Source organism: Mycobacterium sp. NGS24 (assembly GCF_059813065.1).
In genome coordinates, this window is the sequence record NZ_JCALDW010000021.1 from 1 (window position 1) to 96,412 (window position 96,412).

Annotated in this window: 88 protein-coding genes, 5 tRNA genes and 4 pseudogenes; 56 read left to right on the forward strand and 41 right to left on the reverse strand. The window is 65.1% G+C overall.

Features of this window, described 5'->3' with window-relative positions; all coding sequences use genetic code 11:
• A partial coding sequence (locus AC5Y6Y_RS21670; protein ID WP_499930272.1) for a DUF3556 domain-containing protein occupies positions 1 to 1,732 on the reverse strand: 1,732 nt, incomplete at its 3' end.
• Between the two features lie 362 nt (positions 1,733 to 2,094).
• Here AC5Y6Y_RS21670 and AC5Y6Y_RS21675 point away from each other — a divergent pair.
• The 4 genes and pseudogenes from AC5Y6Y_RS21675 to AC5Y6Y_RS21690 form a co-directional block, all read left to right on the forward strand.
• Positions 2,095 to 2,799 (forward strand): ABC transporter ATP-binding protein, encoded by a 705-nt coding sequence (locus tag AC5Y6Y_RS21675; protein WP_499930273.1) that lies wholly within the window; start codon positions 2,095 to 2,097, stop codon positions 2,797 to 2,799.
• Positions 2,796 to 3,965, forward strand: a complete 1,170-nt coding sequence (locus tag AC5Y6Y_RS21680; protein WP_499930274.1) for an ABC transporter substrate-binding protein — start codon at positions 2,796 to 2,798, stop codon at positions 3,963 to 3,965. The genes AC5Y6Y_RS21675 and AC5Y6Y_RS21680 overlap by 4 nt, the downstream gene beginning before the upstream one ends.
• A complete protein-coding gene (locus AC5Y6Y_RS21685; protein WP_463826453.1) occupies positions 3,962 to 4,765 on the forward strand; it encodes an ABC transporter permease in 804 nt (267 codons plus the stop codon). Before AC5Y6Y_RS21680 ends, AC5Y6Y_RS21685 begins: the two co-directional genes overlap by 4 nt.
• Positions 4,766 to 4,832: 67 nt before the next feature.
• Positions 4,833 to 5,505 (forward strand): annotated as a pseudogene (locus tag AC5Y6Y_RS21690) (cytochrome P450); the annotation flags it as partial.
• Between the two features lie 5 nt (positions 5,506 to 5,510).
• Here AC5Y6Y_RS21690 and AC5Y6Y_RS21695 read toward each other — a convergent pair.
• Positions 5,511 to 6,407: a lysophospholipid acyltransferase family protein gene (locus AC5Y6Y_RS21695; protein ID WP_499930275.1), complete on the reverse strand. Its 897-nt coding sequence runs from the start codon at positions 6,405 to 6,407 to the stop codon at positions 5,511 to 5,513.
• A gap of 49 nt (positions 6,408 to 6,456) precedes the next feature.
• On the opposite strand from AC5Y6Y_RS21695, the gene AC5Y6Y_RS21700 reads away from it, so the two are divergent.
• Together AC5Y6Y_RS21700 and AC5Y6Y_RS21705 are read left to right on the forward strand one after the other, a co-directional pair.
• Entirely contained in the window at positions 6,457 to 7,029 is a 573-nt protein-coding gene (locus AC5Y6Y_RS21700) for a TetR/AcrR family transcriptional regulator (RefSeq protein WP_499930276.1), read from the forward strand.
• Positions 7,030 to 7,292: 263 nt separating this feature from the next.
• Positions 7,293 to 7,367: an excalibur calcium-binding domain-containing protein gene (locus AC5Y6Y_RS21705; RefSeq protein ID WP_499930311.1), complete on the forward strand. Its 75-nt coding sequence runs from the start codon at positions 7,293 to 7,295 to the stop codon at positions 7,365 to 7,367.
• 30 nt (positions 7,368 to 7,397) lie between these two features.
• Here AC5Y6Y_RS21705 and AC5Y6Y_RS21710 read toward each other — a convergent pair whose 3' ends face one another.
• The 6 genes from AC5Y6Y_RS21710 to AC5Y6Y_RS21735 are packed head-to-tail and all read right to left on the reverse strand — an operon-like array spanning position 7,398 to position 13,763.
• Positions 7,398 to 8,648 (reverse strand): flavin monoamine oxidase family protein, encoded by a 1,251-nt coding sequence (locus tag AC5Y6Y_RS21710; RefSeq protein WP_499930277.1) that lies wholly within the window; start codon positions 8,646 to 8,648, stop codon positions 7,398 to 7,400.
• Position 8,649: 1 nt separating this feature from the next.
• Positions 8,650 to 9,450: a TauD/TfdA dioxygenase family protein gene (locus tag AC5Y6Y_RS21715; protein ID WP_499930278.1), complete on the reverse strand. Its 801-nt coding sequence runs from the start codon at positions 9,448 to 9,450 to the stop codon at positions 8,650 to 8,652.
• The gene (locus AC5Y6Y_RS21720) at positions 9,429 to 10,493 is read right to left on the reverse strand and encodes a D-alanine--D-alanine ligase family protein (RefSeq protein ID WP_499930279.1); all 1,065 of its coding nucleotides are present in this window, start codon (positions 10,491 to 10,493) and stop codon (positions 9,429 to 9,431) included. The genes AC5Y6Y_RS21715 and AC5Y6Y_RS21720 overlap by 22 nt, the downstream gene beginning before the upstream one ends.
• Entirely contained in the window at positions 10,494 to 11,849 is a 1,356-nt protein-coding gene (locus AC5Y6Y_RS21725; protein ID WP_499925799.1) for an ATP-grasp domain-containing protein, read from the reverse strand.
• The gene (locus AC5Y6Y_RS21730) at positions 11,846 to 13,066 is read right to left on the reverse strand and encodes a sedoheptulose 7-phosphate cyclase (RefSeq protein ID WP_499930280.1); all 1,221 of its coding nucleotides are present in this window, start codon (positions 13,064 to 13,066) and stop codon (positions 11,846 to 11,848) included. Before AC5Y6Y_RS21730 ends, AC5Y6Y_RS21725 begins: the two co-directional genes overlap by 4 nt.
• A gap of 31 nt (positions 13,067 to 13,097) precedes the next feature.
• The gene (locus AC5Y6Y_RS21735) at positions 13,098 to 13,763 is read right to left on the reverse strand and encodes an HAD-IA family hydrolase (RefSeq protein ID WP_499930281.1); all 666 of its coding nucleotides are present in this window, start codon (positions 13,761 to 13,763) and stop codon (positions 13,098 to 13,100) included.
• A gap of 224 nt (positions 13,764 to 13,987) precedes the next feature.
• Here AC5Y6Y_RS21735 and AC5Y6Y_RS21740 point away from each other — a divergent pair, with 224 nt between their 5' ends.
• The 3 genes from AC5Y6Y_RS21740 to AC5Y6Y_RS21750 all read left to right on the forward strand — a co-directional run bounded on the left by AC5Y6Y_RS21740 (position 13,988) and on the right by AC5Y6Y_RS21750 (position 15,845).
• Entirely contained in the window at positions 13,988 to 14,584 is a 597-nt protein-coding gene (locus AC5Y6Y_RS21740; protein WP_499925805.1) for a TetR/AcrR family transcriptional regulator, read from the forward strand.
• On the forward strand, positions 14,581 to 15,480 hold the full coding sequence (locus AC5Y6Y_RS21745) for an oxygenase MpaB family protein (RefSeq protein WP_499925807.1): 900 nt from the start codon (positions 14,581 to 14,583) through the stop codon (positions 15,478 to 15,480). Before AC5Y6Y_RS21740 ends, AC5Y6Y_RS21745 begins: the two co-directional genes overlap by 4 nt.
• Before the next feature lie 98 nt (positions 15,481 to 15,578).
• A complete protein-coding gene (locus AC5Y6Y_RS21750; protein ID WP_499925809.1) occupies positions 15,579 to 15,845 on the forward strand; it encodes a hypothetical protein in 267 nt (88 codons plus the stop codon).
• 127 nt (positions 15,846 to 15,972) lie between these two features.
• On the opposite strand, the gene AC5Y6Y_RS21755 is transcribed toward AC5Y6Y_RS21750, so the two are convergent.
• Positions 15,973 to 16,209: a DUF4352 domain-containing protein gene (locus AC5Y6Y_RS21755; protein WP_499925811.1), complete on the reverse strand. Its 237-nt coding sequence runs from the start codon at positions 16,207 to 16,209 to the stop codon at positions 15,973 to 15,975.
• Here AC5Y6Y_RS21755 and AC5Y6Y_RS21760 point away from each other — a divergent pair.
• The 3 genes from AC5Y6Y_RS21760 to AC5Y6Y_RS21770 are packed head-to-tail and all read left to right on the forward strand — an operon-like array spanning position 16,097 to position 17,487.
• Complete coding sequence (locus AC5Y6Y_RS21760) at positions 16,097 to 16,702, forward strand: hypothetical protein (protein WP_499930315.1); 606 nt, start codon at positions 16,097 to 16,099, stop codon at positions 16,700 to 16,702. The genes AC5Y6Y_RS21755 and AC5Y6Y_RS21760 overlap by 113 nt on opposite strands.
• The gene (locus tag AC5Y6Y_RS21765; protein WP_499925813.1) at positions 16,702 to 17,103 is read left to right on the forward strand and encodes a hypothetical protein; all 402 of its coding nucleotides are present in this window, start codon (positions 16,702 to 16,704) and stop codon (positions 17,101 to 17,103) included. Before AC5Y6Y_RS21760 ends, AC5Y6Y_RS21765 begins: the two co-directional genes overlap by 1 nt.
• 18 nt (positions 17,104 to 17,121) lie before the next feature.
• Positions 17,122 to 17,487: a hypothetical protein gene (locus tag AC5Y6Y_RS21770; RefSeq protein ID WP_499925815.1), complete on the forward strand. Its 366-nt coding sequence runs from the start codon at positions 17,122 to 17,124 to the stop codon at positions 17,485 to 17,487.
• 307 nt (positions 17,488 to 17,794) lie between these two features.
• On the opposite strand, the gene AC5Y6Y_RS21775 is transcribed toward AC5Y6Y_RS21770, so the two are convergent.
• Positions 17,795 to 19,591, reverse strand: coding sequence for an IS481 family transposase (locus AC5Y6Y_RS21775; RefSeq protein ID WP_499930282.1), 1,797 nt, complete (start codon positions 19,589 to 19,591; stop codon positions 17,795 to 17,797).
• Positions 19,592 to 19,675: 84 nt separating this feature from the next.
• On the opposite strand from AC5Y6Y_RS21775, the gene AC5Y6Y_RS21780 reads away from it, so the two are divergent.
• From AC5Y6Y_RS21780 to AC5Y6Y_RS21800, 5 genes are all read left to right on the forward strand, one after another.
• On the forward strand, positions 19,676 to 20,077 hold the full coding sequence (locus AC5Y6Y_RS21780) for an Ltp family lipoprotein (protein ID WP_463829084.1): 402 nt from the start codon (positions 19,676 to 19,678) through the stop codon (positions 20,075 to 20,077).
• Positions 20,078 to 20,370: 293 nt separating this feature from the next.
• Positions 20,371 to 20,544 (forward strand): hypothetical protein, encoded by a 174-nt coding sequence (locus AC5Y6Y_RS21785; RefSeq protein ID WP_499930283.1) that lies wholly within the window; start codon positions 20,371 to 20,373, stop codon positions 20,542 to 20,544.
• Between the two features lie 288 nt (positions 20,545 to 20,832).
• Positions 20,833 to 21,924, forward strand: coding sequence for an amidase domain-containing protein (locus AC5Y6Y_RS21790; RefSeq protein WP_463829082.1), 1,092 nt, complete (start codon positions 20,833 to 20,835; stop codon positions 21,922 to 21,924).
• On the forward strand, positions 21,921 to 22,340 hold the full coding sequence (locus AC5Y6Y_RS21795; protein ID WP_499930284.1) for a hypothetical protein: 420 nt from the start codon (positions 21,921 to 21,923) through the stop codon (positions 22,338 to 22,340). Before AC5Y6Y_RS21790 ends, AC5Y6Y_RS21795 begins: the two co-directional genes overlap by 4 nt.
• Before the next feature lie 18 nt (positions 22,341 to 22,358).
• Entirely contained in the window at positions 22,359 to 22,724 is a 366-nt protein-coding gene (locus AC5Y6Y_RS21800; protein WP_499930285.1) for a hypothetical protein, read from the forward strand.
• A gap of 356 nt (positions 22,725 to 23,080) precedes the next feature.
• Here the strand turns inward: AC5Y6Y_RS21800 and AC5Y6Y_RS21805 are convergent.
• A tRNA-Lys gene (locus AC5Y6Y_RS21805) sits at positions 23,081 to 23,153 on the reverse strand.
• Positions 23,154 to 23,394: 241 nt separating this feature from the next.
• On the opposite strand from AC5Y6Y_RS21805, the gene AC5Y6Y_RS21810 reads away from it, so the two are divergent.
• A complete protein-coding gene (locus AC5Y6Y_RS21810) occupies positions 23,395 to 24,594 on the forward strand; it encodes a L,D-transpeptidase (RefSeq protein WP_463829090.1) in 1,200 nt (399 codons plus the stop codon).
• A gap of 16 nt (positions 24,595 to 24,610) precedes the next feature.
• On the opposite strand, the gene AC5Y6Y_RS21815 is transcribed toward AC5Y6Y_RS21810, so the two are convergent.
• The 10 genes and pseudogenes from AC5Y6Y_RS21815 to AC5Y6Y_RS21860 form a co-directional block, all read right to left on the reverse strand.
• Positions 24,611 to 25,384, reverse strand: a complete 774-nt coding sequence (locus AC5Y6Y_RS21815; protein WP_463829079.1) for a mannan-binding family protein — start codon at positions 25,382 to 25,384, stop codon at positions 24,611 to 24,613.
• A gap of 20 nt (positions 25,385 to 25,404) precedes the next feature.
• A complete protein-coding gene (locus tag AC5Y6Y_RS21820) occupies positions 25,405 to 26,115 on the reverse strand; it encodes an Rv1363c family protein (RefSeq protein ID WP_499930286.1) in 711 nt (236 codons plus the stop codon).
• Positions 26,116 to 26,139: 24 nt separating this feature from the next.
• Positions 26,140 to 27,390, reverse strand: coding sequence for an MlaD family protein (locus AC5Y6Y_RS21825; protein ID WP_499925831.1), 1,251 nt, complete (start codon positions 27,388 to 27,390; stop codon positions 26,140 to 26,142).
• Entirely contained in the window at positions 27,387 to 28,625 is a 1,239-nt protein-coding gene (locus tag AC5Y6Y_RS21830; RefSeq protein WP_499930287.1) for an MlaD family protein, read from the reverse strand. The genes AC5Y6Y_RS21825 and AC5Y6Y_RS21830 overlap by 4 nt, the downstream gene beginning before the upstream one ends.
• Entirely contained in the window at positions 28,622 to 29,692 is a 1,071-nt protein-coding gene (locus tag AC5Y6Y_RS21835) for an MCE family protein (protein ID WP_499930312.1), read from the reverse strand. The genes AC5Y6Y_RS21830 and AC5Y6Y_RS21835 overlap by 4 nt, the downstream gene beginning before the upstream one ends.
• A gap of 29 nt (positions 29,693 to 29,721) precedes the next feature.
• Complete coding sequence (locus tag AC5Y6Y_RS21840; protein WP_499930288.1) at positions 29,722 to 30,777, reverse strand: MlaD family protein; 1,056 nt, start codon at positions 30,775 to 30,777, stop codon at positions 29,722 to 29,724.
• Positions 30,770 to 31,840, reverse strand: a complete 1,071-nt coding sequence (locus AC5Y6Y_RS21845; RefSeq protein ID WP_463829064.1) for an MCE family protein — start codon at positions 31,838 to 31,840, stop codon at positions 30,770 to 30,772. Before AC5Y6Y_RS21845 ends, AC5Y6Y_RS21840 begins: the two co-directional genes overlap by 8 nt.
• 7 nt (positions 31,841 to 31,847) lie before the next feature.
• Positions 31,848 to 33,389, reverse strand: a pseudogene (locus AC5Y6Y_RS21850) (MlaD family protein); the annotation flags it as partial.
• A 3-nt stretch (positions 33,390 to 33,392) separates the two neighbouring features.
• On the reverse strand, positions 33,393 to 34,256 hold the full coding sequence (locus AC5Y6Y_RS21855) for an MlaE family ABC transporter permease (protein WP_499930289.1): 864 nt from the start codon (positions 34,254 to 34,256) through the stop codon (positions 33,393 to 33,395).
• A 1-nt stretch (position 34,257) separates the two neighbouring features.
• Positions 34,258 to 35,142, reverse strand: a complete 885-nt coding sequence (locus AC5Y6Y_RS21860) for an MlaE family ABC transporter permease (RefSeq protein ID WP_499925842.1) — start codon at positions 35,140 to 35,142, stop codon at positions 34,258 to 34,260.
• Positions 35,143 to 35,443: 301 nt separating this feature from the next.
• Here AC5Y6Y_RS21860 and AC5Y6Y_RS21865 point away from each other — a divergent pair, with 301 nt between their 5' ends.
• Complete coding sequence (locus AC5Y6Y_RS21865) at positions 35,444 to 36,043, forward strand: TetR/AcrR family transcriptional regulator (RefSeq protein ID WP_463829060.1); 600 nt, start codon at positions 35,444 to 35,446, stop codon at positions 36,041 to 36,043.
• A gap of 100 nt (positions 36,044 to 36,143) precedes the next feature.
• On the opposite strand, the gene AC5Y6Y_RS21870 is transcribed toward AC5Y6Y_RS21865, so the two are convergent.
• The 3 genes from AC5Y6Y_RS21870 to orn all read right to left on the reverse strand — a co-directional run bounded on the left by AC5Y6Y_RS21870 (position 36,144) and on the right by orn (position 37,215).
• Complete coding sequence (locus AC5Y6Y_RS21870) at positions 36,144 to 36,326, reverse strand: YegP family protein (protein WP_463829059.1); 183 nt, start codon at positions 36,324 to 36,326, stop codon at positions 36,144 to 36,146.
• Between the two features lie 117 nt (positions 36,327 to 36,443).
• Positions 36,444 to 36,519 (reverse strand) — tRNA-His (locus AC5Y6Y_RS21875).
• Between the two features lie 48 nt (positions 36,520 to 36,567).
• The gene (gene orn, locus AC5Y6Y_RS21880) at positions 36,568 to 37,215 is read right to left on the reverse strand and encodes an oligoribonuclease (protein ID WP_463828958.1); all 648 of its coding nucleotides are present in this window, start codon (positions 37,213 to 37,215) and stop codon (positions 36,568 to 36,570) included.
• 109 nt (positions 37,216 to 37,324) lie between these two features.
• Here orn and AC5Y6Y_RS21885 point away from each other — a divergent pair, with 109 nt between their 5' ends.
• Entirely contained in the window at positions 37,325 to 38,881 is a 1,557-nt protein-coding gene (locus tag AC5Y6Y_RS21885) for a helicase HerA-like domain-containing protein (protein ID WP_463828957.1), read from the forward strand.
• A 4-nt stretch (positions 38,882 to 38,885) separates the two neighbouring features.
• Here the strand turns inward: AC5Y6Y_RS21885 and cmrA are convergent, their stop codons facing one another.
• Entirely contained in the window at positions 38,886 to 39,692 is an 807-nt protein-coding gene (gene cmrA, locus AC5Y6Y_RS21890; protein WP_463828956.1) for a mycolate reductase, read from the reverse strand.
• Positions 39,693 to 39,760: 68 nt separating this feature from the next.
• Between cmrA and AC5Y6Y_RS21895 the strand changes: the two genes are divergently transcribed.
• Positions 39,761 to 41,083: an MFS transporter gene (locus AC5Y6Y_RS21895; protein ID WP_499930290.1), complete on the forward strand. Its 1,323-nt coding sequence runs from the start codon at positions 39,761 to 39,763 to the stop codon at positions 41,081 to 41,083.
• Positions 41,084 to 41,123: 40 nt separating this feature from the next.
• On the opposite strand, the gene AC5Y6Y_RS21900 is transcribed toward AC5Y6Y_RS21895, so the two are convergent.
• Positions 41,124 to 41,888 carry a hypothetical protein gene (locus AC5Y6Y_RS21900; RefSeq protein ID WP_499930291.1) on the reverse strand — a complete coding sequence of 255 codons (765 nt, stop codon included), beginning with the start codon at positions 41,886 to 41,888 and terminating at the stop codon, positions 41,124 to 41,126.
• Between the two features lie 74 nt (positions 41,889 to 41,962).
• Positions 41,963 to 42,604 (reverse strand): SACE_7040 family transcriptional regulator, encoded by a 642-nt coding sequence (locus AC5Y6Y_RS21905; protein WP_463828951.1) that lies wholly within the window; start codon positions 42,602 to 42,604, stop codon positions 41,963 to 41,965.
• 65 nt (positions 42,605 to 42,669) lie between these two features.
• On the opposite strand from AC5Y6Y_RS21905, the pseudogene AC5Y6Y_RS21910 reads away from it, so the two are divergent.
• From AC5Y6Y_RS21910 to AC5Y6Y_RS21950, 9 genes and pseudogenes are all read left to right on the forward strand, one after another.
• Positions 42,670 to 44,292, forward strand: a pseudogene (locus AC5Y6Y_RS21910) (AMP-binding protein).
• A gap of 90 nt (positions 44,293 to 44,382) precedes the next feature.
• The gene (locus AC5Y6Y_RS21915; RefSeq protein ID WP_463828949.1) at positions 44,383 to 45,126 is read left to right on the forward strand and encodes a CoA transferase subunit A; all 744 of its coding nucleotides are present in this window, start codon (positions 44,383 to 44,385) and stop codon (positions 45,124 to 45,126) included.
• A 208-nt stretch (positions 45,127 to 45,334) separates the two neighbouring features.
• Entirely contained in the window at positions 45,335 to 45,982 is a 648-nt protein-coding gene (locus tag AC5Y6Y_RS21920; protein WP_499925855.1) for a CoA transferase subunit B, read from the forward strand.
• Complete coding sequence (locus AC5Y6Y_RS21925) at positions 45,979 to 47,556, forward strand: carboxyl transferase domain-containing protein (protein WP_499925857.1); 1,578 nt, start codon at positions 45,979 to 45,981, stop codon at positions 47,554 to 47,556. Before AC5Y6Y_RS21920 ends, AC5Y6Y_RS21925 begins: the two co-directional genes overlap by 4 nt.
• Positions 47,557 to 47,559: 3 nt before the next feature.
• Complete coding sequence (locus AC5Y6Y_RS21930) at positions 47,560 to 49,563, forward strand: acetyl/propionyl/methylcrotonyl-CoA carboxylase subunit alpha (RefSeq protein WP_499930292.1); 2,004 nt, start codon at positions 47,560 to 47,562, stop codon at positions 49,561 to 49,563.
• Complete coding sequence (locus AC5Y6Y_RS21935) at positions 49,560 to 50,735, forward strand: acyl-CoA dehydrogenase family protein (RefSeq protein WP_463828959.1); 1,176 nt, start codon at positions 49,560 to 49,562, stop codon at positions 50,733 to 50,735. Before AC5Y6Y_RS21930 ends, AC5Y6Y_RS21935 begins: the two co-directional genes overlap by 4 nt.
• Positions 50,732 to 51,298, forward strand: a complete 567-nt coding sequence (locus AC5Y6Y_RS21940) for a MaoC family dehydratase (RefSeq protein WP_499930293.1) — start codon at positions 50,732 to 50,734, stop codon at positions 51,296 to 51,298. The genes AC5Y6Y_RS21935 and AC5Y6Y_RS21940 overlap by 4 nt, the downstream gene beginning before the upstream one ends.
• Positions 51,295 to 52,119, forward strand: coding sequence for an HpcH/HpaI aldolase/citrate lyase family protein (locus AC5Y6Y_RS21945; RefSeq protein WP_499930294.1), 825 nt, complete (start codon positions 51,295 to 51,297; stop codon positions 52,117 to 52,119). Before AC5Y6Y_RS21940 ends, AC5Y6Y_RS21945 begins: the two co-directional genes overlap by 4 nt.
• Positions 52,116 to 52,946 carry an adenylate/guanylate cyclase domain-containing protein gene (locus tag AC5Y6Y_RS21950; RefSeq protein WP_499930295.1) on the forward strand — a complete coding sequence of 277 codons (831 nt, stop codon included), beginning with the start codon at positions 52,116 to 52,118 and terminating at the stop codon, positions 52,944 to 52,946. The genes AC5Y6Y_RS21945 and AC5Y6Y_RS21950 overlap by 4 nt, the downstream gene beginning before the upstream one ends.
• 26 nt (positions 52,947 to 52,972) lie before the next feature.
• Here the strand turns inward: AC5Y6Y_RS21950 and AC5Y6Y_RS21955 are convergent, their stop codons facing one another.
• The 4 genes and pseudogenes from AC5Y6Y_RS21955 to AC5Y6Y_RS21970 form a co-directional block, all read right to left on the reverse strand.
• Entirely contained in the window at positions 52,973 to 53,440 is a 468-nt protein-coding gene (locus AC5Y6Y_RS21955) for a hypothetical protein (RefSeq protein ID WP_499925865.1), read from the reverse strand.
• A 68-nt stretch (positions 53,441 to 53,508) separates the two neighbouring features.
• Positions 53,509 to 54,963, reverse strand: a complete 1,455-nt coding sequence (locus tag AC5Y6Y_RS21960; protein ID WP_499925867.1) for an FAD-dependent oxidoreductase — start codon at positions 54,961 to 54,963, stop codon at positions 53,509 to 53,511.
• A gap of 192 nt (positions 54,964 to 55,155) precedes the next feature.
• Positions 55,156 to 55,548, reverse strand: a complete 393-nt coding sequence (locus AC5Y6Y_RS21965; protein ID WP_499930313.1) for a helix-turn-helix domain-containing protein — start codon at positions 55,546 to 55,548, stop codon at positions 55,156 to 55,158.
• Positions 55,548 to 56,183 (reverse strand): annotated as a pseudogene (locus AC5Y6Y_RS21970) (Rv1453 family transcriptional regulator); the annotation flags it as partial. The gene AC5Y6Y_RS21965 and the pseudogene AC5Y6Y_RS21970, both read right to left, overlap by 1 nt.
• Before the next feature lie 167 nt (positions 56,184 to 56,350).
• Between AC5Y6Y_RS21970 and AC5Y6Y_RS21975 the strand changes: the two are divergent.
• Positions 56,351 to 56,560, forward strand: coding sequence for a hypothetical protein (locus tag AC5Y6Y_RS21975; RefSeq protein WP_499930296.1), 210 nt, complete (start codon positions 56,351 to 56,353; stop codon positions 56,558 to 56,560).
• A gap of 196 nt (positions 56,561 to 56,756) precedes the next feature.
• Entirely contained in the window at positions 56,757 to 57,017 is a 261-nt protein-coding gene (locus AC5Y6Y_RS21980) for a hypothetical protein (RefSeq protein WP_499930297.1), read from the forward strand.
• A gap of 31 nt (positions 57,018 to 57,048) precedes the next feature.
• Here the strand turns inward: AC5Y6Y_RS21980 and AC5Y6Y_RS21985 are convergent, their stop codons facing one another.
• The 3 genes from AC5Y6Y_RS21985 to AC5Y6Y_RS21995 all read right to left on the reverse strand — a co-directional run bounded on the left by AC5Y6Y_RS21985 (position 57,049) and on the right by AC5Y6Y_RS21995 (position 59,411).
• Positions 57,049 to 57,345, reverse strand: a complete 297-nt coding sequence (locus AC5Y6Y_RS21985; protein ID WP_499925875.1) for a hypothetical protein — start codon at positions 57,343 to 57,345, stop codon at positions 57,049 to 57,051.
• 60 nt (positions 57,346 to 57,405) lie between these two features.
• Positions 57,406 to 58,800 carry a flavin-containing monooxygenase gene (locus tag AC5Y6Y_RS21990; RefSeq protein ID WP_499930298.1) on the reverse strand — a complete coding sequence of 465 codons (1,395 nt, stop codon included), beginning with the start codon at positions 58,798 to 58,800 and terminating at the stop codon, positions 57,406 to 57,408.
• A gap of 537 nt (positions 58,801 to 59,337) precedes the next feature.
• Positions 59,338 to 59,411, reverse strand: a tRNA-Arg gene (locus tag AC5Y6Y_RS21995).
• 187 nt (positions 59,412 to 59,598) lie between these two features.
• Between AC5Y6Y_RS21995 and lipQ the strand changes: the two genes are divergently transcribed.
• From lipQ to AC5Y6Y_RS22015, 4 genes are all read left to right on the forward strand, one after another.
• Positions 59,599 to 60,858 carry an esterase LipQ gene (gene lipQ, locus AC5Y6Y_RS22000; RefSeq protein ID WP_463824950.1) on the forward strand — a complete coding sequence of 420 codons (1,260 nt, stop codon included), beginning with the start codon at positions 59,599 to 59,601 and terminating at the stop codon, positions 60,856 to 60,858.
• A 152-nt stretch (positions 60,859 to 61,010) separates the two neighbouring features.
• Positions 61,011 to 62,465: a WS/DGAT/MGAT family O-acyltransferase gene (locus AC5Y6Y_RS22005; RefSeq protein ID WP_499930299.1), complete on the forward strand. Its 1,455-nt coding sequence runs from the start codon at positions 61,011 to 61,013 to the stop codon at positions 62,463 to 62,465.
• Positions 62,462 to 64,207 (forward strand): HAD-IB family hydrolase, encoded by a 1,746-nt coding sequence (locus tag AC5Y6Y_RS22010; RefSeq protein WP_499930300.1) that lies wholly within the window; start codon positions 62,462 to 62,464, stop codon positions 64,205 to 64,207. The genes AC5Y6Y_RS22005 and AC5Y6Y_RS22010 overlap by 4 nt, the downstream gene beginning before the upstream one ends.
• 8 nt (positions 64,208 to 64,215) lie before the next feature.
• Positions 64,216 to 66,627, forward strand: coding sequence for a glycerol-3-phosphate 1-O-acyltransferase (locus AC5Y6Y_RS22015; protein ID WP_499930301.1), 2,412 nt, complete (start codon positions 64,216 to 64,218; stop codon positions 66,625 to 66,627).
• Here AC5Y6Y_RS22015 and AC5Y6Y_RS22020 read toward each other — a convergent pair.
• Positions 66,575 to 67,315 carry a hypothetical protein gene (locus AC5Y6Y_RS22020; protein WP_499930302.1) on the reverse strand — a complete coding sequence of 247 codons (741 nt, stop codon included), beginning with the start codon at positions 67,313 to 67,315 and terminating at the stop codon, positions 66,575 to 66,577. The genes AC5Y6Y_RS22015 and AC5Y6Y_RS22020 overlap by 53 nt on opposite strands.
• A gap of 191 nt (positions 67,316 to 67,506) precedes the next feature.
• Here AC5Y6Y_RS22020 and AC5Y6Y_RS22025 point away from each other — a divergent pair, with 191 nt between their 5' ends.
• The 5 genes from AC5Y6Y_RS22025 (at position 67,507) to AC5Y6Y_RS22045 (ending at position 75,734) form a co-directional block, all read left to right on the forward strand.
• Complete coding sequence (locus AC5Y6Y_RS22025) at positions 67,507 to 68,007, forward strand: single-stranded DNA-binding protein (protein WP_499925887.1); 501 nt, start codon at positions 67,507 to 67,509, stop codon at positions 68,005 to 68,007.
• A 79-nt stretch (positions 68,008 to 68,086) separates the two neighbouring features.
• Entirely contained in the window at positions 68,087 to 69,763 is a 1,677-nt protein-coding gene (ettA, locus tag AC5Y6Y_RS22030; protein ID WP_499930303.1) for an energy-dependent translational throttle protein EttA, read from the forward strand.
• A gap of 51 nt (positions 69,764 to 69,814) precedes the next feature.
• Positions 69,815 to 74,653 (forward strand): NAD-glutamate dehydrogenase, encoded by a 4,839-nt coding sequence (locus AC5Y6Y_RS22035; RefSeq protein ID WP_499930304.1) that lies wholly within the window; start codon positions 69,815 to 69,817, stop codon positions 74,651 to 74,653.
• Positions 74,650 to 75,066 carry an acyl-CoA thioesterase gene (locus AC5Y6Y_RS22040; protein WP_463824878.1) on the forward strand — a complete coding sequence of 139 codons (417 nt, stop codon included), beginning with the start codon at positions 74,650 to 74,652 and terminating at the stop codon, positions 75,064 to 75,066. Before AC5Y6Y_RS22035 ends, AC5Y6Y_RS22040 begins: the two co-directional genes overlap by 4 nt.
• A gap of 5 nt (positions 75,067 to 75,071) precedes the next feature.
• Positions 75,072 to 75,734, forward strand: a complete 663-nt coding sequence (locus AC5Y6Y_RS22045) for a DUF8010 domain-containing protein (RefSeq protein ID WP_463824949.1) — start codon at positions 75,072 to 75,074, stop codon at positions 75,732 to 75,734.
• Positions 75,735 to 75,774: 40 nt separating this feature from the next.
• Here the strand turns inward: AC5Y6Y_RS22045 and AC5Y6Y_RS22050 are convergent, their stop codons facing one another.
• From AC5Y6Y_RS22050 to AC5Y6Y_RS22060, 3 genes are all read right to left on the reverse strand, one after another.
• The gene (locus tag AC5Y6Y_RS22050) at positions 75,775 to 76,791 is read right to left on the reverse strand and encodes a pyridine nucleotide-disulfide oxidoreductase (protein WP_499930314.1); all 1,017 of its coding nucleotides are present in this window, start codon (positions 76,789 to 76,791) and stop codon (positions 75,775 to 75,777) included.
• 61 nt (positions 76,792 to 76,852) lie between these two features.
• On the reverse strand, positions 76,853 to 78,421 hold the full coding sequence (locus tag AC5Y6Y_RS22055; protein WP_499930305.1) for a glycoside hydrolase family 13 protein: 1,569 nt from the start codon (positions 78,419 to 78,421) through the stop codon (positions 76,853 to 76,855).
• A complete protein-coding gene (locus tag AC5Y6Y_RS22060) occupies positions 78,421 to 78,816 on the reverse strand; it encodes a globin (protein WP_463824876.1) in 396 nt (131 codons plus the stop codon). Before AC5Y6Y_RS22060 ends, AC5Y6Y_RS22055 begins: the two co-directional genes overlap by 1 nt.
• 134 nt (positions 78,817 to 78,950) lie before the next feature.
• Between AC5Y6Y_RS22060 and AC5Y6Y_RS22065 the strand changes: the two genes are divergently transcribed.
• The 3 genes from AC5Y6Y_RS22065 (at position 78,951) to AC5Y6Y_RS22075 (ending at position 80,346) form a co-directional block, all read left to right on the forward strand.
• Positions 78,951 to 79,604 (forward strand): HNH endonuclease, encoded by a 654-nt coding sequence (locus AC5Y6Y_RS22065; protein WP_463824875.1) that lies wholly within the window; start codon positions 78,951 to 78,953, stop codon positions 79,602 to 79,604.
• Between the two features lie 63 nt (positions 79,605 to 79,667).
• Positions 79,668 to 79,892 (forward strand): aa3-type cytochrome oxidase subunit CtaJ, encoded by a 225-nt coding sequence (ctaJ, locus tag AC5Y6Y_RS22070; RefSeq protein WP_463824947.1) that lies wholly within the window; start codon positions 79,668 to 79,670, stop codon positions 79,890 to 79,892.
• Positions 79,879 to 80,346 carry a DUF5130 domain-containing protein gene (locus AC5Y6Y_RS22075; RefSeq protein WP_463824874.1) on the forward strand — a complete coding sequence of 156 codons (468 nt, stop codon included), beginning with the start codon at positions 79,879 to 79,881 and terminating at the stop codon, positions 80,344 to 80,346. Before ctaJ ends, AC5Y6Y_RS22075 begins: the two co-directional genes overlap by 14 nt.
• An 11-nt stretch (positions 80,347 to 80,357) precedes the next feature.
• Here AC5Y6Y_RS22075 and pepN read toward each other — a convergent pair whose 3' ends face one another.
• Positions 80,358 to 82,937 (reverse strand): aminopeptidase N, encoded by a 2,580-nt coding sequence (pepN, locus tag AC5Y6Y_RS22080; protein WP_463824873.1) that lies wholly within the window; start codon positions 82,935 to 82,937, stop codon positions 80,358 to 80,360.
• A gap of 109 nt (positions 82,938 to 83,046) precedes the next feature.
• Between pepN and AC5Y6Y_RS22085 the strand changes: the two genes are divergently transcribed.
• The 3 genes from AC5Y6Y_RS22085 to AC5Y6Y_RS22095 all read left to right on the forward strand — a co-directional run bounded on the left by AC5Y6Y_RS22085 (position 83,047) and on the right by AC5Y6Y_RS22095 (position 85,029).
• A complete protein-coding gene (locus AC5Y6Y_RS22085) occupies positions 83,047 to 83,658 on the forward strand; it encodes a mycothiol-dependent nitroreductase Rv2466c family protein (protein ID WP_499930306.1) in 612 nt (203 codons plus the stop codon).
• 81 nt (positions 83,659 to 83,739) lie between these two features.
• The gene (locus tag AC5Y6Y_RS22090) at positions 83,740 to 84,219 is read left to right on the forward strand and encodes a ribose-5-phosphate isomerase (protein ID WP_463824871.1); all 480 of its coding nucleotides are present in this window, start codon (positions 83,740 to 83,742) and stop codon (positions 84,217 to 84,219) included.
• Between the two features lie 3 nt (positions 84,220 to 84,222).
• The gene (locus tag AC5Y6Y_RS22095; protein ID WP_499930307.1) at positions 84,223 to 85,029 is read left to right on the forward strand and encodes an Fpg/Nei family DNA glycosylase; all 807 of its coding nucleotides are present in this window, start codon (positions 84,223 to 84,225) and stop codon (positions 85,027 to 85,029) included.
• 117 nt (positions 85,030 to 85,146) lie between these two features.
• On the opposite strand, the gene AC5Y6Y_RS22100 is transcribed toward AC5Y6Y_RS22095, so the two are convergent.
• On the reverse strand, positions 85,147 to 86,349 hold the full coding sequence (locus AC5Y6Y_RS22100; RefSeq protein WP_499930308.1) for a serine hydrolase domain-containing protein: 1,203 nt from the start codon (positions 86,347 to 86,349) through the stop codon (positions 85,147 to 85,149).
• A gap of 33 nt (positions 86,350 to 86,382) precedes the next feature.
• Positions 86,383 to 86,453, reverse strand: a tRNA-Gly gene (locus AC5Y6Y_RS22105).
• Between the two features lie 132 nt (positions 86,454 to 86,585).
• Here AC5Y6Y_RS22105 and AC5Y6Y_RS22110 point away from each other — a divergent pair.
• The 9 genes from AC5Y6Y_RS22110 to AC5Y6Y_RS22150 all read left to right on the forward strand — a co-directional run.
• A tRNA-Pro gene (locus AC5Y6Y_RS22110) sits at positions 86,586 to 86,662 on the forward strand.
• Positions 86,663 to 86,715: 53 nt separating this feature from the next.
• The gene (tig, locus tag AC5Y6Y_RS22115; RefSeq protein WP_499930309.1) at positions 86,716 to 88,200 is read left to right on the forward strand and encodes a trigger factor; all 1,485 of its coding nucleotides are present in this window, start codon (positions 86,716 to 86,718) and stop codon (positions 88,198 to 88,200) included.
• A 97-nt stretch (positions 88,201 to 88,297) separates the two neighbouring features.
• Entirely contained in the window at positions 88,298 to 88,900 is a 603-nt protein-coding gene (locus AC5Y6Y_RS22120) for an ATP-dependent Clp protease proteolytic subunit (protein WP_463824866.1), read from the forward strand.
• Positions 88,900 to 89,535: an ATP-dependent CLP protease proteolytic subunit ClpP2 gene (gene clpP2, locus AC5Y6Y_RS22125; protein ID WP_463824865.1), complete on the forward strand. Its 636-nt coding sequence runs from the start codon at positions 88,900 to 88,902 to the stop codon at positions 89,533 to 89,535. The genes AC5Y6Y_RS22120 and clpP2 overlap by 1 nt, the downstream gene beginning before the upstream one ends.
• 251 nt (positions 89,536 to 89,786) lie before the next feature.
• Entirely contained in the window at positions 89,787 to 91,067 is a 1,281-nt protein-coding gene (clpX, locus tag AC5Y6Y_RS22130; RefSeq protein ID WP_463824864.1) for an ATP-dependent Clp protease ATP-binding subunit ClpX, read from the forward strand.
• A 299-nt stretch (positions 91,068 to 91,366) separates the two neighbouring features.
• Positions 91,367 to 93,319, forward strand: coding sequence for a 2-oxoacid:acceptor oxidoreductase subunit alpha (locus AC5Y6Y_RS22135; protein ID WP_499925905.1), 1,953 nt, complete (start codon positions 91,367 to 91,369; stop codon positions 93,317 to 93,319).
• Between the two features lie 89 nt (positions 93,320 to 93,408).
• A complete protein-coding gene (locus AC5Y6Y_RS22140) occupies positions 93,409 to 94,500 on the forward strand; it encodes a 2-oxoacid:ferredoxin oxidoreductase subunit beta (protein WP_463824862.1) in 1,092 nt (363 codons plus the stop codon).
• Positions 94,501 to 94,513: 13 nt separating this feature from the next.
• A complete protein-coding gene (mobA, locus tag AC5Y6Y_RS22145) occupies positions 94,514 to 95,119 on the forward strand; it encodes a molybdenum cofactor guanylyltransferase (protein ID WP_463824861.1) in 606 nt (201 codons plus the stop codon).
• A gap of 756 nt (positions 95,120 to 95,875) precedes the next feature.
• Positions 95,876 to 96,412 (forward strand): transglycosylase family protein (locus tag AC5Y6Y_RS22150; RefSeq protein ID WP_499930310.1); only part of this gene is annotated, 537 nt, incomplete at its 3' end.

Consider the following 96,412-nt stretch of genomic DNA (forward strand, 5'->3'; position numbering starts at 1 on the left):
CGTTCAGCCCGGTGCTGCTGGTGACGTGTACCGGGAGATCGTCGTTCCAAGGTTGCGTGGTGACCATGTCGTCGACGTTGACGTAACCGCGCTCGAATTCACCCGTCGCCGCGTCGACCAGCCGGTACTCCTGACGCTGAATGTGGATCGGCTGCGCGTCGAGGATCACCACCCGAACCTCACCGGGGGCGAATTCGCACCGCTGCTGCAGTGCCTCGATGAGGCACTCGTTGTGCATGTGCCCGTCGCCGAAGTTCCAGCCAACCGCCACCGCGCACAACATCTCGCCTTCACACAGGTTGTAGTCCTGCTCGTCGTAGCCGGCCAGCGCCCGGTGGACCAGGGTGAACAACGCGCGCCCGTGGGTGTTCATCCCGCGGAAGGCGTAGGCAAGATGGATGGGGACCAGGGTGTCCTCCTTGCTTTTGTACAGCCGCTCGAGTTGCAAATGCTGCATCGGTCCCAGCGCGCGGGCGCCGATGCGGATCTTCTCGTCGGCCGACGGCTTCACGCACCACACGGTGGTGTCCCAGTTGCCGGCGTAGTACCGCATGCCGGGCAGGAAAGACACCTTGTGCGGGAACAGGTTTCCGACGATGACGGTGCCGACGAGGACCACGAACAGCACGGCGACCGGCAGCGGGTTGATGACACTGGCAAGTCCGACCGGCGCGTGCGCCACGAACAGCCACAGCACGCTGAAGATCATGAACACGTTCCACTCCAGTGGCACTCCCATCGGAAAGGCCAGCAGGATGTTCAGGTGGAACACGATCATCACGAACGCAGCGACGGTCGTCGGCCAGCCGCCGTGTGAGAAGAGCAGCGCCAGCGGCACCAGCCCTTCGATCGCGGTCGAGAAGTGCGCGATGAATCCCGACCACGCACCGGGCCGCAGATCGTCCGGGTAGTGCTTGAACAACGACGTCTTAAGGACGCCCGACGGGATGAACGGATTGTTGGCCAGCATGGTCGAGATCACGAACGGGAAGTGCCGGGTCAGCTTGGACGTGGCCGCGCCCATCCAGATCACCAGGCAGACCAGCTTCGCGGCGACCACGCTATCGGCACCGGAGAACAGGAACGCCAGCGCCAGCGGCGCGTAGACCTCGCCGCGCGCGGCCAGGAAGATCACCTTGTCCCGCAGGCCGAGAACGGCCAGCAGCGTCAGGATCGCGACACTCTGCCACCGCGGCAACACTCCGATCGCGGTGTGCAGGGCCGGGATCGGCCCACTCCCGTCAGACACCAGCGCCGTGACGAGCAGCGTGAGCAGTGCGCCGTAGAGTACCGCGTCGAGCGGAGTTCTGTTGTGGCCCTTGGTCAGCGGCACCCGGGCGGGCCACGGGGGCAACCGGATCGTGCCGGGCCGCAGCCAGTACAGGATCGAGCCGATCGGTGGGAAGTACCGTCCGGCCAGCGGTCCGAAGCAGCAACCGAGCCCGACGACTTCGAAGAGCATGGTGAACAACACGGCCTTCTGGAACACGATGGGTTCGGTCCACCAGGCGGAGACGTCGGTGAAATCGCCGATGCCCGCTGTGGACCACGCGCACACCCAGATGCCCAGGACGTAGAGCACGATCTTGACGCCGTACATAACATGCATCACCAGGGGAGTGCCGAAGCCGTTCTCAGCGATGTGGCGCATCATCGGGATCACCCGCTCGGAACGAGTCCGCTTGCTCCACTCCGCGTCGACGACGGGGAGGTTGGGCTGGATGAACCCCATAGCGACTCCTTCGACAGCGGCCGATTCTCGGTGAGGAAAAACTACCGGGTGTGGCGGGACTGGGGTAGTGCGTGTCGACTCAGCGGGACGTTTTTGCACCGGTTGCGATCAGCACGATCCCATCTGGGCGCCGGAGTTGCGGACGCCGCGCCACCGATCTCGGACTGAGACGCCTGAATGCACTGTGCTGGAACATCATTCGGGATCACAACCGCGCTGCTTCCGCTCGCTGCCGGCGTAGCTGCGCGCCAGCTGTCCACCGTCGCCGCGGCGACGTGCAGGAGCAATGCCCGCGCCGCAATGGCAGCGTGCTGCCTGTGCCGTGCCCTGCCGACGGCACAGTCGTCGAAAGGAACGCGAACGTGGGAGCTGCCACTGTACGAATAGTCGGTGGCCACAAGCGCTTTGACGCCGGCAGCCACGCGCTGGCCGACATCGACCTGACCGTCGAGCACGGCGATTTCCTGGCGATCCTGGGCCGCAGCGGCAGTGGCAAGTCCACTCTGTTGCGGGTGATTGCCGGGCTGGAACAGCTCTCGTCGGGAACCGTCGAATGGTCCACCGGCTCCACGCGGCCGCACGCCGGCGTGGTGTTCCAGCAGGCGCTGCTGCTGCCGTGGCTGACCGCGGGGGAGAACGTGCTGATCGCCGGGCGGTTCGCCGCCCAGCAGGCGTCGTTCAACCGGGATTACGCCGAGGACTTGTTGCGTCGCTTCGATCTGGAGCGGGTCGCCGACCGCTATCCCGACCAGCTGTCCGGCGGGCAGGCGCAACGGGTGGCGATCATCCGGGCGGTCGCTACCCGGCCCCGATTGTTGCTGCTCGACGAACCGTTCAGCGCACTGGACCCGGCCATCCGGGCCGACCTGCAGCGGTGGCTGAGCACGCTGGCCGCCGAGTTGGGCGTCACCGTCGTTCTGGTCACCCACGATGTCGACGAGGCTCTGCTGCTGGCCAGCCGAGTGGTGCTGCTCGGTCCCGACGGTCGGATCCGCCGCGAATGGCAACCGGGCGGCCAGCAGCTGCGCGAGGAGATCCTCGACCACTACCGCCTGGTACAGCAGTGACGGGTCTGATTTCGCGGCGGTCCGTGATGACCGGCGCGGCGGCCCTGGCAGCGGCGGCCGGAGTGGGCGGCATTGCTGATCTGGCGCACGCCGCCAGTGTCGACCGGACGAACACCAGCGGACAACTGCGGGTGGGCTACCTGCCGATCACCGACGCGGCGCCGCTGTTGATCGCGCACGCCGCCGGTCTCTACCAGCCGGGTGTGGTGAGCGCGGCCAAGCCGGTGTTGTTTCGCAGTTGGGCCTCCCTGGCCGAGGCGTTCGTCACCCGCCAGGTCGACGCCGTGCACATGCTGATGCCGACGGCGATCCAGTTGCGATTCCTCCTGCGTAGTCCGGTGCGGGTGTTGAGCTGGAACCACACCAACGGATCAGCACTCACCGTAGCGCCGCACATCACCGACTACGGCCAGTTGGCCGGAACTCAAGTGGCAATACCGTTTTGGTGGTCGATCCACAACATCATTCTTCAGCAACTGCTGCGCGCGCATAACCTGGTGCCGGTGGTGCGCCGCAGCGCCTCACGCACCGCCCGCACGGTCGAACTGATCGTGATGAGCCCGTCGGACATGGTGCCGGCGTTGGCCAACCGCTCGATCAGCGGCTACGTGGTGGCAGATCCGTTCAACGCCATGGCCCAGGTCCGCAAGATCGGCCGCATCCATGCGTTCCTCGGCGACGTGTGGCGTGACCATGCCTGCTGTGTGGTGCTCGCGCACGACGACCTGATCGAACACCGGCCGCAGGCGGCCGCCGCCTTGGTGGATTCGATTGTCGCTGCACAGCAACGCATTAACGCGGACCGGGCTGCAGCAGCAGCGGCGTTGTCGAACGGCGCGTACCTGCCGCAGCCCCTGCCGGCGATCAAGACCGCGCTCAACTACCGCGCGCAGGACTATCGGATCGTCCACCCCGACTGGCAACCACAGCGGCTGGGATATCAACCCTTTCCATTTCCCAGCTTCACCCGCCGCCTGGTCGAAGCCATGCACGACACCGTCGTGGACGGCGATCGCGGGTTCCTCGACCGACTGGATCCCGCGACCGTGCATTCGGAGTTGGTCGACGACTCCTTCGTGCGTGGTGCGCTGGGCGCCCGCGGTGGGCTCGAATCCTTCGGCCTCCCTTCCGATTTCAGTCGAACTGAACAGGTGCAACCGCGATGACTCTGGATACAGCGACCCTCTCGGCACCCGTAGATTCCCCGTCAGGTGCACTCGTCCGGCGCTGGTGGCCGCCCACGCTGGCGATCGGGACGGCGATCGGGTTGTGGTGGTTGGCGACCGCCGTCCTGGCGCCCGCGCAGTCGCTGCTGCGTGAGACGACACCGTTACGAGTCGCCACATCGCTGGTCGATCTGTACCACCGCGGAGTGTTGCTGCCCGACACCGGTGTCAGCCTGTGGCGGCTGCTGGTCGGGTTACTGGTGGGCGCGGTCATCGGCATGCCCACCGGGCTGCTGATCGGGCTGAACGACACGGCCGATCGCGCGACCCGACCCGTGGTGCAGTTCCTGCGCATGATCTCACCGCTTTCGTGGGCCCCGATCTCGGTGGCACTGTTCGGAATCGGCAACGAGCCGGTGATCTTCCTGATCGCTGCGGCGTCGGTGTGGCCCATCCTGATCAACACCGCCGCCGGCGTGCACGCCATCGATCCCGGGTACCTGCAGGTGGCCAGATCGTTCGGTGCCACCCGGGCCGAACAACTCACCGTGGTGGTGCTGCCCGCCATCCGCGACCATCTGCAGACCGGTCTGCGCGTGGCCCTGGGCATCGCCTGGGTCGTGTTGGTGCCAGCCGAAATGCTGGGCGTGCGTTCGGGTCTGGGCTATCAGATCCTCAACGCGCGCGATCAACTGGCGTACGGACAAGTGGTTGCGGTGATCGTGGTCATCGGGTTGATCGGCTACGGGCTGGATCTCGCTGCGCGACGAGCGCTGTCAGGATCGCGGGCTGCCCGATGATCCTGTCGCGTAGCGACAACCGAAAATAGAGTAGTCGTCTACGCGTTGCATCTCGCCCGATCCACCCCAGGCCTTCACTCCTCGCTCGGTAGCCCGCCTGGACACCGTCATCACCGACATCATCACCGAACTGACCGACCCTCTGATGGCCGCGGGCCGCAGCGAGATCGTCTCGGATGTCGCCCGGCCCTATCCGGTACCGGTCATCAGCGCGTACTGGGCGCCCCCCGCGACGACTGGCGCCGATTCTCGGCCTGGGCCGACGACTTCTTCAAGCTGTTCACCTGGAATGTCAGAGAGTACGAACGCGACATCCTGACCGCCTGGGCCGAACTCGACGCCTACATCGATGCCATGGTGGCTGACCGGCGCCACTCACTGACCGATGACCTGATTTCGGACTCGATCCGCGCCGAGGACGACGGCGACCGGCTGAGCATCGAGGAGCTGCGGATGCTCGCGACCGGCATTCTGATGGCGGGCACCGACACCACCCGCAACCAACTGGCCGCGACGGTGGAGGTCTTCTGCGACCATCCCGGGCAGTGGCAGCTCCTCGCCGAGCAGCCCAACCTGGCGGTGACTGCTCGAACCTCGCCCGGCGCGAACTCGCCGAGGCGCTGCGGGTGATGGCCGCCCGGATGCGCAATCTTCGTCGCTACGGACCGGTTACGTGGCAGCCGATCGTCGGAATCACCGGTCCGGCAGCGCTTCCGGTCGAGTTCGACGCCGCTGAGTAGTCGCTTCAGGCCGCCGTGGCTGCCCGTGTCCACGCCAGCGGGTTCAGCTCCCGGAACGGGTCACCGGTACGGATCTCCAACAGCCGGTCCAGTATCGCTTCCAGGGACTGCTGGGTGTCCGCCCGCACCGACTCAACCCACTTCTCGGTAGACATGCGCGCTGGTTTCGTCGTGCAGATCGGCTCACCGAATTGCAGATACATCCGTTGCGGACGAGGGATGAAGGTGGGCCCAACGCCGCGCAGCAGCGGCATCGCCATATCGGCATCGCCGGACATCCTGGTGCTGACCGCCCGGCTGAGCCGACCCAACAGGCTGTCGCGGGTGACCAGGCTCTTGTAGACGTCGTCACCGCCGACCAACCCGACCGGAACGATCGGATAGTCGTTCTCTACCGCGATGCGGGCGAAGCCGGCCCGGCCACGCCAATTCAGTTGGTATTCCTCGCCTTTGAATTTGGCGATCTCGCGTCCGCCGCCGGGGAACACCAGGATGGTCTCGTTGTGGCGCATCAGTTCCCGTGCGGTCTCCGGGTCGCCGACCACTCCGCCGTAGGCGGTCATCACGTCGTGGCCGAACCCGGGCTGCTGGGCGAAACGGCGGTCGGCCAGCGGCCGGACCCGGGTGCCGATCGCGCGTCGCACGAAGTGCGGAATCAGCAACACCTCGCCACCGATGAACTGAGTATGATTGCCCACCAACAGGAATCGACCGTCGGCCGGCAACGTGTTCAAACCACTCACGTACGGCCGGGTCGCGTCGATCACCGGTGCGATGCCGTCGTGCACGCGCTCCAATGCACCACGCAGAATCTCTACGCGGCGCGGATGGTTCATCACCGCATCGATGTCGATCGGCCGGCTGTCGACGTCTTTTGTTCGCGGCGGGGGGAAGGGTGTCATGCCGACCACTATACCGAACGAACTAGTTCGTATGGGATATCATCGGATCGTGCGCACCCGGTCCGAGCTTCGCGACACGATTCTCGGTGCCGCGCGCTCCGAGTTCGCCCAGTACGGCCTGGCCGGCGCCCGCATCGACCGGATCGCCCGAGCGGCGACCGCCAGTAAGGAGCGGCTGTACGCGCACTTCCGGGACAAGGAAACGTTGTTTCGCAGCGTGGTCGCCGCCGACAGCGAGGAATTCTTCGCCGCCACCACGCTGAATCCGGAGGCGGTGCCCGAATTCGTCGGCGAAATCTACGATTTGGCTTGTCAGCGGCCCGAGCATCTGCGCATGATCACCTGGGCGAACCTGGAAGGGCTGGCGCTCGACCCGCCCCCCGCCGACGAGTGGGACTCCATGCCGGCCCGTCACATCCGCGCCATCGAAGCAGCCCAAGCCGCCGGCTACGTGGACGCATGCTGGCAGCCGATGGAATTGCTGGTGCTGTTGTTCGGGGTGGGCCTGGCCTGGGCGCAGTCGCCGCACCCCGATGCGCGAACGGTCGATTCCGAAGTGATTGCGGCCCGACGGGCCGACGTGGTGGAGGCCGCTCGGCGGATTGTGAGTCCCGCCGGCTGAAGCGCGGTCAGTTCGGAGGTGGACCCGCCCCAAACCCGTTCGCGGGGAGTTCGCACTTTCTCGACTTCCGCCCGCCGTCGGTCGCGGTGTCGTAATCTCGCCAATCAACACAGGGAGGGTGTTGAGACGACAGTTCGTATGCTCGGTGCTGCGGTGGCCGCAACTGTTGGTGTCCTGGGTTACGGGACGGCTATCGCACCTGCTGCGCAGCCCGATGCGCCGTATGCCAACTGCGAGGGGCTGCCGCCGGTGGCCGCTACAACATCCCGAGGGGCGATCCCGCCTACCGGCCCCCGTTGGACCGCGATAACGACGGCTTCGCCTGCGAGTCGAAGTAACCCCCGCGCACACCGCGAAGGTGGCAGCGGTCAGCCGGTGTTGGCCCCGATGGCCTGCAGAATCGCCTCGCCGGTGCGACGACCGCTGACCAGCGCACCCTGAATCGAAGCGGTATCACGGTGATCGCCGCATAGCCACGTCCCTGCCGGAGTGCGGATCGGCCGCCGCACCCGCAGCGGCGGGTGCTGTGCAGGCAGTGCGCCAGGAATGACGTGCCGGGTCACCGGCACCCAATCGCGATGGTCGGTCTGCAGGATGTCTGCGGCATGTTGACGCATCGTATGTTCGTCGGGGACGGTGCCATCGCGCACCAACGCAGAGGCCGCGATCAGGTGCTGACCCGGTGGCGCGTAAGTCGGTGCGGCGGCACTGATCACCGCCGTGTTCAGCACCGGTCCGCGCCCTCGGCGGGCATCCACCCGCAGCATCGGGGGACCCGGTACCGACTGGTCGCTCGCCCACCAATCGGTCACCACCCCGTGCATCTGGGGTGCCGCTTCGCCGGTCAGGGGCGTTGCCGCGACAGCGTCGGTGGCGACTACCACGTGCTGGGCGCGGACGCTGCCCGCGTCGCCCTGGACGTGAGACCCGTGGGTGTCCGACACCACCCGAATAGCCCGGTGCTGCAGCGCAATTCGTTTGCCGAGTCGATCGGCGAGCTGACTTGGCAAAGCCTGCATACCGTCGGCCGGCAACGCCGGCAAGCCCAACGCGAACATGCGGGCCAACAACAGCGTGAACGCATTCGAACTGGCCCCGGACTCTTCGAGCAACACCCCGGCCAGAAAACGATCCACCACCCGGCGCACGTCGCCGCTCACACCGGCCCGATCCAGCGCTTCGCTCACATTGACATCCCAATGCTGCGGTGCCGTCAGCTTTTTCGGTCGTAGCGCTGGGGACGCCCACCGCGCCAGCGCGATCACATCGCGTGCCCTTACCCCACCTGAGGACAGCATTGTCAACACCCGCTTCGGGTCACGGATCGGGTGTACCCAGACCGCGGAGCCCTCATCGCGGCGCGCGATCACGCCGGCCCCGAAAGGTTGCAGACGCAGCTGCGCCAAATCCACGGTGTGACGCAACTCGGGGTAGGCGGGGTTGAGGACCTGAAAGCCTCGGTCACAACGGAACCCGTTGATGACATCGGTCCGGATGCGACCGCCGATGGCGTCCGACGCTTCCCAGACCAGCACCTCGCGACCGGCCGCGGCGAGCACATCGGCACAGCGCAAACCGGCCAAACCAGCGCCGATGACGAGTATTTCGGTTTCTTCCATGTCACCAATCCGATCGCTCGACGGTCAACGGCTCCCGATCGACGACCATGCCACGATGCATCACGCGGCCGCCGACCACTCCGCGGTGATCGGCACGGTGCAGTACACATCGGTTGTCCCACATCACGACGTCGCCTTGTGACCACTCGTGGCGGTAGACGTTGTCGTCCCGCGTCGAGTGGCGGAACAGGAAGTCGACCGTTTCGGCTCCCTGCCGCGGCGACATCCCACTGACCGCGGCGCAGCGCTGCGGCGCCGAGAGATACAGCGCGGTCCGCCCGGACAGCGGGTGCCGCAGGAATACCGGATGCTTCGCCTGCGTCTCTTGCTCCGGGCCTGGCTCCAGACCCGTCACGACGTGGGTGATGGTGCACCCGGTGAGTCGGTGGCGCACCTCCGGTGGCAGCGTCGCGTACGCCGCGTACTGATCGGTGAACAAGGTGTGCCCACCGTGTTCCGGCACGCGCACCGCCCGTAAGGCGGTGTAGGACGGGGGATTTCGCACGTAGCTGGTGTCGGTGTGAAACGTCGAGCGTGGCGGCCTGCTGCGACCCACATTGCTCACGATATTCAGGTCTGGGAATCCCGGCACCGGAGTCTCGCCGACCGTGAACACGGTCTCACCGAAGCTGCGCAAGAACCGCAGGAAAGCCGCGTCACCGATGACCTGCCCGGGGAGGACGAGCACCCCGTGCCGGGCCAGCAACCGGCGGAGCTGGCGAACGTCGCGGCCACCCAAACCGTCGACCCGCATGTCGGGCACCCGCGCCCCCAGCGGCGTCAGTGCGGTGTGCGCGAGCATGGCCCCCCTTCGAGGCCGAGTTCGCGAAGCTGGTCGGCGAACAGTTCGGTGACGTCCACCCCTGATGCTGCAGCCATCACCGCAATTACGCTGGACGGGGCGAACGAGCAATACGGACCGGCTTCGAGGAACCAGGGCTTACCGGTGGGGTCGATGCGAAAGTCGAACAGGCTGTAGTGGCGACAGCCCAAAGCCCGGTGGCACTGCCGGGCTGCCTCCCATACGACCTCGGTGATCGGATCATCGCGGGCGACGATCCAGGCCCGGCTGGGTTCCTTTGCGGCGAGGTACAGTTCGCCGGCGTTGGTGCGGCGCAGTTTGTCATCGCGGTGCCGGATCGGTTTGGTCGTGGCGTCCACGGCGTACTCTTCCAGCGGCAGGCACACGAGCTTGCCGCGGCGAACGACGATGCCGCACCGTACTTCTCGTCCCAGCTCGATATAAGACTCGACGAGGGCGGCTGCGCTGTGCCCGAGCGCCGCGTCGATCGCCGCGCCAAGATCCATCGGCCTGCGCACCAGCGATACGCCCACCGAGTTGTCTGCGTTCACCGGCTTGACGACGACCGGCGGCCGCAGCCTCAATCGACGATCACCATCTCGCACCACCTGGCCCGCCGGGACAGCGACGCCTGCCGCGGCCACGATGTCGCGTGCCATGGTTTTGTCGGCAGCAACCGCCATCACTTCCGGTCGGTTGCCGATGTACGGGATGCCCAGCACACCCAGCAGGCGGCGGTAGGAGGTCATCCCGCAGATGCAGAACATCTGCGGCACGGCGACATCCACCTTCAGGCAGCGCAGGTGCTCGACTGCATCCCATACCGTCATCGGCGCAGCTGATTTCAGTGCTTCGGTGCTGAGGTCTTTCGGGAATCGCCACGTCCCACCCGGTGACACGTACGCCACATGCATGTCGTAGCGGTCCGGATCGGCGAGCGCACCCAGACAAGCGCGCGCATACAGGCAGGACAACTCGGCATGGAAGTCGTCAAGGGCCGACCCGACGAGGTGCAACACCGACACGCGTGCTGAGACGGCCATTCAGTCGCCGCCGTCCTCGACGAGCTTGCCGATATTGAAATCGATGCGGCTCCAGCCTTTTCGGCTGCGCAGGTTGTCCCACAGCAGTGCCGGAATCTGCAGGTGGTGCACCATGAGGTACGGCAACGGATCCCACCGGGTGAAGATCGCGTCCTTACCGCCCAGCATGGTCCGGAGTCTGCGGCACCGTCCGGGTTGGGTGAGTAGACGCCAGAACTCGTGGTAGATCCAGTAGGTGGGGCGAGCACCGCGGTCCGGCGTGATCAGCGGGTGTTCGTCGTCGAGATAGGCGGCGGCCAATGCCGGGTGATCGTGGAACATGGTGATCGCGGAATGGGTCCGTGGATTGCACTCGATGGCGTAGGTGTGCCCGTCCCGACCTTCGATGAAGTCGAAGGCCACCTGCCCGGTCAGGCCGAGACTCCCCACGAATGTCTCTACCCAGTACTGTATTTCGGGCTTGTCCACATGCCGGTAGTTCAGTTGGGCCGCCGAGGATTCGCAGCACCCGTAGACTTGCAGCCAGCCGTCGTGCACGGTGCCGTGGGTGCAGTATTCGCGCCCGTCGACGAACTCCTGCAAGATCCAGGGGTCGTCCGCCGAGATCGGGAGGGACCGCGCCAAGGCGGCGTTGCGCTCAGGTGTGCGGGCCGACAGGCGGGCGAGGTTGATGCGGCCTACCGGGTCGTAGGCAATTCGCTTCAGGATGTAGTCGCGGTCGGGTGGAAATTCGAAGTCCGCGACCTGCGCAGCGCTGGTGATCCGGTGGGAGTCGGGTACGCGAAGGCCCAGTGATGCTGCAGCAGCCGCGAATTCGGCCTTGTCATCGAGCAGTCGAACCGTTCCGGGATCGACATGAAGAGTGTTGCAGGTGCCGTCGAGCAGTGCTCCCACCCAGGCATCGGGGACGCTGCCCGCCGGGCTGGACACCGGGACGAATACGTCGACGTTCTCATACTGGGCGATACGCAGCAGTGCCGAGGCGTAGTCGGGAGCCGTCGGCTCGGGCACGCAGTAGAACTCGTCGACGGCGCGGGAGAACCGGTGTCCGGTCAGGCGGTACTTGGCAGATTCGACCAGGATCACCCGGTGCCCGGCCAGGTGAAAGGACCTGGCCAACTGCAGGGCCTTGGTCATTTTGCCGCCGTTGAGCAAGATGGTGCGACGGGCTTGCGGGGCGACCGGCGTTTGGGGTGGCCGCCGCCGGCTCAGCAGTGTCAGCGCTACCACGGCGAGGTCGATCGGCAGCGTGACCAACAGGGCGAGCAACGTGGCAACAGTTCGGCCGACGTTGGCGTCCCTGCGTGCCGGCTCGCGAACCGCTGCCGGCCGCTCGATCTCCAACGTTGCCGTCACTGCCCCACCACCTCCGGTGCGGAGAAGACATTTACGCCGTCACCAGCGCGGGGAAATTCCAGGCAGATCTTCTTGTGCAGCAACAACGTATCGGCCAGTTCGGTGGCACTGACATCGTTGAGGAACGTGCATCGACCTAGCGGGTCGGGTACCGCCGCACGAAGCAGGCCGTCGCGGGTTCGAAGGATGGCTGCCGTCGCCTCGGCAAGCAGTTGTTCGGTCAAATGTTCACTGTCCAAAGCCAGTCCCAGTGCGCTCATCACCCCCAGCACGCGATCGCGGTCGGCGACTGAGAGATAACCCCGCTGCTCGGCCAGCGTGGTTGACAACGCCATGTCGATGTTGATCGCGTGACCGTGGAAGAACGGGATGGGCGGGGTGAGCTCCAGTGTCGGACTCCACGTGTGCCCGAACGCAATCACCCGATCCAAGTCGATCTCGTGCAGGTTGGGCGCTTCCAGGTCGAGCATGGTGGCGATCGCGAGGTAGGTGAGATGGTCACCCACGGAACGCAACTCCGAGTTGCCGTGCAGATGGCCGAATCTCGTGCGCAGGAGATCGGCGCCGTGCGCTTCGAGCAGTTCGAAGATCTCGGCGTTGCCGACGACGGCGATCTTGATCAGTTCGGCCATCCCGTTGCGCACCTGATCCTCAGGAAGCGTCTTCAAAAACGAGAAGTCCAACAGGACCTGCTGCGAAGCGTGGTAGGCACCCAAGCGGTTCTTGTGTTTGCCGTGATTCACCGCGACCTTGATGGACACGCTCGCGTCGATCAGGCCGATCAGGGTGGTTGGAATCCGGATGTACGGGGTGTTGCGCCGGTAACTCGCGCAGGCGAACCCCGCCACGTCGGTGGTCAATCCGCCGCCCACGACGAGCACAGGTTCGGTGCGGACCAGCCCGAAAGCATTGAACTCGCTCACAATCCGCTCGTAAGTCTCCAGTGACTTGGCCGTCTCCCGAATCTGGACCGGGACCACGGTCAGCTCGATCTCGTGCTGCTCGAAGTAGTCGTGTATCGAGTCGGCGTAGAGCTGATACACGGTCTCGTCGATCACCATCAGCGTCCGGCCGTACGGACGGTAACTGTCCGCCAGCAGTGTGTTGTCGCGGCCGAAGACGCCGTCGACGTATAGCAGGTCGTACTCGATCTTTTCGTACCCTTCGACGTGAAACGCCCTGTCACTCGTGGTCACTCGGGCCTGAAGATTGCTCATTGCGTGTTCCTCGGATAGGTCAGGGCTGGACTCAGCGGGTCACCAGGCCGAGAACGGCTGCGGCGTCCAGAGATTCGACGGTCTCCGTGGCGGCGCTGAAGTCGCCACCGCTGGTGTTCCGGTTCGGGAAGGCGACGCAGGTGATGCCGGCGGCAGTCGCGGCGGCGACTCCTCCGACGTTGTCTTCAATCGCCACCACGCTGTCAGCGTGCTCGCCGAGTCGTTCGAGGGCGAATTCGTACGCCGCGGCATCGGGTTTCGGTGCTGTCACGGACTCCTTGTCCACGATGAGATCGAAAGTGTCCGCACTGATCTGCGGCTGTAGAGCTGTCAACAGCGCGGCGACGTTGTCCGGTGAGGTGGTGGTGATGAAGCCAAGTTTGTGATGGTGTTCCTTGGCCTCGGCAACGACGGCAGCCACACCGGGACGCAGCGGCACAGTCGAGTCGCCGAGAAGCCGTTGGAAAATGCCGGACTTGCGCGCGTGTACCGCCGCGGCGTCGACGTCCTCACCGCGGGACTCTGCGTAATCCTGAATCCGTTGTGCCCCACCGTTGGAAGCCAACATCGAGATGTAGTCCTCGCGTGACCACTCCCAGTCGAGTCCGGAGGCTGCAAACGCCTCGTTGAAGGCTTGCCGCTGTAATTCCGACGTGTCGGCGAGAGTGCTGATGGACCCGAACAAGACAGCTGACATGGGTTTCCCTCCATTGCGTGGATGTCAGTGTGATGGATCACCCGTTCAATACTGATCTAAACGTACAATAGTGAACAGAAAAGTGTCTACTGATAGATGGGTTCACTACTGAGTCGGACTTACAGAGGGTCGACGAGCCGCCCAGTAGACTTCTGGGCCGAACGAGTTCTCTCTGGCGGCGCCCGCAAAGGAAGGGCCGATGCAAACTAGGTGGCGCGGCGAATATGACCCCCGTCTCGGCTAACGACGAGTCCGGCGTTGAAGACGCGCGGGTGGCCCGCACCCGCGCGGACGTCGCCCGTGCCACCCTGAAAATTCTCACCGGGGACGGGTCCGAGGCGATCACCCATGCGCGGGTCGCCGAGATCGCCGGCTACTCCAAGACCACCGTGTACACCCACTGGCCCACCCGCATCGACCTGATCATCACGGCGATCGAATCGCTCGGCGAGATGCCCCATCACGAACGCACCGGTGACCTGCGCGCGGATGTCGTCGAGGAACTCAAGGTATTTCGTTCCGGGATTCTCGAACTGCGGCTCGACCGGGTGCTCGCCAGCATGGCGCAATGGGCCTCTGAGGAGCAGATGAGGCGGGTCCGGGACAAGGTCAACACCGACGGCCAGCACCAGATGTACGCCATGCTCGGAGAGGTTTTCTCCGGAGCGGCGCTGGACGCTGCCGTGTCGATGCTCACCGGGGTCGTCGCGTGCCCGTCGCTGATGTACGGCACAGTGCCCAACGACGAGATCATCGAAGCCGCCGTCGACATCATCTTCAAGAGCGCCGCCCAACAGTCAGCTCGTACGGTGAAGAGATGACTCTGTCGTCAGCGGTCAGCGCGGTCAGGCGCGACCTGGAAAGCAGATTGTTCGCCATGGTGGCCGGACCGCAGGGGCCGACCAACCGTGAGCGCATCCACCACACCCCGGGCGAACGGTGGTTCGGCGAGGACCGGCCCATCCGGCGCGTCCACGCGGACGCGTCGATGTTCGTCGGCGGGTTGCGGGCCCTGCTACTGCAGTCGCTGCATCCGCTGGCAATGGCCGGCGTTGCCGACCACTCCGACTATCGAGGTGACCCCTGGGGGCGGTTGCAGCGCACCAGCACCTTCCTGGCGACGACGACGTTCGGTTGCGCTGCCGACGCCCAGCATGCCGTCGACCAGGTCCGGCGCATCCACACTTACGTGCGTGGTGTCACCGTTGATGGACGGCCGTATCACGCGTCGGACCCGCACCTACTGGAGTGGGTGCACATCGCCGAGGTGGATAGCTTCCTGCTCGCCCATCAACTGTATGGCGCAGCGCCGCTCGACCAATCCGGCCGGGACGGGTACGTCGCCGATATGGCCGTGGTGGCAAGGGCACTGGGCGTGCCGACGCCGCCGGAGACCGAACGCGAGTTGCATGAGCGCATTGAGGCTTACCGACCCGAATTGCGCGCCACGCCAGCGGCCCGGGATGCCGCGCGCTTTTTGCTGCTGACTCCACCGCTGGCCCTGCCGGCCCGACCGGTGTACGGCGTGCTGGCCGCGGTGGCGGTCGCGATGCTGCCGACGTGGGCGCGGCGCCCGTTGTGGTTGCCGTACGCCCCGGTGCTGGAATCCACCGTGACGCGCATGTCCGGGCACGTCCTGGTTGGGAGCCTTCGCTGGGTGATGACTGCGGGCAGGGTTCCGGTCGAGCCGGAGTTGGTGCTGCCGGGCGTTGGGTAAGCCGGTAGACAAACACGCTTGTGGTGGTGCGCCGTCAGGGTTTCGAACCCCGGACCCGCTGATTGAGAGCGCCTTCCCCGCTTGCCGTCGTCCGGTGCATGATCGCTTTCGACAAAGCGAGCCGGACCGTATTGCCCAAGATCTGCACTCCGTATTTATCGCTTACATTGCCAAAGAAGATGCGGCAGGAATGCGTTACTGCGTCGGTCGACCGCTGGCGACTCCCGATGGTTCCGATGCGCAAACCGGGTTGGGTGTCGCTGTCGAAGATCGACGACGCCCTGAAAGACGTACTGTGCTCGCGGCGGCAGGCCTCGGCCAAGTGGATACATACCATCCGTCACATCGCCACCACGCTGCTCTAAGAACTCGGTGACCCCAAAGATGAGAGCATGCAAATCACCTGCTCTTATTTGCCGCCGGGCACTGCGGCTACATCCACGTCGACCAACCCAAACCCGCGCCGAGCGCGGAAACTCGAATAAATCCTGCTCAGCTGAGTTTGACCTTTACCCCGCCGCTGAACGCCGAATCGTGAAGTTCGATAACAGTGGCCTTGGTGCCCGGGGGGACGTCGAAGGGCACCTGGGCGGTGATTGTGAATCCGGGATTCATGTTGACCAGCATCGACGTGCTCTCTCCGTTCGCGCCGCTGTTCAACTCGATTGCCGCCATCGAGTCGGCCGCGAACTGCTTGCCGTCGCCATCGAACAGCTTCTGGTTCTCCACGAAGAAAAACTGTGGTTCGTTCCCGGTGCTTTTTAACGTCATGGTGTCGCTGCGCCGTGGCGGATTGCCTGAGAGGGAAGGTCAATGGGCAAAGCGCGACTGGCTCGATTCGGTGCCCGATGTCCCCGCAGTGCCGCCGTGGGTTCCCGAACTACATGGTACGGATGCGGATTCGGTTCGCTACACCAAGTCCTGGTACAACGCTGACGAACAACGGCTTTTCCTTCTCAATACTGGTGGGTCGGCGGTACCTGAGTCGGCTGCTCGTCCGGGGGACGTCGCTTACTTTAACTACGCTGACTGCGCTTTTCACCAAGGTGAGCTAAGTCATCACGCGGCGATAGTGTCCGCTGTACTGCCTAATGGTGACGTGCTTTACACCCAGCACACGCCCGGCGCTGTTGACTACAGTCTTCAGGACCGGATGCCGATGCGGCTACAGGAGCAAGGAAACCAGAGTGTGACGATAGTTCGGCCGCAGGGGACCCGGTGATGACCCTCATCGGCACGCTATGGGTCCGGAAGTCTCGGTGGTTGTTCGTCGTATCTGCAATCTTGTTCTGCGTTGCCGCAGTGCCGTTGGGTATTGGTTCGTGGCGCAATCACGTGTGGGAACGCGAGGTCTTGCGACGAAACTGCATGCCACCACTGCCGTCGCACCCCGACACGGACATGCTCGGGCAGGCAGGCTTCAGCCTCGTCGTCATCGCGATGGTTTTCTTACTCATCGGCCTAATACTTGTACTGATCGGTCGTCATCGATGGTGGACCAAAGTCATTGCCGCAGTTGTCATCGCAGTCGTCTTGATATTGGGACTTTGGCTTGTCGTGCTGCTCATCTTCGTGAACGACTCGACCGGAGACACGTTGCCGTGCCAATATCTGGTTGGTTGATGCCGAGAGGATTTACAAGTGAGCGGTGACTTCGTTCAAATCGCACCCACCGAGGTCAAGAACGCTGGAAGCACCATCGAGACCGAGGCAGCCACGGCACGCGCCGCGCTGGTTCCGCTGTTCGACTCGGCGCAACCTGCGGCCAGCGGGAATCCGGGCTTCGTCACTGGGCCTAAATTGGTCGCTTTGGCGGACTCGCTGAAGCGCGAGATGGAGTCCACGATCACCAGGTTGGCCGGAACTGGCAACGCCATAGTTTCCTCGGCGCAAGCCATGTACAACGCCGACAACACTTTCGGGATGAACATCGACGCCGACAACGCGACCGGCCTCAGCCGTGTCGCCACCGCATTGAACGGACTCGGAAAGCCACCGCCGCAATGATATTCGAGCTTTGATTGCGCCACGGATAGTGCGGCGTTCTCCTAGGTCAAGTAAGCCCTCGGCACTCGCCGATGACTACGGGGTTCGAGCAGACGCTTACGTCAGTCTGAGTGAGACAACAGGCCGCGCAGTTGCGGAAACGGTGAGACGGTCAACATCTCCGGCAATGTATCCATCGTAAAGACGCGTCCGTCCGTGTCACGCAGCACGGGGCCGAGCGTGTCGTTGACGCGATTCCAACCGATGCCGCTTAACACTGACCTGTGTGGTCTCAGGACATGGGTGACGCATCGTTGTCGGGACATGGTTACCGTTTCCGGGGGCGGTGAGCGTTGAAGTTGCGGATGGGTGTGGTGGATGTCCGCGCGTGTAGTGAGAGCTCTTTGATGCCGTCGAGCACGCGGAAGTGATGGTCTTCGATCACGATGGTGACAATGGTTCCGGCGTGTGTTCGTCCGACTCGCAGTCGCTGGCCGGCAACCATCACGACGCCGTCTTTGGGAACTCGCCGCTGCACGCTCTGGGGTCCTGCTGGTGGCGGTGGCGGCAGTGCCGACGTCGCGGGTCGGGCATCCTTCATCAGCTCAATCTCGTTGAACGGTAACGGGTTCGGCAGAGTCTTCAGCAGCATGTTGCCGGCCGTGGCGTGGATGAGGCCGACGTCGAGTCGCAATGTGACCCTGGTTCCGGCGATGCCCGCGCCGAGTGCGAGTTGGTGGCCTCCGACAACGACGATGCCGTCGCGGCTGGCGGTGCGCTCTATCTCGATCGGTCTCGATCCTGCAGCGGTCCCGCGGGTGCTCGGTGCTTGGCCTGCAGGGTCAGGGCGCCCGGTCCGGACTCCACGCTGCGAGAGGCGTTCGAGATCGGCGTTCGTCACTCGCGACGGCACGGTCTTGATGACCTCATTGGCGAGCAGGATGTGGATGCTAGACAGGTGGATCCACAATGTCACCGTTAATCCGGCGTAGTTCTTGCCCACCCAGAGCTGTTGTAAGCCCGCGATCACGACCACCCCCGACGGTGGTACGCGAGCTTCCATTTCGATGGGCTGGGTCCCACTGCCGTTGTTCGAGGCTGACCTCAGCGGAAGGGAAGCGGTGGGCTCGTCGTCGAGGGCGGCGGTGTCGGCACCAGGGTGCGCAACAGGTTCGGTGGCTCGGCTGCGGAACAGGCTCGCCGGGGTGGCCATGTCCAGCGATTGGTGAGGGCGCACCGTGTTGTAGGCGTGTACCCATTCGTCGATCGCTGCCTGGGCGGCCTGCATAGACTCGAATGCCCCTGTCTCGTCGAGCAGTTCGCGTCGCAAGGTTCGATGGAACCGCTCCACCTTGCCGGTCGTGGTCGGGGATCGGCGTTTGGTCAGTCGGGCGGTGATGCCGTTCTCGCGGCAGATCCGCTCGAAGAGGACCTCCACCGGTAGCGGCCGGGTGAACTTGCCAGTGAACTGTTTGCCGTTGTCGGTGAGCACCTCAAACGGCACACCCCAGCAGGCCATCGCGGCCAGGAACGCATCGCACACCGCAGGACCTGACGGGACCGGCAACACCGTGGCGGCGACAACGAAGCGGGAATGATCGTCGATGGCGGTGAGCATCTTGTGTTCGCGCCCGTTGGCCAGGAACACCCCGCCAACGATATCGAGTTGCCACAGGTGCATTGGCGCTTCCCGTGCCCATCGTTTGTAGACTCGTTTATGTTGTTGCTCTTGGCTATTCCCTAAACCGTTGCGCACAAGTACGCGGTGGGTCGTGGAGCGAGACGGAGCCTGGCCACCAATTTCGAGTGTCAGTTCGTAGGCGATTCGACGGGCGCCCCAGCGTCGGTGGTGGCGGCGCATCTCGCAGATCAACGCTTCGACATCAGCAGCGATACGGCCGGGGCTGGAATGCGGGCGACGCGACTGATCGGCCAGGGCGTCTAGACCTCCGGTCACGTAGCGCTTGCGCCACGCCGTGACCGTCTGCCGGGTGACGCCGTAGCGTTCGGCGACCTCGCTGACAGGTGCGCCGTCATTGACCTCGCTGACAGCGCGTAGACGGATCTCGACCGTGACACGTGCCGCAACGTCGGAATCCGATTCAGGAACCTCTGGATTGACCACCGCGAGACCGTCGCAGGCCCAGGTTGCACGTCAACCATGTCCCGATGACGAACAGTCAAAAATGTCCTGACCCATACAGTTGCTGTGAGCAGCGTTCTTCTGGTACTCGGCGGTGTCTCCGAGGGCGAGGCGCAGGCAGCACCCATGGGATATGAAGTGCCCGCCAGTCCGGTAGGTCAGCTACCTCAGAGTCCGATGGGCCAGCAAAACGCTCTACGCGCAGCGCAGCAGTATCTCAATGTCGCCCCATTCTCGCGAACCGGACTCATCGACCAGCTCGTAAGCATTGACGGCTATTCAACGGAAGATGCCTCATACGCGGTAAACAGCCTCTCTGTCGACTGGAATCAACAAGCCGCGAAAGCGGCGAAGCAGTACCTCAGCGTCACCTCCTTTTCCCGCAGCGGACTTATCGATCAGTTGGTGAGCATCGACGGGTATACCAGTGCGCAGGCGCAGTACGGAGTTGCTGCTGTCGGATACTGACACCACTTGGCAGTCTGCGCGCATCACCGAATTTCGCAGTACGTCAGGACCGCCACGTGTTCCGGTTTTCGCCCGCATGAAGCTTGTCTACTCTTCGACAGGCTTCCGTACTCTACAAATGTCAGTGACACCGGGGGAGCCAAAATGGTAGGGGTTAGCGACGACTCTGCCGGCCTCGACGACTTGGCTAATTTGCTGGACGGCGTGGTTGGTGAGGCCAAGTCAGAGGGCGGTCTGGTGGAGGTCAGGGTCGATACCCGGGGCCGCGCGCCGAGGTGTGGCTAGACGACCGAGTGTCTCGTGTCCCGGCGGACGAACTCGCAGATGCGATCTCTGAAGTGTGCGGTGCGGCGTTCAACGACCGGCTCGACCGCCTGGCCGACGCGATCTCCGACTACGACCGTACACACGGCCTCAACGATGGCGTGCTGGACCCCCTGCACGCCACCATCGACCGACTGAGGTAGATCGCAACTTGGTCAGTCAAGTGCGCATCCCCTTCGCGCAACTCTTCACGGCTCAGCCCGGCACCCACATATCCTGTTACCGTTCCGGCCGGACCAATCGACGTGGGGGAGGGTCGTGGTCACCTTCGCGCAGTTGCGCGACGCGCAGCCCGGGCTGTGGCAAACAGCCGCCGATGACCTCCTGGCAGTGGCCAAGCAGTCCGAGCGTACCGCGAGCACATCCACGCCAACGGTGCCAAGCCGCTTGAAGAACACTGGCCCGACCACACCGGCACCCTGGCACGCAACGTGCTGGTCCAGCTCGCCGGACGAACAGCCAACATGGGCATCCTGGCGCGCGGAGCGACCACCCCGCTCGACACCTTGCAGGACGCGGTGGAAATCGCCCAGCGCGAGCTGAATGCTGCAGTCGCCGAAGCCACAGGCAAGGGTTTCTCGGTGAGTGACGACGGTAGAGTCGGTACACCTAAAGCCAGTGTCGACCCGGTCAGCGATCTCATGACCGCGCTGAGATATCAGCAACGGATTGCCGACGCAGTGGAAGCCGCCACACAGGCGGACCAGCTCTGTGCCGATGCCTTGAGCGCGGTGAGCCTCAACCCCGACGACATCACCGTGGAGCAAGCGCAGAACGCGCAGAGCACGGCTGTGCGCAACGCTGTTGAAGAGATGCGCGATCAGCTCCCAGATGGCCTCCCCCCGGAGGAGGTCGGGAAGTGGTGGGCGGCTCTAACCCCGCAACAGCAGCAACAACTTCGTCTTGCCGCTCCCGTGGAGTTGTTCGATCTGCCCGGCATACCGGCCGACGTCAAAGCTCAGCTGACCAACCACGGCACGGGATACAACCCTATTGAGGCCTTAAGGTGGGCGTACGCCAACGCCCCGAACGAGGGTCTCGACCGTTTTCCTAACAACTGCGCATTCTTCGTGTCGGAATCGCTGCGGGTAGGTGGTCTACGACAAGTGGAAGGCCGTTGGAGTAAAGAGGATTGGGCCAACCCGATACCCAATGTGCCCAGCGTCCATATCCCCTTCACCGATCGAAATTTCGATGCTGATCAGTACCGGTATACGAAGTCCTGGTACAACGCCGACGAACAACGGAGCTTTCTGGTGAATAGCGGTGGGGCTCCGGTTCCTGTCTCGCAGGCTCGTCCCGGCGATGTCATCTATTTCAACTGGAGTGACCCCGCCGCGCACAACGGTGAAGTCAGCCACCATGCAGCAATAGTGTCGAGCGTCCTTCCGAACGGCGACGTCCTCTACACCCAGCACACTCCGGGCGCGGTCAACTACAGCCTGGAAGACCGGTTGCCAATCAGGCTCCAGGAACAGGACCCTCAAACCGTGGTCGTCGTTCGCCCGCCGGGAGCGCGATGAGCAATTTCGCTGTTGTGAAACGGGCTAGGTGGTGGTTCGTTGCTGCCGCGACACTGCTTGCCGGTTCATTGGTGGCTCTGTATGTGGGTGCATGGCGAGTTGACGCCTGGGTGCATCAGCTGGAGAGCAATCACTGCGCCATGCCCTGGCTACCTGCGCCAAACCTCACCGCGACGGGTGGGGCAACGATCGGATTTGTTATCCCCACCATGGTCTGCCTGGTTGCCGCGTCAGTGCTAGTCCTAATCGGAGCGCACCGCTGGTGGCTGAAAGTTCTTGCGACGCTTGGTGTATTAGGTGTTCTGCTGGTGACGTTATTCATCCTGCTCGTCGGGTACAGCGACGCAACCTCCGAACTTGATCGTTATACGGTGAGTGGCAGCGACGGAGGACCGTTGTGTCCGGCTTCGGGGTAGGCGCAGAGGGGATGTCGAATGAGCGGTGACTTCGTTCAAATCGCACCCGCCGAAGTCAAGAACGCTGGAAGCACCATCGAGACCGAGGCAGCCACCGCACGCGCCGCACTCGTCCCGCTGTTCGACTCGGCGCAGCCTGCGGCCAGCGGGAATCCTGGCTTCGTGACGGGGCCGAAGTTGGTGGCTTTGGCAGATTCGCTGAAGCGCGAGATGGAGTCCACGATCACCAGGTTGGTCGGAACGGGCAACGCCATAGTCTCTTCGGCTCAAGCCATGTACAACGCCGACAACACCCACGGCATGGACATCGACGCCGACAACGCGACAGGCCTCGGCCGTATTGCCACCGCACTCAACGGACTCGGACAGCCGCCGCCGCAATGATGAATTGGAACGCGCTTCCTGACGCCACCGACCTGGCGCAAATGCTGACGCCGAGCAGATCGACAGCCGGAGCCGTCGCCCGGGAGAGTTAGGTGTCGTGCAGTGGCGGCCACCGAGTGAGCATTGACTATGTCAGAACCGGCGGTGCCGAAGGCGCTCGCGGCCTCGGCGCATTCCCGTGCTGGGTTGGGCGGCGGCCGGTGCTCCGCCCAGAGATGCGTTCGCATTGGTGCCGGTGAGTTGTGGGACTCCTGGGCCGCCGAGCTAGTGGGCGGGGGGCGCGCTCGAAAGCTCGGAAGGAGCGCGGATGTGTACACCGATGGGTACAGTCGCGGCATGGAAAACCCGTTGACCAGTGCGCCGTCAGGGTTTCGAACCCCGGACCCGCTGATTAAGAGTCAGCTGCTCTACCAACTGAGCTAACGGCGCGTGCTCGGTCTGAGACCGGCTCTCGACAATAACAGGCATTGCGTCGCAGAGCGAAATCCCTCACAGTGAGCTACAGCACCAGCAAAGGTAATCCTCCGGACGGCCTCGGTGGGTGGCGGGGAGGCACTACAATACTGGAAACAATCCAGGAAGATGCTGGGGACCGAACCCAGGCAAATGCGGCGGGAATTCGAGGTCAGCGGCGACCATCGTGAGCGAGCAGAAGTTGAAAGGTCACTTGATGGCGCCTTTGCGCAGACGTCGACCGTGGCTGGTTCTGGCCATGGTCTTGGTTGCTGTGTGTGGTGTCGCCTGCGGCAGCGGCGGCAACGGGCCGGTCGCCGCCAAGGTGATCGAGAACAAGGGCACACCCTTCGCTGATCTGCTGGTCCCCAAGCTCACCGCATCGGTCACCGACGGGGCCGTAGGGGTGACCGTGGACGCGCCGGTGACTGTCGCCGTCGCCGACGGGGTGCTGGCTTCGGTCACGCTGATCAATGAGAACGGCCGGCAGATCGCCGGACAGCTCAGCCCGGATGGGCTGCACTGGCAAACCAGCGAACACCTCGGCTACAACCGGCGCTACACGCTCAATGCCAAAGCGACCGGACTTGGTGGCGTCGCCGACCGGAAGATGACTTTCCAGACCAGTTCCCCGGCGCACCTGACCATGCCCTACGTGGTCCCCAGTGACGGTGAGACAGTGGGCGTCGGCCAGCCGGTGGCGATCCGGTTCGACGAGAACATCGCTGACCGGGCCGCCGCCGAGAAAGCCATCAAAATCACCACCAACCCGCCCGTCGAGGGTGCCTTCTACTGGCTGAACAGACGCGAGGTGCGTTGGCGCCCAGAACATTTCTGGAAGCCAGGCACCAACGTCGACGTCGCTGTCAACACCTACGGGGTCGACCTCGGCGAGGGAATGTTCGGTGAGGACAACGTCAAGATGCACTTCACCATCGGCGACGAGATGATCGCGACCGCCGATGACAGCACCAAGACCATCACGGTGAAGATCAACGGTGAAGTGGTCAAGACGATGCCGACCTCGATGGGCAAGGACAGCACGCCGACGAACAACGGCATCTACACCGTCGGCGCCCGGTTCAAGCACATCATCATGGACTCATCGACCTACGGCGTTCCGGTGAACTCGCCCAACGGATATCGCACCGACGTGGACTGGGCCACCCAGATTTCGTACAGCGGAATCTTCGTGCACTCCGCGCCGTGGTCGGTGGGCGCCCAGGGCCACTCCAACACCAGCCACGGCTGCCTGAATGTGAGCCCCAGCAACGCGGTGTGGTTCTACGACCACAGCAAGCGTGGGGACATCGTCGAGGTCATCAACACCGTGGGCGGCATCTTGCCGGGTACCGAGGGCCTCGGCGACTGGAACATCCCGTGGGACCAGTGGCGCGCCGGCAACGCCAACGCCTAGCGACCGATTGCCACCCTCAGGCCCGCAATACGCCGCCGAGCGCGGCCAGCGGAATGTGCGCCTCGACCGTGCCGCCATCCATGTACCACTGCGGCAGTCCGGGTAAGTAGTTGATGGGCTCGTCATGGCCGACGGGATAGTCGGGCATGTAGAGAATCAATTCATCAGGGGTCAACGCCCAGGCGCGGTAGCTACCGGAGTACACCTTGTCCGGGGTCCACCGGTCGACGGTGAATGGGTAGGTTCCCGGATCATGCGGCGGCGCAGCCTGATTGAGCGCGGTCTCGATGAACGGCTGGGCCGGTCCCGCAATTGCGCCGAGTGAACCGTTGGTCAGGTCCGCCAGCTGCACGCGCCGACCGCCGGCCATGTCGAAGGTGAAAGTGCGATAGGCGTTGTTCGGCTTGGGCCCGTCGGCGTGATAGTCCTCGTGGAACACCGTGCTGAGCAGATTGCCGTGTTGGAAGACCTGAAAGTTCTCCTCGCCATAACTGTCGGCGGCCATGGCTGTGTTGGCGCGTCGCCAATTCCCGACCAGGGTGCGCAGGTAGTCGCGGATTACCGGACCGGTCGTCTGATTGTCGACGAGGTCGACGGGCACCGCGACCTTGATGTCGCGTACGGCGTTGCGCTCCGAGGTGACCGCGGTGTGACAGTACTGCCCGTCCCAACCGCCGCCGAGCTCGCCGCAGAACGACTCCGCCGATGCATTCGCGGATGCCACGTGCAGGGCGGAACAGCTGCCGGCGGTCGCGAGCAGCATCGCTGCGGCGACGATTCTTCTGATCACAGCTTGTCACTCCGATTCGGCTACAGCAGTTGAACTTTGGCGGCGCGCCAGCGACCGTCGACTTTTTCCATCGTCATCTTGATGCGGCTGCGGTCGATGCGCGGGTCGGGCACCGCCATGTTCGCCACGGTCTGGTCGATGAAGACCAACACCACGACTTTATCCGCGGATCGGGACGCGATCGCCGAGTCCACCACCACCCCGTGCGCGGTGGCTTTGTTGTCGATCAGCAGTTGCCGCAGCTGCACGCTGGACTGGGTGTACATGTCCTTGAATTCCCCGGTCGAGCCGTCGAGCACCTGCCGGAAGTTCTCGTCGACGTTGTTGGAGTCGATGCTGGTGAGCACTCCGGCATACTTGATCGCCGCCTGCTGGGCCTGCTCACCGGCCACCTGCGCCTGATGCTGTTGCCACTGCTGCCACCCCAGGAAGCCCGAAACTGCAAGGGAGGCAACAAGCAACACCGGCATGATGCCGCGGCGCAGATAGCTGCCCCACGGCCGGCGGGTCTTATCCCTCTTCTTCTTCTTGGACTTCTTGCTCAGCAGCGCTCTGTCGTCATCTTCGTCCTCGGCTACCTCGTCTGCCTGGTCTGCGTCTTCCGCCTCCGCGGCGGTGTCTTCGAACTCGGTGTCTTCGGTCCCGGAATCGTCGATGTCGGTATCCTCGACTGTTTCCGTTGCAGCAGCGATCTTTTCGAGAGTGATGGTCTTCTCAGTAATTGCGGTCATCGGTGTCTCCTCGTGCTGTCGGGATTAGTGCGGGGGTTCGATCGGTAGGGCCGGGCCGCCGTATGGGGTGGGAATCGTGTAGCGGCCCCGCGGCGTCGGGTCGGTTCGCCGGCCCAGGTCTGCACCGGGCGGGGGGCCGGCGGTGTCGTCGCCGGCCGGCCGCGGCGCATTCTTGGCTCCCCGGATACCGACCCCGGGGTCGTCGTCGCGGCAGTAGGTGTACATGAATGGTTCGAAATAGTCTGCGGCCGAAGGTGAATGCGTCGGGTTGCCGTAGTTGCACGCGTACCGCGGATACAGCTCGGCCGTCGCGAACACGCCATGGTCGTGGAAGGCACTGGCCACCGCGTCGAGCACGGATCCGCGGTAATCGGGAAACAGCGCGTTCAGCGCAGGCACCCGCAGGTAGAGCAACTGCGCGGCGGTGGCCAGGCTGCCCAGCAACTGCACCATGGTCTCGGAGTTGTCGGTGAACAGGCTGTCGATGGCCGACAGCGTCCGCGGTGTCTGCTCGGTCAGCCGCCGGTACCCGCCCTGCATTCTGGCGACCCCCGCCAGGGTCCGGTTGAGACCCACAGTGGCGGCAGCCAGTCCGGCGTTCTTGTCGGCGGCCAGGGTCAACACCACCCGGCTCGTCTTGAGCAGACTGGTGGTTTGCGGCAGCACCGAATCGAGGGTGGAAAGCAGGAAGGTGCCACCGTCCACGATGGCCGCGAGCTTGCCCGGTCCCTCCTTACTCATGCTGAGTTCCCGCTTGATCAGCTCGATCTTGCGTGGATCGGCTTGGGCCAGCAGGCCGTCGGCATCACCGAGCAGCTTCGCCAGACTGACCGGGACGGTGGCGTGGCCGAGACCGATCAAGCTGCCGTCGTGCAGGTATGGTCCGGCGTCGGACTCCGCCTGGAAGTCGATGTACTGCTCACCGGCGGGGGACAGGGCCGACACGTGCGCCACCGCCGACGCCGGGACCCGCACCGTGCTGTCGATGCTGGCGATCGCATTCACACCCTGGTCGGTGAGCTGCAACGACTCGACGCGACCGATCCGCACCCCGCGCAGCGAGACATCCTGATTCGGCAGCAGCCCACCGGATTCCGGCAACTGCACGGTGACCCGGTAAGACGACGCGAACGGCTTCACCCGCAGCGCACCGATCAGCAGATACGCGGTCGCAACTACCAGGGTCAGCACCAGCCCGGCCACCGACAACCAGACCTGTCTGCGGTGGCCGGCACGCACCAGCCGCACCAAAGTCTCTGCCGCGGAGCCGATCACGGTTGTGGTCCTGGCGATAGCAGACCGGGCAGCTCCGGTGCGGGCGGGGCGTGCGACGTGCCCGGCGTGGGGCCGACCAGCAATCCGCCCGGGACGTTCGGATCGGGGACCACCGGTACCTGCACGGCCTCCGGCCCGCGCCCGACTACTCGTTCCTGCAACCGGAACAGGGTGTACTTCAGCGTGCCGACGAACTCATTCCAGGTGAACCGGGTCGGGCCGTGCAGACCGCGGTCGCCTGGGAAGCCGATGTCGGGTATCGCTCCCAGCACCAACTGGTCGACACCCACATGCACTGAAATCGCGCTTCCGGCAGTCGATTTGATCAACACCGGCAACAGCCGGTTCAACGCCAGCCAGCTGGTGTCGGGGCTGACTGCGACGTCGTTGGCAGCCGCGGCGATGGTGTTCAGGTCGCGGATCACGCTGCGGCCACTGGTGTCGGTTCCGCCCAGCGACGGGAACCTGGACAACAGCCGGCTGGTGTCGCCGAGTCGCACGACCAGGTTGGTCAGGTCGGTCGTGTTCGCGGACAGGGCGCTCATGGCCGGGTTGGCTGCCGCCATCAGTTCGCTCAGCTCCCGATTCTTGGCGTCGAGTTGCGCACTGAGATTCGACATTTCGGTCAGTGCACTGGAGATCTGGCCGGACCGGGCGTCCATCGTGCTCAGAAGTTGGTTGGACTTGCGGATCAACTCACCGAACGCGTGGCCCTGGTCACCGGTGGCTTTGCCGAACCCGTTGATGATGTTGGTGAAGTTGCGTACCGCGCCACCGTTCACCAGGATGGCGGCCGAGCTCAGCACCGACTCGACGGTCGCTGCCGCCGCGGTCGACTCCAGACCGATGGCGTCGCCGTTGGTCAGCAGGGCCGAGTCGGGTTCAGCCGGCGGCCGCACGGACACGAACACATCGCCCAGCGGCGTGGCGGTGCGTAATTCGGCGGTGCTGCCTTTCGGCAGCAGCACCCCATCGCGGATGCGCAGCGTGGTGACCGCGGTGTAGTTGCGCGCGACCATCGACTCGACCTGGCCCACATCGGCCCCGGCGAGTTTCACCTTCGCATTCATCGGCAGGTTCAGCGCGTTGGAGAACACCGCGGTCAGCAGATAACCGCCGGAACCCATTCCCGGGGCCGGAAGTGGCAGGCTGGCAAGGCCGTTGGTGGCGCACCCGGAACTGACGATGCCCACCGCGGTGAGGGCAGCGGCTGCTTTGGCGCGGCCGCTGCTCATCGCTGGCCCATCGCTGCCAGACCGTCCAGCACGTAGGTCAACCCGAAGTCGGGCCCGAAGTCCTGCGCGGTGCCGGTGCTGCAGCCGAGTTGCCGGAGACCCATCAGATTGCAGATCTCTTTGGTCAGCTGACTGTCGAAAATCATTCGGTCGGTGAGGAAGTGCGCTCGCACGGCACCGTTCTGGCGGTCCACCATGTTGTAGGCGTTGTCCGCCAGCAGCGGAGCGACGTCCAGTGTCTCGGCCAGACCGCGCCGCTCGTCGACCAACGTCTTGGCCAGGGTGTTGCCGTTGCGCAGGGCCTGGCTGATGTTGTCGCGGTTGGCATCGAGCAGCTCATTGGCCCGCTGCATCAGTTGGTCGAGCTTTCTTCCGGTGCTGCCGCCGCCGATGTCCTCGTCGGCCAGGATCTGGGTGAGCTGGTGGATGGTCGCGGCGAATTCGCGCAGCTTGCCGTCATTGGCGGCGGCGGCCTCGAACAGTGAACTGAGGTTCTTGATGATGGTGGTGATCTGCGCGCGGGTCTGGGCGCCGCCGTCGCTACTGAGCTGCAGCGCCTTGGACAGTTCGTCAAGCGCCCCTTTGATTTTGCCGCCGTTGCCGTTGACGACTTCGGCGCCGCCGTTGATCACGTCGGCGATCGGGCCGCCGCCGTGACCGTCACCCTGCAGTGACCTGGTCACCTTGTTGAGGACGGCGAGCACCCGGCTGAATTCGACCGGTGTCCTGGTGCGGGTCAGGCCGATGGTGTCATGGTTGGCCAACACCGAACCGCCGCGATAGGGCGGGGTCAGCTCGATCTGGCGGTCGGTGAGAATCGATGTCGACACCGTCACGGCTTGAACATCGGCAGGGACTTTGACGTCCCGGTCGACGGTGAACTGGACTTCGACGTAGCCACCCTTGGGGATGATTTTGGTGACCTTGCCGACCGGCATGCCGAGCACCGCCACCACGTTGCCCTCGTACAGACCTGAAGCACTGTCGAATTGGGCTGTCACCGTGATCGGTCCGGGTTTGCCGGTGAAGTACCACCCGAGGCCGATCACGGTGATCACCGTCGCCACGATGGCAACGAATGTGACGACCCGGCGCCTCACTTGCAGTCCTTGAAGTAGGGGATCAGCCCGAACTGCTGGGCGCGCCCACTGAGTGCGCACATCCACGAATCGATCAGCAGTGCGTTCGGAGCGTTGAAGCTGACGGCGTTGGCATCCCCGGTCAGATTGGCGGCCTCACGGACGAACACCGGCGTGACCTGCAGCATGCTGCGCAGCAGATCGTCGTGCTGGGCCATCATCCCGGTGAAATCGTGCATATCCTTCAGCAACGTCTCCAGCCCCGAACGATCATTGACCACAAGCTGATTCAGCGTGTCGACGATATTGGTGAGCGACTGCATCAGGGCGTGAAAGACGGCGCGTCGCGCCACGAACTGGCTCAGCAGCTCTTGCGCCTGGGTGACCACGTTGCCGAGGTTCGCCTGCTGACCGCGCAGCGTGTTGGTGACCTGTTCGGTGCTCTTGAGCAGTTGACCGAGTTGGTCGCGACGCTGGGCGATGATCGACGACAACGAATCGATGTTGGCCATCGCCTGCGGTACGACCGCGGGCAGCCCCTCGAGTTGCTTGCCGAGCAGCGCCAACGACTGTGCGAACCTGTCCGAGTCCACCTGTTCGAAAGTTGTTGTGGCATCTTGTAATGCGGCCTGCAGGTCATAGGGAACTGCGGTGTGCGCCAGATCGAACGTCCCGTTGGGAAGCGACCCCTGGCCGTCAGGTTCCAACGCCAGGTACCGCGAACCCAGGATGGTCGTCACTCTGATCGAGGCCTTGGAGTCCTTACCGAGCGCCACATCATCTTTGATCTTCAGACCGGCCTCGACGTGATCACCGACCAGCTTCATACTGGTCACCTCGCCGACCGGAATGCCGGCCACAGTGATGGGGTTGCCGGGCCGCAACGACGCCGCCTGCAAGAGTTCGGCCGTGAAATGGCGGTAACCGGCGCCGAGCGCATGAACTGTGAGCAGGGTGCCGATCAGCACCGCCACCACTGCGACGGCGATGGAGCCCAACCAGGACTTGCTGAAGCTCTCCAGCGGACGCTTGCGCAGCTCCGCAATTCGTTGCCGTCCTGACGAATCACCCATTGCCGACATTCCTGCATCGGGGTGTGTGCATCGCTCTATTACCCGGTGTGGCGGCATTGACGATGATCGGCACCACGTCGTTGAGTCCGGGGAAGAACCCGAACACGTTCACGTCGCACAGGTAGGCGTTGCCGTAGGCGCCCTGATTTCCGATGCGGGTCAAGCCCTTCAGCAACAGCGGGATATTGTCGCCGAAGAAGGCCACCTGTGGTTCGACGTCGAGCAGGTGTCGGGTGACTCCTGGTCTGCGGTCGATGAATTCGCGTAGCGCCGGGTAGTCTTCGCGCGCGATTCGCGCCAGGTTCTGCGTCATTCGCGACGACGAACCCATCGCGGCCACCAGCTCGGGACGCCGCTGGTTGAGAGCGCCGATGACGTCGCGGGTCTGGGTGATGACGCCGTCGAGATTGACGTCCTGCGCGGCGAGGTTGGCCACCACCTTGTTCAGGTTGGTGATGACATCCCCGAGGGCCTGGTCCCTACCGGCGAAAGTCTCAGTCAGCGTGGATGTTTGACTGATCAGGGTGGCAAGTGAGGAGGTGTCGCCCTGCAACGATTCCAGGACGCCTTTGGTGAGGTTGTCGGCGTCGCGCGGGTTCAGCAGGCTGAACAACGGCTCGTAGCCGTTGAGCAGGGCGGTGACATCAAACGACGGTTCGGTGCGATCGAGGGGGATGGTGCTGCCCGGTGCCAATAGTGGTGACTGACTGCCCGCTCGACCTTCTGCGGGCCCGAGGGACAGTCCGAGGTATCGCTGCCCGACGATGTTCTGGTAGATCACCGAGGCGACGGTGTTGCCGAACAGGTGCTGGTCGGTCTGCACCACGAACGAGACCTTCGCGAGTTTGCCTTGCAGCTCGACCGTTTCGACCCGGCCCACCCTGACCCCGGCCATCCGGACGTCGTCGCCGTCCCGAAGCCCGTACACGTCGGTGAACATCGCCGAATACGACGCGGTGTTGCCGGCGACGTCGCGCCGCAGGCTGACATACACGAGCCAGGTCAGGGTCAGCGCGATCACCATGAAGAGGGTGACGCCGATCAGCGGGCCGCGAAATTTCATTTCGCCGCCCGCTCGGCGGGACCAACGACACCGTTGTTCCGCGCGCGACGGGGCCCAGCAGCAGCTGGGTGGCGGCGGTGGCCGGCCGACCGGTGATCACGCCGAGGATGGCTCGTTCGTACTCGCTGCCGACCGGGCCGACGTTGCCGCCGAACGAGGACGGGGTGACCGATCCTGGTGCCGGCGGACCCAGCAGCGGCGGCGGTGGGACCGGTCCGTGCGCGGGCGGCGACGGGTCCGGCATGTCGGGATCGGCGCCGGTCCGTATCGGCGGCGACGGCGAGATAAACGGTGGCAGAGGCGGATTGGGGTCAGCCAGGCTGGGGTTCGGGTTGATCAGCGGCGGGCCGACCGCCACCAGGTTGCCGTCCGGCCCCACTACGGTTCCCGGCGGCGGGGCCAGGTCCAGGGGCGGGTGATAGTTCTGCGGCAACAGCACATCGGGCACCGCAGGTTTGTTCGGAACCAGCGGCGCGGTGAAGCAGCTGGGACCCTTGAGCTCACCGTAGTGCGGGCAGTCGGCCCGGCTGTAGGCGAAGGTCTGGGTGAACGAAATGCGGGCTCGCATGTTGCCGACACCCAACACCGGGTCCCAGACCTCCTGGAGGAATTTGGTGGCCAGGTTGTCCAGCTTGATCACTGCCGGCACGAAGTTGTTGGAACGCAACGCCAGCACCCCCAGCACAGGGGTGAGGTCGGTGGAGATCCTGATCAGCTGGTCCATGTGGTTGTCGAAGGATTGATACACAGTGCCCACCGTGGATTCGGCACCGGCGAGCAGGCCGGCCAGTTGTGCGCGGGTTTCGGCAAACGTCTGCATCGGCCCGACAGCCTCGTGCAGCGCGTCGACCAGATCCGGTGCGGTGGCCTGCAGTCCGCGTGCCGCGTCCAGGAGCGCCGACACCGTCGAGGGGCCGGTATCGGTGCTGACGATCGAATTGAGTTGATCCAGAGCACGATTCAACTGCGCCCCGCTGTTCAACAACGCGCTGCGACGGTGGTCGGTCGCTGCACCCAGGGCCGCCAGGATGCCCACCGACCTGTCCTCGCGACCGCGCCCGGCGGCGGCCAGCAAGTCACGCAGCTTGCTGACGGTGGTCTGAAACAACACCGTCGGCAGGTCTTTGTCTTCCTGAATGTGGGCGCCCGGCCGAATCGTCGAACCCGGGCCGTTACCGACGAGCTGGACCGACGACACCGCGAACACGTTGCTCGGAACGACGCGTGCGGTGACCGCCGCCGGAATCGACTTGGCGTACTGCGGTTTGAGGTTGATCTGAACGAAGTTCGGCTTCCCGTGGGCCGCGGGCACCACGTCGTCGACCATCCCGACGAGCACGCCGTGATACTTGACGTCCGATTTTTGCGGCAGCCCGTCACCCACGTTGACCAGGTCGGCAACCACCCGCACGTAGTCATCGAGGCGGCCGGTGGACTTGAACAACAGCCCGGTGGTGAGCAGCGTTGCGACCAGGACAACCGCCACCCCGGCGCAGAGCAGCTGCCAGTCGGACGGGCCGCGTCCGTCGACGTCGAAAGAATTGGGCATCGGTCAACCACCGAACCTGGCACCGGAGTCCACTCCCCACAACGCCATGGTGAGCAGCATGTTGACGATAATCATGACGGTGATGCTGGCCCGCATGCCGTGCCCTGCGGCCACCCCCACGCCTTCGGGGCCGCCGCTGGCGTAAAAGCCGTAGTAGCACTGGATGGTGGCGGAAATCCAGACGAAGACGATCGCCTTGAACAGCGAGTAGAGAATGTCTTGGCCGGCCAGCATCAGCGAGAAGTAGTGCAGATAGGAGCCGGTCGAGCCGCCGCTGCTGATCTGCACGACCACCTGGGTGGTGAGATAGCCGATCGCCAGGCAGGCGGCGTACAAGGGAATCATCGCGATCACCGAGGCGATCAGCCGGGTGGTCACCAGATACGGAATCGGCCGGATCGCAATCGATTCCATCGCGTCGATCTCCTCGGCGATGCGCATCGACCCCAGTTGCGCGGTGAACCGGCAGCCGCCCTGCATTGCGAAAGCCATCGCCGCCATCAGCGGCGCCAGCTCTCGGGTGTTGACCAACGACGACACGAACCCGGTCGCCGGCCCGAGGCCGAGCAGGTCCAGGAAGTTGTAGCCTTCGATGCCTACGAGTGCCCCCACCGTGACGCCGAGAACGACTGCCACACCGGCGGTTCCACCGCCCACCACGATCGAGCCGTTGCCCCAGGTGATGTTCGACAACAGTCGCAGAAACTCGCCGTTGTACTGACGCAGGGTGAGCGGGACGGCGACGAGGGCGCGAACGAAGAAAACCAGCATGTGCCCCAGCCGGGTGACCGGTTTGGTCGATCTGCGGTAGACGCCGAGCAGTCGGGTGCTCAGCGGTGCCAGCGGTAGGTAGGGGGACGTCGTCACTTCACAGCCCCGTCCGGGGCGACAGCATGATGTACAGCTGGCTGATTGCGACGTTGACGATCATCAGCAACAGGATCGATTCGACCACCGCCGCGTTCACCGAGTTGGCCACTCCGGTGGGACCGCCCTTGGTGGACAGGCCTTTCTGGCTCGAGACGATGGCGACGATGGCACCGAAGATGACAGCTTTCAGCAGTGCCAGGATCATATCGCCGGGGGTGGCGAAGGACGCGAACGTCGACACGAAACTGCCTGGGGCGCCGTCCTGGAAATACACGTTGAACAGGTAGCTGGCGAAGAACCCGACGAAGCACACGACGCCGGTCAGTGCGACGCCGATCATGATGGCGGCGGCAAAGCGCGGCACCACCAGTCGCCGGATCACAGACACGCCCATCACTTCCATGGCATCGGTTTCTTCGCGCATGGTGCGTGAACCCAGGTCGGCGGTGATCGCAGACCCGACCGCGGCCGCCATCAGCACCGCGGCCACCAGCGAGGCGCCCTGCCGGATTACCGCAAGCCCGCTGGCGGCGCCGGCCAGTGAGGTGGCACCCACCTGGCCGGCGAGCAGGGCGAATTGGATGGACAAGGTGACGCTGATCGGGAGGGAAACCAGGATCGTGGGCAGCACCGCGGTGCCGGCCATGAATGCGCCCTGCCGAACGAATTCCTGCCATTGGAACCGGCCGGTGCACAGATCGATGAAGAAGTATTCGATGGTGCGCACACCCAGCACGAATTGATCGCCGACCGTCCGCAGCGACGCGACCGGGTGGCGATCGACGTAGCCGGCTCCCCAGTCCCGGATAGCTCCGACACCGTCGTCATCGTGGCGGTCCAGGTGGCTCTCTTCGCGCAGGGCGGATTCTTGGTGGGTGGTCATTTCACCAGTGACCAACAATCTCAGCAAACCCGGATCGCGGCGTAAAACCCCCCGAGACCGACATCATCGGCGCTCTCCCCAGCATCAACTGATCGGTGCTGAGCGGCAGGCGTCAAGCGCTGCGAAATAGGAGCCCGCTCGAAACGAGTGCCTCGGTCCGGTAACTCTGCAGTTCAGCACGGTTAGCGGTATCACCGTAACCTACTTGATAGGCACTTTCAATAGTGTAGTGTCACTCATCTGCGGCCCCCCGCGGATCGCAAACCTGGTGTTGGAATGTCAGACTCACGAAGGCGACGGCATGTCCCTGGCAAACTCCGAGTCGCTCCGGGACAGGCGGCGGGCCGAGTTGCTCGCACAGATCCAGCACACTGCACACGCCCTGTTTGCCGACCGTGGATTCAATGCCGTGACGACCGAGGAGATCGCCGCCGCCGCCGGAATCTCGATCAGCACCTACTTTCGGCATGCACCGACCAAAGAAGGCCTGCTCATCGACCCAGTTCGGCAGGCGATCAGCGAGATCGCAGCTTCATACGCCACCCGGCCCGCCGACGAATCCGCGGTGGAGGCGTTGATCGCGCTGTTCGTCACCCATGCCCGAAACGCCAGCGAGTTCAACCTGGACACCTGGCAGCGGGCCGTAGCTACCGCGCCGCATCTGCTGCGGAAGACGTCGCTGGTCAGCGAAGACGATCAGCGCAAGTTCGTGGAGTACGTGGCGGCCCGGATGGGCGTCGATGCGTCAGTCGACATCCGGCCTTCGCTGCTGGTCCACACCAGTCTGGCCACGGTCAGATTCGTCATCGACCGCTGGCTGATCGGCGATAACGCACCGAGTTCACCGATGCATGTCGAGATGGAAAGCGCGCTGCGGATCACCCTCGCCGGGTTCGAATAACGCTGCGCTGCAACATTTTCGGTCCGAGCAGACACGAAGGCCAAGCCCGGGACGAAACCGGGACTCGTGTCTGCTCGCCACCGGGGAGGCGGGCGGACCCTCAGGCGGTTTGGTCGACCAGCGACGCCGCGGGCGCGTTGTTGCGCACCGATTCGACGCCGTTCTGCGCCGCAGCTTTCGTTTTGTATCCCTCGCTGCTGGCGATCACTTCTCCGTTGCCGGCTTTGAGCCGGAAGCGGAACTCGCCGCGCGCGTCCTTGAAGATCTCGAACTTGCCAGCCATCGCAATCCTTATCGGTTGATGGGCCGACCCCGGATTCCACGCTAGCCCGATCGATATGAAATGGATAGGGCACGTCCGCGCGCTGCGCCGGTCAGAGGGCGGAATGCCTCTGCCGCATGGGGTGAGTGACGGGACTCGAACCCGCGACATTCAGGATCACAACCTGACGCTCTACCAACTGAACTACACCCACCATGGCCACCCCCGTCCCTGCAGCGGGGCACGGGCAGCGACGTCGATATTAACCGCTCGGACGCTCCTCGGCCGAATCGTTTGTTTCCGATCCATCCGTGTTGCCCTGGATATCAGCGACCACGGCCGCGATTTCGCTGGTAGACGGGCCGGGCAGCGGCACGAAGGCGGTCCGCCGGTAGTACTGCAGTTCCCGGATCGACTCGTGGATGTCGGCCAGCGCACGGTGCGCCAAACCCTTGGGCGGCTGCCCGAAGTAGATGCGCGGATACCAGCGCCGGCAGAGCTCCTTGATCGAGCTGACGTCGATCATCCGGTAGTGCAGAAACGAGTCCAGGGCGGGCATGTCGCGGGCCAGGAACGACCGGTCGGTGGCGATCGAGTTGCCGGCCAACGGTGCGGTCTTGGGCTGTTTGACGTGCTCATGGATGTAGTCGAGCACCATCGCCTCGGCGGTGGCGATGTCGACGGTGGAGGCTTTGACCTCGTTGGTGAGCCCGGATCGCGCATGCATATCGGCGACAATCTCGATCATCGAGGACAACGCCGCGTCCTCGGCGTGGATCACCACGTCGATCCCGTCACCGAGGATGTTGAGTTCAGAATCGGTGACCAGGGCGGCAATCTCGATCAACTTGTCCGAGCCCAGATCGAGCCCGGTCATCTCGCAGTCGATCCAGACCAATTCGTCGCGCACAGCGCTCACATTAAGCCCAGCTGGCGACGTAGTTCGCCCTGACCCTGGCCGGACCCGGCCCAGTAGGCTGATCCCTGCCGAATTGGACGAGCAAACTCTGGGGAAAACCATGAGCACCGAATCTCCTGCCGATGGAGCCGACGGACCCGCCAAGCGAATCTCAGCGGGCTACGCCGTCGAGGGTCAGGCACTGGAACTGGGCACCGTCGTCATCGACGGGCAGGCGGATCCGACTGCTCAGATTCGCATCCCGCTGGCCACCATCAACCGGCACGGCTTGGTGGCCGGGGCAACCGGCACCGGCAAGACCAAGACCCTGCAGCTGATCGCCGAACAGCTCAGCGCCGCCGGGGTGCCGGTGTTCATGGCGGATGTGAAAGGCGACCTGTCCGGGCTGTCCCGGCCCGGAGCGGGCAACGACAAGACCGCCGCGCGCGCCAAGGACACCGGTGACAATTGGGAGCCGACGGGGTTCCCGGTGGAGTTTCTCTCGCTCGGCACCGGGGGGATCGGGGTACCGGTACGCGCGACCGTCGCCAGCTTCGGTCCCGTTCTCTTGTCAAAAGTGCTGGGGCTCAACGCTACTCAGGAGTCGACGCTCGGACTGATCTTCCACTGGGCCAAAGAGAACAACCGTCCGCTGATCACGTTGAACAGTCTGCGCAACGTCATCAGCCATTTGACCAGTGAGGAGGGCAAGGCCGACCTGAAATCGCTGGGCGGGGTGTCGTCGACGACGGCGGGCGTGATCCTGCGGGCGCTGGTTAACCTGGCCGGCGAGGGTGGCGACACGTTCTTCGGCGAACCGAAGCTGGACCCCAAAGATCTGTTGCGGGTCAACGACGGTCACGGTGTGATCAGCCTGCTCGAGTTCAGCGGCCAGTCGTTGCGCCCGGTCATCTTCTCCACTTTCCTGATGTGGCTGCTGGCCGATCTCTTCACGCAGCTCGACGAAGTCGGAGACGTCGACAAGCCCAAGCTGGTCTTCTTCTTCGACGAAGCCCACCTGTTGTTCGCCGACGCGTCGAAAGCGTTTCTCGAACAGGTCGAGCAGACCGTCAAGCTGATCCGGTCCAAGGGCGTGGGCGTGTTCTTCTGCACACAGTTGCCGACGGACCTGCCCAACGATGTGCTCTCGCAACTGGGCGCGCGCATCCAGCACGCGCTGCGGGCATTCACCCCCGATGATCAGAAGGCGCTCAGCAAGACCGTGCGCACCTACCCGAAAACCGATGTCTACGACTTGGAATCGGCGCTGACGTCGTTGGGTATCGGCGAGGCCGTGGTCACCGTGCTGTCCGAGAAAGGCGCCCCCACACCCGTGGCCTGGACCCGCATGCGGGTGCCGAGGTCGCTGATGGGAGCGATCGGCACCGAAGCGGTCACTGAAGCGGCAGAGAAAAGCTCGTTACAGGCCAAGTACGGCCAGACCGAGCCGGAGTCGGAGCCTGCGGCCGGCCCGCCGGCCACACCAACTCCCGCACCGGACTATCCGCCGTTGTCCCCCAACGATTCCGAGATTCCGCCCATGCCCGCACCGGCCGAGCCGAAGGGTCCGGCGATGTGGGAGGAAGTGCTGAAGAACCCGACGGTGAAAAGCGGCATCAACACCGCGATCCGCGAAGCGGTCAAGGGGATTTTCGGGACCGGACGGCGACGTAAGTGACGGGTTAGCCGCCGCCGAGCTTCTTGTAGAACGCCCCGACGATCGGCGCGACAATGGCGCGGGGGGCATAGCCGCTGGCCACCGACATCGCCTTCGAGGTCAACCCCGGGACCACTCGCATCTTGTTGCGCTCCAACGCATCCAGGGATAGCTGCGCGGTGTGTTCGGTCGAGATCCACAGGAAGTCCGGCACCAGCTTCTCGACCAGCGAGGCCTCCTCTTCAGCGGGCAGGTCGGTGCGTACCGGGCCCGGGGCCAGCAGCGTGACGTGCACACCGGAGTTGCGCAGTTCACCGCGCAGCGATTCGCTGAAGGTGTTGGCGAACGCCTTGGTTGCGGCGTAGGTGGCGTTGTAGGGGATCGGCGAATTCCCCGCCGCCGAACCGGAAATCAAGATTCCGCCCGCCTTGCGCTCGATCATGCCCGGCAGCACAGCCAGCGTAAGATCATGCACCGCAACGGCATTCAGCTGCACCTGCGCCTTCTCGCCAGCCGGATCCAACGACGCGACCGGACCGAACGTTGCGGTGCCCGCGTTGGCGCACAGGATGGAGATCGGCCGCGCGGCCAGCTCGTCGCACAGCTTTGCGCGCTCGGTGGGGTCGGCGAGGTCGGCCGGGCGCACGTCGACGGCAACGCGGTACTTGTCCACCAGTCGGGCGGCGAGGGCGGTCAGCAACTCCTCCCGTCGTGCGGTGATGATCAGACTGTGCCCGCGCGCGGCCAGTTCGGTGGCCAGCGCCTCGCCGATGTTCTGCGACGCTCCGGTGACTACGGCGCGCGCGTCTGGACTTGGGGCAGGTATCGGCATGAAGGCAATCGTAGCCAGGAGCTGTCCGGCGTAGCCGGGCGCAGCGGGTTGGCTCTAGAGTGCGCTGCATGGATGACCCGGAGGACACGCGCGCCGGGGATCGGAAGAAAGCCCAGCGATCGGGGGTGGCGGCGTGGGCGTTGTGGGACTGCGGTCAGACCGGCTTGAGCGCCATCACGCCGACGTTCGTGTTCTCCGTCTACCTGACCAACAGCGTCGGCGTGGGCACGCCACTGGGCGCCACGCCGGTGAGTTGGCTGGGGCGTGCCGGAGCCGCGGCCGGGGTGACGATTGCGGTACTGGCGCCGCTGATCGGGGGGTGGGTGGAGTCGCCGCACCGACGGCGGGTGGCCCTGGCTCTGCTGACCGGCCTGGCGGTGGTGCTGACCTGTTCGATGGCGTTGATCCGCGATCAGCCGGGCTTCTTTTTCGCCGGCCTGGCATTGCTGGCGGCGACCGCGGCATGTGGTGACCTGGCCAGCATCCCGTACAACGCGATGCTGCGGCAGCTGTCGACGCCGTTGACGGCCGGCCGGATATCGGGTTTCGGCTATGCGGCGGGATACGTCGGCACCGTGGTGCTCCTGGGTTTGGTCTACGTGGGCTTCGTGTCCGGCGACGGTGACCATCGTGGTTTGCTGCACCTGCCCACTGCCGACGGCGTGTACGTCCGCGTGGCAATGCTGATGGCCGCGGCCTGGTTTGCGATCTTTGCGCTGCCGCTGCTGCTCGTCGCACACCGCCTCCCGGACGCCGGGGCGAACACGAACCCGTCGACCACCCTGCTGGGTACCTACCGCAAGCTGTGGGCCGACATCACCTCCGAGTGGCGCCGCGACCGCAATGTCGTGTACTTCCTGGTGGCCAGCGCGCTCTTCCGAGATGGCCTGGCTGCGATATTCACGTTCGGTCCCGTGCTGGGCGTCGGGGTGTACGGCGTCCCGCGCGAAGACGTGCTGATCTTCGGTATGGCCGCGTGCGTGGTGGCTGCAGTCGGCGCCGTGGTCGGCGGATTCGTCGATCATCGGGTCGGATCGAAGCCGGTCATCATCGCTTCTCTGACCGCGATCCTCGCCGCCGGCCTGGCCATGATGGTCCTGTCCGGCCCGCTGACATTCTGGGTGTGTGGTTTGTCACTGTGTCTGTTCATCGGGCCGTCGCAGTCCTCAGCGCGCGCACTGCTGCTGCGCCTGGCGAAACAGGGCAAAGAGGGTGTGGCCTTCGGTCTCTACACGATGAGCGGTCGAGCGATGTCGTTCGTGGCGCCGTGGCTGTTCTCGGTTTTCGTCGACGTGTTCGACGCCCCACGCGCCGGATTGGGCGGCATCTTCGTGGTGCTGCTGACCGGACTGCTGGCGATGCTGTTCGTACGGGTACCGCGAACGAACTGACGGCGATCGCGAGCGCGGCGCAGCAGCGCCACCCGTGGAATCAGAGCGGGGCGTCGCAGATGGTCAAGCCCTGGCCGGTGCGCTGCCGCACCTGAACCCCGGCCACCGTCAGCGAGCAGGTGACGTTGTGACCGATGTTGACGACGGTGACGCTGGCCGGACGGGTGGACGACGTCGAGAGGCTGACCTGTTTGGTCCACGGCAAGGTGACGTTGAACTCGGTCTGGATCAGATCACCGGTGTCCATGTAGACGACGCTGATCGCCCGGCCTTCGCCGGTGACGCTGTAAACCACCGACTGCATGGTGCCCGGCACGGTGGCGGTGGGCGGCGGCGGGGTGCTGGGCTCAGTGGTGGTGGTGCGCGGCCTGCGGGTGGTGGGCGGCGGCGTTGACCTGGTCGTCGGGGGTGCGACGGTAGTGGTGGGACCGGTCATCGGCGGCAGCGGCTCGATGGCCGTCTGCTGGGTGTCCGAGCCGTTCGTCACGACCAGCGCAATGGCCAACCCGACGACGAGCAGCACTGCGGTGCCGGCCACGATCCACAGCCAGCGCGGGGTGCCCGGCGGCGGGGGTCCCTCCGGCTCCGCATCGGCCCGCGGCTGGTCTTGTTGCCAATACTGTGGTGGCAACTGTTGGGTCGGGTTCGGTGGGTACGCGCCCGGCGCCCAGGGCGAATTGCCGCCGCCGTAGGCGTAGGGCATGTCGTCGGCGTAGGCCGGGTAGTCGACGACCTCCTGCGACCACGTCGAAGCAGACCCCCGGGACGGGGGACCTGGATTCTGGGGGTCGCGTGGCGAGTTCATGTCCACTTCGCAGGGTACCCGGGCACGCCGTGAAGGCGCGGAACCGTGGTCGTGCCTGCGTGGACGTCGGGGCGCTACAAGTCTGCAGCACTCAGCGCGGCCATCGTCATCGCCCTCATCACGGCTCGGGACCGCACCGCGCGCGACGGTTTGGTGTCGGCCGATTTCATGCTGTGCGGCGTGGAGTTCAGCAGGCCGAAAGTGGCGTGCGCCATCAGCCTGGCGTCGGCCTCGGCGAGATCGGGGTTCAGCTCGCGCAGTACGCCCACCCAGATCTCGACGTACTGCCGTTGCGCTTTGCGCACCTGCCGTTGGGCCGGGGCCGGCAGATGGGCGAGATCGCGATCTTGGATGCGGATGAGGTCCGGCTCGCCGAGAGCGAAGTCGAGGTGGAAATCGATCAGGCCGTCCAGGGTTGCCGCCGCGTCGGCGTCGCGGTCGGTCACCGCGCGGGCACCGTCCAGCAGCCGGGCGCTGATCCCGACCAACAACTCGACCAGCAGCGACTCCTTGTTGGGGAAGTGCCGATAGATGGCCGGGCCGCTGACCCCGGCCGCGGCGCCGATGTCCTCGAGACGCACCGCGAGGAAGCCGCGTTCGGCGATCAGCCGTTCGGCGGCCGCAAGTAGTTGCAGCCGCCGGTCGGACTTCAACTGGCTGCGACGATTTGGCGCTTCAGGCCGACCGGCCTCGCCGTCCGGGGCGGACGCTGCCATGACGGCCTCCTGGACATGTCGGTTAATCGTCACTAACGTAACACTGACTTACCGCGGGAGGAACGGTGGCAACTCCACTTTCCTACGAACGCGGCCCGAATTCGCCTGCGCTGCTCGAGGTGACCATCGGCGCCAACTTCGCTGCAACCGCAACCACTTTCGCGTCCCGCGACGCGTTGGTCGATGTCGCGGCGGGACGGCGCTGGACGTATGCCGAACTGCTGCATGACGTTCGCGCTTTAGCGACCGGATTGCTTCAGGCCGGCGTCGGAGTCGGTGACCGGATCGGCATCTGGGCTCCCAATCGTTGGGAATGGGTGCTGACGCAGTATGCGACGGCCGAGATCGGCGCCATCCTGGTGACCGTCAATCCGGCGTACCGGTCGCGCGAATTAGGTTATGCGCTGTAGCAATCCGGGGTGAAGATGCTGATTGCCGCACCCGGGTTCAAGGACGCCGACTACGCACAGATGCTGGCTGAGGTGGCGCCGGACTGCGCCGAGCTGCGCGACGTCATGATCATGGACAGCGACCGCTGGGACGAGCTTGCCGGTGTGGATATCGATCCGGCTGCGTTGCGGGCGAGGTCCGCGCGGCTGACGCCGACCGATCCGATCAATATCCAGTACACCTCGGGCACAACGGGATATCCCAAGGGTGTGACCCTCAGTCACCGCAACATCCTGAATAACGGCTACCTGGTGGGTGAGCTGCTCGACTACACCGAACGTGACCGGATCTGTATTCCGGTGCCGTTCTATCACTGCTTCGGCATGGTGATGGGCAATCTGGCGGCCACCAGCCACGGTGCCTGCATGGTGATCCCCGCGCCCGGTTTCGATCCCGCTGCCACCCTGCGCGCGGTGCACGACGAATGCTGCACCAGTCTCTACGGGGTGCCGACGATGTTCATCGCCGAACTGGGCCTGCCGGACTTCACCGAGTATCGGTTGGACAGTCTGCGCACCGGAATCATGGCGGGCTCGCCGTGCCCGGTCGAGGTCATGCGCAGGGTGATCGAACGCATGCACATGCCGGAGGTCGCCATCTGTTACGGGATGACCGAGACCGCCCCGGTGTCGACCCAGACGCGTTCTGGCGACTCGTTGGAACGGCGCGTCGCCACCGTCGGTCAGGTGGGGCCACACCTGGAGATCAAGGTGGTGGACCCGGTCACGGGCGCGACGCTGCCGCGCGACGTCGCTGGCGAATTCTGCACCCGCGGCTATTCAGTGATGTCGGGGTACTGGAACGAACCGGAGAAGACCGCGGAGGTCATCGACGGGGACGGCTGGATGCACACCGGCGACCTGGCGTCGATGGACGCCTCCGGATATGTCCGTATCACCGGCCGGATCAAAGACATTGTGGTGCGCGGCGGCGAGAACATTTCCCCGCGCGAGATCGAGGAGTTCCTATACACCCACCCCGACATCGTCGACGGCCACGTCATCGGAGTGCCCGACGAACGCTACGGCGAGGAACTCATGGCGGTAGTCAAGCTCCGCGACGGAGCCTCGACGCTGACGGTGGAGTCGTTGCGGGAGTTCTGCGCCGGCCGTATCGCCCGGTTCAAGATCCCGCGGTATCTCTGGATCGTCGAGGACTTCCCGATGACGGTCACCGGCAAAGTCCGTAGAGCGGAGATGCGGGCGCGTGCCGTGGAGTATCTCGCCGACGGTGAATAGGCCGCACCCGCCCTGGACGGCGCGAGGGCGGAAATGGTATTCTCACTGTCCAGTTAATGATTATTAACTGAAATCGGAGGCTCTGCGGGGATGGACAAGGTGGTGGCTACCGTCGCGGAGGCGGTGGCGGACATAACCGACGGAGCATCGCTGGCCGTCGGGGGCTTCGGGCTGTGTGGCATCCCGGAGGCGCTGATCGCCGCGCTGGCCGATCGCGGAGTGACCGATTTGGAAACCGTCTCGAACAACTGCGGTGTGGACGGCGTCGGGTTGGGGGTTCTACTGGCGCACAAGCGGATTCGCCGGACCGTATCGTCGTACGTGGGCGAGAACAAGGAATTCGCCCGCCAGTTCCTCTCCGGAGAACTCGAGGTCGAGCTGACCCCGCAGGGCACGCTGGCCGAGCGGTTGCGCGCCGGCGGCATGGGCATCCCAGCGTTCTACACCCCGGCCGGGGTCGGCACGCAGATCGCCGACGGCGGCCTGCCCTGGCGCTACGACCCCTCGGGCGAGGTGGCGATCACCTCGCCGCCCAAGGAGACCCGCGAATTCGATGGCGTCACCTATGTGCTGGAGCGCGGAATCCGCACCGACTTCGCGTTGGTGCACGCTTGGAAGGGCGATCGGCACGGCAATCTCGTTTACCGTTACGCCGCAGGCAATTTCAACCCGGAATGCGCGCCGGCCGGTCGGATCACCATCGCCCAGGTCGAACATCTCGTCGAACCGGGAGAGATCGACCCCGCCACGGTGCATACCCCGGGCGTATTCGTGCAGCGCGTCGTGCACGTGCCTGATCCCCAGAAACGGATCGAGAAGGAGACGGTGCGATGAGCGCCCCACACCTCGACGCCGTTTGTCACGCTAGCGTGACGTTCGGCGTCGACTGCCACGCTGGCGTGACGCTCGGCGTTGACTGCCACGCTGGCTCGCCACCTCTCGGCGCCGACTGTCACGCTGGCGTGACGCTCGGCGTCGCCTGCCACGCTGGCGTGACGCTCGGCGGGGATGCGGGTGTGCCGATGAAGAGGAGCGCCGCCCAATGACCTGGAGCAGAGACGGCATGGCGGCCCGGGTCGCCACCGAATTCGAGGACGGACAGTACGTCAACCTCGGCATCGGCATACCGACCTTGATTCCCAACCACATCCCCGACGGTGTGCACGTGGTCCTACACTCCGAGAACGGCATCCTCGGCGTGGGGCCCTACCCCCGTCGTGAGGACGTCGACGCCGATCTGATCAACGCGGGCAAAGAGACGGTGACCACCCAGCCAGGGGCGTCGTTCTTCGGTTCGTCGACGTCGTTCGGCATCATCCGCGGCGGACACCTCGACGTGGCTGTCCTTGGGGCCATGCAGGTTTCGGTCACCGGTGACCTCGCGAACTGGGTGATCCCCGGCAAGATGGTCAAAGGCATGGGCGGGGCGATGGATCTGGTGCACGGCGCCCGCAAGGTGATCGTGGTGATGGACCACGCCGCCAAAGACGGCAGCCCGAAGATTCTCGAGCGCTGCACCCTGCCGCTGACCGGGGTGGGGTGCGTCAATCGGATCGTGACCGAACTCGCGGTCATCGACGTCCGCGACGACGGCCTGCACCTGATCGAGACCGCCCCCGACGTGTCGGTCGAAGAGGTAGTAGCGAAAACTCAACCGCCCCTGGTGCTCTCGGATCTGGTGTCCAGGTGACCACGGTCGCGCCGACGTTCGCCGACGAGCATCGCCGCCTGGTCGCCGAACTCAACAACAAGTTGGCCGCCGCCGCCCTCGGCGGCAACGAACGCGCCCGCGAACGCCACGTCAGCCGCGGCAAGCTGCTGCCCCGCGACCGCGTCGACCGTCTGCTCGACCCGGGCAGCCCGTTTCTGGAGTTGGCCGCGTTGGCTGCCCACGGCATGTACGACGACGAATCCCCGGGCGCGGGCATCATCACCGGAATCGGCCGAGTCTCCGGGCGCGAATGCGTGATCGTTGCCAACGACGCCACCGTCAAGGGCGGCACCTACTACCCGATGACGGTGAAGAAGCATCTGCGCGCGCAGGAGGTCGCGTTGCAGAATCTGCTGCCATGCATCTACCTGGTGGACTCCGGCGGCGCGTTCCTGCCCCGCCAGGACGAAGTGTTCCCGGATCGCGAACACTTCGGCCGGATCTTCTACAACCAGGCGACCATGAGCGCCAAGGGAATTCCGCAGATCGCCGCGGTGCTCGGCTCGTGCACGGCCGGCGGTGCGTACGTGCCGGCGATGAGCGACGAAGCCGTGATCGTCCGCGAACAGGGCACGATCTTCCTGGGCGGCCCGCCCCTGGTCAAGGCCGCCACCGGTGAGATCGTCACCGCCGAAGAACTCGGCGGCGGCGACCTGCACTCGCGGGTCTCCGGCGTCACCGACCACCTGGCCGAGGACGACGAGGACGCGCTGCGGATTGTCCGCAAGATCGCCGCCACGTTCGGACCGCGCGAACCTGCGCAGTGGGACATCCGGCCGATGCGCGAACCGATATACGCCCAGGACGGCCTTTACGACGTGGTGCCTCCCGATCCGCGGGTGCCCTACGACGTGCACGAGGTCATCGTTCGGCTGGTCGACGGCGGCGAATTCAGTGAGTTCAAGGCGAACTACGGCAAGTCGCTGGTGACGGCGTTCGCGCATATCCACGGTCATCCGGTGGGAATCATCGCCAACAACGGTGTGCTGTTCAGCGAATCCGCCGTCAAGGGTGCACATTTCATCGAACTGTGCGACAAACGCCGAATCCCGTTGCTGTTCCTGCAGAACATCGCCGGATTCATGGTCGGTCGCGACTACGAGGCCGGTGGCATCGCCAAACACGGCGCGAAGATGGTCACCGCGGTGGCCTGCGCCCGGGTGCCGAAGCTGACCGTGGTGATCGGCGGATCCTATGGGGCGGGCAACTATTCGATGTGCGGGCGCGCGTACTCACCGCGCTTCCTGTGGATGTGGCCGAACGCACGGATCTCGGTGATGGGCGGCGAGCAGGCCGCATCAGTGCTGGCCACCGTGCGTGGTGAGCAGCTCTCGGCGGCCGGCAAACCCTGGTCGTCGGAGCAGGAAGAGGCATTCAAGGCGCCCATCCGCGAACAGTACGAAGACCAGGGCAACCCGTACTACTCGACCGCGCGCCTGTGGGACGACGGCATCATCGATCCTGCTGATACCAGAACAGTTGTGGGGCTGGCACTTTCGGTGTGCGCCCGGGCGCCGCTGGAATCGGTCTCCTACGGCGTATTTCGGATGTGACTCATGTTTGACATCGTTCTAGTGGCGAACCGTGGCGAGATCGCGGTGCGCGTGATCCGCACCCTGCGTCGACTGGGTATCCGGTCGGTTGCGGTGTACAGCGATGCCGACGCGGGTGCCCGCCACGTGATCGAGGCCGACACCGCAGTTCGGCTGGGACCGGCGCCGGCGCGGGAGAGCTACCTCGACATCGGCAAAGTGATCGACGCGGCGCAGCGTACCGGGGCGCAGGCGATCCATCCGGGCTACGGGTTCCTCTCCGAGAACGCCGATTTCGCCGCGGCCTGCGACCGCGCCGGCGTGGCATTCCTGGGACCGCCCGCACGCGCGATCGAGGTGATGGGGGACAAGATCGCCGCCAAGAACGCGGTCGCCGCGTTCGACGTGCCGGTGGTGCCGGGCGTCGCGCGGCCCGGGCTATCCGATGATGACCTCATCACCGCTGCCGACGACGTCGGTTACCCGGTCCTCGTGAAGCCGTCGGCCGGCGGTGGGGGCAAGGGCATGCACATGGTCGACGACCCTGAGCGGCTGCGTAATGCCCTGGTCACCGCCCGCCGCGAAGCTGCGTCCGCGTTCGGCGACGACACACTGTTCCTGGAGCGTTTTGTGTTGCGTCCCAGGCACATCGAGGTCCAGATACTTGCCGACACCCATGGCAACGTGGTCCATCTGGGCGAACGGGAGTGCAGCCTGCAACGTCGCCATCAAAAGGTCATCGAGGAGGCGCCGTCGCCGCTGCTCGACGCCCCGACCCGGGCGCGCATCGGGGCTGCGGCCTGTGACACCGCCCGCAGTGTCGACTATGTCGGCGCCGGCACGGTCGAGTTCATCGTCTCCGGTGACCGGCCCGACGAATTTTTCTTCATGGAGATGAACACCCGTCTGCAGGTGGAACACCCGGTTACCGAGGCGGTCACCGGGCTCGACCTCGTCGAGTGGCAGCTGCGTGTGGCAGCGGGGGAGAAGCTGGGGTTCGCCCAGGACGACATCACGCTCACCGGTCACGCGATCGAGGCCCGGGTGTACGCCGAGGATCCCGCCCGGGGCTTCCTGCCCACCGGCGGCCGGGTGCTGGGAGTGGTCGAACCGTCCGGACCCGGTGTGCGGGTGGACTCCTCGTTGCTGGCCGGCACGGTGGTCGGCAGCGATTACGACCCGATGCTGAGCAAGGTGATCGCCCACGGGGCCGACCGCGCGCAGGCGATGGCCCGGCTCGATGAGGCGTTGTCGCGTACCGCTGTCCTGGGTGTGCAGAGCAACGTGGAGTTCCTGAGGTTCCTGCTCGCTGACGATCGCGTGCAGGCCGGCAACCTCGACACCGCGCTGCTGGACGAACGATTGACCAGTTTCGCGCCGCAACCGGCGCCTGACGATGTGTTCGCCGCCGCAGGGCTCTATAGCCAGGCGGTGCTTGCTCGGCGCGCCGGGAATGATCTGTGGGCCGCACCCAGCGGATGGCGGATCGGTGGTGCTAGCGCCCCGGTGCGCACTGCGATGCGGACCGCGTTGCGTACCGAGACTGTGTCGGTCCGGGGCCTGCCGGGCGCCGCGTCCGTACAAGTGGGCGACAGCGAAATAATCTCTGCCACTGTGCAACTCGGTCCGAGTGAGTTGAGCGTCACGCTGGACGGGGTGCGTCGCAGCTACCGGTGGGCCGAGGCCGAGCGGCACTTGTGGATAGCCGACGAACGAGGCACCTGGCACATCCGTGAGGCCGAGGTGAACAAGATTCAACGCGCAGCGGGGGAGCGTCCGGCCGAAGTGGTCAGCCCCATGCCCGGCAGCGTGATCGCCGTCCAGGTGGAGTCCGGCACCGAGGTGTCCGAGGGCGACGTGGTGGTGATCGTCGAAGCGATGAAGATGGAACATTCACTGACCGCACCGATCTCGGGACGCGTGGAGGTCATGGTGGGCGTCGGTGAACAGGTGAAGGTGGAGCAGGTGCTGGCCCGGTTGGTGCCGGCCGCCGTGGCAGACGCAGCAGCGACGACAAGCAAGGACTGACAATCATGACGACAACGATTTCGGCGGGCACGCTACCGAAAGAATATGAAGACCTGCGCGATACCGTGGCCGACTTCGCGCGCTCGGTCGTGGCTCCGGTGTCCGCCAAACACGATGAGGAGCACAGTTTCCCGTATGAAGTCGTCGCAAAGATGGGCGACATGGGGCTGTTCGGTCTGCCGTTCCCGGAGGAATACGGCGGTATGGGCGGGGACTATTTCGCGCTGGCGTTGGCACTCGAGGAACTCGGCAAGGTCGACCAATCGGTCGCGATCACGCTGGAAGCAGGGGTGGGACTGGGGGCCATGCCCATCTACCGGTTCGGTACCGAGGAGCAGAAGCAGCAGTGGCTGCCCGACCTGGTGGCCGGCCGCAAGCTCGCCGGTTTCGGGCTCACCGAGCCGGGCGCGGGATCGGATGCCGGCGGCACCCGCACCACCGCCCGACTCGAAGGGGGTGAGTGGATTGTCAACGGCAGCAAGCAATTCATCACCAACTCCGGCACCGACATCACCTCGCTGGTCACTGTCACCGCCGTCACCGGCAACATCGCCGACGGCAAGAAAGAGATCTCGGCGATCATCGTGCCGAACGGCACCCCGGGTTTCATCGTCGAGCCGGTCTACAACAAGGTCGGCTGGAACGCCTCGGATACCCACCCGCTGACCTTCGACGATGCGCGGGTGCCCGAGGAGAACCTACTCGGTGTCCGCGGCAAGGGTTACGCGAACTTTCTGTCCATCCTCGACGAGGGCCGCATCGCGATCGCCGCGCTCGCGACGGGGGTGGCGCAGGGCTGCGTCGACGAAAGCGTCAAGTACGCCAACGAGCGTCAGTCCTTCGGCCAGCCGATCGGCTCCTACCAGGCCATCAGCTTCAAGATCGCGCGCATGGAAGCCCGGGCACACGTCGCCCGCACCGCCTATTACGACGCCGCGGCAAAGATGTTGGCCGGCAAGTCCTTCAAAAAAGAAGCGGCTATCGCAAAGATGGTCTCCTCGGAGGCGGCGATGGACAACGCCCGCGACGCTACGCAGATCCACGGCGGGTACGGCTTCATGAACGAGTACCCGGTGGCCCGCCACTACCGGGACAGCAAGATCCTGGAAATCGGGGAGGGCACAACGGAGGTGCAGCTAATGTTGATCGCGCGATCGCTGGGTCTGTCATGACCGGCGCCGGTCCTGCCGAACGTGCCTCCGGCGACGCGACGCCGGTGAGTCGTGACGCGAACGGCACAGTCGGCCACACCAAGTCGATTATCCAGCGGGGCTTGTGGTTCGAGGAGTTCGAGGTCGGCACGACCTACCTGCACCGGCCGGGTCGCACCGTCACCGAGGCGGACAACGTGCTGTTCACGACGTTGACGATGAACACGCAGTCGCTGCACCTGGATGCGGCGTGGGCCGCCGAGCAACCCGGTTTTCGTGGTGAGCGGCTGGTCAATTCGATGTTCACGCTGTCCACCCTGGTCGGTCTGTCGGTGGCCCAACTGACCCTGGGCACCATCGTCGCCAACCTGGGTTTCTCCGAGGTGTCGTTCCCCAAGCCGGTCTTCCACGGCGACACCCTCTACGCCGAGACCGTCTGCACCGGCAAGCGCGAGTCGAAAAGCCGCGCGGGCGAAGGCATCGTGACGCTGGAGCACACCGGACGCAACCAGTATGGCGACATCGTGGCCAGGGCGGTCCGGACCACCCTGGTGCAGAAGCGGCCCAGTGCGGAGTCCCGATGAGCTTGCGCGACGCCGGCCCTGGTTGGCTGTTCTGCCCGGCTGATCGTCCGGAACGCTTCGCGAAAGCCGCCGCTGCCGCCGACGTGGTGATTCTCGACCTCGAAGACGGGGTTGCGGCGACCGACCGGCCCGCCGCTCGAATCGCGCTGCGGGACAACCCACTTGATCCCGAGCGAACCGTCGTACGGATCAACGCCGCCAGTACCGACGACCATGCCAGGGATCTACAGGCCTTGGCCGACACCGCCTACACCACGGTGATGCTGTCGAAGACGGAATCGGCGGCGCAGGTGGACGCACTCGCGCCGCGTGACGTCGTCGCACTTGTCGAGACTCCGCGCGGCGCATTGTTCGTCAGCGAGATCGCCGCTGCCGAGCGTGCAGTGGCGTTGATGTGGGGTGCGGAGGATCTGGTGGCGGCCATGGGCGGCAGTTCCAGCAGACGCGCGGACGGTACCTATCGGGATTTCGCCCGCCATGTGCGGTCCGCAGCGCTGTTGGCGGCCAACACCTTCGGCCTGCTGGCGCTGGATGCGGTGCATCTGGACATCCGCGATATCGAAGGGTTGGAAGCAGAGGCGCTCGACGCCGTGGCGATCGGCTTCGATGCGACGGTCTGCATCCACCCGAGCCAGGTTGCCGTGGTACGCAAGGCTTATCGGCCCGGCGATGAGCAACTGGACTGGGCGCGTCGGGTGCTGGCCGCTGCCAAAACCGAGCGCGGGGTGTTCGCCTTCGACGGGCAGATGGTCGACTCCCCGGTGTTGCGGCACGCCGAAAGCATGTTGCGGCGAGCAGGAGAGTCCGCGACCGGACCGTGAGCACCGAATGGCTGTGGGTGATCGTCGCCCTCCTCGAATTCGGCGTCCTGATCGCGGTGGCGGTCCTGCTGATCGTGTCGCGGCGCCAATTGACCGGCGCGCGACGCGCCCTCACGCGGTTGCGGCAAGACAAGCCGCGGCGAAGACGGCCACCCGGCGTCGGACCCCTTGCGGTCCGAACCGTCTGGCGCACCGCGGATTCGCTGATCAACAAAGGGATCGGCGCCACCGTGCGCAATTCAGTCGAGGACCTCGCCGGCTGGGCCCGGGTGGAACGTCCTGATCTGGCCAGGATGACAGCCGACGGCAACGTCGTGATCGCGTTCTCCGACATCGAAGGATCCACCGAGCTCAACGAAGAACTCGGCGACCGCGGTTGGGTGAAACTGCTTGAGCGGCATAACACATTGATCTACAAACACGTCAACGACACCGGCGGTCACGTGGTCAAGACGCAGGGCGACGGGTTCATGATCGCCTTCTCGGATCCTGCCCAGGCCGTGCGTTGCTGTACCGAGGTGCAGCGCGCGCTGCAGTCCGACGCCGAGCGCTGGGACCACATCCGAGTCCGGATGGGATTGCACATGGGCAGTTCGGTACGGCGCGGTGACGACCTGTTCGGCCGCAACGTGGCGATGGCCGCACGGGTCGCCGGACAGGCGAGCGGCGGTGAGACCCTGGTTAGTGACGCAATCCGGCAAGCAATCTCGGGAGCAACCGACATTGTGCTGGGCGCACCGCGTGAGGTCGAACTGAAAGGACTGCGGGGTAGTCACCAGCTGTATCCGGTCGTGGTGCCGAATTCAACTGCGCCGGATGGTCAGTGACGCTGCCGGACCCGGCAGGCCCGGCGCTACGGGCACACGCCCCCGTCCGGGCCGTTGACGCATTTCTGGACGGTCAGTGAATACGTCGCGGTCGTCCTGGCCGGGTCGCCGCAGCCGAACGCCGCTTTCGTGGACGTGATCGATCCGGTCAGGGTGCCCGGCGCAAACGAATAGACCAGGTCTGCTGCGACCATGGTGCCGTCCGCGCATGTCCAGCCGTGCGCGTCGGTGCGGTTGATCGTCCACGGGCCCCCCGGCGCTTTATTGACGGTGGCCTCCCACGTTTTGGGCGTGGTCACCGATCCGTTGCAGTTGCCGGCCGAGTCGCAGGTGGTGTTGAACATCAGGATCGTGCTCAGCAGATGCGAACGCGCGCCATCAACGACGGCGAAGTAATGACCATTGAGGCTGTCGTCGGCGGCAGCGACACCGGACATCGCGACCGAGCCGCAGCCGAATGCGGTGAGGATCGTTGGTAGCCAAAGGGTGCGCATCGGGCTGTTCCCTCTTCGTTCCGGAAGTCTGGCAACAGCCTTCATCGCAGCAGATCGTCGGAGCTACATCAATAGTTCATGCCGGAGAACATCATCCGGTTCGGATCGTACTTCTGTCGGGCCGCGCTGAGCCGAGCCAAGTTCGCACCGAAGTACCGCGACGGCGGCTGGCCCGGCTCGATGTAATTGACGTAGCCGCCGGCTGAATACGGTTGCACCGCTTGGTGTGCGGCGTTGATCCAGCCGGCGCCGGCCGACGGCGCGCCCGCCGTCTCGACGTACCACTGCACGATCGCGGAGTGTCGCCGGTACGGAAAGGCGGTCGCATCTGCGGCCACACTGGCCAGTGCACCGTCGAGGGTATGCATGATCACGAATCCCCTTCCCGCCCCACGGGGGAAAGAGTCGAGCGCCGAGGCGATTCCCTTGGCGGCGCCCGCGTTGATGATCGGCAGCACATCGGAGCCGCCGACATAACCCAGCGGGGACGGGGTCAGATTCTCCACGGCCAGATACTTCACCAGGTCCAGGTAGTTGAACGTGAAATTCTCGGTTCTGGTGGGCTGCACCCCAACATTGGCGACGATCGCATTGGCAACGCTGCCGCCCGATCCGACCGGGGAAGTCGCCATGATGCGGCATTGCGTGCCCATCGGCTCGATGGTCGCGTCGGCCAGCGCCCAGAATTTCCGGTCGACCGTCCGTAGCCAGCTCTGCCAACCCAACAGGACCTGCGCGAACGACTGCGCCGGAAAGTTGATGTTGACGACGTCGACGTCCTCGGTGGGGAAGGTGGCGTAGGTCAGTGAGGTCGCCACGCCGAAGTTGCCGCCGCCACCGCCGCGCAACGCCCAGAAGAGGTCCGGGTTGCTGGTGGCCGAAGCGGTGACCGCCTGCCCACCCGGCAACACCACATTGGCCGAGGTCAACTGGTCACAGAGCAGACCGGCATGCCGGGAGTGGGCCCCGATTCCGCCGCCGAGGGTGTGCCCGGCAGCTCCCACGGTGGGGCACGTGCCCGTCGGGAGTCCCCGCCCGGCCGCGGCCAGCGCCTGGTGCATCGCGAACAAGTGGGTGGCGGGCGTCACGGTGATCTGACCGCTGGCGGCGTCGAAGTTGATGTCGCCGGGCAGGCCCCGCAGATCGAGCACCAGCGTTCCGTCCGCTGTGGAGGCGCCTGTGTAGGAATGACCGCCGCTGCGGGCGGCGACCTTCAGATTACGAGCAGCCGCGAACGCCATCGCCTTCTGCACGTCCGCCACCGACGTCACGGTGACGACGGCGGCGGGTGCCGAACCGTTGTAGTTGGTGTTGAAAACCTGCTTGGCTGAGGCGAACTGCCCATTGTCCGGGCCGATCACCTGCCCGCCGATGGCACCGGACAGGCTGCCCCAATCAGCGACGCCCGGAGCGGCGCCGACCCGGCCCGACCCGAAAACCGCTCCCGCCGCAACAGCTCCAACTGCCGCGCGCAGAAACGTCTGCCGCGATATCTGCGCCGCTGGCTTCTCCGGAACCGTCATGCCCGCATTCTGGGCTACCTCGTATCGATAATGTTCCGACGGCGTGCTGTGTTGCGGGATTGATCAGCGATCGTGACTGTTCGAACCCCGCGACGATCTATGAAGTTTGGGTCCCCCGACCCCGAATCGGACATTATTCGCACGTATGCCAGCGCGAAGCGGAATCGCCAAATTCATAGGAACGAGATCGCGCTAGTTGCCCCGCCAGCGCAACACGTCCAACGCGACCGCCACGTTGACGCTGCATTCGGCCAGGGGGCGGGGCAGCAGCTCGTCGGCGCGCGCCAGTCGTCGGAGCAGCGTGTTGCGATGGGTGTAGAGACGTGCCGCCGCGCGCGAAGCGTTGCACTGCTCGCCCACGAAAACCCTGACGCTGCGCTGTAATTCAGGTTCGCGGATTCCAGATCGCCCAGGGTGCGACGCACGAATTCGGTGGCGCGGTCGGTGTCCGCAGTGAGCATCGCGACCAATTCGACATCGGCGAACAGCGCCACCCGGTGCGGAGATCGTAACCGGGCCATCATCTGTTGGGTGGTGATGGCGTCGAAATGACTGCGCCGAAAGCCATCGATACCGTCGCTGCACGGCCCGATGGCGACGCGGATGTCGGGCGTGGTGTCGATCGAATCGCGAAGCGCGACAGTTTCTATCGATCGACTTGCCGTCCAGACCCAGCGGGTGGCCGTGCTGGCCAGCACGGTCAGTGGCCGCGTGCCCGCGGCATGTCCGAGCGCCTCGGCCGCCGCGTCGAGCCGGGCCATGTCACCGGACGGATCGTCGCTCCAGATGACTGCTGCGATGTGTGGTCCGGTCAGTGGGTGGCCGAGCCGATCCTCGGCCCGCTGGCGCGCGATTGGGGCGCCGTCCAGGATCAGTGCGACGGTCTCGCGGCGGTCGGCGTGCGTCCCGCGGGTCAGTTCGTCGCGTTCCAGTTCGATCTGGGCGGCGATCCCGGCCAAAGTGGCGTCGATGAATGCACTGATCGAGCGGGAGCACACATCAAGCAGCTCCCGTAGTTCGGCCGGGTCCGACGTCAGCTCGAACGCGATCTCCATGAACCGGCGCCACGCCACGCCTTCGCCGATCCGGTAACCGTCCAGAATGTAGGGCGTCAGGCCGCGGCGGGCCACCTCACGCGCGATGATCATCGGTTCGGGTCCGGTGTTCGGCGGCACCGGAGCCCCCGGGTCGCGCACGTTCGCCGTTCCCCAGAAGTACATATTGGCCCGGTTGCTTCGGCTGACCGCAGCGGCGAGCTCGGGATCCCCGGCGAGGGCGGGGCTCGTGGCAAGCACCTCCGCGTCCAGCTCCTCGAGCCATTCGGCGCGCGGGTTCACGGGACGCCAACGACTACGACACCGCCCTCCCGGTGCTCGACGATCCGGACATGCAGACCCGGCCTCTGCTCGACTTTGCGGCGGGTTATGTCCAGCGGGCGGTGGACCAGCTGCCCCGTCAGGGCGCCGGCCGACCGTGGATGACGTCGACGAGCTATCACGCCGACGTCGAGATGCTACGCGACGATGAGGTCGCCGACCCGCATCTGCAACTGACGAACTCGGCTGACGTCACGAGTCGGGAACCGGTGCCGGCCTGAGCGGGGCATTGGTCGCTGGTGCCGCGGCGAAACAGTCTTAACGTCGAGGACTCACCCGCTTAATTGCGGCGAAATATCCATTGTTTTTGATGTCACTGCCATCGTCTCGGACGGCCCTGTGCAACTCGAGCCCGTCGTTACTGGCTACCGGAATATAAATGCCGTATCCGTTCACAACACGATAGGGTTTGTCGCCATGAAAAAATTCACGGCTGCATTTCTCGCCGCGGCCGCCGCTGCCGCTGCCGCTGTACAAATTGCTCTGGCACCCGCGGCGCAGGCGACGATTTGCCGGGAAGTCGGGTCGGGCCGGTATACCAACGCCGAGGAGTGCCCGGTGGGCAGCATTGCAGTGGCCGAGGCGTGGGATGAGGTGCGGCAGCGCGATGCGGGGATGCCGCCGTGCTACACGGCCGAAGGTGTCCCCTACTACACGCCCGGTGATTCGCCCTGCTGATCAAGGGCTGAAACGGGTGGCAGGGGCGACGTCAGCACTCTCTGTCCTGCTTCGTCCACGCGACATGCGCGTCGTAGGTGTCGTGTGCGGCCTGCAACGTTTCCGGTGTCGGGTAGGGGTACTCGGCGGCCACGGCGTTCAAAGCCTGCTGGGTGAAGATGTCCAGCATCGAACTCGAGCGATAGCCGAGTAGTCCGGTGGTGAGGGCTCGCTCGAGATCCTGAGCGAAATCGATTTCGATTCGCCGAAGTTGTTCAGCCAGTAAATCGGCGTCTGTTCCAGTGCAGTCGTACGGATGGCCACAAGGGGTGTGGAAAAACTTGATCACTTTCAAATTTTACCGGAATACGACGAGTCGTGCCGACGCGAAAATTAAATTCCGGATCTGTCAGGCGAAACTCAGCTTGCGCGGCTCGAACCGATAGCGAAACAGGTTGTCGACCGTAGGCAATTCCCAACTGCCGTAAAGCCGGGGCAACGCCGACAGGTCCCGCATCAGGTAGTTGGGCGTGATCGACGGTGTGTACTCGACCTCTTTGCGTTCGATGCTGACTTCACGCAACCCGTGCGACGCCATGTAATTGATGATCTTCATGGCGAATCTGGTGGATGCCTCGGAACGTTGCGTCCAAGCGGAATGCCACACTCCGACGGGCTGGAAATAATTCGGCACCCCACCCATCATGATGCCTTTGTAGAAGTTGATTCCTGCCGTATCGACTTCGGCCCCGTCCACGCAGAGCCGGAATTTGAAGAAGTCCAGCTCGAATCCGGTCGCCAGGATGCACACGTCACATTCCAGTTCCTCGCCGCCGACCAGGACAATGGAACGGGAAGTGAAGCGCTCGATGGCGCCGGTCTTCATTCGCACGTCACCGCGGCGCACCGCGTCCTTGAAACCGATTGCCACTGGAATCCGCTGCTCCCACGGCGAGTAGGACGGGGAGAAGTGTTCCTTGAGGTCCGCGCTGCTCACCGCCCGTCGCCAGTGTTGGCGGAAAAACCACCGCGCAACCCGGGGAAATTTACGGAACCCGACGAAAATTGCGTCGTCGCGTGCCTGCAGGTAAGTGCGCAGCATCATCATCGGCAGCTTATGGCCGCGGTTGTGCAAAGACTGGCACAGTCGCATGAACACGGTGGCGCGATTGTCGATCTCGTAGATATAGGACGGGGAACGTTGCAGCATGGTCATCGATCCCGAAACTCGTCCCAGTTCGGGCGCCGCACACACTGCGGTGGAGCCGCTGCCGACCAGCACCACCTGTTGGCCGGGAAATGTGCGCGCCGCATCCAGGTCGAACGAATGAATGATTTCACCGGCGAAGGTCTCGGCGCCTGGAAACACCGGAATGTGCGGCAGGGAGAAATAACCGTTGCCGTTGATCACGAATTGCGAACGAAAACTGCCGCGCGTGGTGTGCACGTCCCAACACTGCGTGCCCGAGTCGTAGTTCGCGGCGATGACCCGGGTACCGAAACGAATGTGCTCCAAAATCGAGAACTCCTCGGCGACCGACCGCAGATACCGCTGGATATCCTCGCGGTCCACCAGACATCGTTCCGACGTGTACGGCTTGAAGCTGTAGGAATACTTGACGAAATCCGAGTCGCACCGCGCGCCGTGCCAGCGCTGCGTGTGCCAGATGCCCCCGACGTCGTCATCGGCCTCCAGCACGACGTAGTCGAAGCCGTTACGGGCCAGGTAGTACCCGGCGCTGATCCCGGTGATCCCGGCGCCGATCACGACGACCGTGGTCTCCTGCGTAGGCGTCGCGCTCATAGGGGCCTTCCCGGAGTCGACAATGTAGGCGCCGCGCCCATGTACAGCGACCCGCCGCGCAGTGATGACCCGGGCGGGGCGCATTCCAAACATCGAAGCCGCAGCGTAGCCGCTGACTAGAGGGAAAGAACTGCCCGCACATTTCCGCGGGCTCGGCTGATGTATCCAGCACTGCCCACCGTTGGCTTCGCAAGTGCTCGATCACGATGCGCTTTGGCCGTCGCTGCCGTTGTCACTGGAATAGAAGGTGCCGAAGCCGCCCTGGCCACCCATCCCGCCGACCGCGCCGCCGTTGCCACCATTGTTGTCGAATACCGGGTTGCCGGCGCCACCTGCCGGTATCAGGCCCGGCGACCCATTGCCGGAGCGGTTGTAGGCGCCGCCGCCGCCACCGCCGCCGACACCGGCCGCGCCCGTTGCGCCGGCCCCCTCCGATCCGCCGGAGTGCCCGGGCCCGCGGTGCCCGCGCCGACTCCGGCGCTATCACCGTTGCCGCAGAAATGTCAGCCACCGACCGAGGTGATACACCTATCGACGCGCCCCCGGCACGACTCGAACGTGCGACCTAGGGATTAGAAGGCCCTTGCTCTATCCACCTGAGCTACGGAGGCAATGCGCAGGTCAGTCTATCCAACCGCGAAATATCAAGCGGCACAGCCGACACAACACCCGCGAAAGATGTTTAAGTCAGCTACGAATGGGTTATTGTGTGAGCCTCGACACACGTACAACATCGGCCGGTAATCGGCCGTTAACCGCAATGAGGCGTGTGCCTGACGTCGAGGGGTGGACTTCGTTATGTGCTTGTCCAGTGTGGCTACGCGGTGCTCGCGGGTCGGTGCTGAGGCGCGACGGCAAGGCGCGCAGCTGGCTGCTGACGCCAAGACGACCTATCGGGCCAGTTCGCTCCTCCTGCGCGGATCACCGTTCGCCGTCGGGTGGGTGGCGGGCTGGGTGGCCACCGAGTTCCCGCCGCACGTCGTCACCGGGCACGCATTGACCCGGATCGCTCCGCCGTCGATCAACCGGGTGGGTGCCAACTGGGCGGCGCAGCGCGCCGGCGAGGCGTTGAACGCCGCGCTCGAGCACGCCTTCGGACCCGAATTCCGCGACCTCGTCTCGCACCCGACCACCAACCGCTCGGTGCTGCCCCGGCGCGGCTTGCTGCCCAAGCCCAAGCCCGGCCCACACCGGCGTTACGCGGCCAAGACCTCCAACATCTCCTACGGTCCGGGCGGCAACGAGCATCTGCTGGACATCTGGCGTCGGCCCGACCTGGCGCCCGGTCACCGCGCCCCGGTGCTGATTCAGGTTCCCGGCGGCGCATGGAGCCTCAACGGCAAGCGTCCGCAGGCCTACACGCTGATGAGCCGGATGGTCGAACTCGGCTGGATCTGCGTGTCGATCAACTACAGCAAGAGCCCGCGCGCCAAGTTCCCCGCCCACATCGTCGACGTCAAACGCGCCATCGCCTGGGTGCGAGAGAACATCGGCGATTACGGCGGCGACTCCGACTTCATTGCGATCACCGGCGGCTCAGCAGGCGGCCACCTGGCCTCGCTGGCCGCGCTGACCCCGAACGACCCCACGTTCCAGCCGGGCTTCGAACGCGCCGACACCACGGTTCAGGCTGTCGCCCCCTATTACGGCGTCTACGACTTCACCGACTTCGACAACATGCACGAAATGATGTTGCCGTTCCTCGAGCAGTTCGTGATGAAGGCCCGCTTCGACAAGCACCCGGAACGCTACGTCGCCGCCTCGCCCATTTCTTACGTGCACAGCGAGGCCCCGCCGTTCTTCGTGCTGCACGGGGACAAGGATGAGCTGGTGCCCAGCGGCCAGGCCCGGGCGTTCTGCGCCGCACTGCGTCAGGCCGGGGCGGAGACGGTGACGTATGCCGAATTGGCGAACGCGCACCACGCATTCGACATCACCCCGACGGTCCGCTCCCGGCTGGCCGCTGATGCCGTCGCCGACTTCCTGGGCGTCGTCTACGGGCGACGGGACAGCGCGTCGCTGGGTTCGCTGGCGCTGGTGGCCAATTCGGCCAGTTGACCGGCATCCGCGCGATACCTGAGCCGATCCTCACCTTTCACCACCGCCGCAACGCGACTAGCGTTGTGTTGGCATTTCGATGGCGGGGTTCAAGCAGGAGGTTCGATCAGCGGTGAGGTGTCGAGTTGCCCGGCTCGCCAAGGGACGTGACCGTGGCTGAGTCCGGCGGGCCCGTCGGGTTGTCGGACGAGTTGGGACCGGTCGACTATCTGATGCACCGGGGCGAGGCGAATCCGCGAACGCGCTCGGGAATCATGGCGCTGGAACTGCTGGATACGACTCCCGACTGGGATCGATTCCGGTCCCGTTTCGAGAATGCGTCCCGAAAAGTGTTGCGGCTGCGGCAGAAAGTCGTGGTGCCGACGCTCCCGACGGCTTCGCCGCGCTGGGTGGTCGATCCCGATTTCAACCTGGATTTCCATGTGCGTCGCATGCGGGTGGCCGAACCCGGCACGCTGCGCGAGGTTCTTGATCTCGCCGAAGTGATGTTGCAGTCGCCGTTGGACATCTCGCGACCGCTGTGGACGGCCACCCTGGTCGAGGGTCTGGCCGATGGCACGGCCGCCACTCTGCTGCACCTGAGTCACGCGGTCACCGACGGGGTGGGCAGCGTGGAGATGTTCGCCGAGATCTACGACTTGGAGCGCGACCCACCGCCCAGGCCGATGCCCCCGCAGCCGGTTCCGGAGGATCTCACCCCCAACGACCTGATGCGCCAAGGCATCAACCACCTGCCCCTCGCCATCGTTGGCGGTGCGCTGGGCGCGCTGACCGGTGCGGTGTCGGCGGCCGGACGCGCGGTGCTGGATCCGGTGTCGACGGTGTCGGGTGTCGTCGGCTACGCCGTGTCGGGAGCGCGGGTGCTGAACCGGGCCGCCGAGCCTTCGCCGCTGCTGCGGCGGCGCAGCCTGACCACCCGCACCGAGGCGATCGACATCCGACTCGCCGATCTGCACAAGGCCGCCAAAGCCGCCGGCGGGTCCATCAACGACGCGTACCTCGCCGGCCTGTGCGGTGCGCTGGGGCGTTACCACGAAGCTCTCGGAGTGCCGATCAAAACCCTGCCGATGGCGGTGCCGGTGAACCTGCGGTCCGACGGCGACGCGGCGGGTGGGAACAACTTCACCGGCGTCAACCTGGCGGCGCCGGTCGGCACGGTCGACCCGGTGGCGCGGATCAAGAAGATCCGCGCGCAGATGACCCAGCGCCGCGACGAACCCGCTATGAACATCGTCGGATCCATCGCGCCGGTCCTCAGTGTGCTGCCCACCGCGGTGCTCGAAGGGATCACCGGCTCGGTGATCGGGTCCGACGTGCAGGCCAGCAATGTCCCGGTGTACCCGGGGGACACATTCATCGCCGGGGCAAAAGTGTTGCGGCAGTACGGCATCGGGCCGCTGCCCGGTGTGGCGATGATGGTGGTGCTGATCTCGCGCGGCGGCTGGTGCACCATCACCGTGCGCTACGACCGAGCTTCGGTGCGAAAGGACGAGTTGTTCGCGCAGTGCCTGCTGGACGGATTCGACGAGATCTTGGCGCTCGCCGGTGATCCGCCGCCGCGTGCGGTGGCGGCGTCCTTCGAGTCTGAGCAGGCGGTGTCGTCGTGAGCGCAGCGGACGAAAACGACGCGGGGCGGTCCAAGGACCTGAGGCTGCCCGGTTCGGTCGCCGAGATCATGGCCAGTCCGCCGGGCCCGAAAGTCGGCGCGTTCTTCGACCTGGATGGAACGTTGGTGGCCGGGTTCACCGCCGTCATCCTCACCCAGGAACGGTTACGCCGCCGCGACATGGGGGTTGGTGAGCTGCTCAGCATGGTGCAGGGGGCGCTGAATCACTCGCTGGGCCGCATCGAGTTCGAGGAACTCATCAGCCGGGCGTCCATGGCGCTGGCCGGACGGGTCCTGACCGATCTGGATGAAATCGGGGAACGGCTGTTCAACCAGCGGATCGAATCGCGGATCTACCCCGAGATGCGGGAATTGGTGCGCGCCCACGTGGCCCGCGGGCACACCGTGGTGCTCAGTTCGTCGGCGCTGACCATTCAGGTCAACCCGGTCGCCCGGTTCCTGGGCATTTCCAACACCCTCACCAACAAGTTCGAGACCAACGAGGACGGGATCCTCACCGGTGGTGTGGTGAAGCCGATCCTGTGGGGGCCGGGCAAAGCCGCTGCGGTGCAACGGTTTGCCGCTGAGCACGACATCGACCTGAAGGACAGTTACTTCTACGCCGACGGTGACGAGGACGTCGCCCTGATGTATCTCGTCGGCAACCCGCGCCCGACGAATCCCGAAGGCAAGATGGCCGCCGTCGCCAACCGTCGCGGTTGGCCGATCCTCAAATTCGACAGCCGGGGCGGGGTAGGGCTGCGCCGGCAGATCCGTACCCTGGCCGGGTTCGGTTCGATGTTGCCCATCGCCGCCGGCGCGGTCGGGGTCGGGCTCTTGACCCGCAACCGGCGGCGGGGGGTGAATTTCTTCACGTCCAACTTCTCCCAGACGGTGCTGACTGCCGCTGGAGTGCACCTGAATGTCATCGGCAGGGAGAATCTCACCGCGCAGCGTCCAGCGGTGTTTATCTTCAACCACCGCAACCAAGTTGATCCGATCATCGGTGGCGCGCTGATCCGCGACAACTGGGTTGCCGTGGCCAAGAAAGAACTCGAAAAAGACCCGATCATGGGCACGCTGGGCAAGGTGCTGGAGGGGGTGTTCATCGACCGCGACGACTCGGCCGCAGCCGTGGAGACACTGCACACCGTTGAGGAACGCGCCAAGAACGGACTGTCCATTTTGATGGCGCCGGAAGGTACCCGGCTCGACACCACCGAAGTCGGCCCGTTCAAGAAAGGGCCGTTCCGGATCGCGATGACGGTCGGGATACCAATCGTCCCGATTGTGATCCGTAACGCGGAGATCGTCGCATCCCGCAATTCGTCCACCATCAACCCTGGCACGGTCGATGTCGCAGTCTTCCCGCCGATTTCGGTCGATGATTGGACGCTGGACAACCTGCCCGAACGGATTGCCGAAATTCGCCAGCTCTACCTCGACACGCTGTCGAATTGGCCGATCGACGAGCTGCCCGAGCCCGCGCTGTACAAACCGCGGAAACCCGCGAAGAAAGCGCCGCCGAAGAAGGCTGCTGCCAAGAAGGCCCCTGCTAAGAAGGTTGCCGCCAAGAAGGCCCCGGCCAAGACGACGAAAAGGGCTGCCGCGAAGAAGGCGCCCGCCAAAAAGGCGCCGACCAAACTGCCAGCCACCCCGAAGGCAACGCCGAACATCACCCCGCACGAATCAACCGTCGAACCCAAAGATGTTGAGGCGCACCAGCCCAACGCGGATCAGTGAGGACGGCCGTGACGAAGCCGGCCGCCGACACCAGCGCAGACCTGACTGCCGAAGACGCGCTGGTACTCGCGTCGATGGACACAGCGGTCGAGGTGAAGCTGGTCACCGATTGGTTGGGCGCGCAGCGGGACCGCTGCCCGCAGACATCCTTGGATGTGGTGCAGCTGCCGTCGGAGGACGCGCCGCCGGAGGCATTGACCGCGCTGATCGAGCAGCTCGAGTCGGGGGGCGACCGGTCGATCGTGCCGGTACGGGTCTTCTGGCTGCCGCCCGCCGACCGCGGCAAGGTGGCCAAAGTGGCCGCGCTGCTCCCAGGCCGGGATCCCTATCACCCCAGTCAACGTCAGCAGCGACGCATACTGCGCACCGAGCCGTGGCGCGCACGAGTGGTGGCCGGCGAGTCGGCCAGGGTGTCCGAGCTGCGCCAGCAGTGGCACGAAACAACCGTCGCTGAGAGCCCCCGAGAATTCGCGCAGTTCGTCACGCGGCGCGCATTGCTGGCGCTGGCCCGCGCGGAGTACCGGATCCTGGGACCGCAATACAAGTCACCTCGACTGGTCAAGCCGGAAATGTTGGCCTCAGCGCGCTTTCGCGCCGGACTCGATGCGATCCCCGGCGCCACCGTCGAGGAAGCCGGCAAAATGCTCGACGAATTGGCGACGGGATGGAGCCAGGCCTCGGTAGACGTGATCTCGGTCCTCGGCAAGTTGCTCAGCCGCGGCTTCGATCCGGAATTCGACTACGACGAGTATGAAGTCGCGGCCATGCGGACCGCGCTGGAAGCCCATCCCGCGGTGCTGCTGTTCTCGCATCGTTCCTACATCGACGGCGCGGTGGTACCGGTTGCGATGCAGGACAACCGATTACCCCCGGTCCATATGTTCGGTGGCATCAACCTGTCTTTCGGAGTGATGGGACCGTTGATGCGGCGGTCGGGGACCATCTTCATCCGGCGCAACATCGGCGACAACAAGCTCTACAAGTATGTGCTCAAGGAATACGTGGGTTACATCGTCGAAAAGCGGTTCAACCTCAGCTGGTCCATCGAGGGCACCCGGTCGCGTACCGGGAAGATGTTGCCGCCCAAGCTCGGGCTGATGAGTTATGTCGCCGATGCCTACCTCGACGGTCGCAGTGAAGACATTCTGCTGCAGGGTGTTTCGATCTGTTTCGACCAGTTGCACGAGATCGCCGAATACGCGGCCTACGCCCAAGGTGCGGAGAAGACACCCGAAGGTTTCAGCTGGCTCTACAACTTCATCAAAGCCCAGGGCGAACGCAACTACGGCAAGATCTACGTGCGTTTCCCCGAAGCGGTGTCGATGCGCCAGTATCTCGGCGAACCGCACGGTCCGCTGGCCCACGATGATGCCGCCAAAAGGCTTGCGCTGCAGAAGATGTCATTCGAGGTGGCATGGCGCATTCTGCAGTCCACACCGGTGACGGCGACCGGGCTGGTTTCGGCGTTGCTGCTGACGACTCGCGGTACAGCGCTGACCCTCGATCAGTTGCACCACACATTGCAGGATTCGTTGGACTACCTGGACCGCAAGCAGACGCCGGTGTCCACCAGTGCGCTGCGGTTGCGTTCCCGTGAGGGAGTGCGGGCAGCCGTGGACGCATTGTCCAACGGGCACCCGGTGACTCGCGTCGACAGCGGGCGGGAACCGGTGTGGTACATCGCTCCTGAGGACGAGCACGCCGGGGCGTTCTATCGCAACTCGGTGATTCACGCATTCTTGGAGACATCGATCGTCGAACTGGCGCTGGCGCACGCCCGGCACACTGAGGGCGACCGGGTCGAGGCGTTCTGGGCGCAGGCGATGCGGCTGCGGGATCTGCTGAAATTCGACTTCTACTTCGCCGACTCGGCGTCCTTCCGCGCCAACATCGCCGAAGAGATTGCCTGGCACCAAGATTGGGAAGCGCACGTGGCGGCCGGTGGCGAGCAGATCGAAAAGATTCTGTACGCCAAGCGCCCGTTGATGTCCGAAGCGATGTTGCGGGTGTTCTTCGAGGCCTACGAGATTGTCGCCGATGTGCTGCGCGATGCCCCGGCAGACATCGGCCGGGAGGAACTGACCGACCTGGCACTTGGCGTGGGCCGGCAGTACGTCGCACAGGGACGGGTTCGCAGCAGCGAGTCGGTGTCGACGCTGTTGTTCGACACCGCCCGACAGGTGGCCGCCGACCAGGATCTGATCGCGCGGGGTCCGGACCTTGCTGAGCGCCGCGAGACGTTCCGGCGCGAGCTGCGAAATATTTTGCGGGACTTCACCTACGTGGGGCAGATCGCGCGCAACCGGTTCGCCGAGCGGGAGTTTCAGGCGCGCCAACAACGCATCGCAAAACACCGGGAGGTTGGTGTCACCGGCGTGGCCAAACTTGCTGGGGCGGATCCGTCGTCCCCGTCGGATTGAGGGCGTCGCTGTCCGCGGTGATGCCGACGCTCACGCTGACGCGTGCCGTTTCCAGACCGGGGGCGGCCACGATTTCCTCAACACAGGCCGCCGAGGCGCCCAGATAGGTGCTGTCCAGGTCGATTTCGGTAATCACACACCAGGCCTGGTCATCGGGCCACCACAGGTTGGGGGAGAGGTGCCGAAAACCCGGCGCTGCCACCGACTGCGCGGCGGCGGTGATCGGACCGCAGGCAAGGTGATAGCTGCGGGCGGGTAACTCGAAGGTCGGCCGACCGTGAAACGCCCGGTCAAGGTCACTGCGACCGTGCCATACCGCGAACCAGCACTTGTCGGCCGTCGTCGTGTGCCGCGCCAGGATCCGCGACAGCGGCCCGGCGATCTCAGGCCGCAGGGTCCCCACCGCCGGTGCTTCCTCGAACACTCCGGGTAGCGACGCGCGATAGGCGGGGTCGTAACGCGACGCGTAACCGGTCAGCGCGGTGAACTGCATCCGGGGGTGGGCAACCTTGTTGTTGGCGTGCGCGACCTCCGCCCAGCGCACCTGTTCCGAGCCGTCAAATGCTGGGTGGAACACCCGGGCGAAGGCCGCGAAGGTAGCCGGCAGCAGCGACCCCACGTTGTGGGCGAAGCTTCGGACGCTCTCGGTTAGCCAGCGTGCTGGCCACATGTCATCAACGACGTTCATTGCCCCCACCGCCGCCACGTCGTCCACGGTAATCGCGCCGCATCGACCTATCCACAGTCGCGGGGTTTTCCACAGGGTGCCACCCTGGCAGCGATCACCGGCTCGGGGTGTCGGTGACTCGGCGCTCAATGGGTTCCAGACAAGCACGCGACCGGGGAAGGACCCCCGGCGAATCGGAAGGAATCAGCGCAATGTTCGAAACATCCCTCACCGTCGTCGGTCACATCGTCAACGACCTGCAGCGCCGCAAGGTCGGCGAGCAGGACCTGATCAAGTTCCGGGTAGCCAGCAACTCGCGGCGGCGCACCAGTGACGGTGGGTGGGAGTCGGGCAACTCCCTGTTCATCACCGTCAACTGCTGGGGCCGGCTGGTCGCGGGTGTGGGCGCCACCCTCGGTAAGGGCTCTCCGGTGATCGTCGTGGGCCACGTCTACACCAGCGAATATGACGATAAGGACGGCAACCGTCGCTCCTCGGTCGAGATGCGCGCGACGGCGGTGGGACCGGACCTGTCCCGGTTGCGGGTCGAGACCCCGGGCCGCACCGGGGAGGACGCCGCGACCACCGCGGCAACCGGCCTACCGGACGCCGCCGCAACCGACGGCGAACTCGTCGGGACGGATGAATCCGCTCTGGATCTGACCGTCGGTGCCGATGCGGCGGGACGCCGGGCGCTGCCACTGTCGGCCTAGCGGACCGCGGTGGTGCATAGGATGGTCCGCGGATATTTCACAGCGAGCTTCTTGAAGACCAGAAAGGCAACACCGCGGCATGGCTGAGTTCATCTACACGATGAAGAAGGTCCGCAAGGCGCACGGCGACAAGGTGATCCTCGACGACGTCACGTTGAGCTTCTATCCCGGCGCCAAGATCGGCGTCGTCGGCCCCAACGGGGCCGGAAAGTCGAGCGTCTTGCGGATCATGGCCGGGTTGGACAAGCCGAACAACGGTGACGCCTTCCTGACCAACAACGCAACGGTGGGCATCCTGTTGCAGGAACCACCGCTCAACGAGGAGAAAACCGTTCGGGGCAATGTCGAAGAGGGCCTGGGTGAGATCAAGGTCAAGCTCGACCGCTTCAACGAGGTGGCCGAGCTGATGGCCACCGACTACACCGATGAGCTGATGGAGGAGATGGGCCGGCTGCAGGAGGACTTGGATCACGCCGACGCGTGGGACCTGGATTCTCAGTTGGAGCAGGCTATGGACGCGTTGCGCTGCCCGCCGCCGGACGAACCGGTCACCAACCTCTCCGGCGGTGAACGGCGCCGCGTCGCACTGTGCAAGCTGCTGCTATCCAAACCGGATCTGCTGCTGCTCGACGAACCGACCAACCACCTGGACGCCGAAAGCGTGCAGTGGCTCGAACAGCACCTAGCCAGCTATGCGGGGGCGATCCTGGCGGTCACCCACGACCGCTACTTCCTCGACAATGTCGCGGAATGGATTTTGGAGCTCGACCGCGGCCGCGCCTACCCCTACGAAGGCAACTATTCGACCTATCTGGAGAAGAAGGCCGAGCGGATCGCAGTGCAGGGGCGCAAAGACGCCAAGCTGCAAAAACGGCTGCAAGAGGAACTGGCCTGGGTCCGATCCGGCGCTAAAGCGCGTCAGGCCAAGAGCAAGGCCCGACTGCAGCGCTACGAGGAGATGGCTGCCGAGGCGGAGAAGACCCGCAAGCTCGACTTCGAGGAGATCCAGATCCCCGTCGGACCCCGCCTGGGCTCGGTGGTGGTCGAGGTCGACCACCTCGACAAGGGCTTCGAAGGCCGCACTTTGATCAAGGACCTGTCCTTCACGCTGCCCCGGAACGGCATCGTCGGTGTCATCGGACCCAACGGGGTCGGTAAGACGACGCTGTTCAAGACGATCGTCGGGCTCGAGGAGCCGGACAGCGGCACGGTGAAGGTCGGCGACACCGTCAAGCTGAGCTACGTCGACCAGAGCCGGGCCGGCATCGATCCCAAGAAGACGGTGTGGCAAACCGTCTCCGACGGCCTGGACTACATCGAAGTAGGCCAGACCGAGGTACCGTCGCGGGCCTACGTGTCGGCGTTCGGGTTCAAAGGTCCCGACCAGCAAAAACCCGCAGGCGTGCTGTCCGGCGGGGAACGCAACCGGCTGAACCTCGCGCTGACCCTCAAACAGGGCGGCAATCTGATCCTGCTCGACGAACCGACCAACGACCTGGACGTCGAAACGCTGAGCTCACTGGAAAATGCGCTGGTGAACTTCCCCGGCTGCGCAGTGGTGATTTCCCACGACCGCTGGTTCCTCGACCGCACCTGCACCCACATCCTGGCGTGGGAGGGCGACAACGACAACGAGGCCAAATGGTTCTGGTTCGAGGGCAACTTCGGCGCCTACGAGGAGAACAAGGTCGAACGCCTCGGTGCCGATGCGGCGCGTCCGCACAGAGTGACCCATCGCAGGCTTACACGGGACTAGTGTCAGCTCTGCCAACCCAGTTGGGTCCGTCACGAGTGGGGAGCAATCGGAATGACGATCGATCCCGGAGCCAAGGAGGACGTCGCGGCGTGGACCTCATTCACGCAGGACGCAGACATCCCTGACTGGATAGTCAAGGCCTACACCGACAGCTACCGGGGATCGCAGGAAGACGGATCTCAACCCGGGTCGGCGCCCGCGCTGGCGGTGACACCGGCACTGCTGGCTGCCCATTACCGGCTCGGTCGTCTCCGCCCGCCGGGGGAAAGCCGGGTCGCCGTCTACCCCGTGGATGACTCGGGCGGCTTCGGTCCGGCGCTGCAGGTGGTCACCGAGCACGGCAGCATGCTGATGGACTCGGTGACGGTGCTGCTGCACCGGCTAGGCGTGTTCTACACGGCGATCATGACCCCAGTGTTCGAGGTGCAGCGCAGCCCGACCGGAGAACTGCTCGGTATCCAGGCGAAGTCGCAGGACAAATCGCCCTACGTCGGCGAGGCCTGGATCCACGTGCAACTCTCGTCGTCCGTCGACCGCAAAGCTCTCGCCGAAGTGGAACGGCTGCTGCCGAAGGTGCTCGCCGATGTGCAGCGGGTCGCCACCGATGCGACGGCGATGATCGCGACGCTGAGCGAGCTGGCCACGACCGTCGACGAGGACCCCGAAGGGCACTATGCGGCGCCCGACCGCCACGAGGTCGCCGAATTGCTGCGCTGGCTGGACGACGGCAACTTCCTGCTGTTGGGCTACCAGCCGTGCCGGGTGCAGGACGGTCTGGTCATCGGCGACGGCTCCAGCGGGTTGGGCGTGTTGCGCGCCCGCAGCGGCACCCGGCCGCGCCTCACCGACGACGACAAGCTGCTCGTGCTGGCGCAGGCTTCGGTCGGCAGCTACCTGCGGTACGGCGCCTACCCGTACGCGATCGCCGTCCGCGAAAACGTCGACGACGGCGCGATCGAGCACCGCTTCGTCGGGTTGTTCACGGTGGCCGCCATGAACGCCGACGTCCTGGAGATCCCGATGATCTCGCATCGGGTCCGCGACGCGCTCACCCTGGCCGGCAGCGACCCGAGCCACCCGGGCCAGTTGCTGCTCGACGTCATCCAGACCGTTCCGCGGCCCGAGTTGTTCACCCTGAGCGCCCACCGGTTGCTCACCATGGCCAAAGCCGTCGTCGACATGGGGTCGCAACGGCGTGCCCTGCTGTTCCTGCGCGCGGACCGGCTACAGTTCTTCGTCTCGTGCCTGGTCTACGTGCCGCGCGACCGCTACACCACGCCGGTGCGGCTGCAGATTGAGGACATCCTGGTCCGCGAATTCGGCGGTACCCGACTGGAATTCACCGCCCGGGTCAGTGAATCGCCCTGGGCGCTCATGCATTTCATGGTGCGGCTGCCACAGGGTGACGCCGACGGCGGTCTCGCGCCGGTCGACGTCTCCGAAGCCAACCGCACCCGAATCCAGGCGCTGCTCAGCGAGGCCGCCCGAACCTGGTCGGACCGTCTGATCGCTGCGGCGGCCGCGCTGCCGGAGAGCGCCGTCGAATCCGCCGATGCCGAGCATTACGCCGCGGCCTTCTCTGAGGCCTACAAGCAGGCCGTCACCCCGGCCCAGGCCATCGACGACATCGCGGTCATCAACGAACTGGCCGATGACACAGTCAAGTTGGTCTTCGCCGACGGCGACGAACAGGGACTGGCCCAACTGACCTGGTTCCTGGGCGGGCGCAGCGCCTCGCTAAGTCAATTGCTGCCGATGTTGCAGAGCATGGGTGTGGTGGTGCTCGAAGAACGGCCGTTCACCGTGACCCGGCGCGACGGGCTGCCGGTGTGGATCTATCAGTTCAAGATCTCGCCGCACCCCACCATCCGGCCGGCTTCCAGTGCGGCCGAGCGCGAAGCGACCGCCCGACGGTTCGCCGACGCGGTCACCGCAATCTGGCACGGGCGCGTTGAGATCGACCGGTTCAACGAACTGGTCATGCGTGCCGGACTGACCTGGCAGCAGGTTGTACTGCTGCGCGCCTACGCCAAGTACCTGCGGCAGGCGAACTTTCCCTACAGCCAGTCCTACATCGAATCGGTCCTGAACGAACACGCATCTACCGCAACGTCTCTGGTGGCGTTGTTCGAGGCGCTCTTCGACCCGTCGCCGGCATCGCCGTCGGGCCGGGACGCACAGACCGCGGCCGCCGCCGTCGCCGCGGACATCGACGCACTGGTGAGCCTGGACACCGACCGCATCCTGCGCGCGTTCGCCTCGCTGGTGCAGGCCACGCTGCGCACCAATTACTTTGTGACGCGCGAAGGTTCGGCGCGCAGCCGGAACGTGTTGGCGCTCAAGCTCGATGCTCAGCTGCTCGACGAACTCCCGCTGCCGCGACCGAAATACGAGATCTTCGTCTACTCGCCCCGTGTCGAAGGCGTGCATCTGCGGTTCGGCCCGGTCGCGCGCGGCGGGCTGCGCTGGTCGGACCGTCGCGACGACTTCCGCACCGAGATCCTCGGCCTGGTCAAGGCACAAGCAGTGAAAAACGCCGTCATCGTGCCGGTCGGGGCGAAAGGCGGGTTCGTGCTCAAGCGGGCACCGTTGCCCACCGGGGACGCTGCCGCCGACCGCGACGCCACCCGCGCCGAGGGTGTGGCCTGCTACCAGCTGTTCATCTCCGGGCTGCTCGACGTCACCGACAACGTGGACCAGCTGACCGGTGCGGTGAACCCCCCGGCCGAAGTGGTCCGCCGCGACGGCGACGACGCCTACCTCGTGGTGGCCGCCGACAAGGGCACCGCCACCTTCTCCGACATCGCCAACGACGTCGCCAAGTCCTACGGATTCTGGCTCGGTGACGCGTTCGCCTCGGGCGGATCGGTCGGCTACGACCACAAGGCGATGGGCATCACCGCCCGCGGCGCCTGGGAAGCCGTCAAGCGCCACTTCCGGGAAATCGGGGTAGACACCCAGACCCAGGACTTCACCGTCGTCGGGGTCGGCGACATGAGTGGCGATGTGTTCGGCAACGGCATGCTGCTGAGCAAGCACATCAGGCTGATCGCCGCCTTCGATCACCGGCACGTGTTCTTGGACCCCGACCCCGACGCCGCGACGTCGTGGGCCGAGCGCGCCAGGATGTTCGACCTGCCCCGGTCCAGCTGGGAGGACTACGACGTCTCGCTGATCAGCGAGGGCGGCGGCGTGTACAGCCGCGATCAGAAGGCGATCCCGGTCAGCGCCCAGGTGCGCGCGGCGCTCGGCATCGAGGGCGAGGTCGCCGAGATGTCGCCCCCCAATTTGATCCGGGCGATTCTGCAGGCGCCGGTCGACCTGCTGTTCAACGGCGGTATCGGCACCTACATCAAGGCCGAATCGGAATCCGACGCCGACGTTGGTGACCGCGCCAACGACCCGGTGCGCGTCAATGCCAACCAGGTGCGCGCCAAGGTGGTCGGCGAGGGTGGCAACCTCGGGGTGACGGCGTTGGGCCGCGTCGAGTTCGACCTCTCGGGTGGTCGCATCAACACCGATGCGATGGACAACTCCGCCGGCGTCGACTGCTCCGACCATGAGGTCAATATCAAGATCCTGATCGACTCGCTGGTCACCGCGGGCAAGGTCAAACCCGAGGAGCGCACCGCGCTGCTGGAATCGATGACCGACGAGGTCGCCCGCCTGGTTCTCACCGACAACGAGGACCAGAACGATCTGATGGGCACCAGCAGGGCCAACGCGGCCAGCCTGTTGCCGGTGCACGCCGACCAGATCAAGTACTTGGTAGCCGAACGCGGTGTGAACCGGGAACTGGAAGCGCTGCCGTCGGAGAAAGAGATCCTACGGCGCGCGGAGGCCCACATCGGTCTGACCTCGCCCGAACTCGCGACGTTGATGGCGCACGTCAAGCTCGCGCTCAAGGAGCAGGTGCTGAAAACCGAGCTGCCGGACCAGGATGTGTTCGCCTCGCGGCTGCCGCAGTACTTCCCGAAGCCGCTGCGGGACCGGTTCACTCCGGAAATCCGCACGCACCAACTGCGCCGCGAGATCGTGACCACGATGCTGATCAACGACCTGGTGGACACCGCGGGCATCACGTATGCGTTCCGGATCACCGAGGACGTGGGTGTCGGTCCGCTCGACGCGGTGCGCACCTACGCAGCCACCGACGCCATCTTCGGCGTGGGCCACGTGTGGCGGCGGATCCGCGCGGCCAACCTGCCCGTCGCACTGTCCGACCGCCTCACCCTGGACACCCGGCGGCTTATCGACCGGGCCGGACGTTGGTTGCTCAACTACCGGCCGCAGCCGCTAGCCGTCGGGGCCGAGATCAACCGTTTCGCCGCCAAGGTGAAGGCGCTGACACCGCGCATGTCGGAGTGGTTGCGCGGCGACGACAAGGCCATCGTCGAGAAGGAAGCGGCGGAATTCACCGCGCTCGGCGCACCACCGGACCTGGCCTACCGGGTCGCGGTCGGCCTGTACCGCTACAGCCTGCTCGACATCATCGACATCGCCGATATCACCGAGATCGAGACCGCCGACGTCGCCGACACCTATTTCGCATTGATGGACCACCTGGGCACCGACTCACTGCTGACCGCGGTTTCCGAGCTGGAGCGCAACGATCGCTGGCACTCCTTGGCGCGCTTGGCGATTCGCGACGACATCTACGCCTCGTTGCGGTCGCTGTGTTTCGACGTGCTGGCAGTGGGGGAGCCCGGGGAGAGCGGTGAAGAGAAGATCGCCGAGTGGGAGCACATCAGCGCCTCGCGGGTGGATCGGGCGCGGCGGACGCTCGACGAGATTCAGCAGAGCGGTGCCAAGGATCTTGCGACGCTGTCGGTGGCGGCCCGTCAGATCCGGCGCATGACACGGACCAGCGGACGGGGATCGTCAGGGTGAGCATCGGATACGTCGCGCCGGTACCGGTGCGGTGGTCGGACATCGACATGTACCAGCATGTCAACCACGCCACCATGGTCACGATTCTCGAAGAGTCGCGGGTGCCGTTCCTGCGTGAGCCGTTCGGCGCCGACATCACCACCATCGGTCTGCTGATCGCTGACGTGCGGGTTACCTACAAAGATCAATTGCGGCTGGTGGATTCGCCGCTGCAGGTCACCATCTGGACCAAGCGGCTGCGCGCGGTGGACTTCACCCTGGGCTACGAGGTTCGTTCGGTCAATGCCGACCCGGAATCCAAACCCGCCGTGATCGCCGAGTCGCAACTCGCCGCAGTGCACATCGAGGAGCAGCGCCTGGTGCGCCTGACACCTCACCATCGGGAGTATCTGCAGCGGTGGCTCAGGGACTAGAAGGCGTGCGCGAGCGGGGGCTGTGGCTTGACCCGGACGGGTTGGCCGCCCACCGCGCGGATCTGGCCACCTTTGTCGATCATGCACTGCGCCTGGACGACGCCGCGGTCATCCGCATCCGTGCCCGCTCGCCGGGACTGCTGACGGCTTGGGTGGCAACGGGTTTCGATGTGCTGGCCAGCCGGGTGGTAGCCGGCAGGGTACGTCCCGACGACATGTCTGTCGGCGCTGACGCGCTGGCGCGCGGTCTGGCCAATGTGGACGCGACGGGCTTCGTGGACCCCGGCTTCGCGATGGACTCCGCCTGGCGCGGGGGGTTACCGCCGGAGTCAGGCTTCACCCACCTCGAGGACATACCGGCGCGCGTCGTGGTGGACCTGGCGCGCGACGGTGCCCAACTGGCCCGGGAGCAGGGTAGTGCCCACGGCCCCCCGGTGTCGCTGCTCGACCAGGAAGTCATCGAAGTCAGCTCCGGCGATGTCGTCGTCGGACTGCCGATGCGCAGCGTATTCGCTTTGACTGCGATGGGTTTCGTGGCCCAGTCGGCCGAAACGATCGACGCCGGCGAGATGATCCGGGTCCGGGTGTCGCCGTCGTGGCTGCGGATCGACGCGCGGTTCGGTTCGGTCTACCGGCGGCGCGCCCATGCCGCGCTGATGCTGAACTGACCGGGCGCATCAATCAGGCCGATTTTATCGGCCTGCCTACTCACGTGCGGTAGACCATCCACAGCGGCAGCACGGAGTTGAGGTAGTCCATGAACTTCTTCAGCCCCACTCGATATTGACCGTAGCCGTAAGGGTCCTCGGCGTATTCCGGGAACGCGATGCCCAGCCCGAAGAGTCCGGGCGCGAGGATCCCGTTCTGAGGGTTGTAGTCCAACGGGCCCCACTGCGGGGTCTCGGGTAGCGTCCTGCGCTGGAATCCCACGGTGTAGACGACGCGGTCACATTCGGCGAGTTTCTCGTCGAACTCGGCGCTGGAAACCCAGCACCGCTCCAACCGGTCGGGGTACCGGCCGTCGATGTTCTCGCGGGCCCACTCCGCTGCCCGGCCCTTGAGGCCGGTGTCGTCGAAGAGAATCCAATCATCAAGATAAACCGCGTATTTGAGTGGACCGCGGTAGAAGTTGATTACTTTTGCCACCGGCCGGCGCAGCAGATGCGGCAACACGATCATCGACGAGTGCGACGAACCGAACACGGCGACGGTCGCGCCGTCCAACGTCACCTGCGCGAGTTTCTCCGGATCGAGCGCGACGTCCACCGGAATCTCCTCGAGCTGCGGATAATTCAGCGTCTTCGGGACGGCACCCACCGCGAGAATCACGTTGTCGGAGACGATTTCGGCGTCCTCGGTGTCGACTCGCCAGCGCCGGTTCGCCAACCACAGCGCCTTGGCCGTGGACTGAAAACTCGTCACCCGGTCGCGCAGCTGCCCGGTGATCCACAGCAACGGATCTGCCACCAGCGCAAGGGCGCAGGTCTCTGCCGGGTCGACCTCTCGCAGCGGACACGGCGGCGCTTCGGAAAACCGGAACGCCGACGAGCCGTTCAGGTACTCCAGGAACGTCCCGGCGATGGTGTTGCTCGAGACGGAACGCCATTTGCCGCCCAGATCACCCGCCGCAAAGGCGGGATCGATCCAGGCGATCTGCTCCGGCCCGATGCCCTGATCAAGTAGTCGTCCCACCGCGGCGATTCCGGCGGCGCCGGCTCCGATCACTGTCCACGCGTAGGGCGCCATGCATCAGATATAGAGCAGCGGGCACCGAATCGCGAAACGGCTAACCAAGCACCCAGGCCGTGCTGTCCGGTGGCAACCGGCCTTCGGTCAGCGGGGCGCTGGTGAGAATGACGTCCCCCGGGGGCAGCGCGATCGGGAGTTCGCCGGCATTCAGCGCGCACACCAACCCGCCGGGACGCGCGAACACCACCGCGTCCTTGGGAGCAGGCCGCCACCAGACCTCTGCGCCGTCGAATTCACCATGCTCCCTACGTAATCGGAGCGCTTGCCGGAAGAACATCAACGTCGACCCGGCATCGGCGAGCTGCTTTTCCACGGTCAGCCCCGCCCAGTCCGCCGGAATCGGCAACCAGGTGTCGGGATTGGTGGAGAACCCGAACGGGGGGACCTCGCCCGACCAGGGCAGCGGCACCCGGCAGCGGTCACGGCCACGCTCGGTGTGCCCGGAACGTTCCCAGGTCGGGTCCTGCAGCACCTCGTCGGGCAGGTCCACGTCGGGCAGCCCGAGCTCTTCGCCGTTGTAGAGGAACACCGCGCCGGGCAGCGCGAGCATCACCATCGCCATGGCCTTGGCGCGGCGCAGTCCGACTTCGCCGTCGCCGTACCGGCTGACCTCGCGGCCGACGTCATGGTTGGACAGCGTCCAGGTCGGGGTGGCGTTTTCCAATGCGGCGGCGTCCAGCGAGTTCTGTATCGCATCGCGGATCTCGGTGCTGTCGAAGCCGGTACGGGTGAGCCGGAAGTTGAAGCCGAGGTGTAGTTCGTCGGGGCGCAGGTACTGCGCCCACTGGGCGTTGTCGTGCACCCACACCTCGCCGACGGTGACCGCCCCCGGATAGTCGTCGATGACCTTGCGGATGTCGCGGTGGATGGCGTGCACGTTGGGCCGGTTGAACCGCGGGTCGTCGTCGGTGTGACGCAGCACCTCGGTCACGTCGGGTGAGTCCGGCAGCCCCGCGGGCTTGGCCATCCCGTGCGCCACGTCGATGCGGAACCCGTCGACACCGCGCTCCAGCCAGAACCGCAACGTTTTCTCGAAGTCGTCGGAGATCTCCGGGTTATCCCAGTTCAGGTCCGGCTGTTCGGTGTCGAACAGGTGCAGATACCACTGGCCGGGATTGCCGTCCGGCTCGATCACCCGCGTCCAGGCCGGTCCGCCGAACACCGATTCCCAGTTGTTGGGCGGCAGCAGCCCATCAGGTCCGCGACCGTCGCGGAAAAAGTAGCGGTCACGTGCCTCGGTGCCGGGACCGGCAACCAGCGCGGCCTGGAACCACGGATGCTGGGAGCTGCTGTGGTTGGGCACCACGTCCATAGTGACTTTGATGCCACGGGCGTGCGCGGCGGCGATCAGTCGCTCGAAGGCGGCCATCCCGCCGAACAGCGGGTCGATGTCGCGGGGATCGGCGACGTCGTAGCCGTGGTCGGCCATCGGCGAGACGGTGACCGGGTTGATCCAAATCGCTTGCACGCCAAGTTGTTCCAGATGTTCCAGCCGGTCGGTCAGACCGTCGAGGTCGCCGACGCCGTCGCCATCGCTGTCGGCGAACGAGCGGGGATACACCTGGTAGAAGACCGCGGAGCGCCACCAGTCCTGTTGAGCGGTCATCAGAACGCGGAGTTGACCAACGAGTGGGCGGCCATCTCCAGGTACTGCAGCAACTGGCGCCGGTGCTCGTCGTCCAGGGTCTGCGAATCGATGGACGCGACCGCGGTGTGCATGCACCGCAACCAGGCGTCGCGCTCTATCGGCGTGATGCGGAACGGCATGTGCCGCATCCGCAACCGGGGATGTCCGCGTCGGTCGGAGTAGGTGCGTGGGCCGCCCCAATACTGCTCGAGGAACATGCGCAGGCGCTCCTCGGCGCCGGTCAGGTCCTCCTCGGGATACAACGGCCGCAGGATCTCGTCGTCGGCGACCTGTTCGTAGAAGCGCGCCACGATCGCGTCGAACGTCTCCGCCCCGCCGACGGCGTCGTAGAAAGACTCGGTTGCTTGTTCCATCGCCCTCCATTGTGGGCCCACCGCCACAGTGCGGCGCAGCTACCGCCCCGGTGTTCACCGGATCGACACGACGTAGCCGGAACAAATGTCGTGCGATCGGCAGCAAATCATGGTGGACTGTCGGCGGAGGATTTATGGCGCAGCGCAACAAACGTCGTGGCCACCGAGGTGTCGGCAGCACGGCAAATGGAACCGGGCCAGCCACCGCGTCATGTCTGCACAGCGTCGATTCACCGTCTCATCCGCCCACGCGGGTGGAGAGCGCATCGGTCTGGAATCGCCGTCGGGTGCTGCTGCTGAACTCCACCTACGAGCCCCTCACCGCCCTGCCGTTGCGCCGCGCCATCGTGATGGTGATGTGCGGCAAGGCCGACGTGGTGCACGCCGACCCGGCCGGCCCGGTCATTCACTCCGCTACCAGGGCGATCGCGGTGCCATCGGTGATCCAGCTGCGCTCCTACGTCCGGGTGCCGTACCGCGCCCGGGTTCCGATGACGCGCGCGGCGCTGATGCATCGAGACCGGTTCTGCTGTGCATACTGCGGGGCGAAGGCGGACACCATCGACCACGTAGTGCCCCGCAGTCGCGGCGGTGACCACTCCTGGGAGAACTGCGTCGCTTGCTGCGCCACCTGCAATCACCGCAAGGGCGACAAGTTACTCACCGAACTCGGCTGGTCGTTGCGGCGGGCGCCGCTGCCGCCGACGGGACAGCACTGGCGGCTGTTGTCCACAGTCAAGGAGCTGGACCCCCACTGGGCGCGGTACCTGGGTGAGGGCGCGGCCTGATTTCCCGGCCGCCAGGTGTGCCGTATCCGACTCGGGTGGGATAGCGTTTGCCTCGTGAACGCTATGGAGTTGCACCTGATGTTCCTCGGGATCCCGCTGGTGCTGGCGGGTCTGCTGCTGTTGGTGTACATGACCCGCAAGGGACCGCACCCGGCAACCTATGACATGTCGGAGAAGTGGACCCACGCCCCGATCCTGTGGGCGGCCACCGACGAGGCTGTCGGCGGCGGCCACGGCGGACACGGGTCGGAGTTCTCGGTAGGAGGTGGCGCAAGTGGCACATGGTGAAGTTGCGACGATAGACCCGGCCGATCTGCCGAGAGGCTGGGTGGTCACCAGCAGCGGACGTCTGTCCGGAGTCACCCAGCCCGGTGAGCTCTCCGTGCACTACCCGTTCCCGATCAGCGATTTGGTCGCCGTGGACGATGCGCTGAAATACGCGTCGCGGGCGTCCAAGGCGCGGTTCGCCATCTATCTCGGTGACTTGGGCAGCGACACTGCCGCCCGCGCGCGCGAGATTCTGGCCAAGGTGCCGACGCCCAACAACGCGGTGCTGCTCGCCGTGTCCCCGGACCAGAGCGCCATCGAAGTGGTTTACGGGTCGGCGGTGCGTGGTCGGGGCGCGGAGTCCGCTGCGCCGCTCGGGGTCGCCGCTGCGTCGTCGGCCTTCGAACAGGGGCATCTGATCGACGGACTGGTCAGCGCAATCCGCGTGCTCAGCGCCGGGATTTCGCCGGCCTAGGGCCCGATGCCCTAGTCGCCGCCGCTGTCGAAGTTGCGCGCGCGTAGTGACCGCTGCACCGCGGCCTGCCCTTCCAGCACCAGCCTGCGCAGCGCCGGTGGCACCTGCGGGTCGGACAGGAACTCGTCGGCGGCGGCGATCGCCTCCTCGCTGATGTCCTGGTGGGGGTACAGGCCGATCACCACCGACTGCGCGACCTCGCTGGATCGCCGGGCCCAGACGCCGGCGATGACCGCGAAATAGCGCTCGGTGAACGGCTTGAGCAGCTCACTCTGTCCCGGCGCACTGATGCCCGCGATCATGGCGCGGCTGACGGCATTGGCCAGGGTGTCGTCCTCGACCACCGCGGTGAACGCCTGTTCCTTGACGGCGAGTTGCGGGCGCGCGGCCGATGCCTGCGCACCGTGCCGTTTGCCGGCCGCAGTCGGGTCGTTGCGCACCTCGGCGTCGATCCGCGGCGTCTCGGGCCCGTCGGCGTCGATCACGCCCGCGGTGGCCAGCGCGACCACCACCCGCCAGCGCAGGTCGGTGTCGACGTCCAGACCTGCCAGCCCCTGCTCGGCGGGATCGCCGTCGAGCAGGCCGGTCAGCACTTCCACATGCCGCGGCGACAACACCGAGGACAGCAGGGCGTTGACGAAGGCGAGCTGATGGTCGGAGCCGGGCTCGGCGCCGCGCGCCAACTCCAGCAACCGGTCGGCGAGCTGCGGCCAGCCGTGCTCGCGCGCCCAGCCCGGCTCGGCGTAGGACCCCACCGCGGTCTGGGCCTGCAACAGCAGCCGCTGCAACACGGTGACCTCGGTCTCGGCCTGGATGCCGCCGGACACCAGCGCCACGAAATCGCGCGCGCGTAGTTCGGCGTCGCGGGTCATCTCCCACGCTGCCGACCACGCCAGCGACCGGGGGAGCGGTTCGGCGATGTCGGCGATGCGGTCGAGTGCGGTCTGCAGCGACTCCGGGTCGAGCCGCAACGAGCAGTAGGTGAGGTCGTCGTCGTTGACCAGGATCAACTTTCCTCGCGAAACACCAACCAGCGCAGGGACTTCCGTCGTCGAACCCTCGACGTCGATCTCCTCCCGATGCACGCGCACCAATTTCCCGGAACCATCGTCGTCGTAGATCCCGATGGCCAGTCGGTGCACCCGGGTTTCGCCCGCGCCGGGTGCCGCGCCGCTCTGCGCGACTGCGAACCGGGTGAACGTGCCCTCGTCATCGACGTCGAAATCGGCCCGCAGGGTGTTCAATCCGGTGGTCTTCAACCACTGCTGTCCCCAGTCGGACAGGTCACGTCCCGATGCCTTCTCCAACGCGGCGACGAGATCGCTGAAGGTGGCATTGCCGAAGGCGTAGGTCTGGAAGTAGTCACGCAGGCCGGCCAGGAAGCCCTCCAAGCCCACATAAGCGACCAGTTGCTTGAGCACCGAAGCGCCCTTGGCGTAGGTGATGCCGTCGAAGTTCACTTCGACCGCGTGCAGGTCCGGAATGTCGGCGGCGATCGGGTGCGTCGAAGGCAGCTGGTCCTGCCGGTACGCCCACGACTTCTCCACCGTTGCGAAGGTCGTCCACGCCTGGGTGTATTCGGTGGACTCCGCCTGGCACAACACCGAGGCGAAGGTGGCGAAGGATTCGTTGAGCCACAGATCATCCCACCAGGTCATGGTGACCAGATCGCCGAACCACATGTGCGCCATCTCGTGCAGCACCGTCTCCGCGCGTCGTTCATAGGATGCGCGGGTGACCTTGCTGCGGAAGACGTAATCCTCCAGGAATGTCACCGCGCCGGCGTTTTCCATTGCGCCGGCGTTGAATTCGGGCACGAACAACTGGTCGTACTTGCCGAATGCGTAGGGTAGGCCAAAGTTGTTGTGGTAGAACCCGAATCCTTGTTTGGTCTCGGTGAACAACCGCTCGGCGTCCATGTAGGGCGCCAGCGACGCCCGACAGTAGATGCCCAACGGGATGTCACCATGCTCGTCGGTGTAGTTGTCGTTCCACACGGCGTACGGCCCGGCGACCAGAGCAACCAGGTAGGTGCTCATCCGCGGCGTCGTAGCGAAGGTGTGCACGCCGTTCTCGACCGACACTGTCGCAGCGTTGGAGACCACCTTCCAGTGCTCGGGTGCGGTCACCTGGATGTCGAAGGTGGCTTTGAGGTCCGGTTGGTCGAAGCAGGCGAACATGCGTTTGGCGTCGGCGGTTTCGAACTGCGAGTAGAGATACGTCTCGTCGTCGACGGGGTCGACGAAGCGGTGCAGTCCCTCGCCGGTGTTGGAATAACGGCAGTCGGCGTCGACCACCACGACGTTGCGGTCGGCCAGGCCTTGCAGCGGGATCCCGGTCGATTCGTCGTAGCCGGAGACGTCGATGTCCCGGCCGTTGAGGGTGGCGCTGTGGAGCTTGTCGGCGGCGATGTCGATGACTGTGTCGGCGCCGGCGAGCGCGTCGAACGCCACGGTGGTGTGGGAGCGGAACGTGCGGGAGCCGGGAGCCCCCGCCCCGTCGGTGACGTCGAGGTTGATGCGGTAGCTGTGCACGGTGACCAGGGCGGCGCGTTCGACCGCCTGGTCGCGGGTGAGGTTGGGTAGGGCCACGCGTTCCAACATATCGGCTGACATCGCGGGGTTCGCGGCGGCGGGAACAGTCCGCCCGCGGTTGCGGTTGTGTCTGAGCGGACCCACTGCCGAGGAGAGGACCGCAGCAATGCCTGAAAAGTCGAAAGCCGATTTCTGGTTCGATCCGCTGTGTCCGTGGTGCTGGATCACCTCACGCTGGATCCTCGAGGTGGAGAAGGTCCGCGATATCGAGGTGCAGTTCCACGTCATGAGCCTTGCGGTGCTCAACGAAGACCGGGAAGGTCTGCCCGACGACTACCGGGAGAAGATGTCGAAGGCCTGGGGACCGGTGCGGGTGGCGATCGCCGCCGAGCAGGCGCACGGCGCGAAGGTGTTGGAACCGCTCTACACCGCGATGGGCACCCGAATTCACAACGAGGGCAACACAGATCTCGACGAAGTCGTCAAACTGGCGTTGGTCGATGCCGGCCTGCCCGCCGAGTTGGCGCAGGCGGCCTCCGACGACGCCTACGACGAAGCGTTGCGCAAGAGCCATCACGCCGGCATGGACCCGGTGGGACTCGACGTCGGTACTCCGACGATCCACGTCAACGGGAGCGCGTTCTTCGGGCCGGTGATGTCGAAGATCCCGCGCGGCGAGGAGGCCGGCAAGCTCTGGGACGCGTCGGTGACGTTTGCGGCCTACCCCCACTTCTTCGAGCTCAAGCGAAGTCGTACCGAGGCTCCCGAATTCGACTGACCTCCCACCGAGTGCACACTCGGCGGGCGGCGGTGCCGGTTCGCTGCTGCCGGTGCTGGGACGTCGGGCACAATGTCCGGCATGCGCGTCTACTTGGGATCCGACCACGCCGGATTCGAGCTCAAGCAGCAAATCATCGAGCACCTGAAGAAGACCGGCCACGAGCCGATCGACTGCGGCGCGTTCAGCTATGACGCCGAGGACGACTACCCCGGATTCTGCATAGCTGCGGCGGCACGCACGGTTGCCGACCCGGAAAGCCTCGGCATCGTGCTGGGTGGGTCGGGCAACGGCGAACAGATCGCCGCCAACAAAGTGCCCGGCGCGCGCTGCGCCCTGGCGTGGAGTGTGGAGACCGCAACGCTGGCCCGCGAGCACAACAACGCGCAGTTGATCGGTATCGGTGGGCGCATGCACACCGTCGACGAGGCCCTGGCCATCGTCGACGCCTTCCTGTCCGCGCCGTGGTCGAAAGCTGAACGCCACCAACGCCGTATCGACATTCTCGCCGCCTACGAACGCACACACGAAGCGCCTCCGGTGCCCGGCGCCGGAGAGTGAGCAGTGCCCGAAGGGCATACCCTGCACCGGCTGGCCCGGTTGCACCAACGCCGGTTCGCCGGTGCGCCGGTGGCGGTGTCGAGCCCGCAGGGCCGGTTCGACGACGCCGCCGCAGTGGTCAACGGTCGGGTGTTGCGCCGTGCCAGCGCCTGGGGTAAGCACCTGTTCCACCATTACGCCGGTGGCCCGGTGGTGCACGTGCACCTCGGGCTCTACGGTGCCTTCACCGAATGGCAACGACCCGAGGACGGCACCGTTCCAGAACCGGTCGGACAGGTGCGGATGCGCATGGTCGGGGCACAGTACGGCACCGATCTGCGCGGCCCGACGGTGTGTGAGCTACTCGACGAGAGCCAGGTCGACGAAGTAGTCGCCCGGCTGGGTCCCGACCCGTTGCGCGCCGACGCCGACCCGGCCCGGCCCTGGGCGCGAATCAGTAAGTCTCGCAGGCCAATCGGTGCGCTTCTGATGGACCAGACCGTCATCGCCGGGGTGGGCAACGTCTACCGCAACGAGTTGCTGTTCCGGCACAACATCGACCCGCACCGACCGGGCGTGGACATCTCCGAGCCCGAGTTCAGCACCGCATGGACCGATCTGATGGCGCTGATGAAGGTCGGGTTGCGTCGCGGCAAGATCGTTGTGGTCCGCCCGGAACACGATCACGGCGCGCCCTCGTACAGACGCGGCCGGCCGCGCACCTATGTATACCGGCGAGCCGGCGACCCGTGCCGGGTGTGTGGGGAAACGGTGCGCACTGAAGTGCTGGAGGGCCGAAATCTGTTCTGGTGCCCGAATTGCCAGACCTGACTCACCACCTCAGCGACCTTAGGCCTCGAGCCTGTAGTGGTGGCGCCGAGACTGAACTCAGCGCGTCTCCGCGGCGAATGTGGCGTCCTGAATACCGTCTCGACGCGGTGGCCCTGCTCAGCTCGGGATGACCCCGAGCGCCCGATAGACCTCGTTGCTCAGGGCGACACTGCGCGGGTCGGCGTTGGCCTTGCTGGCATCGAAGCGATTCGACACGTAGCCGTAGCCGATCCGGTGTTCCAGGTCGACGAACGCGAACGAACCACCCAACCCGCCGTGGCCGAACATCTTCGGGTTGGGCCCGTTGATGCAGCGCTGGTTGAGCATGTAGCCCAGACCCCAGCCGTGGTCGGCGACGCGGGGACCCAGCACCAGGTCGGGTTCGAATCCGCCCTGGCATTCCCGGACCAGGTCCATGTGTTCGCGGCTGAGCAGCTTCTCCTGGGCCAGCGCGTTGTAGAAGGTGGCCATCCCCAACGCGGACACCTGGCCGTTGGTGCCGGGGAACTCGAGCTGCCGCCACAGCTGCAGGTTCTCGGTGTCCAGGTCGTCATCGGCGAGGAAGCCCATCGAGATCGCCATGCCGGCCTTGGGGTGCTCGGCGAGGCTGGTCGGGTAGCCGGGGGCGTGCAGTTCGGCCAGCAGTTGGCGGCCGGTGGGTTTGTTCACCCGGTCGGCGCAGCGCAGCTGCTCGCTCGGCGACAGACCGATGTGGATCTCGGCGCCGATCGGTTCGGCGATTTCGGTCCGCAGATACTGGCCGACCGTACGGCCGGTGACGCGACGAAACACCTCACCGACGATGAAGCCGTAGGTCGTCATGTGGTAGCCCTGCGCGGTGCCCGGCCGCCACCACGGTTCGGCGACGGCGAGTTGCTCGCAGACGAAGTCCCAATCGAGCAACTGCTCGGTGGTCAACCGGGTACGCGGCCCGATCACCCCGGATCGGTGGCTCAGCACCATCGCCAGCGTGATGTCTTGCTTGCCGGCCTGCCCGAACTCGGGCCAGTAGCGGGCCACCGGCGCCTGCAGGTCCAATTCACCCCGGTCGGCGAGTTGGTGGACGCAGGTGGACGTCAGACCCTTGGTGCCGGAGAGCACCGTGGTGAGGGTGTCCTCCTGCCACGGACGGGTGCCGGCGGCGTCGGCGGAACCGCCCCACAGATTGACGACCAGGTCGCCGTCGACCCAGACCGCGACCGCGGCCCCTACTTCGTGGCGCAGCACGAAATTGCGCTCGAATGCCTCGCGGACGCCCTGGAATTTCGGCGCGCACGAGCCTTGAATGCTCACGTTGCTGACGCTTTCGACGTCGCTCATGGCGCCTTTCCGTTGAGCAAAATATACGCCCAGAGCGGGCGACGGGAATCGAACCCGCGTAGCTAGTTTGGAAGACTAGGGCTCTACCATTGAGCTACGCCCGCATGTATTAGTCGAGCGAGACGATACGTGGTGGCGGAGATCAAATCTAATCGACGCTGTCACGTGACCGCTCCGTGAGGTCTGAGGTCGCTGCGTGGCCGGTGTGACCGGGCCGTAGGATTTCGTGGTCACCGCGGGGTGTAGCGCAGCTTGGTAGCGCATCCGCTTTGGGAGCGGAAGGCCGCAGGTTCAAATCCTGTCACCCCGACCACGTCCACAAGCGCACTGCCGCGCGCCGAAACGAACACATCGAGGAGCACGCCCGTGAAGAGCACCGTCAAGCAGTTGAGCCCCACCCGGGTTCGCATCAATGTGGAGGTGCCGTTCACCGAGCTCGAGCCAGATTTCCAGCGGGCCTATAAGGAGCTGGCCAAGCAGGTCCGGCTGCCGGGCTTCCGCCCCGGCAAGGCTCCGGCGCGGTTGCTCGAGGCGCGCTTCGGACGCGAGGCGCTGCTCGACCAGGTCATCGAGGAGGCCGTGCCCAGCCGCTACGGCCAGGCGCTCACCGAATCCGATGTGCAACCCATCGGCCGCCCCAACATCCAGGTGACCCATAAGGAGTACGGCGAGGAACTGCAGTTCTTCGCCGAGGTCGACGTCCGTCCCAAGCTGGAGATCCCCGACCTGGATGCGCTCACGGTCTCCGTCGACCCCATCGAGGTGACCGACGAGGAGGTCGAGGCCGAACTCGACTCGCTGCGCGCCCGGTTCGGCACCCTGACCGGCGTGGACCGGACGGTATTGATGGAGGACTTCGTTTCAATCGACTTGTCGGCGACCGTCGACGGTGAGGACGTGCCGGGCGCCGCGGCCGAGGGACTCTCCCACGAGGTCGGCTCGGGTCGACTCATCGCCGGGCTGGACAACGCGGTGATCGGCCTGGGTGTCGACGAGTCCAAGACGTTCACCGCCAAGCTGGCGACCGGGGAGCATGCCGGTCAGGACGCTGAGGTCACCGTCACCGTGCGGTCGATCAAGGAACGCGAACTGCCCGAGCCCGACGACGAGTTCGCCCAGTTGGCCAGCGAGTTCGACACGATCGAGGAGCTGCGCGAGAGCCTCCGCGAGCAGGTGCGCAACACCAAGCGCGCGCAGCAGGCCGACCAGATCCGCGAAGCCGCCCTGGACGCGCTGCTCGAGCAGGTCGACGTGCCGGTGCCGGATGCGGTGGTGCGATCCCAGATCGACGAGACCGTGCACGCCGCGATGAGCGGCCTGAACCAGGACGAGGCCAAGTTCGCCGAGGTGCTCGAGCAGCAGGGCTCCTCACGTGCGGAGTTCGACGCCGAAGCCCGTGCCGCCGCCGAGAAGAACGTGAAGCGTCAGCTGCTGCTGGACGCCATCGCCGACGAACTCGACGTCCAGGTCGGTCAGGAGGACCTGACCGAACGGCTGGTGCTGACCTCGCGCCAATACGGCATTGAGCCACAGCAGTTGTTCGCCTACCTGCAGGAGAACAACCAGTTGGCCGCCATGTTCGCCGACGTGCGGCGCGGTCTGGCGATCGGCGCGGTGATCGAGAAGGCGACGGTCACCGATAACGCCGGCAATGCCATCGACACCAGTGACTTCTTCGGCAAGCGGCACGCGGGCCACGACCATGACCATGACCATGACGATCACGACCATGATCACGACCATGAGCCAGGGAGTGTCGACCAGGTCGAGCCGGCGGAGTCCGACGAAGACGCCGACGAAAAAACATCGGCAGCGGACGACGCCGAGAAGAGCGACGAATCCACCACATGACGCTGTGAGCGAACGCGCCCGTTTCAGGTAGTCATGGGGCGGGTCGGGTTCGTTAGTGTCGGTGCAACAAGCAACAAAGAAAGCAGGTGTCCCCGCGGTGGGAAAAGTGACTGACATGCGATCGAACTCGGTGGGTCTCAACCTCACGGACTCCGTCTATGAGCGCTTGCTCTCCGAGCGCATCATCTTCCTGGGCTCGGAGGTGAACGACGAGGTCGCCAACCGGTTGTGCGCGCAGATTCTGCTGCTCGCCGCCGAGGACGGCGACAAGGACATCAACCTCTACATCAACTCGCCGGGCGGCTCGATCAGCGCCGGCATGGCCATCTACGACACGATGGTTCTGGCGCCCTGCGACATCGCGACCTACGCGATGGGCATGGCCGCCTCGATGGGGGAGTTCCTGCTGGCAGCAGGTACCAAGGGTAAGCGGTACGCGTTGCCGCACGCCCGCATCCTGATGCACCAGCCCCTCGGTGGAGTCACCGGCAGCGCGGCCGACATCGCCATCCAGGCTGAGCAGTTCGCCGTCATCAAGAAAGAGATGTTCCGCCTCAACGCCGAGTTCACCGGTCAGTCCATCGAACGCATCGAGGCCGACTCAGATCGCGACCGCTGGTTCACCGCCCAGGAAGCCCTGGAATACGGCTTTGTCGACCACATCATCACCCGCGCCGCACACATCAACGGAGACGCATAATGAATCCCCAGATCCAGCCGCAGGCGCGCTACATCCTGCCGTCGTTCATCGAGCACTCCAGCTTCGGCGTCAAGGAATCCAACCCGTACAACAAGCTGTTCGAGGAACGCATCATCTTCCTCGGCGTCCAGGTCGACGACGCGTCGGCCAACGACATCATGGCGCAGCTGCTGGTGCTGGAATCGTTGGACCCCGACCGCGATATCACCATGTACATCAACTCGCCCGGTGGCGGGTTCACCTCGCTGATGGCGATCTACGACACGATGCAGTACGTGCGGGCCGACATCCAGACCGTGTGCCTGGGTCAAGCCGCGTCTGCGGCCGCGGTGCTGCTGGCTGCCGGCACACCCGGTAAGCGGATGGCGCTGCCCAACGCGCGGGTGCTGATCCACCAGCCGTCGCTGTCCGGCGTGATCCAGGGGCAGTTCTCCGACCTGGAGATCCAGGCCGCCGAGATCGAGCGGATGCGCACGCTGATGGAGACCACGCTGGCCCGCCACACCGGCAAGGATGCCGAGGTGATTCGCAAGGACACCGACCGGGACAAGATCCTCACCGCCGAGGACGCCAAGGATTACGGCATCATCGACACGGTGCTGGAGTACCGGAAACTTTCCGCGCAGAACGCCTGACCGCCGGCACTCTGAGCGTCGGTGGCGTAACGACCGCGACACGCCAGAGACACGTAAAGCGCGTCTCGTCGAGTGACGGACCCCGACGGGCGATATGTTGCTTGCACACGAGAAGCGCGATCATCCAGTGAATCCCAAGCAAGCTATTCGGCGTTAACGGTCGCGGCGAGCCGGAACAAACGGGTAGCGTCGTGGGGAACACGCGGCAGGCAAGACGATACGGCGACACAGGAAGTAGGCCCTGAAGCATCATGGCGCGCATCGGAGACGGCGGTGACTTGCTGAAGTGCTCGTTCTGCGGAAAGAGCCAGAAGCAAGTCAAGAAACTCATTGCGGGCCCCGGTGTGTACATCTGTGACGAGTGCATCGACCTGTGCAACGAGATCATCGAAGAGGAACTCGCCGACGCTGACGATGTGAAGCTCGACGAATTGCCCAAGCCGATCGAGATCCGCGACTTCCTCGAGGGTTACGTCATCGGGCAGGACACCGCTAAGCGGACGCTGGCGGTCGCGGTCTACAACCACTACAAGCGCATCCAGGCTGGCGAAAAGGGCCGTGACTCGCGCTACGAGCCCGTCGAACTGACCAAGTCCAACATCCTGATGCTGGGTCCGACCGGTTGCGGCAAGACCTACCTGGCCCAGACGCTGGCCAAGATGCTCAACGTGCCGTTCGCCATCGCCGACGCCACCGCGCTGACCGAGGCCGGTTACGTGGGCGAAGACGTCGAGAACATCTTGCTCAAGCTCATCCAGGCCGCCGACTATGACGTCAAGCGTGCCGAAACCGGCATCATCTACATCGACGAGGTCGACAAGATCGCTCGCAAGAGTGAGAACCCGTCGATCACCCGTGATGTTTCCGGCGAGGGCGTCCAGCAGGCCCTGCTCAAGATCCTGGAGGGCACCCAGGCCTCGGTGCCGCCGCAGGGCGGCCGCAAGCACCCGCACCAGGAGTTCATCCAGATCGACACCACCAACGTGCTGTTCATCGTCGCGGGCGCCTTCGCCGGTCTGGAAAAGATCATCTACGAACGGGTCGGCAAGCGGGGGCTGGGCTTCGGCGCCGAGGTGCGTTCGAAGGCCGAGATCGACACCACCGACCACTTTGCCGAAGTGATGCCGGAGGATCTGATCAAGTTCGGCCTGATCCCGGAGTTCATCGGCCGCCTCCCAGTCGTCGCGTCGGTCACCAACCTGGACAAAGAATCCCTGGTCAAGATCCTGTCCGAGCCGAAGAACGCGTTGGTCAAGCAGTACACGCGGCTCTTCGAGATGGACAACGTGGAGCTGGAATTCACCGGCGACGCCCTCGAGGCCATCGCCGACCAGGCGATTCATCGCGGCACCGGCGCCCGTGGTCTGCGCGCCATCATGGAAGAAGTCTTGCTGCCGGTGATGTACGACATCCCGAGCCGCGACGACGTGGCCAAGGTGGTCGTCACCAAAGAAACGGTGCAGGACAACGTGTTGCCGACGATCGTGCCGCGCAAGCAGTCCCGCAGCGAGCGACGCGACAAGACCGCTTAAACGCCCCGGCTTCCTGCGCGAGCCGTAGCTCGTGCGCGGGCGGAGCGCGCCGTCTCGCCGGTACAGTGACCAAAACCACAGTTTTGCTCCTGACGCCCACCGGCGTCACCGTGACATCGGCATTTACCTGCGTACTCGCCGGTAATAAGCCTGAGGCGTCGAACAGACATCCTTAGAAAAGTGTCATAATTGGTACCGCTGGTGACAGCAAAAACGTGTTAGCGGAGATGGCACTTCGGCGCGCGTATCGTCGAGCTGCAGCGGAGTGCCCGTCCGGAGGGCCAATGGAAGGCGGAGGCGTGAATCCGAACGGCAACGGCGCCGGGACAGAGTCTCACAACGGATCTCAAAGTCAAGTCGGCCGACAGCGGCTGGAGAACGTCGTCATCCGATTCGCCGGGGACTCCGGCGACGGCATGCAGCTGACCGGTGACCGGTTCACCTCAGACGCGGCGCTGCTGGGCAACGACCTGGCCACGCAGCCCAACTATCCCGCCGAGATCCGCGCTCCCGCAGGGACTTTGCCGGGCGTCTCGTCCTTCCAGATACAGATCGCCGACTACGACGTACTGACCGCCGGAGACCGGCCGGACGTGTTGGTCGCGATGAACCCCGCGGCCCTCAAGGCCAACATCGGCGACCTGCCGCGCGGGGGCATGGTGATCGTGAATTCCGACGAATTCACCAAGCGCAATCTCACCAAGGTCGGCTACGTCACCAATCCCCTCGAGACTGATGAGCTCGAGGAATATGTGGTGCATTCCGTTGCGATGACCACGCTCACTCTCGGCGCCGTCGAAGCGATCGGGGCGACCAAGAAAGACGGTCAGCGCGCCAAGAACATGTTCGCCCTGGGCCTGCTGTCGTGGATGTACGGGCGTCCGATCCAGACCAGTGAGAACTTCATCCGGGAGAAATTCGTCCGCAAGCCCGATGTGGCCGAGGCCAATGTGCTGGCCCTCAAAGCGGGCTGGAATTACGGCGAGACAACCGAGGCGTTCGGCACCACTTACGAGGTGTCCAAGGCTTCGCTGCCGGCCGGCGAGTACCGGCAGATCTCCGGTAACACCGCGCTGGCCTATGGCATCGTCGCGGCGGGCCAATTGGCCGACAAGCAGGTAGTGCTCGGCAGCTACCCGATCACGCCGGCGTCGGACATCCTGCACGAGCTGTCCAAACACAAGAACTTCAACGTCATCACCTTCCAGGCCGAGGATGAGATCGGTGGCATCTGCGCCGCCATCGGCGCCTCGTACGGCGGCGCGCTGGGCGTCACCAGCACTTCAGGCCCCGGCATTTCGCTGAAGTCCGAAGCACTCGGGTTGAGCGTGATGACCGAACTGCCGCTGATCGTGATTGATGTGCAGCGCGGCGGTCCGTCAACGGGTTTGCCGACCAAAACCGAGCAGGCCGACCTGTTGCAGGCGCTGTTCGGCCGCAACGGTGAGTCCCCGGTGGCCGTGGTGGCGCCCCGGTCACCCTCGGACTGTTTCGAGACAGCTATCGAAGCCGTCCGCATCGCGGTGTCGTACCACACCCCGGTGATCGTGCTCTCCGACGGCGCCATCGCCAATGGCTCCGAACCGTGGCGCATCCCGGACGTCACTTCGCTGAAGCCGATCAAGCACGTCTTTGCCAAACCGGACGAGCCATTCCAGCCGTATGCCCGCCACCGGGACACCTTGGCCCGACAGTTCGCAGTGCCCGGAACGCCGGGTCTGGAGCACCGCATCGGCGGCCTGGAGGCGGCGAACGGTTCTGGTGACATCTCCTACGAGCCGGTCAACCATGACCTGATGGTCCGGATCCGGCAGGCCAAGATCGACGGCATCAGTGTCCCGGATCTCGAGGTGGATGATCCCACCAGCGACGCCGAGCTGCTCCTGATCGGGTGGGGGAGCTCCTACGGACCGATCGGTGAAGCCTGCCGACGGGCGCGCCGCAAGGGCGTCAAGGTGGCCCACGCCCATCTGCGCTACCTCAACCCGTTCCCGGCCAACCTCGGGGACGTGCTGCGGCGTTATCCGCAGGTGGTGTGCCCGGAGATGAACCTCGGCCAACTCGCGATGCTGTTGCGGGCGAAGTACCTGGTCAACGTGCAATCGGTCAGCAAGGTGCACGGCCTGGCGTTCCTCGCCGACGAAGTGGGCCGCATCATCCGTGCTGCCTTGGGTGGCACGTTGGCCGAGATCGAACAGGACAAAGCGATGGTCGCCAGGCTGGGCGCGGCAACGGTCGGAGCGGACGCGTGACGATGCAGAGCGTAGCGATGAGGAGGAGCGGCGCAGATGACTTCCGCCGGTGACGATGCAGAGCGTAGCGATGAGGAGGAGCGGCGCAGATGACTAGCGTGATCGGCACAGACCTCGGTATCACCCCGGAGTCACATCGCAGATTGACCAAGAACGACGGGGTGCCCACTACCGACCAGCCGCAGAAGGGCAAGGACTTCACCAGCGACCAGGAGGTGCGCTGGTGCCCGGGTTGCGGTGACTACGTCATCCTCAACACGATCCGCAACTTCCTGCCCGAACTCGGGCTGCGTCGCGAGAACATCGTCTTCATCAGCGGTATCGGCTGCTCCAGCCGTTTCCCCTACTACCTGGAAACCTACGGGTTCCACTCAATTCACGGCCGCGCACCGGCTATTGCCACCGGTTTGGCTCTGGCCCGTGAAGATCTGTCCGTCTGGGTGGTCACCGGCGACGGTGACGCGCTGTCGATCGGCGGCAACCACCTGATCCACGCGTTGCGCCGCAACGTCAACATCACCATCCTGCTGTTCAATAACCGGATCTACGGTCTGACCAAGGGTCAGTATTCGCCGACGTCCGAGGTCGGCAAGGTGACCAAGTCGACGCCCATGGGTTCGCTGGACCATCCGTTCAACCCGGTGTCGCTGGCGCTGGGCGCCGAAGCGACGTTCGTCGGCCGCGCGTTGGACTCCGATCGCGCTGGTCTGTCCGAGGTGCTGCGAGCGGCCGCCCAACATCGCGGTGCCGCCTTGGTCGAGATCATGCAGGACTGCCCGATCTTCAACGACGGCTCGTTCGACGCGCTGCGCAAAGAGGGTGCGGAAGAGCGTGTGATCAAGGTGAGCCACGGTGAGCCGATCGTCTTCGGCGGCAACGGCGAGTTCTGCGTGGTTAAGTCCGGCTTCGGCCTCGAGGTCGCCAAGACCGCAGACGTGCCCGCGGACGAGATCGTGGTGCACGACGCGCACACTGACGACTCGGCATACGCCTTCGCGTTGTCCCGGTTGTCGGACCAGAACCTCGACCACATGGTGATGGGCATCTTCCGCGACATCAGCCGCCCGACCTACGACGACGCGGCCCGATCGCAGGTCGAAGCCGCGCAGAAGTCGCGCGCCTCCGACGAGGCCGCGCTGCAGTCGCTGCTGCGCGGGCGCGACACCTGGACCGTGGGCTGAGGTGGCAGCGCAGGTGTCTGACGAGGGTGCAGCCGCCGGTTCGCTGGCCGGGGTGGTCCTTGCCGGCGGAGAGTCGCGGCGCATGGGTCGCGACAAGGCCACTCTGACCGTCCCGGGTGGTTCCACCACGTTGGTCGAGCATGTTGTCGACGTCCTCGGTCAGCGCTGCTCACCGGTCTACGTGGTGGCGGCTCCGGGGCAGCCCCTGCCTGCCTTGCCGGTGCCAATTCTGCGTGACGAACTTCGCGGCCTCGGACCGTTGCCGGCAACCGGTCGTGGCCTGCGCGCGGCAGCCCAGGCGGGAGCCCGCTGGGCATTCGTATCGGCGGTCGACATGCCTTCTCTCACAGCGGATTTGATCGACGACCTGATGCGTCTCGCCGCGGAGACGGACGCCGAGGTGGTGATGCCGTGGGATGGCCGCAGCCACTATCTGGCAGCGGTGTACCGCACGGACCTGGCCGACCGGATCGATGCGCTGGTCGCTGCCGGCCAGCGCAAGATGAGTGCGCTGATCGACGCATCGGACTCCCAGCAGATCGTGCTGGCCGACACCGATGTGTTGACCAATGTGAACACCGAGTCGGACCTGCGGGCGCCGGCCCGCTCGGCCCGCTGACCCGGCATCCGAGGCGGCCCCAACGCGTTTGGGGACTTCATTCCTTATTGGTTGATGTTTGCTTGTAGATGCGGTCATTGTCGCTAAACGCGATGCATACAACGGCGTTTGACGGGCATTGCTCGTCAGCGCTAATGCCGCTCGAACTCGGGCGCCTTCGCGAGAAGTGTTGCAAAAGTGGGTATCTAGAGGATCAGTGCACTGCGGCCGGCTGAATTGGTCTAGGTCACTATCGAACTTGTTTGTGGCTCTGGTCACTCCGATAAGCTTTGCGCGAGGCTGGTTTTTGTTCGCATGTCGGATATCGAAATCCGGTGTCCCAGCTCACAATTAGTGCGTGATTCGGCTCACGAAGCGTTGCTCGCACCGCCCCTTGTTCGTCGTGCCGGAATGCGCTGATGACCTGCAGTGATCATTCTGGATTCGACTCGTGATCAGTCCGTGATCCGGTCGAGATATCCGCATCATCGAGGTGACGAATTCAAATCGTTATCGTACGGTCCATTTAGCCCAGAAACGGGCGCGGTAAATAGATCAAAAATTGAATCCACGGACCCGCGTGTGAGCGGAACAGGGGACGACGCCAAGGTGGGTCGCCCCGACGGGTGATGGCCACCGGCCGCCCCGGACGATTGAGTCCTCCGCTGTCGTGCCGAAACGAGACGGCACGCCCTGAAGCGATTTTATGCACCAATCACAACCCTCAACCCACTTCGGTGGGCTGGTTTCAGCGCGCGCGCAACGAAAGGAAATAGGTTGAAGAACGTCCGCAAGACGCTCATCGTCGCCGCGATTACAGGGACGCTCGTGACCGTGCCGACTACCGGCATCGCTCATGCGGATGTCCCGGGTGTGGACCCGAACGTGGCGCCTGGTTTTGACCCGAACGCCCCGGCTCCCGACGCGCCGCCGGCGCCCGAGCCCGTGGCATTCGACCCCACCGCACCGGCACCGGATGCGCCGCCGGCCCCGGATGCGCCGCCGGCCCCGGATGCGCCGGTTGGTTTCGACCCCAACCTGCCCGCCCCGGATGCTCCGCCTGTCGACCAGGTTCCGGCGCCCGCGCCGGCCAGGGCGTACAGCGTGAACTGGGACGCGATCGCGCAGTGCGAGTCCGGTGGTAACTGGGGCATCAGCACCGGTAACGGCTACTCCGGTGGTCTGCAGTTCACCCCGAGCACTTGGCGTGCCAACGGTGGTGCGGGTTCCGCTGCCGGCGCGAGCCGTGAGGAGCAGATCCGCGTGGCCGAGAATGTGCTGCACTCGCAGGGCATCGGCGCGTGGCCGGTCTGC

Excerpts from the sequence above, each read along its gene's own strand:
- AC5Y6Y_RS22055 (WP_499930305.1), bottom strand. The coding sequence starts at position 78,421 with ATGACCGCTCAACAGGACTGGTGGCGCTCCGCGGTCTTCTACCAGGTG.
- AC5Y6Y_RS21820 (WP_499930286.1), bottom strand. The coding sequence starts at position 26,115 with ATGACCGCAATTACTGAGAAGACCATCACTCTCGAAAAGATCGCTGCT.
- cmrA (WP_463828956.1), bottom strand. The coding sequence starts at position 39,692 with ATGCCGATACCTGCCCCAAGTCCAGACGCGCGCGCCGTAGTCACCGGA.
- AC5Y6Y_RS22140 (WP_463824862.1), top strand. The coding sequence starts at position 93,409 with ATGACTAGCGTGATCGGCACAGACCTCGGTATCACCCCGGAGTCACAT.
- AC5Y6Y_RS21865 (WP_463829060.1), top strand. The coding sequence starts at position 35,444 with ATGTCCCTGGCAAACTCCGAGTCGCTCCGGGACAGGCGGCGGGCCGAG.
- AC5Y6Y_RS21765 (WP_499925813.1), top strand. The coding sequence starts at position 16,702 with ATGACCCTCATCGGCACGCTATGGGTCCGGAAGTCTCGGTGGTTGTTC.
- AC5Y6Y_RS21870 (WP_463829059.1), bottom strand. The coding sequence starts at position 36,326 with ATGGCTGGCAAGTTCGAGATCTTCAAGGACGCGCGCGGCGAGTTCCGC.
- AC5Y6Y_RS21810 (WP_463829090.1), top strand. The coding sequence starts at position 23,395 with ATGGCGCCTTTGCGCAGACGTCGACCGTGGCTGGTTCTGGCCATGGTC.
- ettA (WP_499930303.1), top strand. The coding sequence starts at position 68,087 with ATGGCTGAGTTCATCTACACGATGAAGAAGGTCCGCAAGGCGCACGGC.
- AC5Y6Y_RS21735 (WP_499930281.1), bottom strand. The coding sequence starts at position 13,763 with ATGTCAGCTGTCTTGTTCGGGTCCATCAGCACTCTCGCCGACACGTCG.
- AC5Y6Y_RS21930 (WP_499930292.1), top strand. The coding sequence starts at position 47,560 with ATGTTTGACATCGTTCTAGTGGCGAACCGTGGCGAGATCGCGGTGCGC.
- AC5Y6Y_RS21895 (WP_499930290.1), top strand. The coding sequence starts at position 39,761 with ATGGATGACCCGGAGGACACGCGCGCCGGGGATCGGAAGAAAGCCCAG.
- AC5Y6Y_RS21860 (WP_499925842.1), bottom strand. The coding sequence starts at position 35,142 with ATGACCACCCACCAAGAATCCGCCCTGCGCGAAGAGAGCCACCTGGAC.
- AC5Y6Y_RS22035 (WP_499930304.1), top strand. The coding sequence starts at position 69,815 with ATGACGATCGATCCCGGAGCCAAGGAGGACGTCGCGGCGTGGACCTCA.
- AC5Y6Y_RS21915 (WP_463828949.1), top strand. The coding sequence starts at position 44,383 with ATGGACAAGGTGGTGGCTACCGTCGCGGAGGCGGTGGCGGACATAACC.
- AC5Y6Y_RS21885 (WP_463828957.1), top strand. The coding sequence starts at position 37,325 with ATGAGCACCGAATCTCCTGCCGATGGAGCCGACGGACCCGCCAAGCGA.
- AC5Y6Y_RS21795 (WP_499930284.1), top strand. The coding sequence starts at position 21,921 with ATGAGCAATTTCGCTGTTGTGAAACGGGCTAGGTGGTGGTTCGTTGCT.
- AC5Y6Y_RS22060 (WP_463824876.1), bottom strand. The coding sequence starts at position 78,816 with ATGGAACAAGCAACCGAGTCTTTCTACGACGCCGTCGGCGGGGCGGAG.
- AC5Y6Y_RS21980 (WP_499930297.1), top strand. The coding sequence starts at position 56,757 with ATGAAAAAATTCACGGCTGCATTTCTCGCCGCGGCCGCCGCTGCCGCT.
- AC5Y6Y_RS21685 (WP_463826453.1), top strand. The coding sequence starts at position 3,962 with ATGACTCTGGATACAGCGACCCTCTCGGCACCCGTAGATTCCCCGTCA.
- ctaJ (WP_463824947.1), top strand. The coding sequence starts at position 79,668 with ATGGAGTTGCACCTGATGTTCCTCGGGATCCCGCTGGTGCTGGCGGGT.
- AC5Y6Y_RS21955 (WP_499925865.1), bottom strand. The coding sequence starts at position 53,440 with ATGCGCACCCTTTGGCTACCAACGATCCTCACCGCATTCGGCTGCGGC.
- lipQ (WP_463824950.1), top strand. The coding sequence starts at position 59,599 with ATGTGCTTGTCCAGTGTGGCTACGCGGTGCTCGCGGGTCGGTGCTGAG.
- AC5Y6Y_RS21710 (WP_499930277.1), bottom strand. The coding sequence starts at position 8,648 with ATGGAAGAAACCGAAATACTCGTCATCGGCGCTGGTTTGGCCGGTTTG.
- AC5Y6Y_RS22085 (WP_499930306.1), top strand. The coding sequence starts at position 83,047 with ATGCCTGAAAAGTCGAAAGCCGATTTCTGGTTCGATCCGCTGTGTCCG.
- AC5Y6Y_RS21905 (WP_463828951.1), bottom strand. The coding sequence starts at position 42,604 with ATGGCAGCGTCCGCCCCGGACGGCGAGGCCGGTCGGCCTGAAGCGCCA.
- AC5Y6Y_RS21715 (WP_499930278.1), bottom strand. The coding sequence starts at position 9,450 with ATGCTCGCGCACACCGCACTGACGCCGCTGGGGGCGCGGGTGCCCGAC.
- AC5Y6Y_RS21745 (WP_499925807.1), top strand. The coding sequence starts at position 14,581 with ATGACTCTGTCGTCAGCGGTCAGCGCGGTCAGGCGCGACCTGGAAAGC.
- AC5Y6Y_RS21845 (WP_463829064.1), bottom strand. The coding sequence starts at position 31,840 with ATGAAATTTCGCGGCCCGCTGATCGGCGTCACCCTCTTCATGGTGATC.
- AC5Y6Y_RS21695 (WP_499930275.1), bottom strand. The coding sequence starts at position 6,407 with ATGACACCCTTCCCCCCGCCGCGAACAAAAGACGTCGACAGCCGGCCG.
- AC5Y6Y_RS21990 (WP_499930298.1), bottom strand. The coding sequence starts at position 58,800 with ATGAGCGCGACGCCTACGCAGGAGACCACGGTCGTCGTGATCGGCGCC.
- clpX (WP_463824864.1), top strand. The coding sequence starts at position 89,787 with ATGGCGCGCATCGGAGACGGCGGTGACTTGCTGAAGTGCTCGTTCTGC.
- AC5Y6Y_RS21730 (WP_499930280.1), bottom strand. The coding sequence starts at position 13,066 with ATGAGCAATCTTCAGGCCCGAGTGACCACGAGTGACAGGGCGTTTCAC.
- AC5Y6Y_RS21750 (WP_499925809.1), top strand. The coding sequence starts at position 15,579 with ATGATCGCTTTCGACAAAGCGAGCCGGACCGTATTGCCCAAGATCTGC.
- clpP2 (WP_463824865.1), top strand. The coding sequence starts at position 88,900 with ATGAATCCCCAGATCCAGCCGCAGGCGCGCTACATCCTGCCGTCGTTC.
- AC5Y6Y_RS21800 (WP_499930285.1), top strand. The coding sequence starts at position 22,359 with ATGAGCGGTGACTTCGTTCAAATCGCACCCGCCGAAGTCAAGAACGCT.
- AC5Y6Y_RS21945 (WP_499930294.1), top strand. The coding sequence starts at position 51,295 with ATGAGCTTGCGCGACGCCGGCCCTGGTTGGCTGTTCTGCCCGGCTGAT.
- AC5Y6Y_RS22100 (WP_499930308.1), bottom strand. The coding sequence starts at position 86,349 with ATGAGCGACGTCGAAAGCGTCAGCAACGTGAGCATTCAAGGCTCGTGC.
- AC5Y6Y_RS22090 (WP_463824871.1), top strand. The coding sequence starts at position 83,740 with ATGCGCGTCTACTTGGGATCCGACCACGCCGGATTCGAGCTCAAGCAG.
- AC5Y6Y_RS21900 (WP_499930291.1), bottom strand. The coding sequence starts at position 41,888 with ATGAACTCGCCACGCGACCCCCAGAATCCAGGTCCCCCGTCCCGGGGG.
- AC5Y6Y_RS21720 (WP_499930279.1), bottom strand. The coding sequence starts at position 10,493 with ATGGCCGTCTCAGCACGCGTGTCGGTGTTGCACCTCGTCGGGTCGGCC.
- AC5Y6Y_RS22065 (WP_463824875.1), top strand. The coding sequence starts at position 78,951 with ATGGCGCAGCGCAACAAACGTCGTGGCCACCGAGGTGTCGGCAGCACG.
- AC5Y6Y_RS22020 (WP_499930302.1), bottom strand. The coding sequence starts at position 67,315 with ATGAACGTCGTTGATGACATGTGGCCAGCACGCTGGCTAACCGAGAGC.
- AC5Y6Y_RS21740 (WP_499925805.1), top strand. The coding sequence starts at position 13,988 with ATGACCCCCGTCTCGGCTAACGACGAGTCCGGCGTTGAAGACGCGCGG.
- AC5Y6Y_RS21975 (WP_499930296.1), top strand. The coding sequence starts at position 56,351 with ATGCAGACCCGGCCTCTGCTCGACTTTGCGGCGGGTTATGTCCAGCGG.
- AC5Y6Y_RS21830 (WP_499930287.1), bottom strand. The coding sequence starts at position 28,625 with ATGAGCAGCGGCCGCGCCAAAGCAGCCGCTGCCCTCACCGCGGTGGGC.
- AC5Y6Y_RS21840 (WP_499930288.1), bottom strand. The coding sequence starts at position 30,777 with ATGGGTGATTCGTCAGGACGGCAACGAATTGCGGAGCTGCGCAAGCGT.
- AC5Y6Y_RS21940 (WP_499930293.1), top strand. The coding sequence starts at position 50,732 with ATGACCGGCGCCGGTCCTGCCGAACGTGCCTCCGGCGACGCGACGCCG.
- AC5Y6Y_RS21920 (WP_499925855.1), top strand. The coding sequence starts at position 45,335 with ATGACCTGGAGCAGAGACGGCATGGCGGCCCGGGTCGCCACCGAATTC.
- AC5Y6Y_RS21960 (WP_499925867.1), bottom strand. The coding sequence starts at position 54,963 with ATGACGGTTCCGGAGAAGCCAGCGGCGCAGATATCGCGGCAGACGTTT.
- AC5Y6Y_RS22025 (WP_499925887.1), top strand. The coding sequence starts at position 67,507 with ATGTTCGAAACATCCCTCACCGTCGTCGGTCACATCGTCAACGACCTG.